111 protein-coding genes and 1 tRNA gene (2 of these 112 only partly in view) are annotated in these 111,132 nt (G+C 62.3%); 56 read left to right on the top strand and 56 right to left on the bottom strand.

Annotated features, from left to right (window positions below; translation table 11 throughout):
- From E4662_RS04095 to E4662_RS04055, 9 genes are all read right to left on the bottom strand, one after another.
- A protein-coding gene (locus E4662_RS04095; protein ID WP_136439968.1) for a phosphatidylserine decarboxylase crosses the window boundary here: on the bottom strand, window positions 1-640 show its 5' portion. The gene continues 53 nt to the left of window position 1, outside the view; 640 of the gene's 693 nt are visible here — the first part of the coding sequence; its start codon is at window positions 638-640; the stop codon falls past the left edge of the window.
- Between the two features lie 62 nt (window positions 641-702).
- Window positions 703-4,086 carry a YhaN family protein gene (locus E4662_RS04090; protein ID WP_240705126.1) on the bottom strand — a complete coding sequence of 1,128 codons (3,384 nt, stop codon included), beginning with the start codon at window positions 4,084-4,086 and terminating at the stop codon, window positions 703-705.
- Window positions 4,086-5,324 carry a metallophosphoesterase family protein gene (locus E4662_RS04085; protein ID WP_136439966.1) on the bottom strand — a complete coding sequence of 413 codons (1,239 nt, stop codon included), beginning with the start codon at window positions 5,322-5,324 and terminating at the stop codon, window positions 4,086-4,088. The genes E4662_RS04090 and E4662_RS04085 overlap by 1 nt, the downstream gene beginning before the upstream one ends.
- An 84-nt stretch (window positions 5,325-5,408) precedes the next feature.
- Entirely contained in the window at window positions 5,409-6,497 is a 1,089-nt protein-coding gene (locus E4662_RS04080) for a sensor histidine kinase (RefSeq protein WP_136439965.1), read from the bottom strand.
- A 9-nt stretch (window positions 6,498-6,506) separates the two neighbouring features.
- Window positions 6,507-6,956 carry a response regulator gene (locus E4662_RS04075; RefSeq protein WP_136439964.1) on the bottom strand — a complete coding sequence of 150 codons (450 nt, stop codon included), beginning with the start codon at window positions 6,954-6,956 and terminating at the stop codon, window positions 6,507-6,509.
- Window positions 6,953-9,256, bottom strand: coding sequence for a sensor histidine kinase (locus E4662_RS04070; RefSeq protein WP_136439963.1), 2,304 nt, complete (start codon window positions 9,254-9,256; stop codon window positions 6,953-6,955). The genes E4662_RS04075 and E4662_RS04070 overlap by 4 nt, the downstream gene beginning before the upstream one ends.
- Window positions 9,257-10,000 (bottom strand): response regulator, encoded by a 744-nt coding sequence (locus E4662_RS04065; RefSeq protein ID WP_136439962.1) that lies wholly within the window; start codon window positions 9,998-10,000, stop codon window positions 9,257-9,259.
- Between the two features lie 200 nt (window positions 10,001-10,200).
- Window positions 10,201-11,601 carry an RtcB family protein gene (locus E4662_RS04060; protein ID WP_240705113.1) on the bottom strand — a complete coding sequence of 467 codons (1,401 nt, stop codon included), beginning with the start codon at window positions 11,599-11,601 and terminating at the stop codon, window positions 10,201-10,203.
- 694 nt (window positions 11,602-12,295) lie between these two features.
- On the bottom strand, window positions 12,296-13,849 hold the full coding sequence (locus E4662_RS04055) for a vWA domain-containing protein (protein WP_136439960.1): 1,554 nt from the start codon (window positions 13,847-13,849) through the stop codon (window positions 12,296-12,298).
- A 176-nt stretch (window positions 13,850-14,025) separates the two neighbouring features.
- Between E4662_RS04055 and rtcR the strand changes: the two genes are divergently transcribed.
- Window positions 14,026-15,588, top strand: a complete 1,563-nt coding sequence (rtcR, locus tag E4662_RS04050) for an RNA repair transcriptional activator RtcR (RefSeq protein WP_136439959.1) — start codon at window positions 14,026-14,028, stop codon at window positions 15,586-15,588.
- Between the two features lie 56 nt (window positions 15,589-15,644).
- On the top strand, window positions 15,645-16,916 hold the full coding sequence (locus tag E4662_RS04045; protein ID WP_136439958.1) for a hydroxymethylglutaryl-CoA reductase, degradative: 1,272 nt from the start codon (window positions 15,645-15,647) through the stop codon (window positions 16,914-16,916).
- 72 nt (window positions 16,917-16,988) lie between these two features.
- Here the strand turns inward: E4662_RS04045 and E4662_RS04040 are convergent, their stop codons facing one another.
- The gene (locus E4662_RS04040; RefSeq protein WP_136439957.1) at window positions 16,989-18,764 is read right to left on the bottom strand and encodes a PQQ-dependent methanol/ethanol family dehydrogenase; all 1,776 of its coding nucleotides are present in this window, start codon (window positions 18,762-18,764) and stop codon (window positions 16,989-16,991) included.
- A 208-nt stretch (window positions 18,765-18,972) separates the two neighbouring features.
- Between E4662_RS04040 and E4662_RS04035 the strand changes: the two genes are divergently transcribed.
- Window positions 18,973-19,506 carry a hypothetical protein gene (locus tag E4662_RS04035; protein ID WP_136439956.1) on the top strand — a complete coding sequence of 178 codons (534 nt, stop codon included), beginning with the start codon at window positions 18,973-18,975 and terminating at the stop codon, window positions 19,504-19,506.
- A 46-nt stretch (window positions 19,507-19,552) separates the two neighbouring features.
- On the opposite strand, the gene E4662_RS04030 is transcribed toward E4662_RS04035, so the two are convergent.
- The gene (locus E4662_RS04030; protein WP_136439955.1) at window positions 19,553-19,957 is read right to left on the bottom strand and encodes a c-type cytochrome; all 405 of its coding nucleotides are present in this window, start codon (window positions 19,955-19,957) and stop codon (window positions 19,553-19,555) included.
- Between the two features lie 174 nt (window positions 19,958-20,131).
- Between E4662_RS04030 and E4662_RS04025 the strand changes: the two genes are divergently transcribed.
- Entirely contained in the window at window positions 20,132-21,097 is a 966-nt protein-coding gene (locus E4662_RS04025) for an ABC transporter substrate-binding protein (protein WP_206080254.1), read from the top strand.
- A 226-nt stretch (window positions 21,098-21,323) separates the two neighbouring features.
- Window positions 21,324-21,983 (top strand): ABC transporter ATP-binding protein, encoded by a 660-nt coding sequence (locus tag E4662_RS04020; protein ID WP_136439953.1) that lies wholly within the window; start codon window positions 21,324-21,326, stop codon window positions 21,981-21,983.
- On the opposite strand, the gene E4662_RS04015 is transcribed toward E4662_RS04020, so the two are convergent.
- The 5 genes from E4662_RS04015 to E4662_RS03995 form a co-directional block, all read right to left on the bottom strand.
- Entirely contained in the window at window positions 21,931-22,713 is a 783-nt protein-coding gene (locus E4662_RS04015) for an ABC transporter permease (RefSeq protein WP_136439952.1), read from the bottom strand. The two genes, E4662_RS04020 and E4662_RS04015, sit on opposite strands and share 53 nt — an antisense overlap.
- Window positions 22,710-23,426: an ABC transporter ATP-binding protein gene (locus tag E4662_RS04010; protein ID WP_136439951.1), complete on the bottom strand. Its 717-nt coding sequence runs from the start codon at window positions 23,424-23,426 to the stop codon at window positions 22,710-22,712. Before E4662_RS04010 ends, E4662_RS04015 begins: the two co-directional genes overlap by 4 nt.
- Window positions 23,423-23,878 (bottom strand): hypothetical protein, encoded by a 456-nt coding sequence (locus E4662_RS04005; protein ID WP_136439950.1) that lies wholly within the window; start codon window positions 23,876-23,878, stop codon window positions 23,423-23,425. Before E4662_RS04005 ends, E4662_RS04010 begins: the two co-directional genes overlap by 4 nt.
- A 123-nt stretch (window positions 23,879-24,001) precedes the next feature.
- Window positions 24,002-24,970, bottom strand: coding sequence for a YVTN family beta-propeller repeat protein (locus E4662_RS04000; protein ID WP_136439949.1), 969 nt, complete (start codon window positions 24,968-24,970; stop codon window positions 24,002-24,004).
- The gene (locus E4662_RS03995) at window positions 24,967-26,145 is read right to left on the bottom strand and encodes an ABC transporter substrate-binding protein (protein WP_136439948.1); all 1,179 of its coding nucleotides are present in this window, start codon (window positions 26,143-26,145) and stop codon (window positions 24,967-24,969) included. The genes E4662_RS04000 and E4662_RS03995 overlap by 4 nt, the downstream gene beginning before the upstream one ends.
- 170 nt (window positions 26,146-26,315) lie before the next feature.
- Between E4662_RS03995 and pedF the strand changes: the two genes are divergently transcribed.
- Both pedF and E4662_RS03985 read left to right on the top strand, forming a co-directional pair.
- Window positions 26,316-27,014 (top strand): cytochrome c-550 PedF, encoded by a 699-nt coding sequence (gene pedF, locus E4662_RS03990; protein WP_136439947.1) that lies wholly within the window; start codon window positions 26,316-26,318, stop codon window positions 27,012-27,014.
- A 74-nt stretch (window positions 27,015-27,088) separates the two neighbouring features.
- On the top strand, window positions 27,089-27,994 hold the full coding sequence (locus E4662_RS03985) for a substrate-binding periplasmic protein (RefSeq protein ID WP_240705112.1): 906 nt from the start codon (window positions 27,089-27,091) through the stop codon (window positions 27,992-27,994).
- 139 nt (window positions 27,995-28,133) lie between these two features.
- On the opposite strand, the gene E4662_RS03980 is transcribed toward E4662_RS03985, so the two are convergent.
- On the bottom strand, window positions 28,134-28,907 hold the full coding sequence (locus E4662_RS03980; protein WP_240705111.1) for an FAD:protein FMN transferase: 774 nt from the start codon (window positions 28,905-28,907) through the stop codon (window positions 28,134-28,136).
- Between the two features lie 107 nt (window positions 28,908-29,014).
- Window positions 29,015-31,105 (bottom strand): 4Fe-4S binding protein, encoded by a 2,091-nt coding sequence (locus E4662_RS03975; RefSeq protein WP_136439945.1) that lies wholly within the window; start codon window positions 31,103-31,105, stop codon window positions 29,015-29,017.
- A gap of 105 nt (window positions 31,106-31,210) precedes the next feature.
- On the opposite strand from E4662_RS03975, the gene E4662_RS03970 reads away from it, so the two are divergent.
- Window positions 31,211-31,981, top strand: a complete 771-nt coding sequence (locus E4662_RS03970) for an ABC transporter permease (protein ID WP_136439944.1) — start codon at window positions 31,211-31,213, stop codon at window positions 31,979-31,981.
- Here E4662_RS03970 and E4662_RS03965 read toward each other — a convergent pair.
- Complete coding sequence (locus E4662_RS03965; RefSeq protein ID WP_240705110.1) at window positions 31,978-32,691, bottom strand: vWA domain-containing protein; 714 nt, start codon at window positions 32,689-32,691, stop codon at window positions 31,978-31,980. The genes E4662_RS03970 and E4662_RS03965 overlap by 4 nt on opposite strands.
- Window positions 32,692-32,834: 143 nt before the next feature.
- Between E4662_RS03965 and E4662_RS03960 the strand changes: the two genes are divergently transcribed.
- Both E4662_RS03960 and E4662_RS03955 read left to right on the top strand, forming a co-directional pair.
- A complete protein-coding gene (locus tag E4662_RS03960) occupies window positions 32,835-33,116 on the top strand; it encodes a hypothetical protein (protein ID WP_136439943.1) in 282 nt (93 codons plus the stop codon).
- A 27-nt stretch (window positions 33,117-33,143) separates the two neighbouring features.
- Window positions 33,144-34,151 carry an ATP-grasp domain-containing protein gene (locus E4662_RS03955; RefSeq protein WP_136439942.1) on the top strand — a complete coding sequence of 336 codons (1,008 nt, stop codon included), beginning with the start codon at window positions 33,144-33,146 and terminating at the stop codon, window positions 34,149-34,151.
- A gap of 15 nt (window positions 34,152-34,166) precedes the next feature.
- Here E4662_RS03955 and E4662_RS03950 read toward each other — a convergent pair whose 3' ends face one another.
- The 3 genes from E4662_RS03950 to E4662_RS03940 all read right to left on the bottom strand — a co-directional run bounded on the left by E4662_RS03950 (window position 34,167) and on the right by E4662_RS03940 (window position 35,706).
- Window positions 34,167-35,210 (bottom strand): aKG-HExxH-type peptide beta-hydroxylase, encoded by a 1,044-nt coding sequence (locus E4662_RS03950; RefSeq protein WP_136439941.1) that lies wholly within the window; start codon window positions 35,208-35,210, stop codon window positions 34,167-34,169.
- Between the two features lie 9 nt (window positions 35,211-35,219).
- Entirely contained in the window at window positions 35,220-35,423 is a 204-nt protein-coding gene (locus tag E4662_RS03945; RefSeq protein ID WP_136439940.1) for a hypothetical protein, read from the bottom strand.
- Between the two features lie 196 nt (window positions 35,424-35,619).
- A tRNA-Leu gene (locus E4662_RS03940) sits at window positions 35,620-35,706 on the bottom strand.
- Window positions 35,707-35,853: 147 nt separating this feature from the next.
- Here E4662_RS03940 and E4662_RS03935 point away from each other — a divergent pair.
- The gene (locus E4662_RS03935) at window positions 35,854-36,834 is read left to right on the top strand and encodes a complex I NDUFA9 subunit family protein (protein ID WP_136439939.1); all 981 of its coding nucleotides are present in this window, start codon (window positions 35,854-35,856) and stop codon (window positions 36,832-36,834) included.
- 102 nt (window positions 36,835-36,936) lie between these two features.
- Here E4662_RS03935 and E4662_RS03930 read toward each other — a convergent pair whose 3' ends face one another.
- From E4662_RS03930 to E4662_RS03915, 4 genes are all read right to left on the bottom strand, one after another.
- Complete coding sequence (locus E4662_RS03930) at window positions 36,937-37,209, bottom strand: DUF6455 family protein (RefSeq protein ID WP_136439938.1); 273 nt, start codon at window positions 37,207-37,209, stop codon at window positions 36,937-36,939.
- A 6-nt stretch (window positions 37,210-37,215) separates the two neighbouring features.
- Window positions 37,216-37,518, bottom strand: coding sequence for a DUF6455 family protein (locus tag E4662_RS03925; RefSeq protein ID WP_136439937.1), 303 nt, complete (start codon window positions 37,516-37,518; stop codon window positions 37,216-37,218).
- Entirely contained in the window at window positions 37,515-37,778 is a 264-nt protein-coding gene (locus E4662_RS03920; protein ID WP_168797884.1) for a DUF6455 family protein, read from the bottom strand. Before E4662_RS03920 ends, E4662_RS03925 begins: the two co-directional genes overlap by 4 nt.
- 119 nt (window positions 37,779-37,897) lie before the next feature.
- Window positions 37,898-38,626, bottom strand: coding sequence for a M48 family metallopeptidase (locus E4662_RS03915; RefSeq protein WP_136439936.1), 729 nt, complete (start codon window positions 38,624-38,626; stop codon window positions 37,898-37,900).
- A gap of 135 nt (window positions 38,627-38,761) precedes the next feature.
- On the opposite strand from E4662_RS03915, the gene E4662_RS03910 reads away from it, so the two are divergent.
- A complete protein-coding gene (locus E4662_RS03910; protein ID WP_136439935.1) occupies window positions 38,762-39,001 on the top strand; it encodes a hypothetical protein in 240 nt (79 codons plus the stop codon).
- 322 nt (window positions 39,002-39,323) lie between these two features.
- On the opposite strand, the gene E4662_RS03905 is transcribed toward E4662_RS03910, so the two are convergent.
- Window positions 39,324-39,581, bottom strand: coding sequence for a DUF167 domain-containing protein (locus E4662_RS03905; protein ID WP_136439934.1), 258 nt, complete (start codon window positions 39,579-39,581; stop codon window positions 39,324-39,326).
- A 98-nt stretch (window positions 39,582-39,679) separates the two neighbouring features.
- Between E4662_RS03905 and E4662_RS03900 the strand changes: the two genes are divergently transcribed.
- Together E4662_RS03900 and E4662_RS03895 are read left to right on the top strand one after the other, a co-directional pair.
- The gene (locus tag E4662_RS03900) at window positions 39,680-40,258 is read left to right on the top strand and encodes a nitroreductase family protein (protein ID WP_136439933.1); all 579 of its coding nucleotides are present in this window, start codon (window positions 39,680-39,682) and stop codon (window positions 40,256-40,258) included.
- On the top strand, window positions 40,255-40,941 hold the full coding sequence (locus E4662_RS03895) for an EI24 domain-containing protein (RefSeq protein WP_136439932.1): 687 nt from the start codon (window positions 40,255-40,257) through the stop codon (window positions 40,939-40,941). Before E4662_RS03900 ends, E4662_RS03895 begins: the two co-directional genes overlap by 4 nt.
- A 139-nt stretch (window positions 40,942-41,080) precedes the next feature.
- Here the strand turns inward: E4662_RS03895 and E4662_RS03890 are convergent, their stop codons facing one another.
- Together E4662_RS03890 and mce are read right to left on the bottom strand one after the other, a co-directional pair.
- Window positions 41,081-41,374 carry a DUF1467 family protein gene (locus tag E4662_RS03890; RefSeq protein WP_136439931.1) on the bottom strand — a complete coding sequence of 98 codons (294 nt, stop codon included), beginning with the start codon at window positions 41,372-41,374 and terminating at the stop codon, window positions 41,081-41,083.
- On the bottom strand, window positions 41,374-41,778 hold the full coding sequence (gene mce / locus E4662_RS03885) for a methylmalonyl-CoA epimerase (RefSeq protein WP_136439930.1): 405 nt from the start codon (window positions 41,776-41,778) through the stop codon (window positions 41,374-41,376). Before mce ends, E4662_RS03890 begins: the two co-directional genes overlap by 1 nt.
- Window positions 41,779-41,927: 149 nt before the next feature.
- Between mce and E4662_RS03880 the strand changes: the two genes are divergently transcribed.
- Window positions 41,928-42,647: a response regulator gene (locus E4662_RS03880; RefSeq protein ID WP_136439929.1), complete on the top strand. Its 720-nt coding sequence runs from the start codon at window positions 41,928-41,930 to the stop codon at window positions 42,645-42,647.
- A gap of 118 nt (window positions 42,648-42,765) precedes the next feature.
- A complete protein-coding gene (locus tag E4662_RS03875) occupies window positions 42,766-43,008 on the top strand; it encodes a hypothetical protein (protein ID WP_136439928.1) in 243 nt (80 codons plus the stop codon).
- A 70-nt stretch (window positions 43,009-43,078) separates the two neighbouring features.
- Here E4662_RS03875 and aspS read toward each other — a convergent pair whose 3' ends face one another.
- The 3 genes from aspS to E4662_RS03860 form a co-directional block, all read right to left on the bottom strand.
- Complete coding sequence (gene aspS, locus E4662_RS03870; protein ID WP_136439927.1) at window positions 43,079-44,860, bottom strand: aspartate--tRNA ligase; 1,782 nt, start codon at window positions 44,858-44,860, stop codon at window positions 43,079-43,081.
- 88 nt (window positions 44,861-44,948) lie between these two features.
- Window positions 44,949-45,572, bottom strand: a complete 624-nt coding sequence (locus E4662_RS03865; protein WP_136439926.1) for an aminotransferase class IV — start codon at window positions 45,570-45,572, stop codon at window positions 44,949-44,951.
- Entirely contained in the window at window positions 45,527-46,645 is a 1,119-nt protein-coding gene (locus tag E4662_RS03860) for an aminodeoxychorismate synthase component I (RefSeq protein WP_136439925.1), read from the bottom strand. The genes E4662_RS03865 and E4662_RS03860 overlap by 46 nt, the downstream gene beginning before the upstream one ends.
- A 229-nt stretch (window positions 46,646-46,874) precedes the next feature.
- On the opposite strand from E4662_RS03860, the gene carB reads away from it, so the two are divergent.
- From carB to E4662_RS03835, 5 genes are all read left to right on the top strand, one after another.
- The gene (carB, locus tag E4662_RS03855) at window positions 46,875-50,207 is read left to right on the top strand and encodes a carbamoyl-phosphate synthase large subunit (protein ID WP_136439924.1); all 3,333 of its coding nucleotides are present in this window, start codon (window positions 46,875-46,877) and stop codon (window positions 50,205-50,207) included.
- 372 nt (window positions 50,208-50,579) lie between these two features.
- Entirely contained in the window at window positions 50,580-52,088 is a 1,509-nt protein-coding gene (gene gpmI, locus E4662_RS03850) for a 2,3-bisphosphoglycerate-independent phosphoglycerate mutase (protein WP_136439923.1), read from the top strand.
- The gene (locus tag E4662_RS03845; protein ID WP_136439922.1) at window positions 52,085-53,206 is read left to right on the top strand and encodes a murein hydrolase activator EnvC family protein; all 1,122 of its coding nucleotides are present in this window, start codon (window positions 52,085-52,087) and stop codon (window positions 53,204-53,206) included. The genes gpmI and E4662_RS03845 overlap by 4 nt, the downstream gene beginning before the upstream one ends.
- An 8-nt stretch (window positions 53,207-53,214) precedes the next feature.
- A complete protein-coding gene (locus E4662_RS03840) occupies window positions 53,215-54,561 on the top strand; it encodes a S41 family peptidase (RefSeq protein WP_136439921.1) in 1,347 nt (448 codons plus the stop codon).
- Window positions 54,562-54,625: 64 nt separating this feature from the next.
- Complete coding sequence (locus E4662_RS03835) at window positions 54,626-55,120, top strand: RNA pyrophosphohydrolase (protein WP_136440251.1); 495 nt, start codon at window positions 54,626-54,628, stop codon at window positions 55,118-55,120.
- Here the strand turns inward: E4662_RS03835 and E4662_RS03830 are convergent.
- Window positions 55,115-55,822: a helix-turn-helix transcriptional regulator gene (locus tag E4662_RS03830; RefSeq protein ID WP_136439920.1), complete on the bottom strand. Its 708-nt coding sequence runs from the start codon at window positions 55,820-55,822 to the stop codon at window positions 55,115-55,117. The genes E4662_RS03835 and E4662_RS03830 overlap by 6 nt on opposite strands.
- Window positions 55,823-55,905: 83 nt before the next feature.
- Here E4662_RS03830 and E4662_RS03825 point away from each other — a divergent pair, with 83 nt between their 5' ends.
- Window positions 55,906-56,631, top strand: a complete 726-nt coding sequence (locus tag E4662_RS03825) for a glutathione S-transferase family protein (RefSeq protein ID WP_168797883.1) — start codon at window positions 55,906-55,908, stop codon at window positions 56,629-56,631.
- Here the strand turns inward: E4662_RS03825 and rnr are convergent.
- The gene (gene rnr, locus E4662_RS03820; RefSeq protein ID WP_136439918.1) at window positions 56,603-58,900 is read right to left on the bottom strand and encodes a ribonuclease R; all 2,298 of its coding nucleotides are present in this window, start codon (window positions 58,898-58,900) and stop codon (window positions 56,603-56,605) included. The two genes, E4662_RS03825 and rnr, sit on opposite strands and share 29 nt — an antisense overlap.
- 149 nt (window positions 58,901-59,049) lie before the next feature.
- Here rnr and E4662_RS03815 point away from each other — a divergent pair, with 149 nt between their 5' ends.
- Window positions 59,050-60,222, top strand: coding sequence for a hypothetical protein (locus E4662_RS03815; RefSeq protein WP_136439917.1), 1,173 nt, complete (start codon window positions 59,050-59,052; stop codon window positions 60,220-60,222).
- 18 nt (window positions 60,223-60,240) lie between these two features.
- Here the strand turns inward: E4662_RS03815 and E4662_RS03810 are convergent, their stop codons facing one another.
- Genes E4662_RS03810 through dapE form a run of 3 tightly spaced genes read right to left on the bottom strand, consistent with a single transcriptional unit; the run spans window position 60,241 to window position 62,383 of the window.
- Complete coding sequence (locus tag E4662_RS03810) at window positions 60,241-60,822, bottom strand: TIGR04282 family arsenosugar biosynthesis glycosyltransferase (RefSeq protein WP_136439916.1); 582 nt, start codon at window positions 60,820-60,822, stop codon at window positions 60,241-60,243.
- Window positions 60,819-61,241 (bottom strand): GNAT family N-acetyltransferase, encoded by a 423-nt coding sequence (locus E4662_RS03805; protein WP_136439915.1) that lies wholly within the window; start codon window positions 61,239-61,241, stop codon window positions 60,819-60,821. Before E4662_RS03805 ends, E4662_RS03810 begins: the two co-directional genes overlap by 4 nt.
- Window positions 61,238-62,383, bottom strand: coding sequence for a succinyl-diaminopimelate desuccinylase (dapE, locus tag E4662_RS03800; protein WP_136439914.1), 1,146 nt, complete (start codon window positions 62,381-62,383; stop codon window positions 61,238-61,240). The genes E4662_RS03805 and dapE overlap by 4 nt, the downstream gene beginning before the upstream one ends.
- Window positions 62,384-62,561: 178 nt before the next feature.
- Here dapE and E4662_RS03795 point away from each other — a divergent pair, with 178 nt between their 5' ends.
- The gene (locus E4662_RS03795) at window positions 62,562-63,635 is read left to right on the top strand and encodes a Hint domain-containing protein (RefSeq protein ID WP_136439913.1); all 1,074 of its coding nucleotides are present in this window, start codon (window positions 62,562-62,564) and stop codon (window positions 63,633-63,635) included.
- Window positions 63,636-63,662: 27 nt separating this feature from the next.
- On the opposite strand, the gene E4662_RS03790 is transcribed toward E4662_RS03795, so the two are convergent.
- Window positions 63,663-64,007: a hypothetical protein gene (locus E4662_RS03790; protein WP_136439912.1), complete on the bottom strand. Its 345-nt coding sequence runs from the start codon at window positions 64,005-64,007 to the stop codon at window positions 63,663-63,665.
- 145 nt (window positions 64,008-64,152) lie between these two features.
- Here E4662_RS03790 and E4662_RS03785 point away from each other — a divergent pair, with 145 nt between their 5' ends.
- Window positions 64,153-65,190 carry a transporter substrate-binding domain-containing protein gene (locus E4662_RS03785; RefSeq protein ID WP_136439911.1) on the top strand — a complete coding sequence of 346 codons (1,038 nt, stop codon included), beginning with the start codon at window positions 64,153-64,155 and terminating at the stop codon, window positions 65,188-65,190.
- A gap of 51 nt (window positions 65,191-65,241) precedes the next feature.
- Here E4662_RS03785 and dapD read toward each other — a convergent pair whose 3' ends face one another.
- On the bottom strand, window positions 65,242-66,069 hold the full coding sequence (dapD, locus tag E4662_RS03780) for a 2,3,4,5-tetrahydropyridine-2,6-dicarboxylate N-succinyltransferase (protein WP_136439910.1): 828 nt from the start codon (window positions 66,067-66,069) through the stop codon (window positions 65,242-65,244).
- A gap of 469 nt (window positions 66,070-66,538) precedes the next feature.
- Between dapD and urtA the strand changes: the two genes are divergently transcribed.
- The 5 genes from urtA (at window position 66,539) to urtE (ending at window position 72,537) form a co-directional block, all read left to right on the top strand.
- The gene (urtA, locus tag E4662_RS03775) at window positions 66,539-67,819 is read left to right on the top strand and encodes an urea ABC transporter substrate-binding protein (RefSeq protein WP_136439909.1); all 1,281 of its coding nucleotides are present in this window, start codon (window positions 66,539-66,541) and stop codon (window positions 67,817-67,819) included.
- A gap of 64 nt (window positions 67,820-67,883) precedes the next feature.
- Window positions 67,884-69,809 (top strand): urea ABC transporter permease subunit UrtB, encoded by a 1,926-nt coding sequence (gene urtB, locus E4662_RS03770; protein ID WP_136439908.1) that lies wholly within the window; start codon window positions 67,884-67,886, stop codon window positions 69,807-69,809.
- Between the two features lie 4 nt (window positions 69,810-69,813).
- On the top strand, window positions 69,814-71,103 hold the full coding sequence (locus tag E4662_RS03765; protein ID WP_240705109.1) for an ABC transporter permease subunit: 1,290 nt from the start codon (window positions 69,814-69,816) through the stop codon (window positions 71,101-71,103).
- On the top strand, window positions 71,100-71,840 hold the full coding sequence (gene urtD, locus E4662_RS03760) for an urea ABC transporter ATP-binding protein UrtD (RefSeq protein ID WP_136439907.1): 741 nt from the start codon (window positions 71,100-71,102) through the stop codon (window positions 71,838-71,840). The genes E4662_RS03765 and urtD overlap by 4 nt, the downstream gene beginning before the upstream one ends.
- 1 nt (window position 71,841) lies before the next feature.
- Complete coding sequence (urtE, locus tag E4662_RS03755) at window positions 71,842-72,537, top strand: urea ABC transporter ATP-binding subunit UrtE (protein ID WP_136439906.1); 696 nt, start codon at window positions 71,842-71,844, stop codon at window positions 72,535-72,537.
- Window positions 72,538-72,572: 35 nt separating this feature from the next.
- Here the strand turns inward: urtE and E4662_RS03750 are convergent, their stop codons facing one another.
- Window positions 72,573-73,382: an ABC transporter permease gene (locus E4662_RS03750; protein WP_136439905.1), complete on the bottom strand. Its 810-nt coding sequence runs from the start codon at window positions 73,380-73,382 to the stop codon at window positions 72,573-72,575.
- A gap of 120 nt (window positions 73,383-73,502) precedes the next feature.
- Between E4662_RS03750 and E4662_RS03745 the strand changes: the two genes are divergently transcribed.
- The 3 genes from E4662_RS03745 to rimO all read left to right on the top strand — a co-directional run bounded on the left by E4662_RS03745 (window position 73,503) and on the right by rimO (window position 76,729).
- The gene (locus E4662_RS03745; RefSeq protein ID WP_136439904.1) at window positions 73,503-74,105 is read left to right on the top strand and encodes a GcrA family cell cycle regulator; all 603 of its coding nucleotides are present in this window, start codon (window positions 73,503-73,505) and stop codon (window positions 74,103-74,105) included.
- Between the two features lie 41 nt (window positions 74,106-74,146).
- Window positions 74,147-75,010, top strand: a complete 864-nt coding sequence (locus tag E4662_RS03740) for an alpha/beta fold hydrolase (RefSeq protein WP_136439903.1) — start codon at window positions 74,147-74,149, stop codon at window positions 75,008-75,010.
- A gap of 357 nt (window positions 75,011-75,367) precedes the next feature.
- The gene (gene rimO / locus E4662_RS03735) at window positions 75,368-76,729 is read left to right on the top strand and encodes a 30S ribosomal protein S12 methylthiotransferase RimO (protein WP_206080245.1); all 1,362 of its coding nucleotides are present in this window, start codon (window positions 75,368-75,370) and stop codon (window positions 76,727-76,729) included.
- Window positions 76,730-76,731: 2 nt separating this feature from the next.
- Here rimO and E4662_RS03730 read toward each other — a convergent pair whose 3' ends face one another.
- The gene (locus tag E4662_RS03730; RefSeq protein WP_136439902.1) at window positions 76,732-77,190 is read right to left on the bottom strand and encodes a hypothetical protein; all 459 of its coding nucleotides are present in this window, start codon (window positions 77,188-77,190) and stop codon (window positions 76,732-76,734) included.
- 285 nt (window positions 77,191-77,475) lie between these two features.
- Here E4662_RS03730 and E4662_RS03725 point away from each other — a divergent pair, with 285 nt between their 5' ends.
- Both E4662_RS03725 and E4662_RS03720 read left to right on the top strand, forming a co-directional pair.
- Window positions 77,476-78,054 carry a thymidine kinase gene (locus E4662_RS03725; RefSeq protein ID WP_136439901.1) on the top strand — a complete coding sequence of 193 codons (579 nt, stop codon included), beginning with the start codon at window positions 77,476-77,478 and terminating at the stop codon, window positions 78,052-78,054.
- 141 nt (window positions 78,055-78,195) lie between these two features.
- Window positions 78,196-80,010 carry a DUF1963 domain-containing protein gene (locus tag E4662_RS03720; protein ID WP_136439900.1) on the top strand — a complete coding sequence of 605 codons (1,815 nt, stop codon included), beginning with the start codon at window positions 78,196-78,198 and terminating at the stop codon, window positions 80,008-80,010.
- Window positions 80,011-80,044: 34 nt separating this feature from the next.
- Here E4662_RS03720 and E4662_RS03715 read toward each other — a convergent pair whose 3' ends face one another.
- The 6 genes from E4662_RS03715 to pcaQ form a co-directional block, all read right to left on the bottom strand.
- Complete coding sequence (locus E4662_RS03715) at window positions 80,045-81,163, bottom strand: beta-ketoacyl-ACP synthase III (protein WP_136439899.1); 1,119 nt, start codon at window positions 81,161-81,163, stop codon at window positions 80,045-80,047.
- A gap of 10 nt (window positions 81,164-81,173) precedes the next feature.
- Window positions 81,174-81,512 carry a tRNA-binding protein gene (locus tag E4662_RS03710; protein ID WP_136439898.1) on the bottom strand — a complete coding sequence of 113 codons (339 nt, stop codon included), beginning with the start codon at window positions 81,510-81,512 and terminating at the stop codon, window positions 81,174-81,176.
- Complete coding sequence (gene proC, locus E4662_RS03705) at window positions 81,505-82,320, bottom strand: pyrroline-5-carboxylate reductase (protein ID WP_136439897.1); 816 nt, start codon at window positions 82,318-82,320, stop codon at window positions 81,505-81,507. Before proC ends, E4662_RS03710 begins: the two co-directional genes overlap by 8 nt.
- A 57-nt stretch (window positions 82,321-82,377) precedes the next feature.
- Entirely contained in the window at window positions 82,378-83,772 is a 1,395-nt protein-coding gene (locus E4662_RS03700) for a tannase/feruloyl esterase family alpha/beta hydrolase (protein WP_136439896.1), read from the bottom strand.
- A 204-nt stretch (window positions 83,773-83,976) separates the two neighbouring features.
- Window positions 83,977-84,477, bottom strand: a complete 501-nt coding sequence (locus tag E4662_RS03695) for a type III secretion system chaperone family protein (RefSeq protein WP_136439895.1) — start codon at window positions 84,475-84,477, stop codon at window positions 83,977-83,979.
- 178 nt (window positions 84,478-84,655) lie between these two features.
- Window positions 84,656-85,579 (bottom strand): pca operon transcription factor PcaQ, encoded by a 924-nt coding sequence (pcaQ, locus tag E4662_RS03690; protein WP_136439894.1) that lies wholly within the window; start codon window positions 85,577-85,579, stop codon window positions 84,656-84,658.
- A 96-nt stretch (window positions 85,580-85,675) separates the two neighbouring features.
- On the opposite strand from pcaQ, the gene pobA reads away from it, so the two are divergent.
- The 6 genes from pobA (at window position 85,676) to E4662_RS03660 (ending at window position 91,023) form a co-directional block, all read left to right on the top strand.
- Complete coding sequence (gene pobA, locus E4662_RS03685; protein ID WP_136439893.1) at window positions 85,676-86,845, top strand: 4-hydroxybenzoate 3-monooxygenase; 1,170 nt, start codon at window positions 85,676-85,678, stop codon at window positions 86,843-86,845.
- A gap of 16 nt (window positions 86,846-86,861) precedes the next feature.
- Window positions 86,862-87,245: a 4-carboxymuconolactone decarboxylase gene (pcaC, locus tag E4662_RS03680; RefSeq protein WP_136439892.1), complete on the top strand. Its 384-nt coding sequence runs from the start codon at window positions 86,862-86,864 to the stop codon at window positions 87,243-87,245.
- 47 nt (window positions 87,246-87,292) lie between these two features.
- Complete coding sequence (pcaH, locus tag E4662_RS03675; RefSeq protein ID WP_136439891.1) at window positions 87,293-88,021, top strand: protocatechuate 3,4-dioxygenase subunit beta; 729 nt, start codon at window positions 87,293-87,295, stop codon at window positions 88,019-88,021.
- A gap of 3 nt (window positions 88,022-88,024) precedes the next feature.
- Complete coding sequence (gene pcaG, locus E4662_RS03670) at window positions 88,025-88,645, top strand: protocatechuate 3,4-dioxygenase subunit alpha (RefSeq protein WP_136439890.1); 621 nt, start codon at window positions 88,025-88,027, stop codon at window positions 88,643-88,645.
- A 159-nt stretch (window positions 88,646-88,804) separates the two neighbouring features.
- Window positions 88,805-89,635, top strand: coding sequence for a 3-oxoadipate:acetyl-CoA acetyltransferase (locus tag E4662_RS03665; RefSeq protein WP_136439889.1), 831 nt, complete (start codon window positions 88,805-88,807; stop codon window positions 89,633-89,635).
- Entirely contained in the window at window positions 89,632-91,023 is a 1,392-nt protein-coding gene (locus E4662_RS03660; protein ID WP_168797882.1) for a citrate lyase subunit alpha, read from the top strand. Before E4662_RS03665 ends, E4662_RS03660 begins: the two co-directional genes overlap by 4 nt.
- A 27-nt stretch (window positions 91,024-91,050) precedes the next feature.
- Here the strand turns inward: E4662_RS03660 and E4662_RS03655 are convergent, their stop codons facing one another.
- The 3 genes from E4662_RS03655 to E4662_RS03645 all read right to left on the bottom strand — a co-directional run bounded on the left by E4662_RS03655 (window position 91,051) and on the right by E4662_RS03645 (window position 93,713).
- Window positions 91,051-91,560, bottom strand: coding sequence for a DUF3859 domain-containing protein (locus E4662_RS03655; protein WP_168797881.1), 510 nt, complete (start codon window positions 91,558-91,560; stop codon window positions 91,051-91,053).
- Between the two features lie 81 nt (window positions 91,561-91,641).
- Window positions 91,642-92,022, bottom strand: a complete 381-nt coding sequence (locus tag E4662_RS03650; protein WP_136439886.1) for a hypothetical protein — start codon at window positions 92,020-92,022, stop codon at window positions 91,642-91,644.
- A gap of 92 nt (window positions 92,023-92,114) precedes the next feature.
- A complete protein-coding gene (locus E4662_RS03645) occupies window positions 92,115-93,713 on the bottom strand; it encodes a phosphoenolpyruvate carboxykinase (protein WP_136439885.1) in 1,599 nt (532 codons plus the stop codon).
- Window positions 93,714-94,074: 361 nt separating this feature from the next.
- Between E4662_RS03645 and E4662_RS03640 the strand changes: the two genes are divergently transcribed.
- The 7 genes from E4662_RS03640 to E4662_RS03615 all read left to right on the top strand — a co-directional run bounded on the left by E4662_RS03640 (window position 94,075) and on the right by E4662_RS03615 (window position 99,541).
- Window positions 94,075-94,776, top strand: a complete 702-nt coding sequence (locus tag E4662_RS03640; protein ID WP_136439884.1) for a response regulator transcription factor — start codon at window positions 94,075-94,077, stop codon at window positions 94,774-94,776.
- 3 nt (window positions 94,777-94,779) lie between these two features.
- A complete protein-coding gene (locus tag E4662_RS03635; protein ID WP_136439883.1) occupies window positions 94,780-96,507 on the top strand; it encodes a sensor histidine kinase in 1,728 nt (575 codons plus the stop codon).
- A gap of 1 nt (window position 96,508) precedes the next feature.
- On the top strand, window positions 96,509-96,943 hold the full coding sequence (locus E4662_RS24285; RefSeq protein WP_240705108.1) for an HPr kinase/phosphorylase: 435 nt from the start codon (window positions 96,509-96,511) through the stop codon (window positions 96,941-96,943).
- A 9-nt stretch (window positions 96,944-96,952) separates the two neighbouring features.
- Window positions 96,953-97,870 (top strand): RNase adapter RapZ, encoded by a 918-nt coding sequence (rapZ, locus tag E4662_RS03630; RefSeq protein ID WP_240705107.1) that lies wholly within the window; start codon window positions 96,953-96,955, stop codon window positions 97,868-97,870.
- Window positions 97,870-98,268, top strand: coding sequence for a PTS sugar transporter subunit IIA (locus E4662_RS03625; protein WP_136439882.1), 399 nt, complete (start codon window positions 97,870-97,872; stop codon window positions 98,266-98,268). Before rapZ ends, E4662_RS03625 begins: the two co-directional genes overlap by 1 nt.
- Window positions 98,269-98,305: 37 nt before the next feature.
- Entirely contained in the window at window positions 98,306-98,584 is a 279-nt protein-coding gene (locus E4662_RS03620; protein WP_136439881.1) for an HPr family phosphocarrier protein, read from the top strand.
- A 75-nt stretch (window positions 98,585-98,659) separates the two neighbouring features.
- The gene (locus tag E4662_RS03615) at window positions 98,660-99,541 is read left to right on the top strand and encodes a lysophospholipid acyltransferase family protein (RefSeq protein WP_136439880.1); all 882 of its coding nucleotides are present in this window, start codon (window positions 98,660-98,662) and stop codon (window positions 99,539-99,541) included.
- A 13-nt stretch (window positions 99,542-99,554) separates the two neighbouring features.
- Here E4662_RS03615 and E4662_RS03610 read toward each other — a convergent pair whose 3' ends face one another.
- Window positions 99,555-100,430, bottom strand: coding sequence for a 3-hydroxybutyryl-CoA dehydrogenase (locus E4662_RS03610; RefSeq protein WP_136439879.1), 876 nt, complete (start codon window positions 100,428-100,430; stop codon window positions 99,555-99,557).
- Between the two features lie 157 nt (window positions 100,431-100,587).
- Between E4662_RS03610 and E4662_RS03605 the strand changes: the two genes are divergently transcribed.
- Window positions 100,588-101,433 carry a DUF6473 family protein gene (locus E4662_RS03605; RefSeq protein WP_136439878.1) on the top strand — a complete coding sequence of 282 codons (846 nt, stop codon included), beginning with the start codon at window positions 100,588-100,590 and terminating at the stop codon, window positions 101,431-101,433.
- An 82-nt stretch (window positions 101,434-101,515) separates the two neighbouring features.
- Here the strand turns inward: E4662_RS03605 and E4662_RS03600 are convergent, their stop codons facing one another.
- From E4662_RS03600 to E4662_RS03590, 3 genes are all read right to left on the bottom strand, one after another.
- Window positions 101,516-102,439, bottom strand: coding sequence for an FAD-binding protein (locus tag E4662_RS03600; protein WP_136439877.1), 924 nt, complete (start codon window positions 102,437-102,439; stop codon window positions 101,516-101,518).
- The gene (locus tag E4662_RS03595) at window positions 102,439-103,197 is read right to left on the bottom strand and encodes an electron transfer flavoprotein subunit beta/FixA family protein (protein ID WP_136439876.1); all 759 of its coding nucleotides are present in this window, start codon (window positions 103,195-103,197) and stop codon (window positions 102,439-102,441) included. Before E4662_RS03595 ends, E4662_RS03600 begins: the two co-directional genes overlap by 1 nt.
- A 346-nt stretch (window positions 103,198-103,543) precedes the next feature.
- On the bottom strand, window positions 103,544-105,964 hold the full coding sequence (locus E4662_RS03590) for a DNA topoisomerase IV subunit A (protein ID WP_136439875.1): 2,421 nt from the start codon (window positions 105,962-105,964) through the stop codon (window positions 103,544-103,546).
- A 174-nt stretch (window positions 105,965-106,138) separates the two neighbouring features.
- Here E4662_RS03590 and E4662_RS03585 point away from each other — a divergent pair, with 174 nt between their 5' ends.
- From E4662_RS03585 to E4662_RS03570, 4 genes are all read left to right on the top strand, one after another.
- Window positions 106,139-106,753 (top strand): SH3 domain-containing protein, encoded by a 615-nt coding sequence (locus E4662_RS03585; protein ID WP_168797880.1) that lies wholly within the window; start codon window positions 106,139-106,141, stop codon window positions 106,751-106,753.
- Window positions 106,754-106,796: 43 nt separating this feature from the next.
- Window positions 106,797-107,630, top strand: a complete 834-nt coding sequence (locus tag E4662_RS03580; protein WP_136439873.1) for an SDR family NAD(P)-dependent oxidoreductase — start codon at window positions 106,797-106,799, stop codon at window positions 107,628-107,630.
- A gap of 78 nt (window positions 107,631-107,708) precedes the next feature.
- Window positions 107,709-107,909: a twin transmembrane helix small protein gene (locus tag E4662_RS03575; protein ID WP_136439872.1), complete on the top strand. Its 201-nt coding sequence runs from the start codon at window positions 107,709-107,711 to the stop codon at window positions 107,907-107,909.
- 1 nt (window position 107,910) lies between these two features.
- Window positions 107,911-108,486, top strand: coding sequence for a cob(I)yrinic acid a,c-diamide adenosyltransferase (locus E4662_RS03570; protein WP_136439871.1), 576 nt, complete (start codon window positions 107,911-107,913; stop codon window positions 108,484-108,486).
- 4 nt (window positions 108,487-108,490) lie between these two features.
- Here E4662_RS03570 and E4662_RS03565 read toward each other — a convergent pair whose 3' ends face one another.
- Both E4662_RS03565 and E4662_RS03560 read right to left on the bottom strand, forming a co-directional pair.
- Window positions 108,491-109,042, bottom strand: coding sequence for a pseudouridine synthase (locus E4662_RS03565; protein WP_136439870.1), 552 nt, complete (start codon window positions 109,040-109,042; stop codon window positions 108,491-108,493).
- A complete protein-coding gene (locus tag E4662_RS03560) occupies window positions 109,042-109,491 on the bottom strand; it encodes a nucleoside deaminase (RefSeq protein ID WP_136439869.1) in 450 nt (149 codons plus the stop codon). Before E4662_RS03560 ends, E4662_RS03565 begins: the two co-directional genes overlap by 1 nt.
- Before the next feature lie 81 nt (window positions 109,492-109,572).
- Between E4662_RS03560 and E4662_RS03555 the strand changes: the two genes are divergently transcribed.
- The 3 genes from E4662_RS03555 to E4662_RS03545 all read left to right on the top strand — a co-directional run.
- Entirely contained in the window at window positions 109,573-110,394 is an 822-nt protein-coding gene (locus E4662_RS03555; RefSeq protein ID WP_136439868.1) for a pseudouridine synthase, read from the top strand.
- A 94-nt stretch (window positions 110,395-110,488) separates the two neighbouring features.
- Window positions 110,489-110,689, top strand: a complete 201-nt coding sequence (locus E4662_RS03550; protein WP_168797879.1) for a hypothetical protein — start codon at window positions 110,489-110,491, stop codon at window positions 110,687-110,689.
- 6 nt (window positions 110,690-110,695) lie between these two features.
- Window positions 110,696-111,132 carry the 5' portion of a hypothetical protein gene (locus E4662_RS03545; RefSeq protein ID WP_136439866.1) on the top strand. Its footprint extends 394 nt past the window's final position, so only the first 437 of its 831 coding nucleotides appear in the window; the start codon lies at window positions 110,696-110,698; its stop codon lies off the right edge, out of view.

The raw sequence follows: 111,132 nt of genomic DNA, 5'->3' as shown, positions 1-111,132 counted from the left end.
CCGTCTCGCCCGCCACCATGGTCTGGCCAAGGCTCACCATCGGTTGCACGCCTTCGGGCAGATACACATCCAGCCGGGAGCCAAACCGGATCAGGCCAAACCGCTCGCCTGCCTCGATGCTGTCGTTGGTGTTGGAGAAACACACGATCCGCCGCGCCACGAGACCGGCGATCTGCACCACGGCAATCTGAGTGCCATCTTCGCGTTCGATGCACAGGCTGTTGCGCTCATTGTCGGCGCTGGCCTTGTCGAGCGAAGCGTTCAGGAACTTGCCCGGACGATAGGCAATGGACTTGATCACCCCGCCCACGGGCGCACGGTTCACGTGACAGTTGAACACGCTCATGAAGACGCTGACGCGGGTGAGCGGCTTGTCTTCCATGCCAAGCTCTGCCGGCGGCACCGCCGGTTCGATCAGCGAAACCACCCCATCGGCGGGGCTGATCACGAGGCTCTCGCCAAGCGGCGTTGCGCGCTTTGGATCGCGGAAGAAGTAGTAACACCAGACGGTCAGCCCGACCCCGATCCAGCCCAGGAAATCGGCGATCAGGAAGAGCACCAGCGTGATCGCGGCAAAAATCGCAACGAACCGGCGCCCTTCGGGGTGCATGGGTTTGATGAAGGTGTCGCGCATACGCATGGGGAACGGCCTTTTAGCTGAGATTGCGGTCTCTTACTCCTTTGCCCGCCCCGCATCAACGCTCAGATGCTGTGTATCGTGACCGCATCGGGACAAACCTCTCTGGCAATATCGACCACATGTTTGTGATGAGTCAGATAGATCGCCTGTCCCTGCTGGCCAATCCGGGCCATCACCCGGCAGGCGGCGCGGGTGCGGTCCTCGTCGAAGGTCTCGAAGACGTCGTCACAGAAGAACGGCAGGCAGGTGCCCTCCTGCACCAGTTGCGCATAAGCCGCAGCGCGCAGGGCGAGATAAAGCTGAAAACGCGTGCCCTTCGACATGTCCTGCGCCTGTTTCGACTGTCCTTCGCGGGTCAGCGCCACAAGCGTCTCGGTGTCGCCATCGGCCTGCGTCATCAGCCGCATATAAGCGCCGTTGGTCAACTCTGCAAAAGCCGCTTCTGTGGCTGCCATCATGCCGCTGCGATGGGTGTCGCGATAGCGGCGGATCGCCTCTTCGGCCAGCCGGATGCCTGCGTTCAACTCGACATAGCGCAGCGCCGTGTCTTCGATCGCCGCCTCCAGCGTGGCTTTCTGCTCGGTCAGCCGCGCCACATCCGCGTCCCCGGTCACAGCATTCAAAGCCCGCTCGGCGAGGGTGCGCCGCTCGGTGGCCTCGCGCAGCCGCGATGCCTGTGTCTCGATCCCCTGTTCCAGTGCCGCAAGCTCTGACGCGACATCCTGCGCGGAAATCCCGCGCAGCGCGGCGCGTGCCTCTGACAAATCCGGCACGCCCAACCCGGTGCAGAGCTGCGTGACCAATCCCGCCCGCTTCTTGCGATCCGCGTTGACCGACAGGGCCGCACCGGTGGCGTCGCGCAGCGCGTCCAGTGTTGTCACATCTGCCGGGAACACGGCTGCCCAGGCCGTAATCTGCCGGTCTATTCCGGACAGCGCTTCGTTCGCCTCCGCCAGAGCGGCCTCCTGACTGGCGATCTGCAGTGTCAGGTCTTCAAAGACCTCTTCCGCGCGCGCCGCCTCGGCGGCTTCGGTTTTCAACGCCTTGTAGGCCGCTTCCGGGCCTTGCGGCGCCTCGACGCCATATTGCTCGGCCAAAGCCGTCATCCGCGCGTCAAAGGCCGCATGGTCTGCTTCCATGCTCTCGACCCTGCGTTCATCCTGCGCCAGCTTGCCTTCGATCTCCCGCACACGGCGCAAAGGCTCCAGTGTGACGGACAGAACCTCCGGTTTGATCCCGGCGGGCAAGGCTTTTCTGACAGCATCTGACCACGCCTCCGCTGCCTCCGCCGCCGCCTGTGCCACTGTCGCGCCTTGTCTTGTTCGACGAGCAACCTCTGCCTGTACTTCCGCGCGCCTCTGCTGCGCCTCCCGCGCCGCGCCCTGTGCCGCCCGTTCCGCCTCTGCTCGGCGTTCTGCTTCGGCCAAGACCGTTTCGAAATCGCCCACGCGCACAGCCAATGCGTTTTTCAACGCTGCAAGCAGCGCCTGCCCATCCGTCAGGACCGGCGCATGGAGCATGCGGGCCTCTTCGAGCGCCCGCTGCGCGTCCTCCGCCGCTTGCCGCAACGCCTGCCAGCGCAAGAACCCCTCCGGGCTGGGCTGGCTCTCCAACCCTGCGGCCTTGGCGGCGGCATGAACCTGCGCCAGAAGCGCATCGCGTTCTTCCGACATGCCCTTGATTTTCGCCGCCGCGCCCTGCGCTCGTGCCTCCAGATCGACCAGAGCCCGGCGCTCATGCGCCACCTGCGCCAAATCACTGGCCTGCGCCAACCGCGCCGCCGCCGTCAGGTCCACCCGGCGCAGCGCCGTCTCGAACGCCGCCGCGCTCTCGGCCTTCAAGTCCTCCAAATGCGCCTGCCAAAGCGCCTCGCGCGCCTCTGTCTCAGCCTGCGCCGTCTCGTCCCCGATCAGCGTTCCGGCCTCCAGCATTTGCGCAATCCGTCGATTTGCCGCCGTGATTTCGGTCAGCCGGTCGGCCTGCTCCGCCTCCAACTGTCCCAATTGCGTTTCGAGTGCGCCGTGCCGCTGGGCCAATACCTCTGCTTCCGGCAGGGTCTCTTCCGGTACAGTCTCCATCCCCAACATGCTCAGCGCCCGAGCCAACCCACGTTCCGCTGCACCCATGGCCTCTGCCGCCGCCGCGTATTTTGGCGCAAGCCGCCCGGCCGCGTATTGATCCAGCAAAGCCGAAATCGGCTGGTCCGGGACGGCCACGTCCGGCGTCTCTTCCAACCGCGCCTCCGCCTCTGCCAGATCCCGCGCTTGACGCGCCCGATCATGTTGCGCGGTGGTCATGGCGTCGCGCGCCGCCTCCAGCGATTGCAGTGTCGCCGGGTCGAGCAGCAAACGGCGCGGCTCTATATCCTCAGCCTGAAGATCCTGTGCTGCCCGCGCCAAATCGGCTCGCAAGCCCGCCACCGATTGCCTGCGCCGTCCAAGGTCAAGCTCTGCACCGCTGAACCGCTTGTAGAGGTCCTCGACCTGGACCAACGCATCGTCCAAAGCCAGCAGGTCCGGTTTACGGCGAACGCCGTCCCGAGCCTCTCGCAGGTCCGCGAGGTCTTTGGTCAGGTGCGTTTGATCAGCCCGAAGACGGCTTTGCTCCATGGCCAGTTCCACCAGATCCTCGGGCTTGAAGCCCAAAGCCTCCGGCACGCCTTCCGTCCCGGCTAAATCCGCCTCAACCGCGTCCAGTTCCACCAGCAACGGCAGGGCGGTTCTTTGCGCGTCCAGTTCCGCCTTGCGCCGCCACAGCCCATTGCTGTCCTCCCGTGCGGATGCTTCTTCGGCTTGTGCGGCCTCCATTTCCTGTCGCAACTTGCGCCAGGCGGCGGCGGTGACATCACTGTCCTTGATCTGTCGGGTCACCTCCGCCAGCTCCGCCTTCAACTCCGCCATCCGCGTCGAGCGTACTTTTTTCTTGTAAAGCGCCCCGGCCTGCGCCCGGAATCCGTCCAGAACCGCGCTCAGATCGCTGATCCCTGCGGCGGCGGAAAACAGCAAGTTGCCGATGTCCCCCTTGCTGCTGACGATCTCTTCACCGCCCTTTTCAATGGTGTCATCGTCGAGGCACAAAAGCTGTCGATAATCCGCCTCGGACAACCCGCCCAGATGCGCTTGCAGGCTCGCTTCGGGCAAAACGCCGCCATTCTGGTCCAGCAGGTTCCCCTTGCGTTTCGCCGTCCGGGTCAGCGTCAACGCTCCGCGCGCGGTCTCCAGATCCGCCGAGATCTGCAGGTTGGCCCGGCTATGCTTGAAGTCGTAGCTTTCCCGGTGCGGAAAGCCGTACAGCAACCGCAGGAAGGCCTCCATCGTGGTGGTCTTGCCCGCCTCGTTGGGGCCATAGATCACGTGAAAATCCGCCGTCTCCCCGGCTTCGCCGAAGTCATAGGACTTGCCCGCGAAATGGCCGAACAGATCAAGATCGAGCCGCCGCAGACGCATCACTCCGCCGCTCCCTTCATCGCTGCCAGCACCGCCGCTGCGCCGCTTTCGGCCAATTGGTCCGCCAGAGCCTCTGCCGCCGCCTCGTTCGGGGCCAGTGCTGCTCGTCGCGCCGGTGTGGTCTCGCCCAGCAACGTCGCCAAGCCCTGTGCCATTTCCTCGCGAAACGCAGGCTCATCCCGGATGTCCGCCATCAATCGGCCAAGTTCCGTCACCGCCGAGGCGCTTTCTGCCGCATCCTTCGGGTCTGACAGGTCAAACAGCACCTTGTCGATCCAGACCCGTCCGGTTTCTGCGGCCAGTTCCGCGATAGTCTCGCGCCACTGATCCTGATCGCGCAGAACGGCCCAATTCAGCGCCGTCTCCCCATGCAGGGTCAACCGCAACACACCTGTCTCCGCCTGCAATGCCCCTGCCGCGTCCCGGATCACGTCGCGCAAGGCCGCTCGCAACCCGTCCTCACGCTCAAACCCGGCGCAGTTCAAACGGGCCTCTGCGAACTCCACGGATGCCGTTGGCACTTCCGACAGGGCAATCTGCCCGTCCTCGATCTTGATCAGCGTGGCGGTTTTCGGCCCCGCCTCGCCGATATCCCGCCCCTGCGGTATCCCGGGCATGACGATCCACGGTGCTTGTCCGTGCACTTGCCGTTTGTGGATGTGGCCAAGGGCCCAGTAGTCGAACCCCATATTGGCCAGTTCGCTCGCCGAGCAAGGCGCATAGGTGTCATGCCCCGCAGCCCCGCCCAGCGATGTGTGCAGCATCGCGATGTTCACGGCCCCCGCCACCGGCGCTCCGAACTTCGGAAGCAGGCTTTCCGGGGCGTGCCGACCACTGAAGCTGACGCCGTGAATCCAGACATCCTGCCGTGGCAGTTGCACCTTGCCGCCGCGCCCGTCGAAGACATGCACAGTGTCGGGCAGGCTGAGTTCCCCGGTGATCGGGTTCTCCGCGTCGTGGTTGCCCTTGATGTAGTAGACCGCGATCCCGGCGGCCTTCAGCCGGTCCAGTTGCGCGATCAGGAACGCGGCCGTGCGGGCGCTGCGTTCAGCGCCGTCAAACAGGTCCCCGGCAATCAGAACCCCGGACACCTCGTGTTCCAGCGCCGCGTCCACGATCCGCGCAAAGGCGGTCCGCGTCGCGGTTTGCACCCGTTCCCCCAACGCCGCATCGCGCAGCGCCAGCGACTTCAAAGGCGAGTCGAGATGGATGTCCGCAGTGTGCAGAAGGGTGATCATGGTTGGCGGGCTCGCGGCGGGGCAATCTTATCCGCCATGCATGACACAGATCAGCGCCAGCGGCACCCCCTTTGGGCGGTGACCCTAGACAGGCCGGGACCGGTCGGGAATCCGAAACCCGATCACCGTTCTCGCCTTCGGGTCGCTTGTACACCAGATCGTCCCACCATGCCGGGCGATCAGCTTGCGACAGGTCGCGAGGCCCAGCCCCGTCCCGGAAACCCCGTTGTGACCCGGCACCCGTTTGAACGGCTCGAAGATGCCGCTCCGATACTCTTCAGGCACGCCAAGGCCCTTGTCCGAGACCGTCATCACCAGATGCGCGGCGTCATCGACAAAGGCGGCAATGCGAATATCGGGTGGCGCATCGCCGCTATACTTGATCGCGTTGGCAACAAGATTCTGCAGGACCTGCGCGATTTGCGGCGGGCGGCAAATGATCCTGTGAGCGGGATCTTCCAGACTGACCTGCACCACGGCGCCGCTGTCCTCGATTTCCCGGCCCAGGGCCGTCAATGCGCGATCCAGCAAGTCACCGACACAGGCCTCCGCCTCCGCGTCGTCCCGGTCCAGCCGCACATGATCCGACAGGCTGCGCAGCATATCCTGCATCTGGCCCGCGGATTTGCGCAACATCCGCAGCCCCTCCATGGCCTCCGCCATGTCACCGTCTTCGATATCCTCCTCGATCTGTTCCGAAAGGTAAGCCGCCGCACGGATCGGCGCCTGAAAATCATGCACCAGAACCTCGGTAAAGGTCGCCAGATCGCGCCGCTGTTCATCCAGCCGCCATTCCGCCAGTGCTTGCGCCACACCGTTTTTCAGCATCCGGCTTATGGCGTTCTGGCTCAGGGTCGACTTCGGCGCATAGTCCGTCGCACCGAACTGGATAGCCGATTTGGCAAGCTCCTCATCCCCTTGTCCGGTCATGAAGAAGATCCCGGCCTTGGGCCATATCTGCCGAAAGTGCGAAACGCTTTCGAGGCCGGTTTCCCCGGGCAGGACATTGTCGAGAAAAATGGCCCGGATGTCAGGATCCTGCACGCCCAGCGCCTCTTCGACAGTGGCTGCCTCGGTCACGCGCACGGCGTAATCAGACTTGGCCAGAAAGCGCCGGAGCAAGGCGCGATCACCATCGTCATCGTCAACAATCAGGGCGGAAATCTCAGTCATACCAAAGCTCTAGGGTTGCAACATGGGCAGTTCAATGATCCGGGCGTAGGCCTCGAGGAAGCGCGCGAGGTGCTCCAATCCGTCGCCGAGTCCGTCCTTCGGAGCGTAGCCTGCCACCGAATGGGCATAGGCAGCGCGCCGGTCTTCCTCGGACTGCGAGGTGGTCATGACAAAGACCACCGTCTCGCGCAAACGCGGATCGCCGCGCAGCGCGGCGAGGAACTCGATGCCGTTCATGCGCGGCATGTTCAGGTCCGCGAGGACCAGATATCGCGCGGGCAGGGGGCCTGATGCATCCCGCATCAACTCCAGGGCTTCGATCCCATCCAAGGCGCGCGTCAGGACAACAGGCAGGCAGCACTTGGCGACCGCGCGGCTGACCGCCTTGGCATCACCGTCATCATCTTCGACCAGAAGAATGTTCAGCGGCGGCCCGTTCTGTTGTCCCGCCCCGATCATGCGGCCCCGAGCGCCATGTCGCACGCTGTTTCGGGCGCGGCGTCCTGTTTGGGATTGGGCCAGAGCACAAAAAACGCGGTGCCGCGTTCACCATCGGACACCAGTCGGATCTCTCCACCCACCAGCGCCACCTGCTTGCGCACCATGGCCAACCCTATGCCGGCCGTATCCACTCGGTCCCTTGGTTTCAGGGTTTGGAACGGTTGGAACACCTTTTCCTGAAAACTCGTCGGAATCCCCGGCCCGTCATCGCTTACGCTGAATTCCACGCGGTCCCCCAGATCGCGACAGCCGACGTGAATCGTGCCGCGCGGCCTGTCGTGGTGGCGGATGGCATTGCTGATCAGGTTGAGCAGAACCGACTGCAACGGCAGGCGGATGACCGGGCGGGCCATCAGATCGGGCTGCACGATGATGTCGAACCCATCGTGCTCCTCAAGCAACGCCTCGATGTCCTGCATCATGGTGCCAAAATGGGTCCATTCGCGGGCGACCTGCACCCGTCCAATGCGGGAATGCTCCAGCATGGCCTCCAGCAGGCGCCCCATACGGTGCACACGGCTCTCGATCAGACCCAGCGTATCGCGTGTGTCGTCGGTCAGATGCTCTTCGAGATCCTCCGCCAGCCATCCGGCCGCATTGGCAATCACCCGCAGCGGCGCTTTGAGGTCGTGCGAGGTGATGTAGGCGAACTGATCGAGTTCCTCGTTGGAGCGCTCCAAGCGTGCCACGAGTTTCTGTACCCGCTCCTCGGCGCGCCGCGCTTCCGTGACGTCCTGCATGATCAGGATCAGGTGATTGGCCTCTGCAAAGCGCGCATGGGTGGCCGAAACCGCGAGGTGCAACAACTCACCGCTGCGCCGCCGCCCTGTCATGTCCTGCGCCCCATGTCCTGTGCCGTCCAGGTCGCCAAAACAGCTGCGCCCCGACAGCTCACCTTGCTCTAACAATCGCTCAGCCCGCAGTCCGATCATGTCTTTGGCCTCATAGCCGAACAGCGTCGCGGCGGCGTTATTGGCCTCTTCGATTCTGCCATCATCAGTGCACACCACGATGGCATGACCGGCGGATTCAAACACGGCGCGGGCCCGCACGGCGGCGGGGAGCAATGCATTGGTTTGGGTGAGAAACGCATCGGCCAGTTCGCCAATTTCATCGTTCGCCTGTGTCTCCAGCCGCAAAGGCTCCGGCGCATCGCGCGACGTTTTGACGAGGCTCAGCGTCTCGCGCAGAGGCCGCGTCAGTTGCGAGGCGGCCAGCAGGCTGCCGGTGCCTGTCACCAGGAAAACCAGCATCGCAATGAGGAACGACAGCGACGCATGTGCTCGCAGGTCCGCGTTGACCATGGCGTAGAGATCGCTCTGCGCCATCGTCGTTACAAGGAAGAACAAAGCCGGGCTGTCCCGCGCCGGGCGAATGGCGCGGACCACGGCAGCATGGTCACGCACAAATCGTTCAGGCCGTCCGGCCAATGCGGCGTCAAGCGCCTCTGTCGCGGCGGAGGCGCGCCAGTTTTCGTCCTCATGATAGACCATTGGCGGCGCATCTATGCCGCGCTCAAACATCATGTAATCGCCGGTCCCCGTAACGACGGTCGCGCGGACGGCTTTTGCGACCTTGGGCGATGAGACATGCAGGAGTGCGCTAAGGTCGGCCTCGATTTCCAACACCGCAGAAACCGTGTTCTTGCCGACGAACAAAGGGCGGATGATGCGCAATGTTGAAGGCGCCATTCCACGCCCCTGTGCGCGGCTCCGGGAAATCTGCCAAGAAGTGCTCTGGTCAAGTGGGGCTTTCCCATCGACCGCGAAGGCGGGTGGCGCGCGGGTTTGCTGCAGATCAGTCGCCGCGACGATCTGAACCCCGGACGCTTCCCGGTTCAGCCGGGCCAACTCGCGCCAGGCGTCCGTGCGCCCGATCAGCCGGACATGCCTGTAGTACGGCCTTGTCTCCATCAAATAGCCAAAGAACCCTTCAACCCGATGCCGCGCTTCCGTTTTGCTCCCGTCCGGGGGGGCGGTTTCGAATGACAACTGCTCGAAACGCTGCATATCCGGCACGCCTGCCAGCAGGGCAGCATCGGCCTCCATACGGGTGAAAACCGTTTGGATATCCTGCGCGTAGCGATCCGCTTCCGCTTGCAATGCCGCGAAGGCATGCGCCTGTTCACGCTCACGCGTCGAGGCGATGTTTTCCATCGTCAGAACCAGCATCGCACCGACCGTCGAAAACAGAACCCACGCAACGATCTTGCCGCGCAGGGTCAGGGAAATGTGCTTTGCCGGATTGCGCAGCTGCATTTATCCGGGCGGGCTCAGCGGCGTGGTCGGCGTATGCCGATCCGGGGTCAACACACTGGCGTTTCCATCGAAAATTTCTTTGATCTCATCGAGGAACATATTGATATCCCCACAGGATTTCTCCAGCGCGGTAAGATTTGCGTGCACGGCGGGCTGACCACCGGCGGCCCGGCGCAGGCCGCGCACATGGCGCAGGGTTGCGGCCAGCACCGCGCGAATTTCCGGCCCGCAGGTCTGCGACAGCCGCGACATGGACACCCGCATCGCGGCGCGCGGCGAGGTAGCCTGCCCGATCGCTGCGATCAGGATGCTGCGTTCCAGCGCCGAGACAATGGATTTGCGCACGCTTTCAATGCTCAGCTCTTCTTTCGTCAGATAGTCGGCACAGCCGTTGCGCATCACTTCGACAGCAATGTCGTGGCGCGCGACGCTGGTGACCATGATCGGCACCGCATCCACCTGATCCTCATGCGCGGTCAGGATTTTGAGCGCGTCAAAACCGGTTTCCATGTCGAGGTAATAATCGAGAAAGACGATATCCATCGCGCCTTCGTCGAGGATGACCCGGAACTCTTCGAGATTGGCGGCCTCATAAGGCTGAAACTTCAACCCGGCCTTCCGGCACAGGCGTTTTAGGCGGTTTCGATCCGGCCCCTGATCGTCCAGGAACAGCACCTTGAGCGGCTCGGTGGTCTGGGGGACGGTTTGCGGACTTGGCCTTTGCGCGACTGACGCGATTGCCATTCTTAACTCTCCCGTTCGTTTTTCCGATCTGCACGCCGGCGCGCCCGGCCTTTCCAAAGACTTGGCGCATACGGGCTAAAAAACGGTGAACCGGAGAGGGAGCCTGGCGGCGGAATAGGTAAAATCGGCCACATTTTCCTGCGAGGGTGGTCGCAGCGGGCTTTCGGCTTGGCGGCGGCCAGAAAAAAGGCGGCGCCTTGTCAGCGCCGCCCCTTCTTTCGGTTCTTCCAAAACGGTGGCACATCGCCCGCCATGATGCAGCCGTAAGGATCGATGTAATCCTCGATCTCGGCCAGATCATAGCGTTTGATCTGCCGCACCACGCTCGCCGCGCTCTTGTAGCTCGACGGCAGCTCGGAGGCGTCCACACCGCCCGCATGAAAGCGCACATCAAGCCCCTCGGTCTCGGCCCGGAGCATCTGCTCAGGCGTCACCGATCCCATCCGCCGCTTGTGCTCGGAGCGCGAGAAATTGCGCCCCGCGCCGTGCGGGCTGAACCCAAGGCCATGCCCCGCATCCTTGCCGCGCGCCACCAGAACCGGCTCCGACATGTTCAGCGGGATCAGTGTCAGCCCCGTGGCATCCGCCGCATAGCCATCCCACGCCGGGGTCGCCCCCTTGCCGTGGTAGTACAGGTCCCCGCGCCGAAACACGAAGTTATGCTCGTTCCAGAACCGATCCCCCACATTGGCCCGCGCTGCCTCCACCGTCGCCTGATGAAGGGCGTTGTGGTTGGCTTTCGTCCATTTGCGGATCAGCTGCAGCGCCTCCCAATAGGCCACACCTTCCTCGCTGTCCGCCGGAATCCAGGCGTTCTGCTTGGGCGTCTCGGGCGAGAGCACCTTGCGGAATTTCTGGGCCATATCCATGCCAAGCTTGTACAGAACCGCCCCCGGCCCGCGTGAGCCGTGATGGGTGACAATCGCCGTCCGCCCGGTCTTGCGCGAGCGTCCCACGAACAGGAAATGGTTGCCGTCGCCTTGCGTGCCCATATGCTCCTGCGCCATGCGCAAGATCTTGGTATTGTTCAGGAAAGCATTCTCCCGGAACGCATCCAAGAGCTTGAGAGATGTGGTGAACCGCTTGCCCTGAGACCGCCCGCCGGGGCCGAAATGCGTCACGCTTTGCGCCGCGTCCAGAACCGCCTTCGGGTCCGCATCTCCCAGATCGGTGATCATCACCGAACAGCAGATGTCCGCCGAGTGCATCCCCGGATGGATCGCGTTGCGCGCCGCGGCAACACCGCCCACGGGGATCGTCCCCACCGGGCCCGCCGGACAGGCATCGGGCATGATCGCCCCGGCTTCAATCGTCGGCGTGCGCATCAGTTCGGTCATGGTCTGGCGGACTTTCTGGACATTGTCCTCCTCGTCCGCGCCTTCGACCTCGATGTTCTCATGAAACGGCACAGCCCCGGGAGCGCGCAGATCGAGCGTATCCGGCACCGGCGGGATCTCCCCCTCCAGCTCCAACCGGATTTTCACCAACCCAAACCCTTCGGCCCGCATCGCATTTGCCCGCGCCAAAAGCGCCGGGAACTGCTTCCCGGGCCGATGCCCCCACTCTTTCAGATGCTCCCCTGTAACGGGGTCGTATGTCATTGCCTCACTCATCAATCGTTCCTTTCACAATATCGAACCTCCGGCGACAAAATGGACGAGGCAAGCCCGTCCGTGAGGACCCTATCCGGGACCCGCCCCGCCAGCCGTCGGGCAGGCGTTTGCCGTCTGGGCGTCCGCAAAGAGGGGAGTCGAACCCGCTCGGTGTACCCCGGAAGTCGGAGCGCTGTAGGTCCCTCAGGCATTCGCCGAAGGTGGTCTTTCCTGTTCGGTCAGGGGGACAATGAGATCGTGAGAGGCCTCTCGGCGACAAACTCATGCTGTACTCCCACGGGCATTCCCCCTGACAGGTTTCATTTTGGGTTTCGGCGACAATGGGTCTGCCTTTGCGGCGCAAAGTCAAACGGTGTGAAACGAACCTGCTCTACCAACTGAGCTACACGCCCGAAGACATGGCGGGGTTCGAACCCGCGACCCGGAGATTAACAATCTGTAGTTCCACCGGCATTCGCCGAAACGTGTCCTTTTCTGTCGGGTCAGGCGGACAAGGGGTTTGCGAGACGTGTGACAGGTTGCAAGCTGTAATCCCGCAGGCATTCCGCCTGAGTTGTTCTTTCTTTTTGGCCCCGCCGTCCGGGCGGAAAACCGGTTTCCACTTCTCCTGACGGCGGGCGCGTCTTGCGCCCGCCGCCGAACTTTCTTTTACGCAGCCCCGGACTTGATCCGGGGCCTCTCCTCAAACCGCGATCTTCTCGATCTCGCGGACCCAGTGGTCGCCCCCGGTTTCCCCGGAAGCAAACGCCGCGATCTGGTCAAAGACCACATCGGAGAAGCCGCCGACGTTCAGCACGTCCGCCCGTGTCCGCACCTGCGCCGTCCCGTATGGGGCGATGTCGATGCAGACCAGACGCGCCTTCGGGTTCCGACGCTTGATCAGTTCCCATTCGCGCATCATCGCCGTGCCCTGACGCCCGTTCCCGGCATCCACCCAGGATTGGTTGTCCGACACAAAGACCACGAGGTCCGGCGCGCGGCCACGCTCGTTCAGCCACTTCAGCGGTGCGGAACAATTGGTCCCGCCCCCGGCCAGCGCAGCCAGACGTTCTGCGTTTGTCAGGATCGAGTCCTGCTTGCGCAGACGCAGATCCCGCACGCCGACCTCGAACGGCAGCACCGTGCAGCCTCGGTTCACCCGCTGGAACGCCGCCGCGACCAGCGCGGCCACATCCACATGGCGCACCTTCGAAGAGGCACCCGCACGGTAGCCCGTCACCGGCCACATCATCGAGCCGGACACGTCCGGGCAGACAACAACCTGACCGGCCACCTTCGGCACGTTTTGCACAGCGATTTCCATCGCTTCATGCAGAGCGTCCACGATGGCCTCCGGCATCTCCGGGGACACGTGCTGCGCCGCCACCATCAACTGGTACGGAAAAGCCCGCGCCTTGCGGATCGCCTCGGGGTCACGCAGCTTTGCGGCCACATGATCGACGTTTTTGGACACGCCGAACACGCCGTGACGCAGGAACATGTTCAGACCCTGACGGACCATCTGCCAAGACCCGGTCTTGGCCAGCCGCGCCCATTGATGGGACGACAGCGGCAATTGGGTCAGCATCTGGAACGGCACATCCGGCACCGTCCCTTTGCCCGCCTTGTTAAAGGCCATCCAGTCCTGCAGCGCCTGCGGCAGCAGAGCAGCCTCACACGGGCGCCCCACGATCCAGGCAAACAGCGCCTCGCGCTCGTTGGTCTCGGGCTTCGGGTGCACCATCTTGATGACATCCGCCAAAGACGGGTCATTGCCGATGTTTGCCTGCAAGAGCGCCCGGTCGGACGCCCCGTTCAGCCAACCTTGCACCATCGCCTTCGGCGCTGAACCGAGCGACTTTCGGCCCGTGGTCCCGGAGCGGATCACCTGCACAAAGGTGCGTAGCATCTTGCCGTTGGTCACAACGCGCCCAAACACGGCCCTGAAGAGGGCCGGATCACGCCGCGCAAGAACCGCCAGTAAGACCGCTGGCATATCCTTCATGTAACCCTTTTGACGGGCATAGATCGCCGTCTGGGCCAGGAACTCTACTGGCACGGTTTCGGCCAGATCAACCACATATTCCAGCTCATCCGCCGGATCGGTGTAGAACATGCCTCCGAAGGTGCCGGTCATGGCCACCTGCGCCAAGGCATGCGCATCAGTGTAGCGGTAGGCCGGCGCGCCCGTTGCGTTCCTTGCGGTCGCAGGGGCGAACCGGCCTTTTACGGATGCAAACACGGATTTGTTTGCCATTGCTCTCTTCCTTCTCTCTTCGGTGAGGATGTTTTGCCATGGCGGCGGCGCACCTCCGAAAGAAAAGTGAAATCAGCGCAAGCATCTGAATTTGTTTTGAAAAATCAGGAATTGCGATGTGGCGATGATCCGAGTACGATCCAAATAGATCGGCAATTATCGTTTTGGATAAAGATATGAGAAACGTCGTCATCGGCTTCCTCGGAACGCAGCTAGATGCGGGCAGAAAGCGCCGTTGGAAGCCGACTCGCAGCCTTGTCGAGCAGGACGGCTTCCCGGTAGACCGCCTCGAACTGCTTTACGATCAGAAATTCAGCCGTCTCGCCCACGGCACCGCGCAGGAACTCCGGATCGTCTCGCCCGACACCGAAGTCCTCCTGCATCAATTCGATCTGAACGATCCGTGGGATTTTCAGGAGGTCTATGGCAAGCTTTTCGACTTCGCGCGCACCTATGGTTTTGACGAGGATCGCGAGCGGTATCACGTCCACCTGACCACCGGCACACACGTCGCGCAAATCTGCTGGTTCCTGCTCACCGAAAGCCGCCACGTCCCCGCCCGCCTGATCCAGACCGGCCCGCCGCGCGGCGAGGCGGAGATCGGCACGCTCGACGTGATCGACCTCGACCTGTCCCGTTACAACGCGCTGCAACAGCGTTTTGACCAGCTGTCCCGCGAATACTCGGACCAGCTCAAAGGCGGGATCGAGACGCGCAACCCGGCCTACAACGCCCTCATCGACCGCATCGAACTGGTGGCGAGCAAATCCGATGCGCCGATCCTGCTGCTTGGTGAGACTGGCACCGGCAAAACCGAATTGGCCGACCGCATCCACAACCTCAAACTCGACCGCCGCCGGGTCAAAGGCCGCATGGTCCATGTCAACTGCGCGACGCTGAACGGGCCGGACGCCATGGCTGTTCTGTTCGGCCAAAGGCGCAGCCACACCGGTCTGCCCGGCACCGAACGCACCGGCCTTCTGCGCGAGGCGGACGGGGGGACGCTGTTCCTTGATGAGATCGACGCGCTTGACCTCAACGCGCAATCGGTCCTGCTGCACGCCATCGAGACGGGGCGGTTTTATCCCATCGGCGCCGATCACGAGGTCTCCAGCCGCTTTCACGTGATCGCAGGGGCGGGGCAGGACCTCCGCCGTCTGTCCGCAGAAGGCCATTTCCGCCCGGACCTTCTCGCGCGGCTCAACATGTGGAGTTTCCGGCTGCCCGCCCTGCGCGAACGCACGCAAGACATCGAGGTCAACCTCGCCTTTGAACTCGCCAAGGCCGAGCGCGAACTGGGTGTTCAAACCGGCTTCAACACGGACGCCCGCGACCGCTACCTGCGCTTTGCCAAAGACCCGGCCACGCGCTGGCCCGGCAATTTCCGCGATTTTGGCGGCTCCATTCGCCGCCTCTGCACCCTTGCGCCCCGTGGCCGCATCACCCGCGCCATGGTCGAGACGGAGATCGAAACCCTGCGCGCCGATTGGGCCAGCGCAGAGGCCAACGCCGACGCCAAACTCATCGCCGATACCCTCGGCCCCGCTGCCCCGTCGCTTGATCCCTTTGACCAGGTGCAACTGGCCGAGGTCATCCGCACCTGCCAGACCTCCACCAGCCTGAGCGAGGCCGGGCGGCGTCTGTTTGCCGTCTCACGCGGGCAACGCACCTCCCGCAACGACGCCGACCGCCTGCGCAAGTACCTCGCCAAGTTCGACCTGACGTGGGGCACCTTCTAGGCCTCTTGCTATACCAAAACCGGTCAGGAACAGTGGCGGCAGAAAAGGAGCGCGTCATGACATCCTACACATCAAAACTCTCCGGCCTGCGCAGTCTCACACCGGGCGAGCGCCAGTCTGAAATCCGCAACGCAACCGGCACGGAAAACGCTTTCCCCACGCTGACAAACCAAGCGACGCTCCCGATCGAAACAGCCGATGGCATGATCGAAAACGTCATCGGCACCTTTGATCTGCCACTCGGCGTCGCCACCAACTTTCAGGTGAACGGCAAGGATTACCTCATCCCCATGGCCGTCGAGGAACCATCGGTTGTCGCCGCCGCCTCCTTCATGGCCAAACTCGTGCGCGAAAACGGCGGCTTTCGTGCCAAGGCCAGCCGCCCCGTCATGCGCGCGCAGATCCAGCTTTTGGGCATGGATGATCCGCACGGCACCCGCCACAGGCTGCTTCAAGCTGAAGAGGAGATCATCAAACGCGCTAATGAGACCGACAGGGTGCTTGTCGATCTGGGCGGCGGTTGCATCGGCATAGAGGTCCACATCTTCGAAAACACCCGGATCGGGCACATGGTTGTCCTGCATCTGTTGGTGGATGTGCGGGACGCCATGGGTGCGAATGCGGTCAACACCATGGCCGAAACCCTCGCGCCTTTTGTCTCGGACATCACCGGCAGCGATGTGCGCCTGCGTATCCTCTCCAATCTCGCGGATCGGCGCACCGTTTCGGTCTATGCCAAACTCAGCGCTGACAGCCTTGCCACCACGGACTTCGAGGGAGACCGCGTGGCGAACGGCATCGTCGAGGCCTGCACTTTGGCGGAGATCGACCCATACCGCGCCGCGACCCACAACAAAGGCATCATGAACGGCATCGACCCGGTTGTGCTCGCCACCGGCAACGATTGGCGTGCGGTCGAGGCCGGCGCTCACGCTTTCGCCGCCCGCACGGGGCGTTACACCTCGCTCACCCGCTGGGAGCGGGACAAAGACGGCGCTCTGATTGGCTCCATCGAATTGCCCATGCCCGTCGGCATCGTCGGCGGCGCGACCAGGACACATCCGGCGGCCAAGGAAGCGCTCGATCTCATGCGCATCACCTCTGCCTCTGAACTGGCGGAAGTCATCGCCGCTGTGGGTCTGGCCCAGAACATGGCCGCCCTGCGTGCGCTCTCGACAGAAGGCATCCAACGCGGCCATATGGCCCTCCACGCCCGTAACATCGCCATCGCGGCGGGTGCGCAAGGGGCCGACATTGACCGCATCGCCAAGGCCATGGCCGAAGCGGGCACCGTGTCCACCAGTGCCGCCTTGGACTTGCTGAAGTAAGGCCGCAAAGGCCGAGACAAAGAAAAACGCCCCCGCGCAATGCGCAGGGGCGTTCCTTGGAAAGTGTGAAGATCAGTTGGACGAGGCCATCTGCTTCGGCAGGCGGAAGGTCCAGAGCATGCCACCCTGGTTCAGGTAGTTCACCTTCTTCGCCACTTCGCCGCCCCAGAGCGGAACCGCGCCGCCCCAGCCGGAGATGACGGTGACATACTGCTCACCATCCTGCTCCCAGGTCACAGGCTGACCCACGATGCCGGAGCCGGTCTGGAAGGACCAAAGCTCTTCGCCCGTTGCGTCGTCAAAGGCGATGAAGCGGCCCTCGGGCGTGCCGGTGAAGACAAGGCCACCCGCGGTGGTCATGACACCCGCCCAAAGCGGCGCGTCGTTCTTGTACTCCCACTTGAGCTCGCCCGTGTCCGGGTCAATCGCTTTCAGGCTGCCGATGTGGTCTTCGTAGTTGGGCTTGATGGTAAAGCCCGCACCAAGATAGGCCGCACCCTTCTTGTAGGAAATCGGCTCGTTCCAGATATCCATGCCCCATTCGTTGGACGGGATGTAGAAGTTGCCGGTGTTCTGGCTGAAGGCCATCGGCATCCAGTTCTTGCCGCCAAGGAAGGACGGCGAGGCAAAGATGACCTCACCTTTCTTGCCATCGGCTGCTGCGGCCGGATCGCCGGGACGGTTTTCCTCATTGAAGATCGGACGACCGTTCTCGTCGATGCCATTGGCCCAGGAGATATCCTTGACGAAAGGCGTTGCCGAAACAAAGGCGCCGTCTTCGCGGTTCAGAACGTAGAAGTAGCCGTTGCGGTCGGCGGTGGCATAGCGCTTGTTGCCGTCGCGGTCTGTGTAGGCCACGACCTCGTTCACACCGTCATAGTCCCAGCCTTCGCGCGGCGTGGTCTGGAAGTGCCACTTGATCTCGCCGGTTGCCGGATCAATGCCGATGCGGGATGCGGCATACAGGTTATCGCCGGTGCCATCGTTCATCTGACCTGCGTTGCGCAGCCAGCTGTTCCACGGGGCCGGGTTGCCTGCACCAAAGACCAGCGTATCCGTGTCGGAATCGTAGCTGCCGCCGAGCCATGTCGCGCCGCCGCCAGTCTTCCACATGTCGCCCGGCCATGTGGCGTTGAGCGTACCGGTCATGGTGCTTTCTTCGCCGTTCAGCATGCCCATGTGACCTTCGATCACCGGACGATCCCAGACCAGCTCACCGGTTTCGGCGTCACGGGCCTGAACCGCGCCGACAATGCCGAACTCGCCGCCGGAGTTGCCGGTGATGACGAGGCCGTTCACGATCAGCGGCGCTGCCGTGTAGCTGTAGCCGGCCTTGTAGTCGGCGATTTTCTTGTTCCAGACCGTGTCACCGGTCTTGGCGTTCAGAGCAACGATCCGGGCATCCAGCGTGCCGAAATAGATGTTGTCGCCATAGATCGCCGCGCCGCGGTTCACCACGTCACAGCAGGGCAGAATGCCCTCGGGCAGACGGGCATCGTACTGCCACAGTTCTTCGCCGGTCTTCACGTCAATGGCAAACATCCGGCTGTAGGAGCCGGTGATGTACATAACGCCATCGTGCACGATCGGCTGGGTTTCCTGGCCGCGCTGCTTCTCGCCGCCAAGGCTGAAGGCCCAGGCCGGAACGAGGTTCTGGACGTTGTCCTTGTTCAGGATGTCGAGCGGCGAATAGCGCTGCAAATGACGTCCCATGCCGTTGGTCAGAACGTCGCCGGTGCTTGCGGCGTCATTGGCCAGCATGTCTTCGGTAACGGGGTTAGCGTGGGCCGCCGTCATGGCGGCTGTGGCAAAGACCGCTGCCACCGCTGCGGTTACGAATGTGTTCATGTCCTCTCCTTCCCGTTGCTTATGCATAAGCCAAGCCGTCATCTCCCGGACGGCGCAACGCGGTGGCAGCAGTATCATTTCAATCCCCAAAGGGAGGTATTGCACAATGGTCGTACGACCCTAAGGCTCTTGACCAAACCGCATAGGACTATGGTCTCAAAGCGACTCGGGGGGCCTCCGGCTAGGCTGCGGTTTCAGGGAGAATGCCATGCTTCATCTGCGACTTTGGTCCACCGCAGCGCTTCTGGCCTGCCTTGGCGCGGCCGGCACCGCCGCCCCGCGCGACGTGATCCTGCTGACCGGCAGCGGCGAGGAAACCCGCATCGCCACGGTCGAAATCGCCGAGGATGGCCGCTACAGCGTGACCATGGCAGAGGCTCCGTTTTCCGATCATTTCCTGTCGATGCGGCCGTTTCGCTGCATCGCTGGCCCGGACAAACACTGGTGTCATCTGCCATATCCCTATGAGATCCGGCGCGACATTTCGAAGGATCTGACGGATCTGGAGTATGACTTCCTGTTCGTCTGGAAAGGCGCGAACGACTACGGCATCAACCTCTGGAACGGGGTCTACTACCGGCTCGAAGAGCAGGCGGGCACGCTTGTCGGCACCCTGCACGAGGTTGATCTGGACCAGCTTGGCGTGCCGCCGGAGGCCGGCAACCTGCGCCCGCTCAGGGACAAGGACCTGCACCAAAGCGATCCCGAAAGCCACTGGCTGCCGCAGCTGGTCATTCGCTGACCAGAACGGGCGAGCGGCCCGTGTTCAGAGCCGCTCCAGGGCGGACCTACTGGTCAATCGCCTTGTTGTCCTGCGTCGAGATCGACGTCAGGTAGGCGAGGATGAAGTCCTGAACCGTCCGGTCCGCGATCCCCACGTGCCGCATCTTGGTGCCGGGCATGAACCCGGCGTTGTCTTCCATCCAGGCGCGCAGCGCGGCCGGGGTCCAGACGATGCCGGAGGCCTCCAGGGCGATGGAGTAATCATACCCCTCATAGCTGCCCGCGGCGCGGTACAGGATGTTCTCAAGCGGCGGGCCATAAGACGCATCGGTCGGCTCGACAGCATGGCAACGCCGACATTCCCCGTCATAGAGGGTCTTGCCAGCCGTGACCTTCACCTCCTCGAACGTATCGGCCAAGGCGGGGCCAGCCATCAGGCAGGCGGCGGCTAGAGTAGAGAGGGCACGCATGGGTTTTCTCCTTCACTGCGGGACGCAGGCTCACGATACCAAAACGCCCCGGTTGCCCATCTTGATCCACGTCAACGGAAGGTCCGCGCGCCCCTGTCCATTGGTCGTATATCGGCTGCTTTTTCGGCTGGTAATGTGAGGGAAACCCATGGCAGGGAGGATTCCATGAGTCTCATGAACACAGTCTTCGGCGCAGCTCTGGCGCTGGCAACAACCACCGTCGCGGCCTTTGCCGAGGCTCCAACCTTGCGCGCCTCGGTGCTGAAATTCGGCACCGTCAATTGGGAGCTGGACGTGATCAAGCATCACGGTCTGGACACGGCAAATGGCTTTGATCTGGACGTGCAGGGCGTCGCGGGCGGCTCTGCGGCCAAGGTCGCTTTTCAGGGCGGCGAGACGGATGTCATCGTCTCTGACTGGCTCTGGGTCGCGCGGCAACGCGCGGCGGGCAAGGATTATGTCTTCATCCCCTATTCCAAGGCCGTCGGCAGCGTCATGGTCCCCGCGGACAGCCCGGCGCAAGGCCTTGCGGACCTCAAGGGCGTCAAGGTGGGCATCGCGGGCGGGCCTTTGGACAAAAGCTGGCTGATCCTGCAGGCTTACGCCGCCAAAACCGCCGGTGTCGATCTCAAGGCCGAGACCGAGCAGGTCTTCGGTGCTCCGCCGCTGATCTTCAAATCGGCCCTCTCGGGTGAGGTCGGCGCCGCCATCAACTTCTGGCATTTCCTTGCCAAGATGGAAGCGGCAGGCATGCGCAAACTGGTCGACGTCTCCGATGCGGCCACCGCGCTCGGGCTGGACCCGAACACGCCGCTTCTGGGCTATGTGGTCAAAGGCGAGATGCTGCGCGACAACCCGGCTCTGGTGGACGGCCTCGCCGCCGCCTCGCGCGGAGCCAAGGAGATTTTGGCTGCTGACGACGCCGAATGGGACCGCCTGCGCCCGCGCATGAACGCCAAGACCGACGCGCAGTTCGCCGCGCTCAAGGCCGGTTTCCGCGCTGGCATTCCCGCCCCCGGCCCGGTCGATGAGACCGCCGCCGCCAAGATGCTGGCGCTGATGGTCGAGCTTGGCGGCTCTGACCTGATGGGCGACGCCACGGACCTGCCGGAGGGCACCTTTGTCCAGCCCGGCAGCTAGTCAACCTTTTGATCCGAATTGGGCAACGCGTAGTCGGTTATCCGGATCGCTTGCGATCCGGTTCGCGCCCGGCCTCGCCCCCCAGGGCGGGCGCGAAGTGTCGGTACAGTGCAGTGGGTTGCAACGTGGATGCTTTGAAGGGATGGCGGTGCCAATGGCATGGCCCGCCCTCGAGGCCGGGCGCGAACCAGCGTCGCACTTAAGTCCCAGCTTCGAGTTGCTTTAGATGTCTCATGATGCTGACATCCCCCCCTTGCTCGACCTTCGCATCGAGCGCTTTCAGCGCGCCTCCGAGGACATCCTTGGGGGCGTTTGCTTAGCTGTGGAGCCGGGCGAGACCGTCGCCCTGACCGGCCCCTCCGGCATTGGCAAGACCACGCTCTTGCGGATCATCGCGGGGCTTGAGGCGGGCTTCCCCGGCCACTGCCACCTTCAGGGCCGCGTGGCCATGGTCTTCCAGGAACCCACCCTGCTGCCTTGGCGCAGCCTGACGCAGAACATCTGCCTCACCGCCGGTGTAAGCCCCGATGAGGCCAACCGATGGCTCGCGGACGTGGGCCTTGCCGGTCGCGGCGAGGACTACCCCGGCCAGCTTTCACTTGGTCAGGAACGCAGGCTCGCACTCGCCCGTGCCTTTGCGGTCAAACCGGATCTTCTGTTGATGGACGAGCCTTTTGTCTCGCTCGATCCCGATCTGGCGGATGAGATGATGACCCTCTTCGAGCGTCTGCGTGCGGGACGCTCCGTGACGACAATCCTCGTCACCCACGCCGCCTCCGAAGCGGAAAGGCTCGCCACGCGCATCGTCACCCTTGGCGGCAAGCCTGCGCAGATTATCTCTGACGCCCCCGCGCCGGATCATAACCAACCAGCGCCGCAGCCATAAACACGGCCAGCGCCAGAACGGACCAGCCCAGGGCGGCCCAGTTCACCTCGACATAAAGCGCAAAGCGGATCAGCTCCACCGCCTGTGTAAACGGGTTCACGGCGCAAATGTCGTGCAACAGCCGGGAGCTTTCCGCCATCTTCCACAGCGGATAGAGCGCCGAGGAGAGGAAAAACATCGGGAAGATGACGAAGTTCATCACCCCCGAGAAATTCTCGAGCCGCCTGACAAAGCTTGAGAGCAAAAGCCCCAGCGCCCCGAGCATCAAGCCGCAGACGATCAGCGCGGGCAAGACCGTGACATAGCCCCAGCCGGGGCTGGTGATGTCAAACAGCGCCGCCACCCCGAGGAAGGCATAGACCTGCAACACCGAGATCGCCGTGGAGCCGAGCAGCTTGCAAAACAGCACCCAGCCACGCGGCAGGGGGGCGGTGAGCAAAAGCTTCATCGAGCCCATCTCGCGGTCATAGACCAGACTGAGCGAGGATTGCATGCCATTGAAAAGCAGGATCATCCCGCACAGCCCCGGCACGATATAGGTCTCATAGGTGATGTAGGTTTGATACGGGGGGCTGATGCTCAGCCCCAGCGCCGCGCGAAACCCGGCGGCAAAGACCAGAAGCCAGATCAGCGGGCGCACCAAAGCGGCAACAAAGCGTTCTCTTTGCTGCACAAAACGCAGAGCCTCCCGCGCGAGGATGGCCCAAAGCGATGTCCAGTACAGCCTCATGCGTCGGCACCCGTCATTGTCAGGAACCGCTCGGCCAAAGGCATATCCCCGGCAATTTCCGCCGCCCCGCCTTCCGCCAGAATGCGGGCCTGATGCAGGATCACCAGCCGGTCGCCCGGATAGACCTCGTCGGTCAGATGCGTGGCCCAGAGAACCGTCTTGCCACTCTCGGTCAACCCGTGCGCATGGTTCGTGATCGAGCGCCGGGCCGCCGCGTCCAGCCCTACGGTCGGCTCATCCAGCAGCAAGACCTCCGGGTCATGGATCAGCGCTCGCGCCAGCTCCGCCCGCCGCCGATGCCCACCGTTCAGAGCGCGCGTCTTCTCGCCCGCGCGCTCCCGCATATCCAGCTGATCGAGCGCCGCATCGATCCGCATGCGCGCCGCGCGCCCGGACAACCCATGCAGCGCCGCGAAATAGCGCAGGTTCTGCGCCACCGTCAGATCGAGATCGAGCGTGCTTTGTTGGAAAACGATGCCAAGCCGGGCCAGCGCCGCACGCGGGCTGCGCCCAAGCTCGTACCCGGCAATGAAAACCCGGCCTTCGGGGGGAACCAAGAGCCGGGTTAGAAGGCTGAAAAGCGTCGATTTACCCGCCCCGTTTGGCCCCAGCAGGACACAAAACTGTCCTGCCTCCACGCGGAACGAAACGTCATCCAGCGCGGTTTTGGGGCCGTAGCGGTAGCTCAGATTTTCGACGCGCAATCCACTCATTCGATAGTGATATCAAGCCTTTGGGTTTCGCCCGTGGTGCCGGGGATCTTGATGTAGTATCGCCCGGGCTTGATCGCGACGAAACCCACTTCCATCTCTCCGGCCTCGTCAAATTCGATGGAATCGAGGCCCAGCGGGCGGATTTCCAGCCCTTCCACCACAATCTCGTCGATCCAGATCGCGCGGAAGAACTCCGGGCCAACCAGCGTCAGCTCCTGGCTTCCGTCCCCCTGAATCTCGAATTCATAGTAGGTGCCGGACTTCAACGTCCACGGCCCCGTCGGCGAAATCGGCTCACCGGCCGAGAGGATCACCGGCGGCAAGTCCTCTTTGTTTTTGCCCGACAGCAGACCTGCAGCGCCAAAGCCCGCGTCGTCATCATCCGCAAAGCCTGCGGTCGGGGCGGCGAGCGCAAAGGCCGCCATAAGGGCAAGCGTCGTACGAAGTGGCATGGTGTGTCCTCCCATTCTTGATTGGTCGCAACTCCGGTCTAAAAACCGGTTCCCACGGTTTCCGGAATTGCGCGTGTTGTCGTCAGGCTTTGACGGCCTGGATCTTGGTCTATGCGCTGCGGATCAGCCCGGCGTCGGACGGTAGGCCGCGCCCCAGGGGAAACGCCCGACCTTGATCGTCTTGATGGCCTTGCGGCTGGCCACGTCGATCACGGTCACATCGCCCGACACACCGTTGGTGGTGAAGAGCATCGAGCGGTCCTCGTTGAAATCCATGTGCCAGACGCGGCGGCCCACAAGAATGTATTCCTCAACCTCATAGGTTTCCGCATTCACAACGGCGACATGGTTCGACGGCCCAAGCGCAACAAAGGCATGGGTGTCCCCGGCGCTGAATTCAAAGCCCACAGGTTGCACACGGTCCGGGTGAACCCCCTGAACCTCAAAGGAAATCTTGCCCTTCTCGGCCTGTGTCTCCCGGTCAAACACGGTCACCGTGCCGCCAATCTCCGAGCTGACCCACATCTCGGAGCCTTCCTTGACGAACTCCGCATGGCGCGGGCGGCTGTCAACAAGCGTGTTGGCAAAGAGCTTCTGCGTCTCCGTGTCGATCCAATGCGCCATATTGGTGGTCTCGGACGTGGTGATGGCGATCTTGCCATCGGGCGAGACAGCCATCCCCTCCGGCTCCACGCCTACGTCGATCTGGGCAATCACCTTGCGCGTCTCGGTATCCACCACCGTGGTGATCGCGTCGTCCTCGTTGGCGATGTAAAGATGCCGGTCATTGGGGTGCAGCACGAACTGCTCCGGGTCGTCGCCGGACGGCAATTCGTTCAGGATCTTGCCGGTGTTCGGATCCATGACCTGCACCGCATTGCTGTCGGACGCGCAGATATACACCCGGCTGAAATCCTTGGAAAACAGGATGCCGCGCGGACGCTCGCCGGTGTCGTAGGTCTGGATCACCTCCAGCGTTTCGGTGGAGATCACCGAAACCGTGTCGTCCTTTTCATTGGTCACCCAGATCTCGCCTGCACTGGCAAGAGATGTGCTGGCCAGAAGGGCGGCGGCGGCGGTCAGGAGTTTCATTTGAAGGCCTCGCAGGTGCTTTCGGGGCGGTCCAGTCCAAGACTGTCGAGCTCGTTGAATTGATGCAGGAACCCCTCAAGAGGGGCCTGGGCGACCAGCGCGCGAGGATGCGCGATAGCGATGGGCTGGCGCAACTGGCCATTCCAGTCGCGGAACGTCAGCGGACGGCCTTTGAAACCAGCCAGCTCGAATTTGTCGGACAGGATATAGTCGCGTAGCGTCGGCAAATCGGCGGCCCCCGTGCGGGTCATCGCCTCGCCCAGCGTGCGCACGGCGGCCCATGCGGCGTAATCCTGCGCCGTCATCTCGCGGCCATGCGTGTCCTCGAAACGGGAGTGCAGCTGCGCCGCGCCCCATTGCTCGATCACCGGTGACCAATTGACCGCCGTCAGCCCCTCGGAGCCGACAACCGGGCGCGCCTCCCATGTATTGTAAAGGATATAGCGGCCAAAATCGTGCACCTCATCGGCCACGATCAGCGCGTCATAATCGCCGAAATCCTGTGTAAACAGAGGCACTTCCTGCGCCGCATTGCGCCGCATGTCCGCGTCAAACACCCAGTTCTTCTCGGCGCTCAGCTTCAGCCCGAATTTCGTCAGGGACCGCCGCATTGCCTCGGCATAGCTGACATCCGCCGCATGGGTGCCGGTGATCATCACCAGATCGGACCAGCGTTTCTTCACCAGAACCTGCGCCAGTGCATCCGTGCGCATGGCATCAGACGCCGCTGTATGCAGCACATTCGCGCGGCACGCCGCGCTGCGCAAATCCAGCTCACCGGCGGCGGTGTTGAAGATCAGCGCCTCCTGCGCCTCGGGCAGGTCCGCAACCGCCAGCAGCGCTTCCGCATCCGCGTCCAGCACCAGATAGGGCGTCTGCTCCAGCAGCGCCTTGGCGGTCTGCGCCGGATCCTCGCCCAGATACACAACCTCGGTGATCATCTCATATGTCTGGCCAAGGAACTTGCCGGTGGTCAGGTTGTCCTCCAGCCCGGTCTGCGCGCCCGCAAGGCCGTTGTCCTCGGGAATCGGGTCAAGATTCGACAGGGTCGGCGGGCGCTCCCGTTCGATCTGCAAGTAACCGATGGTCAGCGCAGTCTCAGCCTGCGCGACAGTGCCGAAGGAAAAAGCAGTGGCAAAAAGAGTTGCCAGAATTTTGGACCGAATTTGTGTCATGGAGCGACGTTAACAACCGATTGAAACGCCCCCCATAAGACCATGGTCGCACAGATTGGGGCGCAAAGGCCGATGCGCCCCGATTTGCCCAACCAAAGTCCAATACCGCCCGGCGCAGGGCTGCCTTAGGGATATGGCAACTGCACGATGCATGTATGGGAGGACTCGCCATGCCACACCTGAACCTGACCCGCGCGCTTGCCACCGGCGCTTTGACCTTGCTTGCCTCGCAGGCGTTGAGCCACGGCGATGTTGCCCCGCAGGCGGTTGACACAACCGGCCTGCCCGCCATCGAAGGCGACTGGCTGACGGAAAACCCCTACCGCGCCGAGCAGGTCGGCGAGGACACATGGCTGCGCGCAATCGAGATCGGTGCATCCGGCTACAACCAGAACTGCGCACGCTGCCACGGGCTCGAAGTGGTCTCCGGCGGTCTTGCGCCCGATCTGCGGTATCTTGAGGCCGAGGAATACGGCGACGAATGGTACGTCGAGCGTTTCCGCGAAGGCTACACCCAGAACGGCATCACCAAGATGCCCGCCTTTGGCGAACTGCTCGGTCAGGAAGCCGCCTGGGCCATCCGCACCTACATCGAGGCCCGCCCGGACGAAGGCGCCCTGGATGATTACGCCGATGAACTCAAGGGCATGCGCGATGCCATGGCAGGCTATGCCAGCGATCCCAGCGGCTCGGACGCGGATGCGCTCAAGGCCCGCCTGACAGAGATCTCCTCGCAGATCGAAACCGCCTCCGGCGCACCTGTTGCCGACAGTGTCGCCTACCGCGCGGCCAAGCTGATCGACGGCACCGCCGAGGCTTACAAGTCTGCTGCCGAGGTCTTGACCATTGGTCTGTCCGCCGCAAACTAAGCGTCGGAGACCCTAGCAAATTTCAGAGCGTGCCGGGCCTCCCGGCGCGCTTTTTGGCTCAAGGAGAGGGAGAAATGGGGATGAGATTTCGCGCGATGCTGACCGCAGGCTGTTTGGCGCTTGGCATGGCGATGCCAGCCTTTGCCGCAGACCCCTGCGCCGATTACGTCCCCCAGCCCAAGCCGCAGAACACCGGGCGCGACATCGTTGGCAAGGAACTCGATCAGATCATGGAGCAGGGGCATATGCTTTTTGCGGTCTACGAGGATTTTCCGCCTTATTCCTGGGAAGAGGGCGGCGCGCCGCGCGGTGTCGACATCGAAATCGCCCGCATCATCGCGCAGGACCTCGGGGTTGAGGCCCGTTTCAATTTCGTCGCCGCCGGCGAGAACCTCGACGCGGACCTGCGCTTCAACATCTGGAAAGGCGCGCTGATCGGCGGGCGCATTGCCAATGTCATGATGCGCATTCCCTACGACAGCGCTTTCAAGTGCCGGGTGGAGCAGGTGGTCTTTACCGGCCAATACGCGGGCGAGAGCATCGCGATTGCCTATGACAAGGCGAGCTATCCCGAAGACAAACCCGTTCCGGCCTATTTCCGGTTTGACAGCGTCGGGGTGGAGAACGATTCCATCGCGGATTTCTACCTGTCCGGTCTCGCGGGCGGGCAGCTTCTGAACAACATCCACCGCTTTACCACCACCGGGGATGCCATGGCCGCTTTGAACGCTGGCCAGATCAAAGCTGTGATGGGGCCTTTGGGCGAGTTGGAGCACGGGCTTGCGGACAGCTCCGCCGTGCATCAGCCGCCCTTGCCGGGGTTTGCAGTGGGGGATTGGACGCTCGGCGTCGCCGTCAACTTTCGCTATCGCCCCTTGGCCTACGCGGTGGACGACGCCATCAACTACGCCCTACAGGACGGCCGGATCCCGGCGATCTACGAGTCCTACGGCCTGACCCACCAAGCGCCGGAACGGTAGAAAAGACGGCGACGTTCAACGCCATAGGCTTGGCGCAACAGAGGTTCGCACCCGCCCTGGGGGGCGAGGTCGGGCGCGAACCGGATCGACAAGCGATCCGGGGGGCTTTGTGACAAAAAGCGCGCTGCAATCCGGAGGTTTACCCCCGCAGCGTCACCAGATCCCCATCAAAGCCAACCAGCGTGACCCCAACCACCGCGTCATGGCGCGCCACCATTCGAATCTCATCCACCTCCGCCAGCACCAGCCCGGTGGACAAAGCGTCTGCCAAAGCCGCGCTCTGCGCCTCGACAGACACCGTCGACCAGCGTGGGCGGCGCTGGTGGTGCAGAATGTGTCCGGTCTCACCCAAAGGCGTCGCCATCGGGCTGGAGGTGGCGATGGCCGTTCCGTTCAGGGTACGCCGGGCCATAGCCCCGTGTTCTGGATCCACAAGACCCAGCCGCCACGGCCCGCCCAGCCCGCGATGCTCACCAATACTGATCAGCGCCTGCTCAAAGCCGTGCCGCGCCAGAAGCTCGGCAACCCGGTCCGTGGCATAACCCTGCGCGATGCCATTGAAGGTCAACGCCTGTCCCGGCGCCAGAGAAACCCGCTTAGTCCCGCGCGTCACACGCGCCCATCCAATCGCCTCCAACGCCTCCGCCGTTCCTTCCCCCCGCGCCAATGCGGCCCAAAGCGGCTGCACAGTCGGATCGAACAGCCCGCCGGTCAGGCGGTGCGCGGTATCGGCAAGGCCAAGCAGCTCGGCCATCTCCGCCGAAGGCCGGATCGCCCCAGCCGCGTTCAACCGCGACAACTCCGATGCCGGATCAAAAAGCGAAAACCGCGCCTCGATCCCGGCAATCAGGCTGCGCGCCTCATCCAGAACAGCCCGCGTCAGGGCCTCCGGCCCATGCAGAATCAAAGACACCTCCGCCCCAAAAGCATAGCCCTCCCAACGGAGCGGCGCAGCTCGCGCTAATGCAGGGCCAGCGGCAAAAGCGGCGGAAATACTCAGAAAGCGGCGGCGGGTCACAGTCATTCGGCAGGCACCTTCAACGAACGCCCCTTGGCGGCGAGGATCAGCGGCACGCACTGCGCGCTATCGTCATGGATGGTCACGCAGTCGAGACAGCCAAAGCATTCGGAATACTGGACTTTCCCACTCGGCGCGATGGCTTTGTAGTTGCATTTCACCTTGCACAACTGGCACGGGCTGCCGCATTCCGTGCGCCGCGCAATCCAGTCGCGCCCGCGCAACAACCCGCCAACCGCCATGACCGCGCCGAGCGGGCAGAGGTAGCGGCAGAAGCCTTTGAACAGCACCATCGACAGCAGCAAAAGCCCCACCGCATAGGCCACGAAATACCATTCTCGGATGAAAAACGTAGTGATGGCGGTCTTGAACGGCTCCACTTCGATCGCCGTGTCGATCGCTTCGGGCCGGGTAAACAGCAGCGCCACAAACCCCGCCAGAACGACATATTTCAACCCTTTGAGGCGTGTGTCCCAAACCGCGTTCGGCTCGATCTGCGGCAGGCGCAGGAAGCGGCCCAGATGGTGCGCGAACTCCTGCAAGGCCCCAAACGGGCAGAGCCAGCCGCAAAACAGCGCCCGTCCCCAGAACACGAAGCCGATCAGGCTCACCGCCCAGATCATCAGCGAAAACGGATCGTAGAGCAAAAACGCATAGCTCCCGCCATCCAGCGCCGTGCGCGCCACCGCTATGGGCGTGGCAATCGACAGCTGCCCCTGTCCCCACCAACCGATGAAACCGGTGACAAAGGCCAGGACCGCCAGCCGCGCGGGCGTGAACCCGGGCAAGGCCGCCAGCCGGTTCATGCCAAAACTCAGCGCCCCCAACAGCCCGGTCAGGAACACCGCGAGGATAACCAGATCCGTCTGCCGCTCCCTGAGCGCGCCGAGCCATGGCGGCACCGGTTTGGGAACCTCGGGCCGGGCAAAGAACCGCTCTGGCGTCACATGCGGGACGTCAATCACCGCCGTGCCGATCTGCGGTTGAAAGAACCCGTGTTCGCGCAGGGCGCTGACATGCAGCGTCCAGTCCGAGGACGGATCAAACCCGAGCCGCCGATCCGTGCGCAGGATCAGCGCCGCGCCGTCGTGCAGGTCTTCGGGCAGATCGTCATGCAACTCGATGTAAATATCGCTGTCCCGGAACGCGATGGGAAAGCCGCCCTGGCTCGCGCTGATCAGATCGGGCGCGGTGTTGCGGACAAAATCCTCGGTGATCAGCCCGTGACGGGCGGTCTCGATCACCAGAACCGGCTCATCGGTGTCCGAGATTTCCATGAAGTTCTGCAACTCTTCGAGGCTGCTTTCGCCCAAGACAGCCTCTGCGATCGACGGCGCGCCAATGTCCACCACCCACAGGTCCAGATAAGTGCCCTCGGGGTCGTCCTTGGCCTCGGGATCGTCATCTTCCCAAAGCGTGCCGGCGAACAGCGTATCGACCTCCGCGTTGGTGACGGTCTTGCGCGTGACGATGCCTTGGGCGACCAGATCGTCCCAGCTCAGATCTTCGGCATAATCCAACTTCGGAAAGGCGGGCGGGCCGGTGGCGACGCCGCTCATCTTCTCGCGCGCCACCTGCAAGGCAGCGGCCAGAATGCTCTCATGGGCAATCCGCACCGAGGCCGTCCCCTTTGTCACCCCATCGAGATACACCAGCGCAGAGCCATCCGCCCCGTCGCCATAAGGTGAGCCAACCACAAGGCTGTCGGAAATCGAATGCCCGCGATACTGCTTGAAAAAGTCGTAGAACAGCTTTTCCGGAAGGCCGGAGACAAAGATCGGCTCGTTGTGCGACATCAGCTGAACGTCGAGAAACCGACCGTCCAGATCCAGCACCACCAGCATGTTGATCGTGGCACCGGAGAAGCCGGGCAGGGGGGCCATCGGTTCGGTCTCGAACACATAGCCCGCCTCCGCCCCGCCGGAGTTCAGCAACTGCCAGACACCCTTGTCGTTCAGCTGCTCGCCAAGGCTCATGGGCGGCACGATATAAGGCGCGATGCTCTCACGCGGCAGCGGCTCCGCCTGAACGGGCAGTGCCAGAAGCGTCAAGAACGTCAGAAGCAGGGCGAACGGGCGAAGTACAGCGGTCATGGCGCAGAGCCTATGTCGGGCCGGGCCGCGCGCAATATTCGACCAAGGTCTTAACCGGCGCGATAGGTTTTGGCATGGGCGGCCTGACGTGGCAGGGTGCAGCGCATGAAACAGACGCAAACAGACGCAAAACCGGTTGTGATCTCTCTGATCGCATTGGTTTTTCTGTGGGCGCTGGCGGCGCATCTGGGCAATGATCCCAGCATCCTGCCTGGGCCTGCGGAGGTCTGGCACATCGCGATGGGCGAAACACGTTCCGGTGATTTGCCGGAGCATTTCTTCGCAACGCTGCGCCGCGTGGTTCTGGCCTTTGCTCTGGCCATGGGGCTGGGCTGCGTGATCGGCGGAATCATGGGGCTGTCCCCGCGTGTGAACCGCTGGCTGTCCTCGTGGCTCATTGTCCTGCTGAACATCCCGGCGCTGGTGGTGATCGTGCTGTGTTACCTCTGGATCGGCCTCAACGAGACCGCTGCCATCACCGCCGTTGCCCTCAACAAAACCGCCATGGTCGCGGTCTCCGTGCGCGAAGGCGTGCAGGCTTTGGACCCGAAACTGCGCGACATGGCGCAGGTTTTTGGCCTCTCGCGTGGGGCCATGCTGCGCCATGTGATCCTGCCGCAACTCTGGCCCTATCTCGCCGGGGCCATGCGCAACGGCGTGGCGATCATCTGGAAAATCGTTCTGGTGGTCGAGTTCCTTGGCCGCAGCAACGGCATCGGTTTTCAGATTCACCTCTACTTCCAGCTTTTCGAGACAGGCTACGTCCTTGCCTACGCGCTCAGCTTCGTTGCCTTCATGCTGCTGGTGGAGTTCGCCCTGATCGGGGCGCTGGAACGCCGGGCCACCGCGTGGCGGCGCCAGAGCCTGGCGGCTTAGAACAACACGTTGCACCCCAGCATCCGGTTCATCGCCTGAACCAGATCATCAACCGTCTCGGCGCTGACATATTCACCGCCCGTTTGCGTGGCCAGGCATTGCGCCGCGCTGACTGTCGTCTCTTCGCCCTCGCTGCGCTCCCCCGGCCAATGGAAATGCTCGCTGCGCACCTTGTAGCCGATCACATGCACGGTCAGCGCCTCGCCTTCGGCAAACAGCTGCCGGGCCAGCGCGCAGGGCGCGCCGCCGCAGGTTTCCTTGCCGTCCGTCACCAGAACGATGGTGCCGGGCTTGTCGCGAAAGTTCAGCACCTTCGCGGCCATCGCCACCGCTTCGGTCAGGGCAGTGTTCCCTTCCGGCTCAAGGGCATCAATCGCCTCCAGCACCGGCACGGTTGCATCCGGGCGCGGGCCAAAACGCAGATCGACCCCGGCGCAGGCCTGCGGCGCGCCTTCCAGCTTGGGTCCGTAAACGATCAGCCCGATCTTCCGGTGCGGGGCGACGCGCGGCATCACATCGCGCAAGGCCCGCTGCGCCTCGAAGATGCGCGGCTCGTCAATCATGTTGAAGCCCATCTCCGCCATGGAGCCGGACCCGTCAAAGACGATCATGGCGTCATCGGTGCAGGCCGATTGCACCGGCGCAGCGGGCAGCAGCGCCAGACACGCCGACGCTTGCGCAAGACGGAACATTTGGATCACAGAGGCCATGGTCGCGCTTTTTGGTCCTTTGCGGGCAGGCTACCGCAAAGCGGCGAAATCCCGAAATGCGACTTTGGCCGCATCCAAAGTCCTTGGCGCGCCGCCGCTGGCTGTGGCAGTCTTCTTCCCATCGCAGCGCAAATGGGCAAGGGATGGTCAGTAGCAAGAGCGAAAACAGCGCCGCGCCGGGCGGCCCAGAGACCGGGCAGAACGCCCGCATCGCAGCCTATCGCGCCGAGATCGGCGCCCTCAAGGCCGAGCTGGAGGCCTCAGAGGCCAGCCGCCGCGCCCTCATGTTGGAAGTGAAGCAGGCCGCCACGCTCTCTGCCGTTCTGAAAGACAAGCTGACCCACAGCCGCGCCGCCCTCGCGGGTGGGCTGCGCCACGGGCTGGCCCTGTCGGCCCAGTGGCTGCGCGGCCGGATCCGGCGCTGAGCGATGCAGGCCAACAAGGAGTGAACAGTGTTCCCGGTCGACATCTCCGCAGACCCGCGCCGCACGCTCTATTTCGTGACCTTCCACGGCCACCGCTACACCTTCGCCTCCGTCGCATCAGCCCTTGAAGCCCGCGGCGTCCGCGCCGAATGCCTGTCCTGGTCCAGCCTCTTTGCCAGCACCGAGCTGCCGCATGGCACATGGGTTCTGAGCGATTTCGAACGCCTCTCCGCCCAGCAACTGCTCGCCGCTGGCAAGCTGCGCAAACGCCTGCTCGCCGCTGGCTGCCGGGTTCTGAACGATCCCGCCAAGTGGCTGCCCCGCGCTGATTTCCTCCGCACGCTTTATCTCAAGGGCATCAACACCTTCCAATGCTGGCGGCCCGCCGTGCAGGAATGGCCGGACCGGTTTCCCGTCTTCCTGCGCCAGGCCAGCGCCCATCAGGGCGCGAAAAGCGATCTGCTGGCAAACGCACAGGAGGCCCGCGCAGCCTTTGACGCGGCCCTTGCCGAAGGCCTGCCGCTGACCGATCTTCTGTTTGTCGAATACGCGGGCGCGCCGGTGCCGGACCGCAGGTTCTTTCGCAAGCTCTCGGGCTATCGTGTCGGCCCGGAGGTGGTGCGCGGCGCGTCGGTGCATGACACCCATTGGATGGCAAAAGACGGCATGATGGGGCTGGCCGATGACGCCGATTACGCCGCAGAACGGGCCGAGATGGATGCCTACCCCCATGAAGATCTGGTCTGGAATGTCTGCGATTTGATCGGTCTGGAGTTTGGCCGGGTCGATTTCGGTCTTCGGGCAGGCCGCCCGGAAATCTGGGAAATCAACAGCAACCCGATGATTCACGGACCCCACGATCACCCCAACGCGGACCGCGTGGCGACGGTCAGGCAGTCCTTTGAAGGTCTTGTCGAAGCCTTCTGGATTCTCGCACGCAGCCCCGGCGATCCGGTCTCTATCGAAACCTGTTTTGCCCGCCAGAAACAGGAAAACCGCCCCGATCAGATGCTTGTCGAGCTGCGCAGCCAGTAGGGCGGCTCTGCGCCTTTACCCGCCTGCCGTTACCGGCGGCAGAGCGATCCAGCGTCTTGCGTTTTCGATAATCGCCGCCCCGGTTTCCGTCAGGCGGCCATCGGAGCGGATCACGCTGTCGCCGGAGGCAAAATTCGCCCGATCCCGCGCCGCCGCCTCAAGCGCGTCCGCGCGCTCCGCAGGCGTGAGGATCCCGCTCGCCGCCAGCTGCTCCATGGTCATCGCCATCCGCGCCGAAACAAACGTTGCGTGGAAAATACCGTCCATGGGCCGCGGATCAGGCCGCAGCGGTGACGGGTAACGGTCTTCATACGGATTGTGCACCAGCAGTTCCTTGCCCATCATGCCAAACAGCAGCGAATGCCCGCATTCATGCGCCAGAACCTCGGCCACCGCCAAAGGTGTCTCGTGAAATTTCGGATTGAGCAGGACAAGCCCCCACAGCTCGTAATGCGAGGCCCCGTCAAACTCCAGCTTGGACCCTTCCGGGGCCTGCGCCAGAAGCACCGATCGGATGATCGAGCGGATCTCGATATGAATGTCCGGCGCGCCCCGCTTGAGCAGATCAAGCCCCTGCCGCAACCGCGCGCTGAAGGTCGCGCGGCTGTCTTCGTCCACCGCGTCAAACAGCCCACGCTCGCCGGGGCTCATCCGGCGCTTGAAGGCGCGTTCAAGCTGCGCGGCATTCTCCGCGCCCACCGCAAAGACGGGCCAGTCCTCTGTCGCGCCCAGCGCGCAGCAGGCCGCGATTTCCCGCGCGTTTTCAACCGCCTGATCAATATCCCCGCCAGAGGCGTGCTCGACCAGCTCGTAATAGGTGCCAAAGGCCTCGGGGGGCAGGATGCCGCACGCGCGCAAATGCGCAATCGGCTGGGCCAGCGCTTCCGTCACGCCCGGTGCCTTGCTGGCGCAGCGCTCGGATATGTGCAGGAAACTGTCCAGCAGCGCCTGATGCATCCAGGCATCAAGCGCCTTGGCGCGCGCCGCAGACGGCTCAAACGCCCAGCGGCTGCCCTGTTCCAGCGCCGGGTCATCCCCGGCGGCGTCTGACACGGTCATAGTCCGCGCTTACGCAACCTTGCGGATCCCGGCGTTGCCGCCGAAGAACTTGTTGCCGCCCTTGTTGCCCATTTTCAGACGGATCGAATGCCGGTCCTCACCGTACTGCTCGATGTGGTCATCCGGCAGCAGCCAGTAGCCCAGCAGCCGGGTGTGATCGAGGGCAATCTCACCGGTTTCTTCAGTGTTCACGGGGTCGATGTCTTTGCTCATCTTGCGTGGCTCCTGAATGGATCAAAACGATTGGTCGGTATTTCTATGGGGCGCTACGCTACTGCAGATTGAAAAACGGATCAATCGGGGCATGCGCCGGGCCATGGCGTATGCCACCAAGACCTGACCGTGTTTTTCGGTCGCGAAACGCAGGATGCAAAAAAGCCCCCAAGGACAGAACCTTAGGGGCTTTCCATGGTGCCCAGAAGAGGACTCGAACCTCCACGGCCTTTCGGCCACTGGTACCTGAAACCAGCGCGTCTACCAATTCCGCCATCTGGGCACGGGTTGGTGAAGCAGGCGTTTAAGGTGCATGCCGGGGGGTGTCAACAGGGTTTTTTCAATGTCTCGCACGCGGCAATCCGGCGTCTTGCTCATATCCCCTCAACGCTCTATTTCTAACAGCAATTCCAGCTTCAGGAGTCGCCAGATGACCAATCTCGTTACCATCTACGGGGGGTCCGGTTTCGTCGGACGCTATATCGCGCGGCGCATGGCCAAACTTGGCTGGCGCGTCCGAGTCGCGGTGCGTCGCCCGAACGAGGCCATTTTTGTGCGTCCATACGGCGCCGTGGGCCAGGTCGAGCCGGTTCTGTGCAATATTCGCGATGATGAAAGCGTGCGCGCCGCGATGATCGGGGCAGATGCGGTGGTCAACTGCGTCGGCACCTTCGACAAGGGCGGCAAGAACAATTTCCAGGCGGTCCAGAACGAAGGGGCCGCGCGCATTGCCCGCCTCGCCGCCGCCGAGGGAATCACCCGCATGGTGCATATCTCTGCCATCGGGGCGGATGCCGATGGGAACAGCCTTTATGCCAAGTCCAAAGGGCAGGGCGAGGCCGCCGTGCTCGAACGCATGCCCAAGGCCACCATCCTGCGCCCTTCGGTGATCTTCGGGCCGGAGGATGCCTTCTTCAACCGCTTCGCCAAGATGACCCGTCTTTCGCCGGTCATCCCTGTCGTCGGTGGCAATACGAAGTTCCAGCCGGTCTATGTCGATGACGTGGCGCAGGCCGCGGTCAAAGGCGTGCTGGGCGAGGCCGAGGGCATCTATGAGCTGGGCGGGCCGGACGTGCGCAGCTTCTCCGAGCTGATGCACGAGATGCTCCGCACCATCCGCCGCCGTCGCCTCGTGCTGAACATCCCGTTTTTCGTTGGCGGGATCATGGGGTCTGTCTCGGACCTGATCCAGAGCATCACGCTTGGACTTGTCCCGGCGCAGATCACCCGCGATCAGGTGCGCTCGCTGCGTGCCGACAACGTGGTCTCGGACGGCGCCAAAGGTCTCGAAGACCTCGGCATTCGCCCAACGGCGACCAAGGCGGTACTGGACGAGTACCTCTGGCCCTATCGCCCCTCCGGTCAGTACGACGCGATCAAGGAATCGGCCAAGAACCTGCGCTCGCAGTGAAGTCTTCGCGATAAAAAACCTCAGCCCGGATCGTCCAGCGAACCGGGCCGCCCGGCCGCTAGAGCATCGTCCTGAAAATCTGCATCAAAGGCAGACGCGCCCTTAATGCGCCCGCTGCGTCTTGCGCAGTGCACAGAGCTGCTCTCCGTTGCAGCAGCCCGGCGGTGGGTTTGTGCTGAGGTTGGTCTGCGTCGACAGCCACTCCTGACAGGCCTCGACCAAAGCGCAGCCCCGGCACCGCGTGACCATCTCCGAATAATCCGCCGCGCTCAGCGCGCCGCTCTGCACCTCTTCGTACAGGTTGAACCCCATCACCCGCGCCACGCTGCGCGTCATGAAGAAATGGACCGATGGATCACCAAGCTTTTCAGCCATAACACGTCACTCCGCTGCGACAGCCTTCAATAAATCGAAACTCTGCTGGTTGCGGCAGGCCTCCGGGCAGTCGCGCCCGGCCTCGTCTCCCTGTGCCAGCCAGCGCCCGCAGCCTTCGGTCCAGGCGCAGCTGCGACACCGCGCAACCATTTCGGCCCAGTCCTCCTGACTCAGCGCGTCCCCTTCCATGGATGCGGCCAGATCCACGCCCGTGGCCTGCGCCATGCGCTGCACTTTCCAAAAATGCTCGCGCACGGGGCCAAGCGGGCGGTTCGGGCGCACAAGCGCTTCATCGCGGTCCCGCGTCATTGCTGGGTCCTCCGCAGTTCCGCGAACAGCACATGGTTACGGCAGTAGGACGGCGGTGCCCCGGCCGTCTCGGTACGGCTTTCCAGCCAGACTTCGCAGGAACCGGGATCGGTGCAGCCAGTACAGCGCAGCACTGCGTCATCCAGATCGGGAATGCTCAGTGTGCCGCGAAACACCTGTTCTTCAAGGTCTAGTCCCTGGGCATTGGCCATCTCGTCGACGAGATAGGCATGGCGGCGGAGTGTGGTCCTGTTTGGCATCGCTTCTCTCCCTGTTTGTCTGGACGCATGCGGGAGAGGATACAAGTTTGACGCGATAGCGCCTTGACTCAGGTCAACGCGGCCTTCCTGAGCCAATGGTCAACGCGGCTTTCCTGACCCTAGATGTTGCCCGCTTTGAAGGCGGCATAGGTCTTGCGCACGATCTCGACACGGGCGGCATTGGGCGGGTGCGAGCCGAGGAACCGGTTGCCGGGGTCCGGGATGCGGGTAAAGAACGCCGAGCCTCGCACCGGATCATAACCCGCGCGGGCGGCGATGATGGTGCCCAGCTGATCCGCCTCCAGCTCGAATTCCTTGGAATAGGTGCGCGCGCCCACGGTTGCCCCAAGCTCCTCTGCCGAGCGCACCGCTTCCGCATCCGCCCCGCCAAGCGCGGCAATGCCGGAGAAGATCACCGCCCCCACCGTGGCGCTCTGCACCGTCTTGGAGATGTGGTCGAGCACATGGTGCGCCGCCTCGTGCCCAAGGATAAAGGCCAGCTCATCGGCATTGCGCGCTGTGGCAATCAGCGCGATGTTGAAGCCGATGATCGGCCGTCCGGTTTCGTCAATGGTCTGAAAAGCATTGGCCGGCTCGCCGGGGCGATCATCCACGACAATCTGGAAATTGCAGTTCATGCCGCGCGTGCGTTCCCGGCAGACCCGCTCGGCCACCGGCTCCACCGTTTCCACCACGGTGACAAAGCGCTGTGCGGCGGCTCCGGCGCGGACCCGCACATCGGTCTGGACCTTTGTGTCCGGCGAATCCTGCGGGGCAGGGGTGGTCGGCGCGGGCATTTCCGTGCAGGCGGCGAGCACAAGAAGCAGGAGCGGAATCAGGCGATGCATGGGGTGTCCGGGTATGAGTGTTGCGCGTCTTCAGGATAGTCGCCGTTTCCGCGCGGGGCCAGTCCCGATCTGGCCCGGTGACAGAGCTGTGAGACGAGGGCTTGCAGCCGGGCGGAAAGCCGATACTCTGATGCCATGTTCAGCATCGAGCACGACTTTGACGCCACCGTGATCACCCTTGTCGACGAGGGCGACGCGCCTTTGCAGGAAGATGTGGTGATCTCGAATTTCGAGGAATGCGTGACCGTGGGCCAATATGACCCGCGTCAGGACAAGACCGTCACGGTCACCCTCTCCATGTCGCAACTGAACGACCTGATCGCGGCACTGGAGCTGCCCGAAGGGGTCTATATGCGCAAACCGGAAGAGGGGTAGGCGGCAGGCGTTCGGGGCATCTCCGTAACGCCAGTCATTCAGCGCTCCCCGTCCCGGACTTGATCCGGGACCTTGTGGCCAGCACACAAGCCGCGTCATCATGCTGGAAGCATGTCTCCGACATGACGGGCCGTGGTACGGCGATCCCCCCTCTGATCTCCTGGATTTATCCCGGCCACTGGCGCGCTGGCATTGTGTAGTGCCCGGCACCAACCCAATCGCCGTGCCGCGGGGACGGCCCGTCGATGGCGCGGCGGCCTGCGGCCTTGATTCCGCGCCTGTGGTGAGAGGAAGGATCGCTTGCAGAAAGCAGCGCTCCTGCTCACTCCTCAATCCGAAACACCTTGTCCCGCGCGGTCTCCCCCCGCACCAGAACCAACCGGCTCTTCGGCACACCCAAAGCCTTGCTTAAAAGCTTCACCACCGCCGCATTGGCCTTCCCGCCTTCGGGGACCGCCGTCACATGAACCCGCAGACCAGCCTCATCGCGCTCGATGCGGTTGCGCGCGGCCTTTGGCGTGACGCGCACCATGATGGTCGCGCCGGGCTGGGCCAGATCAGAGAAATCCGGGGTTTTCATGGCTCTGGCCTACCGTGCGCGGCCATCATCCGCAACTTCCCGGTTGAAACCGGGGCAGCCAGCCCTGACATAAGGGCAGCGACCAAACTGGATGTGACATGCCCGACTCTGAACAAGACGCCTTCGACTTCCTGCTCCGCCGCCGCTCCCGCCCGGCCAAAACGCTGACCGGCCCCGGCCCGGACCGCGCCGCGCTGATGCCCATGCTCACCGCCGCCGCCCGCACACCCGATCACGGCAAGCTGGAGCCCTGGCGGTTCATCGTACTCGAAGAGGCGGCCCTGCGGCGCATGACATCCATCATCCGCAGCACCGGCGAACGGCTCGGCAAGGATGCGGCAGATATCGAAAAAGCGACCCATGTCTACACCACCAGCCCGCTTTGCGTGGCGGTGATCGAAGTGCAAAAGGACAGCCCCAAGATCCCCGCGATCGAGCAAACCTATTCCGCCGGGGCGGTCTGCCTCGCGCTTCTGAATGCGGCGCTGGCCTCCGGCTGGGGGGCGAACTGGCTTTCGGGCTGGTTCAGCCATGACCGCGCGTTCATGTCCGAGGCGCTGGGCCTTGCAGCGCACGAGCGCATCGCCGGGCTGATCCATATCGGCACGGAAACCTCCACCCCTCCGGAACGTCCGCGCCCGGACCTTGAGGCCATCACATCCTGGGTATCCGAATGATCTTTTCCGCCTTTTTCAGTGCTCTGGGCCAATTGGGCGACCGCCGCTTTCGCAGCACGCTCTTCAAAGGGGTCGGCCTGACGATCCTGCTGCTTTTTGGCTTCTACCTTGTGTTCTCGTTCGGCGTGGGCTGGCTTGTGGGCGACAGCGTGACCTTGCCTTGGATCGGAGAAGTGACCTGGGTCGACAATGCCATCAGCTGGGCGGCGATCCCTCTGACGATCCTGCTCTCGGTCTTTCTCATGGTGCCGGTGGCCTCGGCCATCACCTCGCTGTTTCTCGACGATGTGGCGGATGCGGTGGAGGAAAAACACTACCCGCACCTTCCGCCCGCCGAGCCGCTGTCCTTTTCCGAAGGGCTGCGCGACACGCTGTCTTTCCTCGGTATCCTGATCGGCGCAAACCTCGCGGCGCTGGTGCTCTACCTGTTCCTGTCTCCGCTTGCGCCGGTGATCTTCTGGGTGCTGAACGGGTTCCTGCTGGGGCGGGAATACTTCACCCTTGCGGCGACGCGCCGGGTGGGCCGGATCGAGGCCAAGGCGCTCTGGCGGCGCAACCTTTTGACGATCTCGGCCGCGGGCGCGCTGATGGCGGTGCCGCTGACCGTGCCTTTGGTGAACCTGTTGATCCCGGTGCTCGGGGCGGCGACCTTCACCCATATCTTCCATCGGCTGGCGCGGTGAGGTGAAAGAGGTTTCGCCTCGCTATTGCGAGGCGACCAGCGCGCCCTGCGGGCGCGTTTTTGGGGCCCTGCCCCGCCGCAGCAAGCTGCGACTCCCCGAGGTATTTTGGGCCCAAAGAAACCGGGGCGGGGGCGGCTGATTACTCTGCCGCTTCCGCCGCCGGTTGCATGCGCTTGGCCATCCAGCCATCAATATCCCGCACGGTGATTGTGCCGGAGATGATGATATAGGCCAGAACCGCCCAGATCGCCGCCGCGATGCCGGAGGTGATCCAGGCCTTTTTCTTCAGGTTGTGCACCTCGGGGCTGCTGGCGTGGGTGCCGGGCACGACCTCGCCGACATCCCCTTGTGTCTTCAGACGAATCGGAATGACACAAAGGAAGGTCAGAAACCACAGCACCGCATAGAGCACGAGGCCGGACGTGATGCCCATCAGACCTGCTCCAGCTCCACGAGGCAGCCGTTGAAGTCCTTGGGGTGCAGGAAAAGCACGGGCTTGCCATGGGCGCCGATTTTCGGCTCACCGGTCCCCAGCACACGCGCGCCGGTTTCCTTCAGGTGATCGCGCGCGGCGAGAATGTCGTCCACTTCGTAGCAGACATGGTGGATGCCGCCCGAAGGGTTCTTTTCCAGAAACCCGTTGATCGGGCTGTTTTCGCCAAGCGGGTACAGCAGTTCGATCTTGGTGTTAGGCAGTTCGATGAAGATCACCGTCACGCCGTGGTCCGGTTCGTCCTGCGGCTCCCCGACCTTCGCGCCAAGCGCGGTGCGGTACTGCGCGGCGGCGGCTTCGAGATCCGGGACAGCAATGGCGACATGGTTCAGGCGGCCAATCATGGGGGCGTTCCTCTCGTGCGTTTGGATACGTCAAATTTGCATCAGGTTATGGCGCGCTGTGCCGGGCCGGGCAAGGCGGTGCGTCCTTTAACCGCTTATTCACCTAACCGTGGGCAGCATGGGGGACGAGCTGCCACATGGAGGGGATCATGGACGATTACTCTGACGAACTGGACCTACACCGCCGCCCGACCGCCACCCGCCCGCTTCTGGGGCTGACTGTTCTGGTGGTTGAGGATAGCCGCTATGCCTGCGACGCCATGCGGCTCTTGTGTTTGCGATCAGGCGCGCGCATCCGGCGTGCGGACTGCATCAAATCGGCGCGCCGCCATCTGCAGGTTTACCGCCCTTCGGTTGCCATCATCGATCTTGGTCTGCCGGACGGCTCCGGCGCGGAGCTGATTGCCGAACTGTCCAACGCCAGCCCGCGCATCGAAGTGATCCTCGGGATCAGCGGTGACAGCTTTTCCGAGGATGTCGCCATGGCCGCCGGGGCCGATGGCTTCCTTGCCAAACCAGTGGAATCGGTGGCGGTCTTCCAGAGCAAGATCATCTCTGCCCTGCCGCCCGAGCGCCAGCCCAACGGCCCGCGTATGGTCAGCAACGATCCGGTCCGACCCGATCCTTTGTCTTACCGTGATGACATGGCCCATGCGGCGGACGTGCTCGAAGAGCGCAGCGATGGCCGTCTGCTGGACTACCTCGCCCAGTTCCTGCGCGGGGTCGCGAGCAGCGCCGGGGACTATCCGCTTGAGGACGCCGCAAAAGATCTCGCCAACGCCCGCGCGCATGGCCGCCCGATCCAGGCCGTCGTCGCCCGCGTCGCGGCACTGCTGCAGGAGCGGCTGGCGGAGAAGGTGGCGATCTGAGCGGGTCCCGGCCTCTTAATTGACGTTAACAAATCGTTAAAACCCCTCACCCGCACCGCAGAAGTGCCACATTCGCCATGCAATTTAACGTTGAAATCAAGCAACGGAGGTCTTGGCTATGGGGACAGAAGCCGCTCTGGTGATGGTTGCAGTGACACTTGCTCTGCTGCTGCCTTTGTTAATGGTAAAACACAGCGTTACACGCCGAACCCGCGAAGCCGCGGGGCCGGAAATCGCCGATCAGCGCGATGAGAGGGTGCGGCTCGTCATCCTCGCCGTCACCGCGCTCACGATGTTCGGGCTTTTCTTCGCCTACGGCTCGGTGGTCGTGGCGGCGGAGCTTATGACGCCGACTCATTAAAACACGCGAACCAAAAAGCCCCGCAGACCTTCCGGCGCGGGGCTTTCGTTTGTCCTGAGACCTGCCCGTCTTACTCCTGCGGGATCACCCGCAGACCAAGCTCCATCAGCTGATCCGAGGTCGGATCGCTGGGCGCATTCATCATCAGGTCTTCGGCGCGCTGGTTCATCGGGAACATGATGACCTCGCGGATGTTCTGCTGATCGGCGAGCAGCATGACGATCCTGTCGATCCCGGCGGCACAGCCCCCGTGCGGCGGGGCGCCATAGTGGAACGCGTTGAAGAGCGCGCCAAAGCGGCTCTTGACCTCATCCGCGCCATAACCGGCCAACTCAAACGCCTTGAGCATCAGGTCCGGCTTGTGGTTGCGGATCGCGCCGGAGACCAGTTCATAGCCGTTGCAGGCCAGATCGTACTGATAGCCCAGAACATCCAGCGGATCGCCATTGAGCGCATCCATCCCGCCCTGCGGCATCGAAAACGGGTTGTGTTCGAAATCAACCGCGCCGGTCTCTTCGTCCTTCTCGTAGATCGGGAAATCCACGATCCAGGCAAAGGCAAAGCGGTTCTCATCCGTGAGGTTCAGCTCCGCGCCGATCACGTCGCGCGCCTTGCCCGCCACGCGTTCAAACGCCGCCGGCTTGCCGCCCAGGAAGAAGGCCGCGTCGCCCACCTCCAGACCAAGCTGCTGACGGATCGCTTCGGTGCGCTCCGGCCCGATGTTCTTGGCCAGGGGGCCAGCGGCTTCCATGCCCTGACCCTGATCGCGCCAGAAGATATAGCCCATCCCCGGCAGACCTTCCTGCTGGGCGAACTTGTTCATGCGGTCACAGAACTTCCGGCTGCCGCCCGTCGGCGCAGGGATCGCGCGGATCTCGGTGCCGTCCTGCTCCAGCAGCTTGGCGAAGATCGCGAAACCAGAGTCGCGGAAATGCTCGGAGACGTCCTGCATCTCGATCGGGTTGCGCAGGTCCGGCTTGTCGGTGCCGTATTTCAGCGCCGCTTCCTTATAGGGAATCTGCGGCCAGCTCTCAGGTGCATCCACCTTGCGGCCCCCGCCGAACTCCTCGAAAACACCGGCAATCACCGGGGCAATCGTGTCGAACACATCCTGCTGCTCGACAAAGCTCATTTCCATATCAAGCTGATAGAAGTCCGTCGGCGAGCGGTCCGCGCGCGGGTCTTCGTCGCGGAAACAGGGCGCGATCTGGAAATACTTGTCGAAACCCGACACCATGATCAGCTGTTTGAACTGCTGCGGGGCCTGCGGCAGCGCATAGAACTTGCCCGGATGCAGACGCGACGGCACGAGGAAGTCGCGTGCGCCCTCCGGCGAAGAGGCCGTGATGATCGGCGTCTGGTACTCGCGGAACCCCTTGTCCCACATCCGCTTGCGCATCGAGGACACAACGTCCGAGCGCAGCACCATGTTGTTCTGCATCGCCTCGCGGCGCAGGTCGAGATAGCGGTACTTCAGGCGCGTCTCTTCCGGGTACTCCTGATCGCCGAACACGATCAGCGGCAGTTCTTCGGCGGAGCCCAGCACTTCCAGATCGCGCACAAACACCTCAACCTCACCGGTTGGCAGCTTGGGGTTCACCAGCTCCGGATCGCGCGCCTTCACGTTGCCGTCGATGCGGATACACCATTCGCTGCGCACTTTTTCCATGTCCGCGAAAACAGGCGAATCCGGATCGCACAGAACCTGCGTCACGCCGTAATGGTCGCGCAGGTCGATAAAGAGGATGCCGCCGTGGTCGCGGATGCGGTGCACCCAGCCGGACAGGCGAACGGTATCGCCCACGTTGTCTTTGGTCAGATCGGCGCAGGTATGGCTGCGATAGGCGTGCATATCGGGATCCTTCGTCAAAATCCGCAAAAGGGAGGTCAGGCGCGGATACACCCCTATACCGGGGTAAAGTCAAGGGAGAGCCCGGCCCTTACACCAGCTTAACCTTAATCAACCCCCGCAGGGCGTTGCCCACATGCAAGTCTCCCCGGCTCAGATCATCAAGGCTCAGGCTCTGCTCGATCGCGCCGCCCGCAATCATCTCCTGACGCAAAATCCCCGGCAGACAGCCATCAGACAGCGGCGGCGTAATCCACCGCTCGCGCCTGACGAACACATTGGTGATGGTCCCCTCCGCCACCATGCCCCTCTCATTGAGGAACAAAACCTCGTCTACCCCTTCGGGCAGCGCCGCGCGCACCCGGTCATAAAGCCCGCGTTCGGTGGTTTTCACACTGAGCCACGGATCATCGGAGCGCACCCGCTCCGCCGCAATTGCCACGCGCCACACCGGGGCTGCGGGCGCAATGGCCGTCCCCGTCACTTCAACTCGGCCCTGCTGATCCGCCGTCAGCCGAAGCCGCACCGGCCCGTCAAAAGACACAGCCTCCAGAGCGGCCTCCACCCCTCGCAAGGCTATGCCGAATCGCTGCGCCGTCCGGCTCAGCCGCGCCAGATGCGCCTCGCGCCGCGCCAGCCCGCCCTCGGGCGTCCACAGTCCGGTTTCGATCAGGCGAAATCCGGCATCAGCCGGCGGGCAAAGCGGGCTTTCCACAGCGCTTCCTCATATTCTGCATCGGCGGTGCTGTCCCAAACGACACCCCCGCCCACGTTCAACACACCGCGCGTCCCGCGCATCGTCAACGTCCGAATGGCCACGTTGAACTGCGACCGGCCATCCGGCGCAGCCCAGCCAATCGCCCCGCAATAGGCCCCGCGCTGCCACGGCTCCACATCGGCGAGCAATTGCATGGCGGCAATCTTCGGCGCGCCGGTGATCGAGCCACAGGGAAACAGCGCGCGCAAAATGCCGGGCAGGCGCACATCCGGCTTCAAACGCCCCACCACGCGCGAGACCATCTGATGCACCGTCGCATAGGCCTCGACCTTGCACAGCTCCGGCACCTTCACGCTCCCCGGCTCGGCAATCCGGCTGATATCATTGCGCAGCAGATCAACGATCATGCTGTTCTCCGCCCGGTTCTTGATGTCCGTCTCCAGCCACGCCCGCCGCGCCGCGTCCTCCGCAGGGGTCTGCCCCCGCGCAATGGTGCCTTTCATCGGCAGAGTTTCGATCAGCCCGGACGGGTCCGTGCGGAAAAACAGTTCGGGCGAGCGCGAGAGCAGCGCCAGCCCGTCCATTTCCACCAACGCGCCATAGGTCACCGGCTGCACCCGCGCCAACGCCGCATAGATCTGCGCCGCGCTGCCCTCGAAAGCGACATCAATCGGAAAGGTCAGGTTGGCCTGGTAGAGGTTGCCCCGCGCGATGCCGTCATGCACCCGCGCAAAAGCGGCGCGATATTGCCGCTCCTGCCAGCGCGGCGCAAACTCCGTCACCGCCCCGCCCGGCGCGGGCAGAGCCATGGCGCGCGGGGCTTCATAAACGCCAAAACTGAGCAGCGGCATCGCGCGATCCGCAGGCATTGTGGCCGCCAAAGCCGGATCAAGCGCAAAGCCAAGCTCATAAGAGCAGACCCCGGCCAACCACCGCCCGGCCGTCTGCGCTGCCGCCAAAGCGTCCAGCGCAGCGGGTACCTCGCCTGGCGTGTCTGCCCGGATCACCGTCTCCGGCTCGGCAAAGCCGCTTCCCGCGCCTGTCGGGCCTTGATCAAAACGAATGCGCATGGGCTGATTCCGTAAGGTTTTCTCGCAGGTGCAGAAAACCCACTTCATGCAACAGGGCTTTGTCAAAGTCGACACATGGGACGTCAAAACCGGGCAGAAACGCGTTCCACCCGGCTGTCACCGGATTCGGGGTTGAACCCACCCGCGTCCTGTCTATAACGCACGACAATTTGCGGATCGCTGCCTAGTCTTCCGCCCTTTGCCATGCCGTCCTGCCAAGAGGTGCCCCATGCCCAAACGTACCGACATCAAGTCCATCATGATCATCGGCGCGGGGCCCATTGTCATCGGGCAGGCCTGCGAGTTCGACTACTCCGGGGCCCAGGCCTGTAAAGCGCTGCGCGAAGAGGGCTACCGCGTCATTCTGGTGAACTCGAACCCGGCGACGATCATGACCGATCCGGGCCTTGCGGATGCCACCTATATCGAGCCGATCACTCCCGAGGTTGTGGCCAAGATCATCGAAAAAGAGCGCCCCGACGCGCTCCTGCCCACCATGGGCGGCCAGACCGGCCTGAACACCTCTCTCGCGCTCGAAGAGATGGGCGTGCTGGAAAAGTTCAACGTCGAGATGATCGGCGCCAAGCGTGAAGCCATCGAAATGGCCGAAGACCGCAAGCTTTTCCGCGAAGCCATGGACCGTCTCGGCCTCGAAAACCCCAAGGCGACCATCGTCACCGCACCCAAGGACGCGAACGGCAAGTTCGATCTTGATAGCGGCGTGGCGACCGCGCTTGAGGCCCTCGAAGAGATCGGCCTTCCGGCCATCATCCGCCCCGCCTTTACCCTTGGCGGCACCGGCGGCGGCGTGGCCTACAACCGCGAAGACTATATCCACTACTGCCGCTCCGGCATGGACGCTTCCCCGGTCGGTCAGATCCTCATCGACGAGTCGCTGCTCGGCTGGAAAGAATACGAGATGGAAGTGGTCCGCGACCGCGCCGACAACGCCATCATCGTCTGCTCCATCGAAAACGTCGATCCGATGGGCGTGCACACCGGCGATTCGATCACCGTCGCCCCCGCGCTGACCCTGACGGACAAAGAATACCAGATGATGCGCACCGCCTCGATCGCGGTCCTGCGCGAGATCGGCGTCGAGACCGGCGGCTCCAACGTGCAATGGGCGGTGAACCCCGAAAACGGCCGCATGGTTGTGATCGAGATGAACCCGCGCGTCTCCCGCTCCTCCGCTCTGGCCTCCAAAGCCACCGGCTTCCCGATTGCCAAAATCGCCGCCAAGCTGGCCGTCGGCTACACCCTCGACGAGCTGGACAACGACATCACCAAGGTCACGCCCGCGTCGTTTGAGCCGACCATCGACTACGTGGTCACCAAGATCCCGAAGTTCGCCTTCGAAAAATTCCCCGGCTCCGAGCCCTACCTGACCACCGCGATGAAATCTGTCGGCGAGGCCATGGCCATCGGCCGCACCATCCACGAATCCATGCAAAAGGCGCTCGCCTCCATGGAATCCGGCCTCACCGGCTTTGACGAGGTCGCCATCGAAGGCGCGCCGGAGAAATCCGCCGTCATCAAGGCCATCTCCCAGCAGACCCCCGACCGCATGCGCACCATCGCGCAAGCCATGCGCGAGGGCCTTTCGGATGACGAAATCCACGGCGTCACCAGCTTTGATCCCTGGTTCCTCGCCCGCATCCGCGAAATCGTCGACGCCGAAGCGCAGGTGAAGGCAAACGGCCTGCCCACGGACGAACACGCTCTGCGCGAGCTCAAGATGATGGGCTTCTCTGACGCCCGCCTCGCCACGCTCACCGGTCAGTCGGAAACCGCCATCCGCACCGCCCGCCACGCCGCTGGCGTCAAAGCCGTGTTCAAACGCATCGACACCTGCGCCGCCGAGTTCGAGGCGCAGACCCCTTACATGTACTCCACCTACGAGACCCCGATGATGGGTGAGGTCGAGTGTGAATCCCGCCCCTCGGACCGCAAGAAAGTCGTCGTCCTCGGCGGTGGCCCGAACCGCATCGGTCAGGGCATCGAGTTCGACTATTGCTGCTGTCATGCCTGTTTCGCCCTCACCGAGCAGGGCTATGAAACCATCATGATCAACTGCAACCCGGAGACCGTCTCCACCGACTACGACACCTCCGACCGCCTCTATTTCGAGCCGCTCACCTTCGAACACGTCATGGAAATCCTGCGTGTCGAGCAGGAGAACGGCACCCTGCACGGCGTGATCGTCCAGTTCGGCGGCCAGACCCCGCTCAAACTCGCCAACGCTCTGAACGACGAAGGCATCCCGATCCTTGGCACCACGCCGGACGCCATCGACCTCGCCGAGGACCGCGAGCGTTTCCAGGCCCTCGTCAACGATCTCGGCCTCAAGCAGCCTTTGAACGGCATCGCCTCCACGGATGCAGAAGCCCTTGCCATTGCAGACGAAATCGGCTTCCCGCTGGTGATCCGTCCCTCCTACGTCCTTGGCGGCCGCGCCATGGAAATCGTTCGCGACATGGCCCAGCTTGAGCGCTACATTGCCGAGGCCGTGGTCGTCTCCGGCGACAGCCCCGTCCTGCTCGACAGCTACCTCTCCGGCGCCACGGAACTCGATGTGGACGCCCTCTGTGACGGCACCGATGTCCACGTTGCGGGCATCATGCAGCACATCGAAGAGGCTGGTGTGCACTCAGGTGACAGCGCCTGCTCGCTGCCGCCGTACTCGCTCAGCGCGGGCGTCCTGGACCGCATCAAGGACCAGACCGTCGCGCTTGCCAAGGCGCTCAATGTCGTCGGCCTGATGAACGTCCAGTTCGCCATCAAGGACGACGAGATTTACCTCATCGAGGTCAACCCGCGCGCCTCCCGCACCGTGCCCTTCGTGGCCAAGGCGACGGACAGCGCCATCGCCTCCATCGCCGCCCGCCTGATGGCCGGCGAAAAACTCTCGGCCTTCCCGCAGCGCGGCCCGCATGACGCCGCCACGGATTATGACACGGACGTGCCGATGGCCGATCCGATGACCCTCGCGGATCCGAACATGCCGTGGTTCTCGGTCAAAGAGGCCGTGCTTCCCTTTGCCCGCTTCCCCGGCGTCGACACTATCCTCGGCCCGGAAATGCGCTCCACCGGTGAGGTCATGGGGTGGGACCACAGCTTCCCGCGCGCCTTCCTCAAGGCCCAGCTTGGCGCGGGCAACCTGCTGCCTTCCGAAGGGGCCGTGTTCTTCTCCATCAAGGACGACGACAAGACGCCCCAGATGGTCGAGGCCGCGCAGATCCTCTCTGACATCGGCTTCAAGGTTGTTGCCACAGGCGGCACCGCAACCTTCTTCGAAGGCCATGGCATTTCCTGCGAGACCGTCAAAAAGGTCTACGAAGGCCGCCCCAACGTGGTCGACCTGATGAAAGACGGTGGCATTCAGCTTGTCCTGAACACCACCGAAGGCGCAGCCGCAGTCGAGGACTCCCGCGAAATCCGCTCCGTGTCCCTCTACGACAAAATTCCCTACTTCACGACAGCCGCCGGCGCCCACGCCGCCGCGCTGGCCATCAAGGCGCGGGAAGAAGGCGAGCTGGTCGTCAAGTCTTTGCAGGGATAAGCGCAAGTCCTTAAGAAAACGAAAAGCCCGCCATGAAACCGGCGGGCTTTTTTGTGCGTCAGGGCATGGCGCGAGCCCTCTGGCAGCCAAAAGTTAACAAGTTTTTCGACCACGCAACGCCCAAATCCAACAAATTCAGGCTCAAGGCGCGCATTTTCCCCAAATCCCCGATGATTTCCAAAAATCCGGCGCGAAAACCAAGGTTCACATCTGTGAACACTTGTACTTAAAAATCCATTAATCCCAATGACTTGCGTCAAATCCGCAGCGCCCGTTCCCTTAATCCCTCCGAGCGATGCGTTAACCACGCTCCCTCTCCACATCCCGCCGCTGCTCTGCTAAACCGCCCGCAAAGCCAAGGAGGCCGAGCCCATGAGCAAACCTGTCATCCTGACCATTCTCGACGGTTGGGGTCTGTCCGACGACACCACGGCCAACGCGCCGTACCTGGCAAAAACCCCGACAATTGATAGGCTTACGGCTACTTGTCCGAATGCGACGTTGATCACATTTGGCCCCGATGTCGGATTACCGACCGGGCAGATGGGGAATTCCGAGGTGGGCCACACGAACATTGGCGCGGGCCGAGTCGTGGCGATGGACCTTGGCCAGATTGATCTCGCCATCGAGGATGGATCGTTCTTTGAAAACAAGGCGATACAGGACTTTTGCGACACCGTTAAGACCGCCGGAGGCCGCGCGCACCTGATGGGTCTCACCTCCGACGGCGGCGTCCACAGCCACTCCGAGCACGTCCTCGCGGCGGCAAAAGCGCTTACGGATCAAGGGCTTGAGGTTCTTGTTCACGTCATCACCGACGGCCGCGACGTCGCCCCGGACTCCGCCCGCGCCCAGGTCGAAGCCTTCGCCGCCCGCCTTCCGAAAAACGCCGTGATTTCAACGGTTTCCGGCCGCTACTACGCCATGGACCGCGACAACCGCTGGGAGCGCGTGGAGCAAGCCTACAGCGCAGTTTCCGACGCAAAAGGCGAGAAAAAAACGGACGCTTTGACCGGTATTGAAGACAGCTATGCTGCTGAAAAGAATGATGAATTTATCGCTCCCTTCGTGGTTGGAGACTACGGCGGGATGCAGAGCGGCGATGGATTGTTCTTCGTCAACTTCCGCGCTGACCGCGCCCGTGAAATTCTCGCAGCCTTTGGCGATGAGGCTTTCGAAGGCTTTGAAAGAACAAAGAAAAACCTCTCTGCCATGCTGGGCATGGTCGAGTATTCGGACAACCACAACGCCTATATGACCACCGCATACCCGAAGCGCGAGATCGTCAATACACTTGGAGAATGGGTTGCAAAACAAGGGCTTACGCAGTTTCGCCTGGCGGAAACCGAGAAGTATCCGCATGTCACCTTCTTCCTGAACGGCGGCAAAGAGACCCCGGAGAGTGGTGAAGATCGCTTCATGCCGAAGTCCCCGAAGGTTGCGACCTATGACATGCAGCCCGAAATGAGCGCTGCGGAGGTGACCGAGCAGTTTCTGCAAGCCATTGATAATGCGTATGATTTGATCGTCGTGAACTATGCGAACCCGGATATGGTGGGGCACACCGGTGATTTGGATGCGGCGATTGCGGCCTGTGAGGCAGTGGATGCGGGTCTGGCGCAAGTGGTTGCAAAGCTTGAAGAAACCGGTGGTAGCTTGCTCATCATCGCGGACCACGGCAATTGCGAGACCATGGTCGATCCACAAACTGGCGGCCCCCACACCGCGCACACGACCAACCTCGTGCCGGTCATTCTGTACGGCGGACCTGAAGGGAAATCCCTGAAAGACGGTCGTTTGGCAGATGTTGCGCCGACGCTTTTGGAACTGATGGGTCTGCCGCAACCGGATGAAATGACAGGGGAAAGTCTGATCCAGTGATCCGCGCTGCGCTGTTCCTTCTACTGACTGCTGGCCCTGCATTTGCGCAGAGCGCGGGCGAGGCTGCGCAGGCAGCAGCTGATGCGCTGGAGGCGGCTTCGGTGCAACTGGACAAGGCTGAAAGCGCGCGTGACCGGGTTGCGGCTCTGACCGAAACGGTGCGGGCCTATGAAGACGGTTTGGCCGCGATGCGGCAGGGCCTGCGTGGGGCCGCGATCCGGGAGACGGAACTGAGCCGGAAGCTGGCTGCACAGGAACGTGATGTCGCGCAGCTTCTCGGCGTTTTGAGTGCGCTTGGCGGGCAGGCTCAGCCTCAGACGCTGTTGCATCCGCAAGGCCCGCTTGGCACCGCCCGCTCCGGTATGCTGGTCGCTGCGGTCACGCCCGGTTTGGCGGACAAGGCCGCCGCGCTCAGGGCGGATCTGGAGGAAGTCACGGCTCTGCGAAACCTGCAACAGAACGCGGCAGATACGCTCAAGAACGGCCTTGCTGGCGTCCAGGCTGCGCGGACCGATTTGAGCAAGGCCATCGCGGATCGGACGGACCTGCCAAGGCGCTTCACCGAAGACCCGATCCGCACTGAAATCCTGATCGCCTCGACCGAGACGTTGCAGGGTTTTGCCAGTGGTCTCAGTCAGATAGCCGAAAATGAAGTGCCGCAGAACCTGCCGCGTATCGCCGCGCTGAAAGGCTCCCTTGCGCTGCCTGTCAGGGGCGTGATCCTGCGCCGCGCGGGAGAGCGGGATGCTGCCGGAGTGGCCCGTCCGGGCATTGTTGTGGCGACCGAAGCCAAGGCGCTGGTGACAACACCCACCGCCGCCACGATCCGCTACAATGGCCCGTTGCTCGATTACGGTTTGGTAACCATCCTTGAGCCACAAGCAGATCTGCTGCTGGTGATCGCCGGTTTGCAGGAGGTTTATGGGTCCATTGGTCAGGTGTTGCCGGCAGGCTCGCCCGTTGGATTGATGGGCGGCCAGACCGCGGCGCAAGGCGATATCCTTTCACCAATTGGTGAAAGGGGTGGCGCAGAGCGTTCGGAAACGCTCTATATAGAGATGAGAGAAGGCGATACGACAGTCGATCCACTGACGTGGTTCGCAACCGACAAGGGATAAGTATTGAGATGAAGAAATTCGTGATGGCCGCATGCGGCGGCGCGCTGGCCTCGGTGGTTGCCACCACGCAATTCGTTGGCCCGCTGCTGGCGCAGGAAGAAAGCCGCCCGGTCAATGTCTATGAACAGCTCGACCTGTTCGGTGACATTTTCGAGCGTATCCGCGCGCAATACGTCGAAGAAGTGGACGAGGCGGACCTGATCGAAGCGGCGATCAACGGGATGCTGACCTCGCTTGACCCGCACTCGAATTACCTGCCGCCGGACGATGCCGAGGACATGCAGGTGCAGACCCGCGGCGAATTTGGCGGACTCGGGATCGAGGTCACGCAGGAAGACGGCTTCGTCAAGGTTGTCTCGCCGATCGACGGCACCCCGGCCATGGAAGCGGGCATGGAAGCGGGCGATTTCATCACCCATGTGGATGGCGAAAGCGTGCTTGGCCTGACGCTGGATCAGGCGGTGGACATGATGCGTGGGCCGGTTGGCTCCGAGATCATCATCACCGTGGTGCGCGAAGGTGAGGACGAGCCGTTTGATGTTTCGATCATCCGCGACACGATCAAACTGACCGCCGTGCGCACGCGGATCGAGAACAACACGGTTGTTCTGCGCGTGACCACCTTCAACGATCAGACTTTCCCGAACCTGACCGACGGCATTGCCAAGCAGATCGAAGAAGCGGGCGGGATCGACAAGGTCGATGGCTTTATCCTTGATCTGCGAAACAACCCCGGCGGATTGCTGACGCAGGCGATCAAGGTCTCCGATGCTTTCCTTGAGAAGGGCGAGATCGTTTCGACCCGTGGCCGTGATCCGGCTGATGGCGACCGCTTTAACGCGACGCCGGGCGATCTGGCCGAGGGCAAGCCTCTGGTGGTGCTGATCAATGGCGGTTCTGCGTCGGCCTCCGAGATTGTGGCCGGTGCGCTGCAGGATCATCGCCGTGCGATCGTTGTGGGCACAAAGTCCTTTGGCAAAGGCTCTGTGCAGACGGTCATGCCGCTGCGCGGGGATGGCATGATGCGCCTGACCACGGCGCGCTATTACACGCCGTCGGGCCGGTCGATCCAGTCGCTGGGTGTGTCCCCGGATATCGTGGTGGACCAGCCGCCGCGTCGCCCGGAAGCCGAGGACGAAGAGGATGAGAGCGCGGTCAACCGTTTCTCCCGCTCCGAGGCAGACCTGCGCGGCAGCCTCGACAATGACTCGCTGACCGAGGATGAGATCGAACAGATCAAGGCCGAACAGGCGAAGGCCGAAGCGGCGGCCAAGCTGCGCGAGGACGATTATCAGCTGGCCTATGCCATCGACATTCTGCACGGCATGGCCGCGCTGAACGGCGGCTCCAAGTAATCAGGTTGGGCGGGGATTTCCCCGCCCTGTCGCTTTGACGACCTCAAGACTGAAGTACGGCACGATGACCCCCGAAGAGATTGCGAAACTGCCCTATCGCCGCAACGTTGGCGTGATGCTGGTGAATGCGGAGGGCCATGCGTTTGTGGGCCTGCGGATCGATCAGAAACCGCCGGAGAAGCCCGCCTGGCAGATGCCGCAGGGCGGGGTCGACAAGGGCGAAAGCCCGCGTGAGGCGGCGCTGCGGGAACTCACCGAAGAGACTGGCGTGACACCGGATCTGGTGACGGTCGAGGGCGAGACGGAGGGGTGGATCCCTTACGATCTGCCGCATGACATCGTGCCGAAGATCTGGAAGGGGCGGTACAAGGGGCAGGAGCAGAAGTGGTTCCTGCTGCGCTTTCACGGCACGGATGATCAGGTGAAGCTCGACGCAGATGATCATCAGGAGTTTGCCGAATGGCGCTGGCTTCCGGCGGATGAGGTTGTGGCCCAGATTGTGCCGTTCAAGCGGGCGGTTTACGAGCAGGTCATCGCGGCGTTCAAAGACAAGTTATGAGCGCCGGTCGGGCCACGGCTCGGCGTTTTTGAGCTTCTCGATATAGTCGCGCAGCATCGGTACCCGCTGGGGCCGGAACGAGGTTTGTGTGACCTTGAGATCGCTCATGCGGTCGAGCCGGAAGGCGCGAAAATCCGTGCGCAGGCAGCACCAGGCCATCAGGCAATGGCTGTTCTGAAAAAACACGATGGAGAGCGGTTTAACCTCTCTTTGCGTGACGTTGCCCGCCGCGTCTGAATAGTTGAACCGCACGATAAACTCGTCCCAACAGGCTTTGCGCAACGCGCGGGTGTCCACTTCCGGCGCGGGCGGGGCGTGGAAGCGGTGGGCGGTTAGCACGGCGTGGCGAAGCCGGTGCGCCTGGCGGTCGGGCAGGCGGGCTTTGAGCTTGTTCAGGGCTGTTTCGGCGGCCTCGGCAAGCTGTGGGTCGGCCACGGCGCGCACCTCGCGCAGGCCCAGAACCAGCGCCTCCAGTTCTTCATCCTCAAAGCCAAGCGGCGGCAAGTGCGCGTCTTCGATCAGCGTGTAGCCAAAGCCCGCCTCCCCGTCGATCACCGCCCCGATCTCCCGCAGGGCGTCGATATCACGGTAGAGCGTGCGCTCGGACACGCCGGTTTCCTCCGCCAGTTGCCGGGCGGTGGCGGGGGGCGGGAGGCGGCGCAGGGCGCTCATGAGTTGGAAGAGGCGATGGGTGCGGGACATGGTGGCAGTATCCAAACACGTCCTGACACAAATTGACAGCATGGCCGAATAGCCAAGGGGCAGGTCAACAACGGAGTATGACGATGATCACTTTGCACAGCTTCCCCGGCGCTCTTGGCGAGCCGAGCCTCAGCGGTTTTTGCACCAAGGCGATGATCCTGCTGAACATGTCTGGCGAGACGTGGGCGCCCCATTTCGCGGTGAGCGTGGAGGTTTCGCCCTTTGGTAAACTGCCTGTGGCGGTGGCTACGGATGAGAAGGTCGCGGACAGCAACCTGCTGATCCCATGGCTGGAGGCGCGCGGGGCGGATCTGTTTCCGGGGCTCAGCAGCGTGGAGCGCGCGCAGGCGCATGCGGTGATCCGGATGGCGGAGGAAAACCTGCGATACGGCATGATGTATGATCGCTGGGTGGACCCGGAGGGCTGGGCGGCGTTCATGCCGATGGTGTTTGGCGATGTGCCCGAAGAGATGCGGGAAACCGTAGCCGAGCAGGTTCGGGGCGAGATCGTAAACGGGCTGACATGGCAGGGGCTTGGCCGGTTTGGACCCAAGGAGCGCCTCGCCTATTTCGAGGCGGATCTGGGCGCGCTGACCGATATGCTCTGGGAGCGGACATGGCTCTTTGGGGATCAGCCGACCGCAGCGGATGCGGCTGTTCTGCCGATCCTGAGCGGGATTGAGCATGCGTTGCTTGATCTGCCGCTGACCATGGCGGTGCGGCAGAACAAGACGCTGATACGCTATCTGGAGCAGGGTCGGGAGGCGTTGTTTGGCCCGCTCAGGACTTTGACCGCCTCTGCCGCGTAACTTTGCGTTTGACCTTGGCGTCTTTCTTCTTGGCCTTCGCCGCCTTGCGTTGCGGCGAAGCGCCTTTGCGGCGGCCCTTGCCAAAACGGGGGCCGCGTCCACGCCCGCCGGGTACGCTCTGATAGCCTTCGTCTTCGAGTTCCAGCAGTTCCAGCGCGATGCCGCCGGTGACCGGCGCGGCCTCGACCAGCTTCACCTTGGCCCGCATTCCAAGCCCGATGATCCGGCCTGTATCCACGCCCATGAGCGTGGCGCTTTCGGCGTCAAACTGGAAGTATTCGCGGCCAAGAGTGCCGATGGGGATCAGCCCATCCGCGCCGGTTTCATCGAGTTTGACGAAGACCCCAAAACGGGCGATGCCGGACACGCGCCCAGTGAATTCCGCGCCTAAACGATCCGACAGGAAGGCAGCGAGGTAGCGATCTGTTGTGTCGCGCTCCGCCATCATGGAGCGGCGCTCAGTGTCGGAAATATGCTGGCCGATCTGTTCGAGGTTCTCGATCTCCTCGTTCGTCAGACCATCCTCGCCCCAGCCATGCGCGCGGATCAGCGCGCGATGCACGATCAAATCCGCATAGCGCCGGATCGGCGATGTGAAATGCCCGTAGTTCATCAGCGCGAGGCCGAAATGGCCGAAGTTTTTCGGGCTGTAATAGGCCTGCGTCATGCTGCGCAGGGTGGACATGTTGATCAGTTCGGCCTCATCCGTCCCGGCGGCCTGATGCAGCAGGCGGTTGAGGTGTGCCGTCTTGAGCACCTGCCCTTTGGCCAAGGTAAGGCCCGCGGCTTGCGCCGTCTCGCGCAGGCTTTCCAACTTGTCCTGAGCTGGCTCTTCGTGAACGCGGAAGAGCAGGGGCATGTCCTTTTGCAAAAGCACTTCGGCGGCGGCGACATTGGCGAGGATCATGAACTCTTCGATGAGTTTATGGGCGTCGAGCCGTTCGGTGAAATCGACGGATTGAACCTTGCCGTCCTCGGTCAGCACGACCTTGCGCTCGGGCAGGTCAAGATCAAGCGGCTGGCGGCGCTCGCGTGCCTTTTTCAGCGCGGCATAGGCGGCATAGAGCGGACGGATGACAGGGCTGACAAGGGGGCCGGTCTTGTCATTCGGCGCGCCGTCCATGGCGGCCTGCACTTCCTGATAATTCAGCGAAGCGGGCGAGCGCATGAGGCCGCGCACGAACTCCTGCGCGATCTTGTTGCCTTCCGCATCAATGCGGATGCGCACGGCAATACAGGCGCGCGGGACGCCTTCGTGCAGGGAGCACAGATCGCCGGAGAGGCGGTCCGGCAGCATGGGCACAACGCGGTCGGGGAAATAGCTGGAATTGCCACGTTTTTTTGCCTCGCGGTCAAGCTGTGAGCGCGGCGTGACGTAATGTGAAACATCGGCGATGGCGACCCAGATGATATGCCCGCCGGGGTTGCTTTCGGCATCGTCCGCTTCGGCATAGACCGCATCGTCATGGTCGCGGGCGTCGTGCGGGTCGATGGTGACCAGCGGCAAATCACGCAGGTCCGTGCGCCCCTTGAGGCCCGCCGGTTTCTGCGCGTCGGCCTCGGCCAGCACCTCCTGAGGGAAGTCATCGGGGATGCCGTGTTGGTGAATGGCGATGAGCGAGACGGCTTTGGGTTCCGTCGGATCGCCAAGACGCATGACGATGCGGGCGCGGGGAAGGCCCATGCGGCCTTTGGGACCGGCCTGTTCGGCCTCCACCAACTCGCCGTCCTTGGCGCCATGGGTGGCGTCAGCGGCGACGCTCCATTCTTTGTCTGCGCCTTTGTCGATGGGCAGGATGCGGCCACCTTCGGCCCCCTTGCGGAAGAGGCCGACCACCTTGCGCGGGCTGGTGCCGATGCGTCGGATCAGCCGGGCCTCATAGTTGTGATCCGCCTCATGCACCACTTGCAGGCGCGCAAGGATGCGGTCGCCCTCGCCAAGGGCCGGATCGCTGGCACGGGGCACGAAGAGCACAATCGGCTCCACCCCTTCGCCATGCCATTCGAGCGGTTTTGCGAACAGATCGCCGTCGCTGTTTGGGGCGAGCACCTGAAGGACGCTGACCGGGGGCAGGCGGTCCGGATCGCGGTAGGTTTTCTTGCGCTTCTCCAGATGACCTTCGGCCTCCAGCTCCTTGAGCAGGCGCTTGAGATCAATCCGCGCAGCACCCTTGATCCCAAAGGCTTTGGCGAGGTCGCGTTTCGAAGTGAGGGTCGGGTTGGCGGCGATCCAATCGAGGATATCCGCCTTGCTGGGAAGGGTGCTCATGGGGGTTTCCTAGCACGGGAGGCTAAGGGCGTCACGCCGAAGAGAGCGCAGCATTGCAACCCGCCTGTGACAGGGGTCACATCAATCATGGATTGTACGTTGTTAGGCTGTGCTCAGCCAGAATTTGAATTCAGCCAATGGAGACGCCCATGACCCGCCACCTTGCCCTGCTCCCCCTTCTCGCGGGTTTGACCGCACCCACCTTGGCCAGTGCTGCCTGCGACACGCCGGGGTGGATCGACAAACCCGACGATGTTTTTGCCGCCGACTGCGTGGATTTCGCCTTCAACGGATCGCTCGAAGAGCGGGAGCGGTTGGCGTGGATGTTCTTTGCGCGGGTGAGCCAGTTGATCGATGATCCCGATGGCGGGATTTCGGATACGAAGAAGGTGCCGGTTTGGATGGCTTGGCCGACGGACCCGGATACCTTTGGCACGCGGATGCCGTTTGACTGGACCAACGCCGCGCCGCGCCGGGCCATGGAGCCGTCAGCGGAGAAGAAAGACATCGACGCGGGCCGCATCTCAACCGTGGATCCCGATGGCGCCAATGAAGAGGTGACACGCAACAAGATCGCCTATGACTACCTGATCGACGCAGGTTTGACGACGAAGATCGACGTGGCGGCGTTTTTCCAGAAGAACGATGCCGTCGACATGCCTGTCGGGTCCGTCGAACTGAAAGCATCATGGCTGCAGATCGCCGACCCGAAAGATGCGCCGGATGGGGCGCTGACGTTCAAGTTTGATGGCGGCTATTACTGGTGGCGCGGTCTGCATATCATGGTGAAGATGCAGTCGCTGAAGTACCCGGTGGAGGACATCTTCTATTCCGAAGAGCCAAGCTGGTTCTGGACGACGTTTGAGTTCAACGACAATCCCGGTGTGGGCCAAGTGCGCGAGAACCTGATCACCCAGCGCGCGCCGCTGAGCCGTGAGGAGATCGACAAGGTGCTTGCCGAGGGCGGCGTGGCGGATTTCGGATATCAGGCCTATGCGCCCAACGGCACGCAGATCCGGTTTACTGTGGACGGCACGGGCGAGGTGCCGGTGATCCTTGGGCATACGGATATGGAGGATTTCGCAGGCAGCCCGAACACGGCGCAGCCGCAGTACTGGACGCGGTTCGAGGCCAGTTGCCATGCCTGCCATGCGTCGGCGGCCTATAATCCCGAAAGCGGCGCGTTCTTTCCCTTCTCGGTGCCGACGGGGACGCTCGACAGGGGTTACAACATGACCGACAGCGCAGGGATCACGCAGTATCTCGGGCAGGGTTACAAGCCGCTCGACTTCATGTGGCCGATTGCCTTCCAGACGAAGTAAGGCGGGGCTGCGGTCCTTTCAAAGCGCGCGCAGATCGGCGAGCGTGTCCACGTCCCTTAAGGTCTGGATCTTGCCGATGCGCGCGCCGGGCAGCGAGGCAATGCTGTCAGCCAACGCGTGCTCCGTGGACCAACGCACGCCCTCAAAGAGCGTCTTTGGCACGGCGGAAGCATTGCGTGTGCCCACAAGCCAATAGCCGCCATCGGGCGCGGGGCCAAAGACAGCATCGTGATTGCCGAGCGCCCGGAAGGCGGACGCAATGTGGCTGCGGGTGATGCCGGGCACGTCCGCGCCAATCACACAGGCCGGTCCCGGCGGTGCAGAGCGCATGGCGCGCGCCATGCGGTCGCCCAAGGTTCCGGTGCCCTGCGGCAGGCGAGGCAGGTGGGCAGGCCAGATGCGGCTTTGCAGTCCTTCGCGGTCCGGGGCGACGGCGAGGATAATCTGCCAGCGCGGGTCTTCCAATCGGCGCAGCAGGCGGGTGACCTGATGACGGAACCACCACGCGGCGGCGGTCAGGCCCATGTCGCGGCCAAGGCGGGTTTTCACACGGCCCGGATGCGGCTCTTTGACCATGACGATCAGGGTTTTCTGCCTCATACGGCACACCGCATATTGCGATGGGGCACGGAGCCATCGAGGTATTCCTCTCCAAAGGCGCTGAAGCCGAGCTTTTCGTAAAAACCAAGCGCGTGGCATTGTGCGCCCAGTTCAACAGTGTTGATGGCAGGGTTGTTGCGGAAGTGCTCCAGCCCGAAGAGGACGAGTTTTGCGCCCAGACCCTTGCCGCGCCCTTCCTTGAGCACGCAAATCCGGCCGATCTTGCCAATGCCGTCCTGAACGAGCAGCCGCGCGGTGGCGACGGGCTGTGTGCCGTCCTTGATCAGAAGCTTGATGGAGCCTTCATCAAGGTCATCCCATTCTTCTTCGTCTGTGAAGCCCTGTTCGTCGATGAACACCGCACGCCGGATGGCATGGCAGGCGGCGAGGTCGTCCGTTTCAATGACTTCCAGCGTCACGCGAAATACTCCCGCAAGATACGGGCGTAGATGGCTTTGAGTTGATGCACTTGCGCAACCTCAACGCGCTCATCGACGGCATGCATACGCTTGCCCACAAGGCCGAACTCCACCACCGGGCAGTGGTCTTTGACAAAGCGCGCGTCGGAGGTGCCGCCGGTGGTGCTCAGTTCCGGCACCTGGTTGGTTTCAGCCTGCACCGCCGCGCCGATGAGATCGGAGAGCGCGCCCGGCGGGGTCAGGAAGCTTTCGCCGGAGATCTTGATTTTGACCTCCGTGACAGTGCCGAACTCATCGTCGATCTTGGCCGCCTCGGCGCGCAACCATTCGGACAGGGCTGCGCCGGTGTGGGCATCGTTGTAGCGGATGTTGACGCAGGCGCGGGTTTCAGCGGGGATCACGTTGGTCGCGGGGTTGCCGGTGTCGATGGTGACGACGGCAAGGGTCGAGGCATCGAAGTGCTCTGTGCCCTCGTCCAGCGTGTGCGAGGCAAGCCGGTCCATGAGCCGCGCCATGGCGGGCATCGGGTTGAGCGCGCGGTGAGGGTAGGCTGAATGGCCCTGTTTGCCTGTGACGGTGAACCATGCCGAGAGCGAGCCGCGCCGTCCGATTTTCATCATCTGGCCCATAAAATCGGGGCTGGTGGGCTCTCCAACAAGGCAGACATCCATCTGCTCGCCCTGATCTTTCATCCAGTCAAGCAAGGCCACCGTGCCGTCCGTCGCGTCGCCTTCTTCGTCGCCGGTGATGGTCAGGATCACGGCGCCGTCCGGGGGCGTGTCCTTGACAAAATCCACTGCGGCGGCGGCAAAGGCGGCGACGCCGGATTTCATGTCAGTCGAGCCGCGCCCGTAGAGAAAGCCGTCGTCTATCTCCGCTCCGAAGGGATCAAACGTCCAATCCTCAAGAGTGCCGATGGGCACGACATCTGTGTGGCCGTTGAAACCGAAAGTCTTCTCTGCGCCCTTGTCTCCCCAGCGCGCAAAGAGGTTCGACGTGCCGTTCCGGTCCACGCGCGTGCAGGAGAAGCCGGCCTCTTCAAGCAGCTCCTGCAACAGCACCAAAGCACCGCCTTCCTCGGGCGTGACAGAGGGGCAGCGCACAAGGCGGGCGGTCAGATCAACGGGGTCAATGGCGGACATGGGGCGTCTCCCTTGTTATGGGCCAAGGGCTATCGCGCCGGGCGGAGATTGGCAAATGACTATGCCACTCGCCTGATGCGCCGGATTATGCTAAGAATGGCTCAGAACAATCGCCACCGGGCAAATCCGGGGCTCGAGCAGTAGGTCGTGAAATGGGTATGTGGCGCGAGAGTCCGGCATGAGCTGGATCGCAACCATGGGAGATGGGCAGGCCTGGGTCTGTCCAAGAGTGTTTGGCGGGCGCGATGTGGCGCGCGGGGCGCTTCTGAGGCAAGGCAGTATCGTGATCGAGATGCGGCTGTCGCCGGAAGGCCGGCCGCAGACGTTGTTCCAATTCGAGCGAGACCAGCCGGACAAAAGCGCCATATCCATACGTGCCTTGCCGGGCGGCAGCCTTGTGCTTGTGCTGACACAGGACGACGCGGTGTTTCACACGGTGCTGCAACCACCGTGGGAGGCGCGCGCCGATGTGCTGCGGGTGACGTTCAGCTGGGATGTGGCCCTCGGGACGGGGCGGCTCGCGGTTGAACGTCCCGAAGGGGATCAGGTCACGGAGCAGGTCACCGCCGCGGTGCCGCGACTTTTCGTAGAGGATGTCTACACCATCGTCCGGCGCCCGGAACTGCGTGAAGTGGATCGCGACGTGCTGTTCTGTGCGGTTTCGTCCGCTGTCGAGCCGATCGGGCCCATGCCTGCGCTGACCGATCAGGTGCAGGTGGAGACGCCGGATGGCCCTACCCGGATTTCCCGGCTGGAGTGCGGCGACACCATCCATACCCGCGAAAGCGGGGCGGTTCCGGTACTTGCGCGGGTGTCGCGGCGGGTTCCGGCGCTGGGCTCTTTCCGGCCCATCCGGCTGCGCGCGCCTTACTTCGGGCTGAAACGCGATCTGATCGTCGCGCCGCAGCAACGGTTGGTGATCGGCGGATCGGACGTGGAATATATCTTTGGGCGGGAGGCGGTGCTGATCCCGGCACAGAGCCTCGTGAACGGCTTTGCCGCGTCCTACGAGACCGGCCATGCCTTTGTCCGCTACCACCAGCTTTTGCTGCCCCGGCATGAGCCACTGCTCACGGCGGGGGTTGAGGTGGAGAGCCTTTATGTTGGCCGATTGCGGCGGCGGGCGGAGCATGTTCAGCGCAGCCTGCTAGCGGAGTGCCCGCGCGGATTGTTCCCGGAACATGCGCGGGCCGGGCTGAAAGTGCTCTGCAGTTTTGAGGCGACGACGCTGGCCGAGGCGCGAGCGGCTTAGCGTTTCAGGGTTTGGGGCAGACGCGCCCTAGTCCTTGTCGAAGAACGGATTGACCTGGGCGACGATCACCGCGTTTTCCGCCAGTGCGCGATCCATCAGGTCCTGCTCATCCTTGCCGATGTCATGGCCCTGTGCCCTGCGCTCGTCGGCGGTGCCATAACCCGTCACATCCAGCGGAGCCATGTCGGCCTGTTTGAGGATGGCAACGGTTTCACGCACCGCTTCGGCCTCATCCACGCCGGAGGCATAACACATGAGCGCGGCCCCGGTGCTGCCCTCGGGCAGGCCATCGTCCTCCTTGCGGCCGACCTCGACCAGCAGGGTGAACACCTGTTGCACGCGCTTCGGTTTTTTGCCGGTTTCCTTGGCCATGGCTGCACTCCTTTGAGGCGGCAATGCCCGCAGCGCCCCGAATTGTCAATTCAGACGGATAGGTTCGGCCGCTCTGCCCTATTCAAACTACATAATATGTGACATGCAGCCGGATCAGGTGAAACGTGCAACTGTGGGGTGAGAGATGGCACGTGTCCTCATTTGGGCTTTGGTGATTTGCACGGCGTTGGTGAAAACCGTCGCGGCCCAGGGGCTGACAATCGCCACGGTCGAACGCCCGCCGTTTTCCATGCAGGGCGGCACAACCGGTTTCAGTATCGAGCTGATGCAAGCCATGGCCGATGAGCTGGGCCGGGAGGTCACGTTTCAGGAAATGGACGGGTTCGGCGCGATGCTGGAGGCTGTGGAGACAGGCGCGGTTGACGGGGCAATCGCCAATATCTCCATCACGGCAGCGCGTGAGGCGGTGATGGACTTCACCTTGCCCGTGTTTGAAAGCGGGTTGCAGATCATGGTGGACGGCGGATCGCGTGTGCCGTTGTGGCGGCAACTGCTGACATGGCAGGTCGCAGCTTATGTTTTGCTGGCATTGGGGGTGCTCTGGGCCATTGGGATGGTGATGTGGCTGTTCGAGCGGCACAAGCAGCCCTATTTTGACCGAACACTCAAGGAAGCCGTATTTCCGGCGTTCTGGTGGGCGCTGAACCTGCTGGTCAACGGGGGCTTCGAGGAACGGCAGCCACGATCCGCGCCGGGGCGGGTGTTGGCGACCATGATGGTCTTTGCCAGCCTGTTCGTGGTGTCCTTGTTTGTTGCCCAGATCACGGCGGCGATCACCGTGAACCGGCTGACATCCAATGTTTCGGGCTTGAACGATCTCGACACCCGGCGGGTCGGCTCGGTGAACGGCTCGACGGCCTCTGTCTTTCTGGACAACCGTTCCGTGGCGCATCTTGGCTATTCAGGGCTGGCCGACATGCTGGATGCTTTTGAATCAGGCGAGATCAACGCGGTTGTCTTCGATGGGCCGATCCTCAGCTATTACCTCTCCGAACGCCGCGACACGAGCGCGTATCTGGTCGAGACCGTTTTCCGCAAGGAAGACTACGGGATCGCCTTGTCTTCGGGCAGCGCGCTGCGGGAACCTTTGAACCAAGCGCTGCTGAAACTGCGCGAGGATGGACGGTATGCGGCGCTCGTTCGGAAATGGTTTGGCGGATAACAAAAAGGGCGGCCACTTGGGCCGCCCTTTGTTTTTGGCAAGTATGCCGGATCAGTCGCGCAGCAGTTCGTTGATGCCGGTCTTGGAGCGGGTCCGCTCGTCGACGCGCTTCACGATCACCGCGCAGTAGAGGTTGATGCCGTTCTTGGACGGCATGGAGCCTGCAACCACCACGGAGTAGGGCGGCACTTCGCCGTACATCACTTCGCCGGTTTCGCGGTCCACGATCTTGGTGGACTGGCCAATGAAGACGCCCATGCCGAGCACGGAGCCCTCGCGCACGATGCAGCCTTCGACCACTTCGGAGCGCGCGCCGATGAAGCAGTTGTCTTCGATGATGGTCGGGCCGGCCTGCATCGGCTCCAGAACGCCGCCAATGCCGACGCCGCCGGACAGGTGCACGTTCTTGCCGATCTGCGCGCAGGAGCCGACGGTGGCCCAAGTGTCGACCATGGTGCCTTCATCCACGTGCGCGCCGAGGTTCACGAAAGACGGCATCAGCACCACGCCCGGCGCGATGTAAGCGGATTTGCGGACCACGGCGTTCGGCACGGCGCGGAAGCCAGCGGCTTTCCACTGGTTGTCGCCCCAGCCTTTGAACTTGCTGTCGACCTTGTCCCACCAGCCGGAGCCCTGTGGGCCGCCGGACTGCTCTTCCATGTCCTTGATGCGGAAGCCGAGCAGCACAGCCTTCTTCGCCCATTGGTTCACGTGCCAGTCACCGCTCTCCAGCTTTTCGGCGACGCGCAGCTTGCCGCTGTCCAGGGCGTTCAGCGTGTCTTCGATGGCGTCGCGGGTTTCACCGGTGGTCGCAGGCGTGATCGTGTCGCGCGCCTCCCATGCGGCTTCGATGGCGGATTCGAGCTGTGCGTTGGACATGTTGGTCTCCAGTCGGGAAAAACGTTTGCGCTCCTATACAGGGCAATCCCCGATCTTGGAAAGCGGTTCTGCGCGCTCCGAAGGGGGCGAGGGGTGTTTTCCGAAGGTTGAAGACTGAATCATCGGTTTCACCGCTGCTCAATTTCGCGCCCTAAGCGCAATTTTTGCTCAGGCGCTCCGATCCATCCCGCCCAATATGTGGGCGAACGTCGGTTTTTGCGCCGAATTTTTAATCGAATGTCCGGATTTGCGTCTTTGAGTCAGGCAAGAATCGGGAACCCCGGGGGCTGAGCGCTCTTAATGCTGACCGAGCGCTGGCCTCGCTGACGAGGACGGTGCTCACGAGGGGACCTGAACGAGACTTCCCGATCTACCTTATGGTCGCGGCCGCGACCACCGGCATTGCGAGCGTATCGCATGGGACCGCCGAAGTTTGAGGCCGCACATCAAAACAGGGGCTGATGCCAAAATGAAAACCTCCTATCTTGCTGCTCTTCCGACTGCCGCTCTGCTGCTGAGCGCCACCTCCGCGCTCGCGCAGGATTGCCCGATCAAGGTCGGCGTGCTGCACTCGCTCTCCGGCACCATGGCGATTTCCGAAACCACGCTCAAAGACACCGTCGAGATGCTCGTCGAAGACCAGAACGCCAAAGGCGGTCTGCTCGGCTGTGAGCTTGAAGCGGTTGTTGTTGACCCGGCCTCCGACTGGCCGCTGTTCGCTGAAAAGGCGCGTGAGCTGCTGACCGTGCACGACGTTGACGTGATCTTCGGCAACTGGACCTCCGTGTCGCGTAAATCCGTTCTGCCGGTTATCGAAGAGCTGAACGGTCTGCTCTTCTACCCGGTTCAGTACGAAGGGGAAGAAAGCTCCAAGAACGTCTTCTACACCGGCGCGGCGCCGAACCAGCAGGCGATCCCGGCGACTGACTACTTCCTTGAAGAGCTTGGCGTTGAGAAGTTCGCGCTGCTCGGCACTGACTATGTCTACCCGCGCACCACGAACAATATCCTCGAGTCCTATCTCAAGTCCAAGGGCATCGCGGAAGAAGACATCTTCGTGAACTACACGCCGTTTGGTCACTCCGACTGGGCAACCATCGTGGCCGACGTTGTTGCGCTGGGCGCGGACGGCAAGCAGGTTGGCGTGATCTCCACCATCAACGGTGACGCGAACATCGGCTTCTACAAAGAGCTCGCAGCCGCTGGCGTCTCCGCCGACGATATCCCGGTTGTTGCCTTCTCCGTGGGTGAAGAAGAACTGTCCGGTCTCGACACCTCCAACCTCGTGGGCCACCTCGCGGCATGGAACTACTTCCAGTCCGCCGAAGGCGATGCCAACGCGGCATGGGTTGAAGCCTGGAAAGCCCGCATGGGCGAAGAGCGTGTGACCAACGATCCGATGGAAGCGCACTACATCGGCTTCAACATGTGGGTGAACGCAGCCACGGCGGCTGGCACCACCGAAGTGGATGCCGTCCGCACCGCCATGTACGGGCAGGAATTCCCGAACCTGACCGGCGGCACAGCCGTCATGCTGCCGAACCACCACCTCGCCAAGCCGGTTCTCATTGGTGAGATCCTCGACGATGGTCAGTTCGACATCATCTCCCAGACCGATCCGGTTCCGGGCGACGCATGGACCGACTTCCTGCCGGAATCGGCGGTTCTCAAGTCCGATTGGAAAGACCTCGGCTGCGGCATGTACAACACCGAGACCAACACCTGCGTTCAGATCAAGTCCAACTACTGATCTGACCTGACCTTCGGAGCGCGCGGACCCTCGCGCGCTCCAACCCTGCTTGGAAAGACCCCCCATGTTACGCCCATTGCTCGCCTTTCTTGTGCTTGTCCTGATGGGGGTTTCCGCCCCTGCCCAGGCGCAGGAGCTCCAGACCATCCTGCAATCCCATGCCGATGAAGTCGCCAAACCCGGACGCAAAAGCGTGGGTGTGGTGATCGACAATCTGATCGCCTCCGGCCTGCCGCAGGTGCCTGTATTCCTTCAGAACTGGCAAGGCCGCAGCGTTGTGCGGGATGAGGCCACGGGCCTGTTTTACTACGATAAACCGCTGCGGGATGTGGACAGCGGGGCCGAGGTGGACCTTGGCGATGTAAAGTTGAAAGCGGTGAAGCCGAACGGCGGCGTGCGCAAGGTGATTGGCGCGGCGCTGGTGCAGTTTCAGCTGTCTGACCCTGACATTTCCCGCCGCATTGACGCTCTCGACGCTATTGCGCGCTCGCCCGATGCAGATCAGATCGGACCATTGGAAGCGTCGATTGACGGGGAAAGCGATGCCGGTGTTCTGGCGCGCAAAGAGGTGCTGGTGGGCATGCTCAAGGCCCGGTACGGCGCGACAACCGAAGATCGTGTGGCCGCGATCGAGCAACTGGATGGCAGTCTGAGCCTCGATGCCCGTGCCACGCTGAACCAGATTCTGACAACAAAGGCCGGCGTAGCCGAGACCGTACCGGAAAGCGTGAATGTTGCGCGCATTCTGACGCCGGGAGATGACATTGCAAAGGTCGAAGCCTATGGCCGCCTTGTCGATGAGGGCTTTGCTCCGGCGCGCATCTCGAACGCGGCGATCAAGGAAGCGCTGGCCGCCAATATCGAAGGCGGCTCGGTTGCGGGCATTCCGGTGCATGATCTGAACACGCTGGAGCGCCGCCTGGAAGCTTATACCCGTCTGGCCGATCAGGGCGTCGTGCCTCCGGCGGTCACGGATGAGAGGGCCGCTGAGATCCTCGCGCAGTACACCTTCTACGAGGCCTATACCGAAACCGATGCCGCGGTGACCACCGCCGCCGAAACGGTTCTGGCCAGCATTGAGACCAGTGTTGCGGTCAACCAGACCGCCGATCTTGCGCTCGACGCGCTCTCGCTCGCCTCGATCTATTTCCTCGCGGCCATCGGCCTCGCCATCACCTTTGGCGTGATGGGCGTGATCAACATGGCACATGGCGAGTTCATCATGATGGGGGCCTACACCGGCTACGTCATGCAGCAGATCATCCCTGATTATACGCTGTCGCTGATTGTCGCCCTGCCGGTTGCCTTTGCGGTGACCTTTGGTGCGGGTGTGGCGATGGAGCGGCTGGTGATCCGCTGGCTCTATCATCGTCCGCTGGAGACGCTACTGGCGACCTTCGGGATTTCCATCGCGCTGCAACAACTGGCCAAGAACATCTTTGGCACGCAGGCGCGGCCGCTGACCTCTCCGGGTTGGCTCGACGGGGCATGGGCGATCAACGAGGTGGTGTCGATTTCCTATATCCGCATCGCGATCTTTGTGCTCGCGTTGATCTTCCTCGGGCTGATCCTGTTTATCCTGAACAAGACGCGTCTGGGCCTTGAGGTGCGCGCCGTGACGCAAAACCCCGGCATGGCCGCCTCCATGGGGATCAACCCCGACCGCATCAACATGCTGACCTTCGGCCTTGGCTCCGGCATCGCCGGGATCGCCGGTGTGGCGATCGGTCTTTATGCCAAGGTGACGTCCGAGATGGGCGCGGATTACATCGTGCAGAGCTTCATGACGGTGGTTGTCGGCGGCGTTGGCAACGTCTGGGGCACGCTTGCCGGGGCATCGCTGATTGGTGTGTTGCAAAAGGGGATCGAGTTCCTCAACCCGTCCAACACGCTGGCGGCGCAGACCTACATGATCCTCTTCATCATCCTGTTCATCCAGTTCCGTCCCAAGGGCATCGTCGCCCTCAAGGGCCGCGCGGCGGAGGCGTAAGACCATGACATCTGTTACCGAAAATATGGTCTCGCAGGGCGGTGGCGCGCGCAAAAGTTTCATCGCGCAAAACCCGTCTGTCCTGTGGTTCCTGCTGGCGCTGGCTCTGTTCACTTTGGGTGTGACCGTGCTGTCGGAGGCCACCGGCTCCGGCGTGATTTCCACGTCCTTTGTCAAAACGCTGGGCAAGACGCTCTGTCTGTGTCTCGTGGCGATCTGCATGGATGTGGTCTGGGGCTACTGCGGGATCCTCAGCCTCGGCCACATGGCCTTCTTTGGCATCGGCGGTTACGCCATCGGCCAATGGCTGATGTATGCGCGGACCGAGATTATCGTCACGCAGAGCCTTTCTGCCGCAGCCATCCCGCCCACCGATCAGGAGGTGGTCGATGCCATCGGAACGCAGATTTTCGGTGTGGTCGGCTCGTCTGAGTTCCCGATGATCTGGGCCTTTTCGGACAGCCTGTTCCTGCAACTTCTGATGGTCATTGCGGTGCCCGGCCTTTTGGCGCTGGTCTTTGGCTGGCTTGCCTTCCGCAGCCGTGTGACAGGCGTGTACCTGTCAATCCTGACACAGGCGATGACGCTGGCTCTGTCGCTATACCTTTTCCAGAACGACAGCGGCTTGCGCGGCAACAACGGTTTGTCCGGCTTGCAGAACATCCCCGGTTTCGAGGAAACCTCGCAGGCGACGCTCTCTATTGTCTTCTTCTGGGCGGCGGCTTTGGCGCTGGGCCTTGGCTATGTGCTCTTTGCCTGGGTGACCTCCGGCAAGATGGGCAGCGTGGTGCGTGGCATTCGCGACGATGAGGCGCGGGTGCGCTTTCTTGGATACCATGTCGAAAGCTTCAAGCTCTTCGTCTTCACCATCACCGCCGTGGTCGCGGGCATCGCAGGCGCGCTCTATTATCCGCAGGCGGGCATTATCAATCCGGCAGAGATTGCGCCGATTGCCTCCATTTACCTCGCGGTCTGGGTCGCCATCGGTGGGCGCGGGCGGCTTTACGGGGCGGTCATCGGCGCGGCCTTTGTCTCGCTGCTCTCGTCGTGGTTCACGGGCGGCAGCGCGCCGGACATCAATCTCGGCTTCTATGTGGTGAAATGGACGGACTGGTGGCTTGTACTGCTCGGCTTCAGCTTTGTGGCGGTGACGCTCTTTGCACCCAAGGGCATCGGCGGTCTGTTTGACCTGATCATGATCAAACGCACCCCGGACCGGCAGGGCGACTATGGCCCGTCGGAAGGGGCAAAACGCGCCGAAGAAGGCAGCGTCGATGTGGAGGACGTCAAATGAGCACACTTCTCGAAATGTCCGGCGTGTCGGTGTCCTTTGACGGGTTCAAGGCCATCAACAACCTGAGTTTTCAGATCGGCGAGCCGGAAATGCGCGCGATCATCGGCCCCAACGGCGCTGGGAAGACCACCTTCATGGACATCATCACCGGCAAGACGCGGCCTGATGAAGGGCGTGTGATCTTTGGCGAGAAGTCCATTTCCCTGCTGAAGATGAGCGAATCGCACATCGCGCGCGCCGGGATTGGGCGCAAGTTCCAGAAACCGACGGTGTTCGAGGCGCAGACGGTGCGGGAAAACCTCGCCATGGCGTTGAAAAATCCGCGTGGGCCATTTGATGTGCTGCTCTATCGCAAGAGCGCCAAGGGCGGCGCGCGCATCGAAGAAATTGCTTCCGAAGTCGGGCTGACCGAGCATCTCACACGTCCCGCAGGGGAGCTTTCACACGGTCAGAAGCAATGGCTGGAAATCGGTATGCTGCTCGCACAGGAGCCGCGTCTGTTGCTGGTTGATGAGCCTGCGGCGGGCATGACACCGTCGGAGCGGGAGCATACGACGGACCTCTTGGTGCGGCTTGCGGAAAAGCACGCGGTGGTTGTGGTTGAGCACGATATGGAGTTTGTGCGCCGCCTGAACTGCAAGGTGACGGTTCTGCACGAAGGTTCGGTTCTGGCCGAAGGCTCGCTCGACCATGTGACAAACAACAAAGACGTCATCGACGTGTACCTGGGGCGCTGACATGCTGGAAATCCAAGATCTTACGTTAAAATACGGCCAGAGCCAGATCCTGCACGGCATCTCCCTGACCGCCGAGCCGGGCAAGGTGACCGGCATCATGGGGACCAATGGCGTGGGCAAAACCTCGCTGTTGAAAGCCATGGCCGGGCGGCACCCGTTTTCTGGCGGGTCCATTCGTCTGAACGGGACGGACCTTGGCCACCCGACGGCCTTTGCCGCCGCCAAAGCAGGCATCGCCTATGTGCCGCAGGGGCGCGAGGTGTTTCCGCTGATGACGGTGGAAGAGAACATGCAGACCGGCTTCGCTTGCCTTGGCAGCGGGGATCGTCAGATCCCGGATCGGATCTTCGATCTATTCCCGATCCTCAAGGACTTCCTGCACCGCCGGGGCGGCGACCTTTCGGGCGGGCAGCAACAGCAGCTTGCCATTGCCCGCGCGCTGATCACGCAACCCAAAGTGCTTCTTTTGGATGAGCCGACCGAAGGCATTCAGCCGTCGATCATCAAACAGATCGGCCGCGTGATCGAAGTGCTGCGCGAGGAAGGTGAAATCGCAATTATCCTTGTGGAGCAGTACTTTGACTTTGCCGTGGGTCTCGCTGATCAGGTCTTTGTCATGAACCGGGGGCAGGTGACGTTCAACTCTGCCAATCCAAAGGGCGACCGGGACGCCTTGCTTGAAAGCGTGTCGATCTAAGCGGGAGCCGGGGCAGAGCCCCGGCCTACGGGCCGTCACGCCTTGAGACGGTAACCCTTGTGAAACATCCCCCAGGCCAGCAGGCAGACCGCCAGCGTCGCGGCCAATGCTACGGCAAACCCGAGCAGTGGCGCGCTGTCAGAGACGCCGATCACACCCCAGCGGGCCCCGTCAATCAGGTAGAACACCGGGTTCAGGTGAGTGATTTGGTAGAGCACCGGCGGCAGGGCTTCGACCGAGTAGAAGGTGCCGGAGAGGAAGGCCAAAGGGGTGACGATGAAGTTCGTGATCGCCGCCATTTGATCGAATTTGTTGGCAAAAATCCCGGCGATCATGCCGAGTGCGGAGAGGAAAGCCGCGCCGAGTATGACAAAGGCCAGCGTGGCCAGAGGATGCGCAGGCACGATCCCGAGAAACAGCCAGAACGCGATCAGGATGGCCATCGCCACAAAGAGACCCCGCGCCACGCCGCCCGCCAGATAGCCCAGCACCAACTCACCGCCGGAGAGGGGCGGCATGAGCGTGTCGACGATATTGCCCTGCACCTTCGAGATCACGATGGAGCTTGAGGTGTTGGCAAAAGCATTCTGGATCACGGTCATCATAAGAATGCCCGGTGCAATGAAGGTGCTGAACGGAACACCCATGACGTCGCCGCGCCGCTCGCCAATGGCAATGGTGAAGATCACCATGAACAGGCCCGCGGTCACCAGCGGTGCCAGCAGGGTTTGCGTCCAGACGTTGGCAAACCGCAGGATTTCGCGCATTGCGAGGGTTTGCAGCCCAAGCCAGTTCACACGGCCGAACCGGCGGTCGCCGGGTGCGTAGTCAATGTCCTGAGGCATGTGGTCTCCTTGCCGATTCGGTGCCTTGTAACTTAGCTGGCGATGATTAGAATAGGAGCTTGATCCGAAAACGACAGGCGGCCTGCTTTTCAGGGCCGCTTTTTCAGTGGGAATGCCAAGATGTCCTGGACCGATGAACGCGTCGAGTTGCTGAAGAAGATGTGGGGCGAGGGCCAGTCGGCCAGCCAGATTGCCAAGGAACTTGGTGGGGTTACCCGGAATGCGGTGATTGGCAAGGTGCACCGCTTGGGCCTGTCCAACCGCGCCACCAGCGCAGGCGCCGCTCCGGCCAAGGCCGAGGCCAAGCCGAAGGCAAAACCCGCCGAGGTGAAGAAGGCCAAGCCCAAACCCGAGGTAAAGGAAGAGGCCCCCGCCAAGGAAGAGGCGCGGCCCGAACCGATGACCACTTCCGCGACGCCCGCGCCGTCGCCGATCAACCCGCGCAACAAGATCATCCCGGCCGGTCAACCGCTGCCGCCGCAGCCTTCCGCCAATGAGATCAGCCCCGAAGCGTTGGCCAAGGTGAACGCGGTCGAGAAGAAGGCCAAGAAGCTGACCTTGATGGAACTGACCGAACGCACCTGCAAATGGCCCGTGGGCGATCCGGCGACGGATGACTTCTGGTTCTGCGGCCTGCCGGTTCAGCAGGGCAAGCCCTACTGCGAGGCGCATGTGGGCGTGGCCTTCCAGCCGATGTCCTCCCGCCGCGACCGCCGCCGGTAAGGGCTGTCTTCGGTTTGTGACGTTGCAGACGGGGTGAGCGCATGGCGGGCACTCCGCAGGATTGCACATTCGATGTAGACGGGCTCCGGTATGCGGGGCTGGCATGGGGGCCGGAGGACGGCGTGCCCGTGCTGGCGCTGCATGGTTGGATGGATCATGCGGAAAGCTTTGCCGAACTGGCGCCGCGTCTGACCGGGTGCCGGGTGGTGGCGCTTGATCTGAGCGGGCAGGGGCAGAGCGGGCATCGGGCGGCGCATGCGACTTACAACCTGTGGGATGACCTTCCGCAATTGGTGGCGATTCTTGATGCACTGGGCTGGGAGCGCGCGGTGCTTTTGGGCCATTCGCGCGGCGCCAATATCGCAGCATTGATGGCGGCGGCGGTGCCGGAGCGGGTGCGGGGCCTGATTGCGCTCGACAGCCTGGTGCCGGAACCGGTGGAGGCGGATTTTGTCTCGACGCTTTCGGCTTTTGTAAAGGACACGCGCAAGGCGCTTGGGCGCGGGGCGCGGCGATTTGAGAGCGTAGAGACCTACGCGGCGCGGCGGCAAGCACAGGGCAACGCTGAAGCGGTGGCAGCGGCTTTGGCGACGCGGGCCTTGCGCACGGTGGACGGCGGCGTCGAGATGACGGCGGATAACCGGATGTTCGCTTCTTCCGCCGCGAAACTGCGGGCCGAGGATGTGGATGCGGTCTTGCGTGCGATCCGATGTCCGGTGTTGAATGTCTGGGCGTCGGAAGGGATCATCAGCCGGCCCAAATTGGCGGAGGCGGCCAAGAAGGCCCCGGAGCTGATCGCGGACTATCGCTCAGAAAGCGTAGCGGGGGATCACCATTTCCATATGGAGCCGCGCGCGGCGGAGAAGATCGCCGAGTTGGTGGCGGAGTTTGCCCGGCGGGTGTGATTGAGTGGATGGTGGCTTGTCGGCCCTTCATCTCACCCCAGGCGCGGAATCAAGGCCGCAGGCCGCCGCGCCTATCGACGGGCCGTCCCCGCGGCACGGCGATTGGTCCATCGCAGGACACCACATGAGTCTAGCGCGCCAGTGGCTGGGATAAATCAAGGGGACCTGAGGTTGCGTCGCCGTACCACGGCCCGTCGATAGGCGCGGTTTGTTCTTGTTCCAAGAGGCCCCGGATCAAGTCCGGGACGGAGTGGGCGTGAAATCTGCAGGACCTGATGACACTCGTCGAACGATGACGCGTCATCAGCGCCCCGGCCCCCCTTCCCCGCATGGCGGTTGTGCCGTATAGCCAGCGCCATGCAGAATCCCCCTGATCTGAGGCCTGACCTCGCCCGCGCCCGCATCACTGAGACCCAGCGTGATGGTCAGCCGACCATCGGGATGGTCTCGCTTGGCTGTCCCAAGGCTTTGGTGGACAGCGAACGCATCCTGACGCGCCTGCGGGCCGAAGGCTACGGGATCAGCGCCGATTACAGCGGGGCGGATGCGGTGGTGGTGAACACCTGCGGGTTTCTCGACAGCGCCAAGGCGGAGAGCCTGGAGGCCATTGGCGAAGCTCTGAACGAAAACGGGCGCGTGATCGTGACGGGGTGCCTTGGGGCTGAGCCCGAATACATCACCGGCGCGCATCCCAAGGTGCTGGCGGTGACCGGTCCGCATCAATACGAACAGGTTCTCGACGCGGTCCATGCAGCCGTGCCGCCGTCGCCGGACCCGTTTGTTGATCTGCTGCCTGCCAGCGGTGTGAGCCTCACGCCTAGGCATTACAGCTATCTGAAGATTTCCGAAGGCTGCAATCACAAGTGCAAGTTCTGCATCATCCCGGACATGCGTGGCAAGCTGGTCTCACGACCGCAAAAGGCGGTGTTGCGCGAGGCCGAGAAGCTGGTTGAAGCAGGTGTGAGGGAACTGCTGGTGATCAGCCAGGACACCAGCGCCTACGGGACCGATTGGAAGGACCGGGACGAGAAATTCCCCTTCCTGTCTCTGGCCAAAGACCTGGGCGAGTTGGGGGCTTGGGTGCGGATGCACTACGTCTACCCATACCCGCATGTGCGTGAGGCAATCCCGCTCATGGCGGAGGGCAAGATCCTGCCTTACCTCGATATTCCCTTCCAGCACGCCCATCCCGACACGCTGCGCCGCATGGCCCGCCCGGCCGCTGCCGAGCGTACGTTGGATGAAATCAGAGCCTGGCGGAGCGCCTGCCCGGATATCACCCTGCGCTCGACTTTCATCGTCGGCTATCCTGGCGAGACCGAGGCTGAGTTTCAGCATCTGCTGGACTGGATGGACGAGGCGCAGCTCGATCGGGTTGGGTGTTTTCAGTATGAAAATGTCGACGGTGCGCGGTCCAATGCGCTGCCGGACCATGTGCCCGAAGAGATCAAGCAGGAGCGCTGGGAGCGCTTCATGGAAAAGGCGCAGGCGATTTCGGAGGCCAAGCTGGCGGCCAAGGTTGGCACGGTCATGGATGTGATTGTCGACGATGTGGACGAAGACGGTATCGCCACTTGCCGCACCAAGGCTGACGCTCCGGAAATCGACGGCAACCTGTTCATTGACGAAGGCGCCGAGGCCCTGAACCCCGGCGATATCGTGACTGTGGAGGTTGACGAGGCCAGTGATTATGACCTCTGGGGGCAGTTGAAGGGCTGACCCTAGGCCTGCTCGTCCTCGAGGTGGATCTTGATGTCGATCAGCACCTTCTGGATCGCAAGGGTTTCCTTGAGCAGACGTTTTGCCTCGTTCGCGGTGATTACACCGTCTTCGATGCTCTGCTGATATTCGGCCATAAGCATGGCAAAGCGCTGTGACAGCGCTATCACATCGGCGTTGACCCCACCTTCACGGCGCGAGTTGCGACGATCCTTGTCGAAGTTCAGGGTGATTCCGTTCACTTCCGCGAGGGCTGCGGTGACATGCGGGTATGTCGCAGCTTCTTCGAGGGCCGCAACGGCGTCCACCGGCATGAACCGCTCGTCGTGCTCGGCGTGTTCCGAATAATACCGTCCAAGCGTGGCTTTGGACTTGCCGGTCAGCTCGCAGGCGGCTTCCACGCCGACATCCTTGACCAGCGCTTCGGTATGTTTCTTGAGGTACCGACCCATATTATTCATTTTTCACCCTGTCTGCTCCGGCTTGAGTGTTCCGGGGAGCCCATGTCTCTTTTTCCCATTACCCGCAATGGATGTGGTTGTCATTCTATATCAAGCCTTTTTGCAAGGGCCAAGGGAGACGGAGTTTGGCCGATCAGTGCGGTCTTGTGTGTTCTCAGGTACAATAAAAACGAGTTAGGCCGCCGTCTCCCTTTTTCGGCAATCCCCGAATAGCACGAAGCGCTTGTCCCCCTTAGCGCTTCGTGCAGCTTTTCGTCGCCGCAGAAACACGGTAACAGGCGTCGCATGGCCAAGCTGCATTTCCACTATTCCACTATGAACGCAGGCAAAAGCACGCTGCTTTTGCAGGCGGCGCACAATTACAATGAACGCGGTATGGAGACCTATCTTCTGACCGCGGCTTTTGATGACCGGTCCGGGGAAGGGCGCATTGGCTCGCGTATTGGATTGGGTCGGCCTGCGGCGACGTTTTCACCGGGTGAAGATCTGTTTGCGAAGCTCGAGGCGCGCTTGTTGGAAGGTCCGGTTGCCTGCATTTTTGTCGACGAGGCTCAGTTTTTGAGCCGCGATCAGGTTTGGCAATTGGCGCGTGTGGTGGATGATCTGGGTGTGCCGGTCATGGCCTATGGCTTGCGGGTGGATTTTCGGGGAGAGCTGTTCCCCGGTTCTGCCGCGTTGCTTGCCCTTGCAGATGAAATGCGGGAAGTGCGCACAATCTGTCATTGTGGCAAGAAGGCGACGATGGTGATCCGTCAGGGGCCGGACGGACAGGTGCTCAAGGATGGCGCACAGGTCCAGATTGGCGGCAACGAGACCTATGTCAGCCTGTGCCGCAAACATTGGCGCGAGGCTGTGGGCGACTGATCAAGGTCCTGAATTGCCCGCACAGGTTGCATCGAGTTGCGACAAAACTCCTTAATTGTCCCCCATGGTGCCACCGGTCTTCCATGATTTTGCCCCATCTTTCCGGCCTTTTACACGTCAGAGGTGAGAAGGGGACACACGATGTATGCAGCGCGTACGCTTTTCCTTGTGGGGACAGGGGTGTTGGTGTTCGGCACGGTTTGGGCCGCAGTCATCTGGAAGGACCTGACGGTCCTGCTTCCGGATGCATTTGATCAACCTTACACGGCCTTCGCGCTCATGGCGGTTGGTGCTGTCATGTCATGGCTCGGCAAACGCATGGGCGGCGATGTCTTTGACGATTCCGCGCCCATGACGGAGTTCGGCACGGAAGTGGACGGCGTTGTTGGCTTCGTCAAACAGAACCTCGGCGCTTTCCGGCGGCGCGGGAAAGATACCCGTGAAGAGAGCGGGGCATCCCGCGAGGTTGATCTGAAGATGCAGGCTTACAGCGATATGCTGGAAGATGCGCCTGCGGACATGCACATGCCGCGCGAGGCCATGGCGCCTGCGCGGGACCGCAAAGATGCGCGACGCAAAGCAAGGGAGGGCAGCGATTCCGCATCGCTTCATATCCCGCCGGAGCAACGGCTTGAGATCATCGCGCAGCTTCTGAGCGGCGGTGTGAAAGCAGCGGAACGGTTTGTCGAGATCGGTGGGCATGGCGAGGCGTCGGACGGCGCGCCGGCTGAGCAAACTACGGACAAGCCGCGTGATGAAAAACCACCGCAGGATCGCGAGTATTCGGCAGAGGATCTTCAGCCGGTCAAGCCGATCGACTTCCACACAGGGCGGTTGCGGCTCGAAATCCAGTTTCCGCAGCATCCTACGGACAGCTGGATCGGCGGCGGACCTTCGTTGCCGGAGGGCGTAGCCTGGCCGATGATCGGCGAGACCCCGGCCAGTTTCTATGCGCAGATCGCCGTGGCAGATCTGCCGGAGGACATCTGGGGCGGGGTTGGGCCGCGCGAGGGCTGGCTAGTGATTTTCGGGGCGGATAGTCCGGGGGCAGAGGTGACGGTTCTGCACACGCTGGAACGCGGTGTGGATCGTCCGGTGCCAGACGGCGCGGATTATTACTTCCGCTTTGCCTCTGGCGAAGAGGCGCTCTTTGAGCTGATCGGTCCGGATGCTCTTTTGCCGCCGCGCTGGTATTTGACGGCTGTGCCGGATGAAGACGGCGCGCGCCCCGATTTGTCTGTTGCCCACGCAGAGACGCTTTTGCTGGACAAGCCGTCCATGACGGACCCCGGGTTCCTGCCATTCGATTGGGTGACAACCATCGCCCTTGTGGATGCGGTGGATGCCATGGTGGAGCGTATGATCGGTCGCGCGCGGAAAGACGCGGCGGATGGCGATGACGCCAAGGCAGGCATGTTGGAGGGGCTAGGGCAGACTTTGACCCGGGTTCGGAGGCTGTCCTCAAGGATCGAAGCGCGGGCTGCGGAAGCAGACTTCAGCGAGCGTGACTGTGCCAAGGTGATTGGCGCGTTGGCCAAGATGACCAACGAGGCCTGGCTGGGAGACGCCGCGCGGGCTGGTGGGCGCAAGCCGCTGAGCCTGCTGCAATACAAAGGCTTCAAAAGCTATCGCAAGCTCTATGAGGCGCAGGCGCGGCGGGTGTATGCCATGGACCCCGCAGCCTTGCCCGAGGCGACGCTCAACCGGCTCCTGCCGCTTTGGCAGGCCTATGCGGCGCAGGAGGTGATCTTTGTCGGCAATGATGCGGATGACAAAGAAGGGCGCCTGCCGAGCGATGCGCCCTGCCTGCTCCTGCTGCCGCCGAGTGATCTGGCCGGATGGCAGATTGGCGAGGCATCCCGCTGGGCAGTGCAGATCAATCCGCGCGATCTTGGCATGGGACGCCTTGAGAAGGCCTTCGCCGCCAACGGGGATGGCCAGGACTGGGATAAATGACGCTGACGCGGGCCGGGCTTTCTGAAAAGCCCGGTCAGCGCCGTTCGACCAGAACCGACCCCACGGAATAGCCCGCGCCAAAGGAACAGATCACGCCGCGGTTTCCTTCCTTCAGGTCTTCGGAGTGCTTTGAAAAGGCGATGATGGATCCGGCGGAGGACGTATTGGCATAGTCTTGCAGGATGTTGGGTTGCTCACCCGGTTCCGGTACGCGGCCCAGAACCTTTTTGCCGATAAAATCATTCATCGTCTTGTTCGCCTGATGCAGCCAGAGGCGGCTCAGGTCATCGGCGCTCCAACCTTCGGCCTGCATATGCGCGGCAATGTGGGCGGAGACCATCGGCAGAACTTCCTTGAAGACCTTGCGCCCGTTTTGCATGAACTGCATGTCGCGGCGGTCTTCCATCTGGTCATGGGTGCGGCGCAAGAAGCCGTTGTTGTTGCGGATGTTGTTGGAAAACTTGGTGGCGCAGCGGGTCGACAGGATGTCAAAACGCGCGCCTTTGGCGTTCTCCGCCGGTTCGATAAGGACGGCTGTTGCCACATCGCCGAAGATGAAATGACAATCCCGGTCGCGCCACTCGAGGTGGGCGGAACAGATCTCAGGGCAGACAACCAGCGCGGCCTTGGCGCTGCCCGCGCGTATCATGTCAGAGGCGGCCTGAATGCCGAAGGTGGCCGAGGAGCAGGCGACGTTCATGTCGAAGGCAAAGCCCCCCGCATCCAGAAGCTGCTGAATCTCGATGGCAATGGCCGGGTAGGCGCGTTCGTGGTTGGAGGCTGCGCAGATGATCAGGTCGACGTCCGCGCCGGTTCGCCCCGCCATGGCGAGCGCCTTTTGAGCCGCGTCCAGCGCCATTTCGGCCATGACGCCGGGGGCCTCATCTGCCCTGGCGGGCAGCCTCGGGAACATGCGGGTCGGATCAAGCACGCCATCCTTGTTCATCACGAAACGGCGTTCGATGCCGGAGGCGTTGACTATGAAGTCCGAACTGGACGGCGACATGGCCTCGATCTCGCCTGAGGCGATGGCATCCGCATTGTCCTCGTTCCAAAGCGCGGCGTAGGCGTTGAAGGCGACGACCAGTTCGTCGTTGGTGATGATCTCGGAGGGGGTGAAGACACCGTGTCCGGTGATGGCAGGTTGACCCATGGCTTGTCTCCTAATGCATCCGCGCGCCGTTCGGCACGGCGTGATCCGGGCTGATCAAAACCACGCCGCCGTCCGGGTCCATCAGTCCAAGCACAAGCACCTCGGAGCGCATAGGGCCGATCTGGCGCGGCGGGAAGTTGACCACGGCCATAACCTGTTTGCCGGTCAGCGCCTCGGGCGTGTAATGCGCGGTGATCTGGGCGCTGGATTTTTTCTCGCCAATCTCGGGGCCGAAATCGATCCAGAGCTTGATCGCCGGTTTGCGCGCTTCGGGGAAAGGCTCGGCGCGGACCACAGTGCCGACGCGGATGTCGACGGCGAGAAAGTCGTCGTATGTAATGTCAGTCATTGGCCAGTTCCCGTGAGCGGTTCGCCGCGGCGGCGACAGTCTTGGTGGCCAGTGGCGGTAGACCGGTGACTTGATCCATCAGCACCTCAAGCCCGGCCTGCGTGGTGCCGTTGGGGGAGGTGACGTTGATGCGCAACTGCTCGGGCGTCTCGTCCGCTTGCATGGCAAGGGCGCCCGCGCCCGCGACGGTGGCCTTGGCCAAAGTCATGGCGAGGTCGGGCGCGAGCCCTTCGGCTTCACCGGCTTTGGCGAGGCATTCGATCAGGTGAAAGACATAGGCCGGGCCGGAGCCGGAGAGCCCGGTCACCGCGTCGATCTGCGCTTCGCTGTTGAGGCGCACCACGCTGCCGATGGCTTTCAGCAGGGTTTCAGCGGTTTCAAGCTGGGCCTGGGACGTGTTGGCATTTCCGATGATCGCGGTGATGCCCTGGCCGATGGCAGCGGGGGTGTTGGGCATGGAGCGCACGATCGGGGTCTGACCGCCGAGCACGCTTTCGAGCGTGGCAAGGGTGGTTCCCGCGGCGACGGAGACAAAGAGCGTGTCGCCGTTGCCTTTGGCGGCCAGCACCGGTAGCGCCTCTCCCATCATTTGCGGTTTTACGGCGAGCAGAACAACGGCCGGTGCCTCGGGAACACCTTCGTTCACGTGGACGCCCTGCGCCTGAACCCAATCGCTCGGGTAAGGGTCCAGCACCCAGACCGATGTGGCGGGCAGGCCATCCGCCAGCCAACCGGCCAGCATGGCGGAGCCCATCTTGCCGCAGCCCAGCAGCACAAGGCCGCGCTGCGCGATGTCGGTGTTGTTCATTCTGCCTCCGAATTGGCCATGCCCCGGCCCGATGGGGTCATCGGACCGGGGTTTTGGTTATTCGGACATAATTGACATGGGTCGGGTCCCGTCGGCAAGCCATGCTTCCAAAGGTGACATGGGGTCAAGCGCCGCCGCGTTGATGCCGTCCGGTCCCGGGAGAATGCCGCAATGGTCGAGGCCCGGCACCATGAAGAGCGCAACGGTATCGGCCAAAGCCTCTGCGCCGCCTGCGGCCTCCTGTGCCTGTTCATGCCATTCCACGGTTTTATAGGGGGTGACGATGGCGTCCGCCCAGCCGTGGAAGACTATCATCTTGCCGCCCGCTTCGCGGAAGGCGGTCAGGTCCGGGTTGTCGCCGTTGTAATTGGCGGTGGCCTGGGTCATGCGCGCCGGGTCCTTGTCGAAGTCGAAATCCATCGGAGACCATGTCACGCCCGGATCGTCGTCAAAGGCCATGTGGCGGCCAAAACCGGTGACAAAGGCGGGCACCAGCGGCGCACGGCCCTTGTCGTTGCCGGTCAGCCAGAGCCACCAGAACGGCTCGGAGCCTTCGGGGACACCGCCCGGATAGAGCTGATCACCGTTCGAATTGCGCGGCCCTTCGCGCCACTTCATCAGCGTATCCATCTGCTGGTTCGTCAGACCGACGTTGGAATAATCCACCGTGCAGTCGCGGGGATCGGCGATCACGCCGTCTTCCTGTCCGTCAATCGCATCACATTGATCAAGCACGGCAGCGCCGATTTTGCCCGCTTCGGCAGCGGTGAGGATCTGGCTGCCATCCTCGGCGGTGTTGGCTTGCACCAGCCAAGCCATCTTGGTGGCGACAAGGCCGGGGTAGTCCATGGCAGGCGCGCCGGAGATGATGCCGTCGAACATCTCCGGATACCGCTGCGCGGCGACATGGGCCATGCGCCCGCCGGTGGAACAACCTTGGAAAATCGCCTGATCGGAGCCGGTGCCGTAGAAGGCTTTGATCATGGCTTGCGCGACGCGGTTCGTCTCGCCAATCGAGCGCCAGCCCCAATCGCGTTCTGCGTGCGGGTTGTCCTGCGCCCAGCCTGCATCCACGACGGACAGACCATGGTGGCCGCTGTCGGAGGTCGCAGTGGCGTAGCCGCGTTCAAGCCCCGGGCGCATGGCGTTGATCCAGCTCGCCCCGGCATCGGCGCGGCCCAGAATGCCGCAAAATCCGCCGCATCCGGCCTGGTAATACTTGCCGTTCCAGCCTTCGAGCGGCAGGCGCACCTCGATGTTGATGGCCGGCAGAGCGGTTGCGCGGACCTCGCAATAGGCGGGCAGGCCTTCCGGGGTCATCTCGCGCGCGCTGGTTACTGTTGCGGCGCTCAGCACGGTGCCGGTCAGGGCGCTACAGGCGCTCTTGGTTTCGTCGGCAAAAGCCGCAGGCGCGCTGCCAATAATGGCCAGCGCGGTGATTAGTTTTTTCATGAAAATCCTCCCTTGGACACAACGTCCGGATGTAGGATTGACGCATGGCGCAGGGAGGGCAAGGAAAAATACCGCACCACAGCGCAAAAGGCGCTGCGGGTCTGTTCAGAGGGTATCTTTTTGGAGTTGCAAGGTTTTCTCGGGCGCTTGAGAGGCGCCAATAGCCCGGGCTTGCACAAGTATTGGGCGAGAGCCGCCTAGCCTTTAGGCGCGGCCGTAGGCCTCGGCAATCGCCACTTGCAGGGATTCTTCGGCGCTGCGATCCGTCCAGCTCATCAGCTGGAAAGCCGGGTAGTAGCGCTCGGCCGACAAAACAGCGGCGGAGATCAACGTGTCGATCTGCTCCGGGCTGGCGATCTGCCCACCGGCCAGAACGAGACCGTACTTGTAGACCATCAGCTGCTCGCTCGGCCAGAAGCTGAACGCCCCGGCCCAGCATTGGTCGTTCACAGAGTTCAAACCCTCATAGAGCGTGGGCATCCGGTCCTCGGGCGGCTCGAACTCGAAGGTGCAGATCAGACGCAGGGTTTCGTCATAATGAGACCACGCCAAGGTGATCGAGTAGGTGCGCCACTGCCCCTCGACGGCCATTGCGATCTGATCGTCGGCGATGCGGTCGAAATCCCATTCGTTGTGGGACGCGATGTGCTCGACGATGTCGATGGGATGAATGTCATCGTTCAGGAATTGCTCGGACAGGGCCATGCCGCCACCTCTTTTGATTGCGTGCGAGCGGCGTGAACGCCCCAAGCACTAGCTGCCTGCTCAAGGGGCTGGGGCCTTTTCCAGCACCCTTACAAGATATGGTGCCGGTCTCGAGTCTCTGTGTAAAGTGATATTTTGGGGATAACCCCATTAACTTGTGGATGGTCTGGCGAGAGGCTCAGGATATGGACAAAGCCGCGGCTGCGTTCTGCAAGGCGCGAGCAAAGAGGCTCTGGGCGCGCGAAGGGGTGGTTTCCGGCCGGGTCATCAGGCCAACGGGCCCGCTGGTCAGGCTGAGGTCGAGCGGCAAAGCGGCGAGACGGCCTGCGGCGATGTCTTGCGCAACAACCCCTTCCGAGATGAACCAGAGCGCCTCGGTTCCCGGCACGTAATGGCGGCCAAAAGCCCCGGAGACGCAATCCAGACGGTTCGGGAAATCCGGCAAACCTTCGGCCATGCGCCAACGTTCCAGAAGCGGCCAGATCGCGGCGCCTTCGGGCGGGTAAAGCACCGGCCATTCTGTCAGGTCCTGAACGGTCAGGCTGATGGTACGATGTAGCGGATGGCCGGGATCACAGACGCAGACCACGCGCTCCAGATACAGTTGGGTGAAGCTGATGCCCTGCATCATCTCCGGCGTGCCCATGCGCCCGATCACCATGTCGAGTGCGCCGCTGCGCAAATCGGCGGTTAAAGCCCCATGACCGCCGTCCCGCAATACAAGCCGTGTGCCGGGCGCCATGCGTGTGAACAAGGTGACGGCAGGCGGCATGAGGCGGGCCGCCACGGACGGCAGAGAACCAACCTTGAGTTGGTCTTTGCCCCCGGCGCGGATCGCCCCGACCCCTTCAACACCGCGATGCAACGCGGCGAGCCCCTGGCCTGCGAACTCAAGAAAAACCTCGCCTTCCGCCGTCAAAGCCACGCCGGAACGGTCCCGGTCCATCAACCGCGAGCCAAGCGCGTCTTCCAGTTCTTTCAGGGTTTTGGACAGAGCGGGCTGCGACAGGTTCAGGGCGTCACAGGCCAGCTTCAACTGACCATGACGGGCAATGGCAGCGAAAGCTTCGATATGGCGAAGTTTGATCCGGCGGTCGAGCATATGGTTATCAAAATGGTGAAGTATATCGGCTGAAATACAATTTTACATGATTGATGGGTTCAGTGTCTACTGCGATCAAGGAAAAGGAGGACACCCATGCGTACTCAGGTTTGCATCATCGGCGGCGGCCCGTCCGGTCTCTTGCTCAGCCAGCTTTTGCATCGCAAGGGCATCGACACGATCGTTCTGGAGCGAAAGACCAAGGACTATGTCCTGGGGCGCATCCGGGCGGGTATCCTGGAGACCGGGTTTGTCGATCTGATGCGCGAGGCTGGCGTGGCGGAGCGGCTCGACAAGGAATGCTACGTCCATGACGGCACGGTGATCTCCTACGGAGATGAACAGTTCGGCATCAGTTTCAAGGACCTGATCGACAAGACGGTTGTTGTCTACGGCCAGACCGAAGTGACACGCGATCTCTATGAGGCGCGCGAGGCGATGGACGGGCAGATTGTCTACAACGTCGAAAGCGTTACGATCCACGGAGCGGACAGCGATGCACCTTATGTAACCTATGCGGTGGATGGCACCGAGCAGCGCATCGAGTGCGATTTCGTTGCGGGGTGTGACGGCTTCCACGGTGTCAGCCGCCAGACCATCCCGCTGAGCGTGCGCAAGGAATACGAGAAGATTTATCCGTTTGGTTGGCTTGGAATCCTGTCCGAGACACCGCCGGTGCATGACGAGCTGATCTACGCCAGCTCCGACCGTGGGTTTGCGCTTTGCTCCATGCGCAACGAAAACCTGAGCCGCTACTATATTCAATGCGCCTTGTCAGACAGCCCGGACGACTGGACAGACGCGGCGTTCTGGGAAGAACTCAAACGGCGCATCCCTTCGGAGATGGCAGAGAAGCTCGTAACCGGCCCGTCGATCGAGAAAAGCATCGCGCCGCTGCGCTCCTTTGTGACCGAGCCGATGCGCTGGGGGCGTTTGTTCCTGTGTGGTGATGCGGCGCATATCGTGCCGCCGACCGGGGCGAAGGGGCTGAACACGGCGGCGAGCGATATTCACTATCTCTATCACGGAATGGTTCAGCATTACCTGGATGGCGACAGCGAAGGCCTTGACCGGTATTCCGAAAAAGCTTTGGCGCGGGTCTGGAAGGCGGAGCGCTTCAGCTGGTGGATGACGTCCCTGCTGCACCGCTACCCGGAGCAATCGCCGTTCGATCTGAAAATGCAGCGGGCCGAGATTGACTTCCTGTGCAGCAACCATGCCGCGCAGGTGGCGATGGCCGAGAATTACGTTGGGCTGCCCTACTGAGCGTTGAGGAGAGACAATGACCAACCGATACGACACCGGCATGGCCGTCCGCCGTCAGGTTCTGGGCGATGCACATGTGGACCGGGCAGAGGCGGCCAAGACACCGCTGGATGGGCCGTTTCAGGAAATGATCACGGAAACCGCCTGGGGCAACCTCTGGGCCAATGACAGGATCTCCCGGCGCGAGCGGTCCATGCTGACACTGGCGCTGCTCGCGGCCTGTGGAAATTTCGAGGAAATTCCGATGCACATCCGCGCGGCGACCCGGACGGGCGCATCACAAGAAGACATCATGGAAGCCTTTCAACACGTGGCGGTTTACGCGGGCGTGCCGAAAGCCAATCATGCGATCAAACTGGCCAAACAGACCTGGGCCGAACTTGACGCGGAAAAAGACTGAATACCGGAAACGCGCACCAATTCCGGCCCTGAGGAGGACTGACGAACATGTCGACACCCGCCGAATATTACCAACGTGACCGCGAGTGGCACCCGCCCGCCTACACGCATGACTACAAGACCTCCGTGGCGCGCTCGCCGCAGTATTCCCTGATCAGCCTTGAGAATACCGTGTCCGAGATCACCGGGCCGCGGTTTGGCCATGGCGACATCGATCCGATCGACAACGATCTGATCCTGAATTACGCGCAGCCCGGCCAAAGCCCGATCGGAGAACGGATCATCCTGCATGGCCGGGTTCTGGACGAGAACGGCCGCCCGGTGCCGAACACGCTGGTCGAGGCCTGGCAGGCCAATGCGGGCGGGCGCTATCGGCACAAGAAAGACACCTACCTCGCGCCGATTGACCCGAATTTCGGCGGCTGCGGTCGAACCCTGACCGACGAGAACGGCTACTACTTTTTCCGCACCGTGAAGCCCGGCGCCTACCCGTGGCGCAATTGGGTGAACAACTGGCGGCCTGCGCATGTGCACATGTCGATCTTTGGGTCCGGCTTTGCACAGCGTCTCATTACCCAGTGTTACTTCGAAGGGGACCCGCTGATTGCCAAATGCCCGATCGTGAAGACAATCCCGTCCCAGGCGGCGATTGACAGTCTTGTGGCGGCGCTGGATCTGAATGCGACGATCCCGCTCGACACGATTGCCTACAAGTTCGACATCGTGCTGCGCGGGCGGCGCTCGACGCTGTTCGAAAACCGTCTGGAGGGGAACTGAACCATGGTCCAGAAACTTGATTACCTGAAAGAAACGCCGTCCCAGACAGCCGGTCCTTACGTTCACATCGGTCTCGCACCCGGCGCGGCGGGGTTCGACATCTACGAGCGCGAACTGGGTTGGGACATCGCCGGACCCAATGCGACGGGCGAGCGAATCCGCGTCGAAGGGCTTGTGATCGACGGCACCGGCAGCCCGGTCAAGGACGTGCTGCTCGAGGCCTGGCAGGCCAATGCGGAGGGCGTCTACCCGCATCCTGAAAGCGCGGGTGAAACCGAAGAAGGCTTTCGTGGCTGGGGCCGTGTCATCACCAACTTCGAAACCGGCGAATGGGCGTTCGAGACTATCAAACCGGGCAGCACGCCGGGGCGCAACGGCACCACGCAAGCGCCGCACATCAACCTGTGGATCGTCGCGCGCGGTATTAACATCGGGCTGAACACGCGACTCTACTTCGAGGACGAAACCGAAGCCAACGCGGCGGACCCGGTCATCAACACCATCGAATGGGAAAAGCGCCGCGCCACGCTTCTGGCCAAACGCAGCGACAAGGACGGTCAGATCGTCTACCGGTTTGATATCCGCCTGCAGGGCGAAAACGAAACGGTCTTCTTCGACATCTGATCTTATGACAACAGTCAGGGGCCCGGCACCGCGCCCCTGTCTTCTTCTCTGTTTAAATATCCAATTACGGCACGGCCATCGGAGCCAGAACGCCGCTCCGTCCGCTTGCGCTCCCTTTCGGGCCGCGCCAGTATCCGGCCAAAGTCAAGGAGAGCCGCCATGTCCAAACCCTGCATCATCTGCGTTGCCATCACAGGCTCGGTGCCGCGCAAGTCCGACAACCCGGCGGTTCCGGTCACGATCGAAGAACAGATCGAAAGCACGCATGCGGCGTTCGAAGCCGGGGCCAGCATCATGCACGCCCATGTGCGTGATGAAAACGAGAACCCCACGTCGGACCCGGAGCGCTTTGCCCGGCTGGTCGAGGGGATCGAAAAGCACTGTCCGGGCATGATCATCCAGCTTTCCACCGGCGGACGGTCCGGTGCCGGGCAGGCGCGGGGCGGCATGCTGCCGCTCAAGCCCGACATGGCGTCGCTGTCGGTCGGATCGAACAATTTCCCGACGCGGGTTTACGAGAACCCGCCGGATCTGGTGGACTGGCTGGCCTCGGAGATGCGCAACTACGAGGTGAAACCGGAGATCGAAGCCTTTGATCTGTCGCATATTTTCAAGGCTGCCGAGATGAACAAGGACGGGCGCATTCCCGGCAGGCTTTACGTGCAGTTTGTCATGGGTGTGAAAAACGCGATGCCCTGTGATCGCGATGTCTTTGATTACTACGTCAAGACGGTCAAACGGCTCGCGCCCGACGCGGACTGGTGTGCCGCCGGGATCGGGCGGCATCAGATCGAGGTCAACGAGTGGTCGATTGCGGCAGGCGGGCATACGCGGACTGGTCTCGAAGACAATGTGCGTTGGGACAAGTCCAGTCTGGCACCGTCCAACGCGGCGCTTGTGACGCGGGCGGCGGAGCTATGCGAGAAGTATGAGCGCCCGGTGGCGACGTGGCAGCAGGCGCGCGAAATCCTTGGGCTCCGCGCCGCGTGACCGGGCTTGAAGCGGCCGTTGAGGCTGCGGGGCTGACCGACGGCGCCTGTATCAGCTTTCATCATCACTTACGAAACGGGGACGGCGTTCTGAACGCCGTCCTTGACGTTTGTGCCGCGCGGGGGCTGCAGGGGTTGCATATCGCGGCAAGCTCGCTGTTTCCGGTACACGCCCCCTTGGTTCGGCACATGCGGAGCGGTGTGGTCGGTGAACTCACCACGGGGTTTGCCTCGGGCCCCGTGGGGCAGGCGGTGAGTAAGGGCGTTCTGAGTATGCCGATCCGGTTGCAGACGCACGGCGGAAGGGCGCGAGAAGTGGGCTGCGGCGCGCTCCAGATTGATGCGGCGTTTGTCGCGGCATCCTGCGTTGATCCCAGCGGCGCTTTGACCGGCTGCCTGGGTCCAAGTGCATTTGGCGCGATGGGCTATCCCATGGCGGACGTGGCACAAGCACGCCGGGTGATTGCGGTCAGCGACACCGAGACCAAAATCCCGGCGGACTTGGTTTCGGTTCCGGCGGAGAAGGTTCATGCGGTGGCCATGTTGGAGCGGATCGGCGATCCCGGCGGAATATCCAGCGGCGCAACGCGCCCGGCTGTGGACGAGACAAGCCGCGCCATTGGCGCGCTTGCGGCGGAGGTCATTGCGCAGAGTGGCGTTCTTACAGACGGCTTCAGCTTTCAGACCGGAGCAGGGGGCATTTCCCTGATCGCAGCGGAGGAGATTGGCGCGGAAATGGCGGCGCGCGGTGTGCGCGGCGGCTTTGCCAGCGGAGGGATCACCGGGGCGCATGTGCGCTTGCTGCAGGCCGGGTTGTTTCAGCGGCTATGCGACGTGCAGTGCTTTGATCTGGAGGCGGTGGCTTCAATCCGAAGTGATCCGCGCCACGAAGAGATCAGCGCCTTTCGCTACGCCGCACCGCAGCCGGGCGGAGCGGTGGTGGATGGATTGAGCGCGGTGGTGCTCGGCGCGGCGGAGGTCGATCTGGGCTTCAACGTGAACGTGACAACGCGGGCGGATGGCACCTTGATGGGGGGATCCGGGGGGCATGCGGATACGGCCGAAGGCGCGGACTTGACCGTGATCACCACGCGCCTGACGGCGGCGGGCTGGCCGAAGATCGTGGATCGGGTGCGGCACGTGACGACGCCGGGCTCAGACGTGGACGTTTTGGTCACGGAGGCCGGCGTCGCGGTCAATCCGAAACGGCCCGGATTGCAGGCGCGGTTGGCGCAAAGCGGTGTTCCGTTGAAGGCCATTGAAGATCTGCACCGTCAGTCCATGGCGCAGGCGACGCAGAAAAGGCCCGAGCCTGCGCAGGGCCGCGTTGTCGCCGAGAGTTATGATCGTCACGGGGTTCTACGCGATGTTCTGCGGATGCCGGGGTGAAACCCCGGCCTACAGGCGCGACGCGCTTCAGGACAGCGGAACAGGATCGAAACAGGCGGCCTGCACTTGCGGCACGGAGTCGGGCGGCAGAACTTCGAAACTGATTTCGAACTGCTTGCCGCGCGCGTCGATCACCGCAAAGGTCCAGGTGCCCTGCACCATTTCGTAGGGCTTTTCGAAGGTGAAGAGGTTCAGGGCTGGAACGCCCGGTGTCAGCGGCGTTGTCCAGCTTTCGACGGTGACGCCGCGCCGGCCCATGGGCGGATGGGTGACGGTCATCCGGGCGCTGTTGCTGATCTCGCCTTCGGGGAGCAGCATCCGCAGACCAAAGCTGAGACCGATGTGGGCCGGGACAGCGCGGGTGTAGACGTCAAAGGCGCGGGATTGCTCGATGGCATTGATCACGCCACTTTCGGTCAGGGGCGCTTCGCGCGGCTCGCCCATCTCGATCTCGCAGATCACGCCGTATTCTACCAGGTCTATGGCCGAAGCGGGGGAGGCGAGCAGGAGAAAGGGCAGGGCGCGTAACATGGACATGTGATAACATGGCATGGGGTTCGGAGCAGTCGGAAAATCAGCACTGAGCACGCTGTCGCCAAGCGTTCTTTAGGCAATGCGTCAGGGCAAGATTGGCTTTTGGGACCGCCTGACACAGTTTTCGTAGATCGCCACATGGTGCTCGAACAAGGATTGGTACAAGTCATTTGGAATACCGAGAGCATCGACCCATCGCAAAACACAGTCCGGGCCGACCGCTTCATACAGGACAAGGTCCAAACAAGGGATTGCCTGATCCCCCGATACACGCAAATTCAACCCTGTCCAGCGGCAAATGCCTTCTTCTGTGCCGGTCGGTGGGACATTTTTGACGAAAGTGAAGAAGGCGTCTTCCGCTATGAACGCGCCTTCGGCACAGCCCATAGGTGGGTCGCCGTGTTCCATCGCTGAATGACCCAATACGATGCCGTCGTGAATGATTTCAAATGTCTTCTGCGCCATGAGCTCAGCTTGACCGGATCGTTCCTTGCTGTCGAGTAAAAGCAAAAAGGCCCCGCGCAATGCAGGGCCTTTCGGTGTTCTTTGGGAAGCGCTTAGCTGATCGCGGCGGCTTTCACATCGTCGTCGATGTAAGGCACGTATTGTTCGAAGTTGTCTGCGAACATCTGGACCAGCTTGGTGGCCTGCGCGTCGTAGGCTTCCTTGTCGTCCCAAGTCTTGCGTGGGTCGAGCAGGAGTTCCGGCACGCCTTCCACAGAGACAGGTACGTCGAAGCCGAAGTTTGGGTCCTTGCGGAAGTCCGCGTCGGCCAGCTTGCCATCGAGCGCTGCGTGCAGCAGGGCGCGGGTTGCCTTGATCGGCATGCGCGAGCCGGTGCCGTAGGCGCCGCCGGTCCAGCCGGTGTTGACGAGCCAGCAGGTCGCGCCGTGCTTGGCGATCTTGTCGCGCAGCAGGTTGCCGTACTCTTCCGGGCGACGCGGCATGAAAGGCGCGCCAAAGCAGGTCGAGAAGGTCGGCTCCGGCTCGGTCACGCCGCGCTCGGTGCCAGCCACCTTGGCGGTAAAGCCAGACAGGAAGTGATACATGGCCTGCGCCGGGGTCAGTCGTGCGATCGGAGGCAGAACGCCAAACGCGTCACAGGTCAGCATGATGATGTTCTTCGGATGGCCACCCAGCGCGGTCTTGGACGCGTTGGAGATGTAGTGCAGCGGGTAAGCGCAGCGCATGTTGGCCGTCAGGCTGTCATCGTCGAAGTCGAGGTCAAAGGTCTGCTCGTCATAGACCATGTTCTCGATCACCGTGCCGAATTTCTCGGTTGTGGCGTAGATTTCCGGCTCTGCCTCAGCGGAGAGCTTGATGGTCTTGGCGTAGCAGCCGCCTTCGAAGTTGAAGGTGCCGCGCTCGGACCAGCCGTGCTCGTCGTCGCCGATCAGAACACGCTCCGGATCAGCGGAGAGCGTTGTTTTGCCGGTACCGGACAGGCCAAAGAAGATGGCGGTGTCGACAGGGTTGCCCGGTGCGTGGTTGGCGGAGCAGTGCATCGCCATGATGCCTTTGCCCGGCAGGATGTAGTTGAGAAGCGTGAAGATCGACTTCTTGTTCTCACCTGCGTATTCGGTGTTGGCGATCAGGATGCGCTTCTTGTCGAAGTTCATCGCCACAACGGTTTCGGTGCGGCAGCCGTGCTTGGCCGGGTCGGCCTTGAAGCTCGGGCAGTTGATCACGGTCCAGTCAGCCTCAAAGGTGTCGAGGTCTTCGCGATCCGGACGGCGCAGCATGTGGCGGCAGAAGAGGCCGTGCCATGCCAGTTCGGTTACCATGCGCACGTCGATGGCATTGGCCGGGTCGGCGCCGCCAACGAGGTCTTGAACATAGTAGTCGCGGCCCTTCATGTGCTCGAGCATGTCCGCTTCGAGCGCATCGAAACCGGCCGGTTCCATCGGGGCGTTGTTTTCCCACCAGATCGAATCCTCGACCGATGCCGTGCGCACGATGAACTTGTCCTTGGGGGAGCGGCCGGTGAACTGGCCGGTGGACACGAGAAACGCGCCGCCTTTGCCAAGCTTGCCTTCGCCTTTTTTCAGAGCCGCCTCGATCAGCGCAGGCTCCATGAGGTTGTAATAGACATTGCCCAGCCCTTCGATCCCTTGATCTTCAAGCTGGAATTGCGGGTTTACCCGTCCAAATGTCATCTGCTTTGCTCCTGTCGCAGCGCCTGTAAGTAAGTATCTTGCGCCGGATATGGCGCCTGAGAATTTTCCTTTAACACGTGCCTTGTCAGCGTGAACAGGACGGAACCGCGCAGTTAGCGCAACCAAAAGACCTTTAGCGATACCATGGCGAAACACTGCCTACAGTGTTAGCGCCCACCTGACACAAGATAGGAACAATGCGCGGCATCGGGGTGAGGCTTTTTAGTCATTCATTTGGAAAATCCGGCTGAAATGACTCGTGACGAAAGGCCTGATTCGCACTTTGGGATTGTTGGAAAAGCAATTTTCTCGCATACTGGGCGAAAAAATCAGGCAAACAGAGCAGTATAAGGAAAAACCAATGTCAAAAATCGCCTTGGTGGACGATGACAGGAATATCCTGACATCGGTTTCGATGACTCTTGAAGCAGAGGGTTTCGAAGTCGAGACATATAATGACGGTCAGGCGGCGCTGGACGCTTTTAACAAGAAAATGCCCGACATGGCCGTGTTCGATATCAAGATGCCCCGCATGGATGGCATGGACCTGCTGCAACGGGTGCGCCAGAAATCCAAGATGCCGGTCATTTTCCTGACCTCCAAAGATGATGAAATCGATGAGGTTCTGGGCCTGCGCATGGGGGCGGACGATTACGTCAAGAAACCCTTCAGCCAGCGACTTCTCGTTGAGCGGATCCGCGCATTGCTGCGCCGCCAGGAAGCGGTTGCCGGCGATGCGGTTGGTGAGACCGAAGACACGAAACTGATGACCCGCGGCAGCCTGACCATGGATCCGCTGCGCCACGCCGTGACGTGGAAAGGCGCGGATGTCACGCTGACCGTGACGGAGTTCCTGCTGCTGCAGGCTTTGGCGCAACGCCCCGGTTTCGTGAAATCACGCGATCAGCTGATGGACGTGGCCTATGACGATCAGGTCTATGTCGACGACCGCACCATCGACAGCCACATCAAGCGCCTGCGCAAGAAGATGCGGACGGCCGACAGCGAGTTTTCCGCGATCGAAACCCTTTACGGTATCGGTTACCGCTACAACGAAGAGTGATCCATGGCCTTGGCCGAGCGGTTCTCAGAACGAGACGACAGGGACGAAACATCCCGGCAGAACGCTGATGTTGTTCTGGGCGACGATTGGGTTGCTCCGGACAGCACGGTGGATCGTGAGTTGCGCGACAGCCGTGCGCAACGCAGCCTGTTTTCGCTGAACCGCTCGCCGCTGACCCGCAAGATCATCACGTTCAACCTCGTCGCCCTGAATGTTCTGGTGGCGGGGATTTTGTGGCTGAACTCCTCCCGGGACACATTGGCCGTGCAGAAAGCCAACGCGCTTCAGGCCGAAGTGGAACTGATCGCGGATGTGTTCGAAGCGCAGCTGGCCCAGGCGCCGGGTGCGGCAATCGGGACATCGACGGGGCTGGATGTATCCGCAACGGTTGATGGGATCGATCTGCGCCAGGGGCTCGATCTTCTGGTCTACGATTCCGCGGGGTTTCTGGTCGGGGAGACATCCGGCGCGTTGTCGCCGCTCCTGAACACCTCCGCGCAGGACGAAGAGCCAACCCTGATTTCCAGTTTTCTTGAAAACGTCTGGCGGTCCGTGTCCGGGCTGTCCGACTATTTCTCTGATGAGCCGGAACTGGTCCTCGAGGACCGCTTGCGCCGTATGATGGAAGCGGGGGACCAAACCACGACTAGGGTCATTTCCGGCAATGGGCCCAATGGCGAAACGCTGTTCCACGCGTTCTCGCCCATCCAGCAAGGCGATGCCGTGATTGGCACCGTGGCTCTGGTTTCGACGGCGACAGAAATTGACGCGGCTGTAGCGTCCGAACGTGAACGCGTTCTGCAGATGTTTGTCATTGCGACGTTGGTGTCCATCGGGTTGAGCCTCGTTCTGGCATCGACCATCGCAAATCCGATTTCCGATCTGGCAGACGCCGCCGAAATTGGCCGCGACCGCAATCGCCGGTCCAAGACAACGGGCCGTATTCGCATTCCCGATCTGACGGCGCGCCCGGATGAAATCGGTCGGTTGTCGGGGGCTTTACGCGGCATGGTTGGCGCGCTGTACGACCGGATCGACAGCAACGAACAGTTTGCCGCAGACGTGGCGCATGAGATCAAGAACCCGCTTGCGTCGATGCGCTCTGCCGTGGGCAGCCTGCGCATGGTGCGCAAGGAAGAGCATCGCGACAAGCTGCTCGAAGTCATTGAGCATGATGTGCGGCGGCTCGACCGTTTGGTGAGCGACATCTCCAACGCGTCCCGCCTCGATTCAGAGTTGGTCAAGGAAGAGGAGCAGGAGTTCAACCTGCTCGATCTGCTGGGCAACATCACCGAGTTTCTTGGCCAGGATGCGGAAAAGAAAGGGGTTGAGTTTATCACGGACCTGCCCCCGCGCCCGATCTCGATCAACGGGTTGGAGCCGCGTCTGGCGCAGGTGTTTGTCAACCTGATTACCAATGCAATCAGCTTTTGCGAAGATGGCGACGCGATCCGGGTCTGGGCCCGGCGCAGAGACAACCGCGTTCTCGTGGTAGTCGAGGACACCGGTCCGGGCATTCCCGAAGAGGCGCTGCAAAAGATCTTCAAACGGTTTTACACCTCCCGCCCCACACAGGAATTCGGCAACAACTCCGGCCTGGGCCTCGCGATTTCCAAGCAGATTGTCGAAGCGCATGGCGGCGTGATCTGGGCCGAGAATATTCGCCCGACCGAAGCGGACGTTACCTCGGAGCCGCTCGGCGCGCGTTTCGTGGTTGGTTTGCCGATTTGATATGAACGCGTCCGGCGGGCCGACCATTCTGCACGCCAGCGCGGTTTCCGTGGACGGCAAAGGCCTTCTCATTCGTGGAAAATCAGGCAGCGGAAAGTCGTCGCTCGCGCTCGAGTTGATGACGCGGGGCGCATTGCTGATCGCGGATGACCGTGTGATTGTGGAGAAAGGTGACGCCGGAGCGGTCTGGATGCGGTCTCCCGATGCGATTTTCGGGATGATTGAAGCGCGGGGGGTCGGGCTTCTGAAAGCGGCGGCGGCGGAAAAAGGCAGGCTCTGTGCGGTGCTTGATCTGGATTGCGTTGAAACAGAGCGTTTGCCGGAGGTCAGGACAACCGAGGTGCTGGGTGAAAACGTCCCCTTGCTTCACAATTCCGCGTCTTCCTATTTTGCGGCGGCGATTCTGCAATACCTGAAGGGCGGTCGAAAGGACTGAAGGACGATCATGGTGCAGGCTGTGCAAAGGGTGGTGTTGGTGAGCGGGCCGTCTGGCGCCGGGCGCTCTACGGCCATCAACGCGCTCGAAGATTTCGGTTTTGAAAGTATCGACAACATTCCGTTGTCGCTGGTGCCGCGGCTTGTCGAGGGCAGTCAGAACCTGCCGCGCCCCATGGCGCTTGGGATTGATGTGCGCAACCGCGAGTTTTCGGCGGATGGTTTGATCGAAGTCCACAAGGCCCTGTCGGCCTTGCCCGGTTTGACCTGTGATTTGCTCTACCTTGATTGTGCGCCGGAGGTGCTGAGCCGTCGATACTCGGAAACGCGCCGGCGCCACCCCTTGGCCCCTGACGAATCTCCGGGAGAGGGGATCGCACGCGAACTGGCTTTGTTGGAGGACGTCCGCAGCCGTGCGGATGTGCTGATCGACACAACGGACCTGACAATTCACGATCTCAGAGCAGAGATGGAAGGATGGTTCGGTCAGGCGACGGGACAGGGCATGGCCTTGTCTGTCCACTCGTTCAGCTACAAACGCGGCCTGCCACAAGGTCTCGATCTGGCGTTCGACTGCCGGTTCCTGCGCAACCCGCATTGGCAGCCGGAGCTGCGCCCGTTCACCGGTTTGGACATGCCGGTGGCGGACTATGTGGCCGGCGATCCGCGTTATGACGGGTTGATCGAGCGAGTCGTGGATCTGTTGCTTTTTGTTCTGCCGGGCGTTGTGGAAGAGGGAAAAGCACACTTTTCGGTAGGTTTCGGCTGTACCGGCGGCAAACACAGGTCTGTTGCAACCGCAGAAAACATCGCCGCCGCACTTGCACAAGAGGGCTGGCGGGTGTCAATTAGGCATCGCGAATTGGAACGTCGCGGGATTACCCAGGGGAAGGGCGTCATGCCGACCCAAGGCGGAAAGGCACTGTAGTGATCGGAATCGTGATAGTTGCCCACGGCGGCCTAGCGAAAGAGTATCTTTCCGCGGTGGAGCACGTTGTTGGCATGCAGTCAGGCATCGTGGCGATCTCCATTGATGCGGATTGTGATCGCGGTCAGAAGCAATCTGAGATTTGCGTCGCCGCCGATGGGGTGGACAGCGGCGATGGCGTTGTCATCGTGACCGACATGTTCGGTGGCTCGCCGTCGAATCTGTCGCTGATGGCCTGCCAACCCGACAACCGGCGTATCCTCTACGGCGCAAATCTGCCGATGCTGATCAAGCTGGCCAAATCGCGCCAGAAGCCCGTTGCCGACGCAGTAAGGGGTGCACTTGAGGCGGGACGCAAGTATATCGACAGCCGCAACATCGGACCAGGCGCGGCCTGAGTCGTCCCAAAACGCCGAGAAAAGAAAAGGCCAACCCATGTCCCAGACCATCCAACGCACGCTGAAAATCGTGAATGAGAAGGGTTTGCACGCGCGCGCATCGGCCAAGCTGGTCGAGGTTGTTGAAGGATTTGACGCCACGGCAGAGGTCAGCCGGGACGGGATGAGCGCCGGTGGCGACAGCATTATGGGGCTTTTAATGTTGGCAGCCGCGAAGGGAACCACTATTGAGGTTCAAACCTCGGGTGCGGATGCCGAGGCGCTGGCCAATGCGGTCGAGGCGCTTGTGGCGGATCGTTTCGGGGAAGAGTGCTGAGGCGCGCAACGCGCCTTTGGGAGTGACACTAAGCCGGGCGCACGCGCGGGCGGAAGACGACGGGACGAGGACGGCATGGTCCAGGGCATCGATGCGCCGACCACGGGAACGCAATCACAGCCCGACTCTGCTCCCTATGACAAGCGCAAAGTCAGCTACGCCAACACGTTCACCAACCCGTGGAAAGCCAACACCATCCGGGCGATGGAGTGGGCCACGGGCAAGATCCCCCTGTTGCGGATGGTGCGCCGGTTTGAACGTATGGGGCCCGCCGAAGGGCAGGCCTTCTGGACCCAGGCGCTCGACATCATGGGGATCGAGCTGGAGACGCCGGAAGAGCAGATTCGCCGCATTCCCGAAACCGGTCCTGTTATCATCGTGGCCAACCATCCGCATGGTCTGGTCGATGGCATGGTGCTCGCGCATCTGATCGGCAAGGTGCGGACGGATTACAAGATCCTGACCCGTTCCCTGTTGACCGGGGTGCGCGAGATTGATCCCTTCATGATCCCGGTTCCCTTTCCGCATGAGGAAGATGCGCGGGAGCAGAGCCTTGCCATGCGCGCCAACGCCATGGCGCATTTGAAAGACGGCGGCGTGATTGTTCTGTTCCCGTCCGGCGTTGTGGCCAACTCAGAGACGTGGTTCGGCCCGGCTGTTGAAGCCGTGTGGAACCCGTTCACCGCCAAGATGGTGCAGCGCTCCGGCGCAACCGTGGTGCCGGTCTTTTTCCCCGGTCAAAACAGCCGCGCGTATCAATTTGCCAACAAACTCTCGGCCACGCTGCGTCAGGGTCTGTTGATCCACGAAGTGATCCACGCGTGCCGCAAGCCGCAGAAACCCGTTGTCGGTGCGCCGATTGGCCCTGACGAAGTGAAAGCCTACGAAGGCGGGCAGCGCGAGTTTGTCGCCTGGCTACGGGAAAAAACGCTGGCCTTGAAAGACAGCCCGGACTGACGGCCACCGACGCTCAGCGCGTCGGAACCGGTGTCTCGCCGCGATAGTCATAAAATCCGCGCTTGGTCTTGCGGCCCAGCCATCCGGCTTCGACGTATTTGGTCAGAAGCGGACAGGGGCGGTACTTGGTGTCCGCCAGCCCGTCGTGCAGGACGTTCATGATCGCAAGGCAGGTGTCCAACCCGATGAAATCCGCCAGTTCCAGCGGCCCCATGGGATGGTTCGCGCCAAGCTTCATGGCCATGTCGATGGACTGCACGTTGCCGACGCCTTCGTAGAGAGTGTAGCAGGCCTCGTTGATCATCGGGATCAGGATGCGGTTCACGATGAAGGCCGGGAAGTCCTCGGCGCTGGCAGCGGTTTTGCCAAGGTTCTGCACAACGCCAAGGCAGGCGTCGTAGGTTTCCTTGTCGGTGGCAATGCCCCGGATCAGTTCGACCAGTTGCATCAGCGGCACCGGGTTCATGAAATGGAATCCCATGAACTTCTCTGGCCGGTCGGTGCGAGAGGCCAGACGTGTGATGGAAATCGACGAGGTGTTGGACGTCAGGATGGTGTTCGGCCCAAGGTCAGGCGCGAGGCTTTCGAAGATCTTGTTCTTGACGTCTTCGCGTTCCGTCGCTGCCTCGATGACCAGATCGCTCGATGCGACCTCGGGCAGATCCAGTGTTGTCCTGATCCGGCCCAGGGCGGTGTCGCGATCCTCGGCGGAAATCTTCTCGCGGCTGACCTGGCGATCGAGGTTCTTGGTGATCAGCGCCATGGCCTTGTTTAGGCTGTCCTGGCTGATGTCGTTGAGGCGCACGTCATACCCGGCCAACGCCATCACATGCGCGATCCCGTTGCCCATCTGCCCGGCGCCGACAACGCCAACTGATTTGATCTCCATGCGCCTGTCCTTTGCTACCTTACGGCAACAATAGGCCCGGTGCTGCGGTGGCTGCAAGGGCAGGTGTCTCAAGTTAATGATACATTGGCACTTTAGTCATTTTGCAACCTCTTTGAGCGAATCTCCTCCTTGGGTGAAAAGAAATGAGGTGGGTGAGATGACATGCCATTCTGGCGGTCCCGGTACGCTCGAGTACCACCCCTGCAAATATGGGAACTCGCGCGTGACCTTTCGTGGTCCGAAGGCGTCGATGGAGGACGATTTCATCGCCTTTCTCGGCGGTATTGAAACTTATGGCCGGTTTATTTCCGCGCCGTTCCCGGACTTGCTCGGGCGGCTTCTGTCTGTCGAAGCGGTGAACTTCGGCGTGGCGAATGCCGGTGTCGATTTTTATTTGAATGATCCGTCTGTTCTGGAGTTGTCCGGCGGTGCCTTGGTCAAGGTCCTGCAGGTGATGGGCGCTCAAAACATGTCGAACCGGTTCTACATGGTGCATCCGCGCCGGAACGATCGGTTTCTACGTGCTTCAGAGAGTCTCGAAGAGCTGTTTCCGGAGGTCGATTTCACCGAGTTTCACTTCAATCGCCATATGCTGGCCCGCCTTTCCGAGGTTTCGGCAGAGCGGCATGCGGTTGTTGTCGAAGAGCTCAGGACCGCCTGGGTGGCTCGGATGAAACACGTGCTGACAATCATGCGCGGCAAAGTTGTCCTACTGTGGTTTGCAGACCATCCGATCCCTGAAAGCATTTCCGTATCGGTTTCCGGCGTGAAAGACCCGTTGTTCGTGACGCGGTCCATGATCGAGACTTTGCGGCCGCGGGTAGCGGCGGTGGTCGAGGTGGTCTGTTCGGATCAGGCGTCAATGGAAGGCACGACGGGGATGGTGTTCAACGACTTCGAAGCCTGTGCCGCCGCCGAGCAAATGGGGCCAACAGCCCATGCGGAGGCCGCAGATGCGCTGGCCGAAGTCGTTGGCCCCATGGTTGGGGGTGGGCTCGCCTGACCCCTCCTTCCAACATGAAAAAGGCCCGCCAATTTGGCGGGCCTTTCGTTGTGTGTGCAGGGACCTTGGTCCCCCTGTCCCATCACAGTTTTTCAGTGAGTTCCGGGACAGCGTCAAAGAGGTCTGCGACGAGGCCGAAGTCTGCGACCTGGAAGATCGGGGCTTCTTCGTCCTTGTTGATCGCGACAATAACCTTCGAGTCCTTCATGCCCGCGAGGTGCTGGATCGCGCCGGAGATGCCGACGGCGACGTAGAGGTCCGGTGCCACAACCTTGCCGGTCTGACCCACCTGCCAGTCGTTCGGGGCAAAACCGGAGTCCACGGCCGCGCGAGACGCGCCAACGGCCGCGCCGAGCTTGTCGGCCAGGGTTTCGATCAGCTTGAAGTCCTCCTCGGAGCCAACGCCGCGGCCGCCGGAGACAACAACGCCCGCCGAGGTCAGCTCGGGGCGGTCGCTTGCGGCAACCTTGTCTTCAACCCAGGACGACAGATCGGAGGATGCGCCGCCGATGGTTTCCACCGCAGCCGCGCCACCGGTGCCCGCTGCGTCAAAGGTCGAGGTCCGGAAGGAGATGACCTTGGTCGCGTCGCCGGATTTCACGGTCTGAACCGCGTTGCCGGCGTAGATCGGGCGCTCGAAGGTGTCGGCGTCGATGACAGCCGTCACGTCGGTCAGCACCATCACGTCGAGCAGCGCCGCCACGCGCGGCAGCACGTTCTTGGCGTCGGTCGTGGCCGGGGCCACGATGTGCGAGTAGTCGCCCGCCAGACCCACGATCAGGTCTGCCGTGGATTCCGCGAGGCGGTGCGACAGGCCCGCATCTTCGGCGCAGAGCACTTTCGACACGCCGTCGATGGTGGCTGCCTCAGCCGCCGCATCCGCAGCGGTGCCGCCCGCGCAGAGCACGGTTACATCGCCAATCGCCTTCGCGGCGGTCACGGCCTTTGCGGTGGCGTCCATCGCCAGCGCGCCGTCATTCACTTCGGCAAGAAGAAGAACAGCCATTATACAGCCCCCGCTTCCTTGAGTTTCGCAATCAGCTCATCGACATCGGCAACCTTGATCCCGGCCGCGCGTTCGGCGGGCTCGGTGGTCTTGACGATCTCGAGGCGCGGCGTGACGTCGACGCCGTAATCGGCGGCGGTCTTCTCTTCGAGCGGCTTCTTCTTGGCCTTCATGATGTTCGGCAAGGAGGCATAGCGCGGCTCGTTCAGACGCAGATCGACGGTGACAACCGTCGGCATCTTGACGGAAATGGTCTGCAGACCGCCGTCCACTTCGCGTGTGACCTTGGCGGCGTCGCCGTCAATGTCCACCTCGGAAGCAAAGGTCGCCTGGGACCAGCCGAGCAGCGCGGACAGCATCTGGCCGGTGGCGTTCAGGTCGTTGTCGATCGCCTGCTTGCCGCAGAGCACGAGGCCCGGCTGCTCTTCCTCGACCACCTTGGCGAGAATTTTCGAAACGGCGAGCGGCTCGACGTCGGTGTGCACATCATCGGCGGCATTCACCAGGATCGCCCGATCCGCACCCATCGCCAGCGCATTGCGCAGCGTGTCGGTGGCTTGCTTGACACCGATGGAGACCACGATGATCTCGTCGGCCTTGCCGGCTTCCTTCAGGCGGATCGCCTCTTCGACGGCGATTTCGTCGAAAGGGTTCATCGACATCTTGACGTTGGCGAGATCAACACCGCTTCCGTCCGCTTTCACGCGAACCTTCACGTTATAGTCGATCACGCGTTTTACCGGTACAAGTACCTTCATCAGCGTTCCTCTCCTTGATTTCAGCGCGGCGATTTCACCACGCGGTATTTCTCGGACCGAGTGTTAGCGTGCCGCAGCGCCGCGAAACAGACCAAAATCGTCACGTTAGCGCCAAAGGACGTCGCGTTTTTGAAAAAGCCGGGAGGCTGGGGTGTGTTTTGTCACGATAGTAGTCGGATTTAGCACAAAGGCACGGCCATTTTGTCGCAGATTCGCGCGCATCGCCTTGCGACATCAGCAGTCCACGCCCTGTTTTTCAGCGATTTGGCGGTTGAGAAACGCGCACAACAAGCGAGACCAGCCCCCGTCACGCTGGTTGGATCCCTATTCGCGCTGAGCCGGAGTCTCAGGTGAAACGATTGTCGCGCGGGAACCCGCGAGGGGCCATGCGGCCGGTTCCGGCGCGTTTCCCGATCCATTCTTCGAGTGCGGTTTCCGTGCGGGTGCGTCCAGCCGGGTCCAGCCATGACAGGCCTTCTTCGAGCGTAAAGCTGCGTGCATCTGACAGGCCGCCGTCCTTGTATTTCTGCAGCCGCACGCCTTTGCCGCGGGCCATTTCGGGCAGTTCGTCGAGCATGAAAACCAGCACCTTGCGGTTTTCGCCAACGACGGCGACGGCGTTGCCCGTGACCGGTTTGCAGACCTTGGCCTTCACCTCGCCGCGCACGTTGAGCACCTGTTTGCCGGCGCGCGTCTGGGCGATGACTTCGGATTCGGACACGACAAAGCCGTCCCCGGCCGAGGAGGCGACCAGCAGCTTGCCGTCCGGTTTGTGGATGAACAGGTCAACGATCTCTGCCTCATTCGGCAGGTCAACCATGATCCGGACCGGCTCGCCCATGCCGCGCCCGCCCGGCAGATTTGATGCGGACAGAGTGTAGAAGCGCCCGTTGGAGCCAAAGACCAGAAGGCGGTCCGTGGTTTCCGCGTGGAAGATGAAACGCGGACCATCGCCGTCCTTGAACTTCAGTTCGCGACCCAGATCGATATGTCCGGTCATGGCGCGAATCCAGCCCATCTGAGAGCAGACCACGGTGATCGGCTCGCGCTCGATCATGGCTTCGATGGGCACGTCTTCGACTTCGGCAGCCTCGGAAATCAGCGTACGACGCGCGCCGCCGACGTAATCCTTGCCAAAGGATTTGCGCACTTCGCGAAGCTGTTCGGCGATGGTCTTCCATTGCAGGTCTTCGGAATCGAGCAGGTCTTCGAGACCGGCACGCTCTTCCATGAGCGCATCCCGTTCGCGGATCAGCTCCAGTTCCTCAAGACGGCGCAGGGCGCGCAGGCGCATGTTGAGGATCGCCTCGGCCTGAACGTCCGACAGCCCTTCGGAGCGGCCGACAAAGCGGGCCGGGATTTTCGAATCCGTGCCATCGTCGGCCAGCGCGCCGCGCGCGATGGCGTCTTCGTCATCCCGCAATTCAAGCGCTTTGACGTCTACGCCGATAAGCGGCGAGCGGTAGTCGCTCTCGTCGGTAGCGCGCGGAATCGTGGCTTGATGCGCCTTGGACCAATCCTCGTACATCAAGGCCGCTTTGGGATTGTCGTCATAGCGGATGATGTCGATCACGCGGTCAAGATTGAGGAAGGCGATGATGAAGCCTTCGAGTTCCTCAAGCCGGGCGTCGATCTTGGCCATGCGGTGTTTCGAACGGCGGATCAGAACTTCGCGGCGGAAATCGATGAAGGCGCGCAGCACTTCTTTCAGAGAGCAAACGCGGGGCGTGACCCCGTCGATCAACACGTTCATGTTGAGCGAGAATCGGGTTTCCAGGTCCGAGTTGCGGAACAGAAGGTTCATCAGGACATCGGGATCGACGTTCTTGGACTTTGGTTCGAGAACCATGCGGATGTCTTCGGCGCTTTCGTCACGCACATCGGCAAGGATCGGCACCTTCTTGGTCTGGATCAGCTCTGCAATGCGTTCGACCAGCTTGGATTTCTGCACTTGGTAGGGGATCTCGGTGACAACAACCTGCCATTGCCCGCGCCCAAGGTCCTCGACCTCCCATTTCGCACGCAGGCGGATGGAGCCGCGCCCGGTGCGGTAGGCCTGGGCAATGTTTTCCGCAGGCTCAACAATCACCCCGCCGGTGGGGAAATCGGGGCCCGGGACGTACTGCAAAAGCGTATCGTCGCGGGCGTCCGGTGTTTTGATCAGATGCAGGCAGGCGTTCAGAAGCTCGCCGATATTGTGCGGCGGAATGTTCGTGGCCATGCCCACTGCAATGCCGGAAGAGCCATTGGCCAGCAGGTTCGGGTAGGAGGCGGGCAGGACAGCCGGCTCTTGCAGGCGTCCGTCATAGTTGTCGCGAAAATCGACGGCGTTTTCATTGAGGCCTTCGAGCAGCGCCTCTGACATGATGGTCATGCGCGCTTCGGTGTAGCGCGAGGCGGCGGGATTATCGCCGTCGATGTTGCCGAAGTTGCCTTGCCCGTCGACCAGCGGATATCGGATCGTGAAATCCTGCGCGAGACGGGCCATGGCGTCGTAGATTGCCGCGTCGCCGTGAGGGTGAAAATCGCCCATGGTGTCGCCGCTGATCTTGGCGGATTTCAGGAATCCACCGGTCGACGTCAGCCGCAGACGGCGCATGGCATAGAGGATGCGCCGGTGCACCGGCTTGAGCCCGTCGCGCGCATCCGGCAAGGCACGGTGCATGATCGTCGAGAGCGCATAGGTCAGGTAGCGCTCGCCGATGGCCCGGCTCAGCGGCTCTGACATTTGACGGTTCATGTTGGGGTCGAGCGTATCATCATCCATAGATGATGTGATACAGGCGCTCTTTCGGACGGTAAAGCGATGGAATTTAGAAGTGCGGGGAAATTTTCCCGCTTTTTCACTTAGAGGGGGAAGGCAAACCTGTTAATATCTGAAAACCGCGAGGGATTCTCACGGTTTGTCGGGTGTATGGGGCACCTTTGGGGGTATGTGGCGATGATGCGCGTTTTCGTGATCACTTTTGGTGTGTTGGGTTGGGCTTGGTACGAGTTGTCTGGCGGAAGTGCGTTTGAGCCCGGTGACAACTCGGTTGCCTTCCTCGCGCCGCCCGTCGAACTCGAAACCCGCCAGCCCGAACGCGTCGCGCAAGTCAGCACCCGTTCAACCCCGGAAATCACGCCTCAGGTAACGCGTACGTCTGGCATGGGGACCGGTTTGGCCTCCGTTGCGCATCTGCGCACATCGACGCCGGTTCGTCTGGACATGGGGGCCGAAGAGGTTGCCGTTGAGGATACGGATGACAACGCGGTGCAGCTGATCGTGACGGCGCTCCAGCAAGGGGCGGATACCGTGGCGACGATCGAAACCGCGGCAACGGGCACCGGCTCGATCAATGTGGTCTCCAGCATCGACTATCGCTTTGTCACAGGGAACGTTGTGAACCTGCGCAGCGGCCCGGGGACAAATCACGGCGTGGTGACGCGCCTGTTCCAGGGCGAAGAGGTCGAGGTTCTTCAGGACGATGGTACGGGCTGGATCAAGCTGCGCGCCATGGCCGGGAACAACGAAATCGGCTGGATGTCGGGCAGTTTCCTGACTGCATCCAACTGAACCGGCTCTTTCGCGGACGGATCGTCTGCGCTACCTCCGCTGTATGAGCCAGAAAACCATTCTCATCACAGGCTGCTCGTCAGGTATCGGTCTTGACGCGGCCCGAACCATGAAAGCGCGCGGCTGGCGCGTTTTCGCGTCTTGCAGGCAGGAAGCGGATTGCGACCGTTTGAAAGGCGAGGGGTTTGACAGCCCCCAGATTGATTACGCGGACAGCGAAAGCATCGCGGCCGGGTTATCGGACGTTATGGCGCAGACCGGCGGAACGCTGGACGTGCTGTTCAACAACGGCGCCTTTGCTACGCCGGGCGCCCTGGAAGACCTGCCAACGGACGGGTTACGCCGCAATTTCGAGGCCAACGTCTTTGGCTGGCATGAGCTGACGCGCGCGGTCATTCCGGTCATGCGGGCGCAGGGGCATGGGCGGATCATCAATCATTCTTCGGTGCTCGGGCTTGTCTCGCAACCCTGGCGGGGTGCTTATAATGCCTCGAAATACGCCATCGAAGGGCTGACCGATACGCTTCGGCTGGAGATGGCGGATACGCCAATACACATCGTGACGCTGAACACCGGGCCGGTGACGTCGAAGATCCGGGTCAACTCCATTCCGCATTTTGAACGGTGGATCAACTGGAAGGCGTCGCCGCGTGCGGATCAGTACGAGGCAAAGCTGCTCAAGCGGCTTTACGAATCGCGCGGCCCCGATCCGTTTGAATTGCCACCGTCGGCGGTGAGCAAGAAGCTGATCCATGCCTGCGAGGCCACTCGTCCAAAGCCACGGTATTACATCACGACGCCCACCTACATCTCGGGCATCGCGCGGCGGGTTTTGTCGACGCGGGGTCTGGATTGGCTGCTCAGCCGCGGTAGATGATCCTGCGTCTATACGAACTGTTCGCTTTTCCGCAAAAGACAGCTATGTGAACGGAAAAGCTTCTGGCAGGAGACACGCGTGTTCCAGGATCCCCTTTTTCTTGTCGTCGGCGCGGCCATGCTGGCCGTTGTCGCCATCTTGCTGTTTGGTATCGGCGCTTTTGCCAAGGGCGGTGAATTCAATCGCAAGAACGCCAACAAGGCGATGCGCTGGCGGATCATTGCGCAGTTCATTGCGGTTGTTCTGATCTTGTTGTTCGTTTGGCTGCGGAGGAGCTGAGATGGTTGTCCTGAGCAAAATCTATACCCGGACCGGGGACAAAGGGGACACTGCGCTGGGCAATGGCAATCGCGTCCCCAAGTATGACGCGCGTGTTTCGGCCTATGGCACGTCCGATGAGTTGAACGCCTGTCTCGGCATGGCGCGGCTGCACGCGGAAGGGGAGACCGACGCGGCACTCGGGCGCATTCAGAACGATCTTTTTGATCTGGGGGCTGATCTGTGTAGCCCGGATCGCGACAAGGATGCGGAGGCGGAATACCCGCCGCTTCGTATGATCGCGGCGCAGGTTGAGCGGCTGGAAGCCGAGATCGACGTCATGAACAAAAGTCTGGAGCCGCTGCGCAGTTTCATCCTGCCCGGTGGGTCGGCCCTGTCGGCGCATTTGCACTTGTGCCGGACCGTGGCGCGGCGCGCGGAACGTCTGGCGGTGGAACTGGCGTCGGTCGAGGACGTGAACCCCGACGCGGTGAAGTACCTCAACCGTTTGTCGGACTGGTTCTTTGTCGCGGCCCGTATCGCGAATGACGATGGCCGCGCCGATGTGCTCTGGGTCCCGGGCGCAACGCGCGAATAGGCGGCTACTGGCCTGCCAAACGCCACTCTCCCAAGGCCAGCCCATCAAGGCTCCAGCCGCCGACCGACCAACGCACCAACCGCAGGCAGGGCAGACCCACATGCGCCGTCATCCGGCGCACCTGCCTGTTTCGACCTTCGGTGATGGTCAGCTTCAACCAGGCATCCGGCACTGACTTGCGATACCGGACCGGGGGGTCACGTTCCCATAGGTCCGGCGCCTCGATTTCTTCGCATTGCGCCGGGCGCGTTGGCCCGTCTTTCAGCGTTACACCTTGGCGGAGTTGGTCAATTTGCGCGGCGCTTGGCGTGCCTTCCACCATGACCAGATAGGTCTTGGGTTTCTTGAATTTCGGAGAGGAGATGCGCGCCTGCAGCTTGCCGTCATCGGTCAGCACCATCAGCCCTTCGCTGTCCCTGTCCAGCCGCCCTGCTGGATAAACCCCTTTGAGGTCGATGTAATTTGACAGGGTCGGGCGGGGGCTACCTTCGGTTCCCTTGTCGGTGAACTGAGACAGCACGCCGAAGGGTTTGTTGAACAGAACCACGCGCGCCATCAGCGGCGTGCCTCGAAAAAACCGCGGAGCAGCTGCGAGGATTCCTGCTCGGCAAGCCCCTCATAGACTTCCGGCGCGTGGTGGCACTGCGGATGTGAGAAGACCCGCGCGCCGCTTGTGACGCCGCCGGATTTCGGATCGGAGGCACCGAAATAGAGCCGCCGGATTCGGGCAAAACTGATCGCGCTGGCACACATAGGGCAGGGCTCCAGCGTGACGTACAGGTCATGATCCGGCAGGCGTTCCTGCCCCAGCGCGGTGCAGGCGGCGCGGATCGCCAGAATCTCGGCATGGGCTGTCGGGTCATTCAACTCGCGCGTGCGATTGCCTGCCTCGCCGACGATGGCTCCATCGGCAGAGACAACCACGGCTCCCACCGGAACCTCGCCGCGCGTGGCGGCGGCGCGGGCTTCATCAAGGGCGCGGTCCATGTATGACGCAAACTTCATGGGCGCGGTGATAGCGCGTTCATTTGGGCGGGGAAAGCGGTAAGGATTTGACAGGGGCCGCGAATAGGATAGAGCAGCGGCATGTCAGACAAACCCAGCACAACCCCGCCCGGCGATCGCATCGCAAAGGTCATTTCACGCGCCGGCGTCGCATCGCGGCGTGAAGCGGAGCGGCTTGTGGCCGAAGGGCGGGTTTCGGTGAACGGCGCGGTGATCGATAGCCCGGCGCTGAACGTGACTCAAAAGGATCGGGTCATGGTGGATGGCAAATTGCTGGCCCCGCCCGAAGAGCCGCGCCTTTGGCTGTACCACAAGCCCGTGGGTCTGGTGACGACGAACAAGGACGAGCAAGGGCGCAAGACGATCTTTGACGCGTTGCCAGAGGAGTTGCCGCGCGTGATGAGCGTCGGGCGGCTTGATTTGAACTCGGAAGGCTTGCTGTTGTTGACCAACGACGGCGGGATCAAGCGCAAACTGGAATTGCCTTCGACCGGCTGGCTTCGCCGGTACCGCGTGCGGGTCAATGGCAGGCCGACGGATGAGGTTCTGGAGCCGCTGCGCAAGGGCATCGAGGTTGACGGGCAACGCTTTCAGCCGATGACTGTCACGCTTGACCGGCAGCAAGGCGCAAACGCCTGGCTGACGGTTGGCCTGCGCGAAGGCAAGAACCGTGAAATCCGCCGCGCTATGGCGGACATCGGCCTGACCGTGAACCGGCTGATCCGGGTCAGCTATGGGCCGTTTCAACTCGGCCAGCTGAAGGAGGGCGCCGTTGAAGAGGTGCGGCGCAAGTTGCTTCGCGACCAGCTTGGCCTTGACCTCGGCAAACCCGAAGGCACCGCGAAACCGCGCCCCAAAACCGGCGGCAAGCCGCAACGCAAGCGGGCCCCCAAGCACCGGTAATTGTGGCGCGAACTTGGTAATCAGGACTTAACTATTCTCTGAAATTCCCGCCCCTTGCCGCGTTTTTGCCCGGATTCGCGAAGAGTTTGTCATCATGATGATGACGTTACTGACACTTGCGATTCTGGCACTGTCGACTTTCCTCGCACTCGCGGGGCTGCGCATGGTTGCGCAGGATACGTTTCACACGCTCTCCCATGCGGCTGACAGAGCGAAACGGTCCGGCGTTCTGATCCCCCGCGTCTCCTTTCTGTTCCTCTGGGTCATGATCTTTGGCCTGAGCTACATGTGGTGACAGGTCATGAAACAGCTCTTCCGCAATCCGATTCACAAGGACGCCGCCAGCCTTGACCCCGGCCTGAACATCCTGTTCCTCGCGGCTTTTCCGCTTGTGCTTTGGCTGTTTCGCGATACCAGTGGCGCGGTCCTTGTCGCTGTTGTGGAGGTGGCTCTGTTCGCCTTTGCCCTCCGCCTGATTTCCGCCGGTCACCGAATTCAGCGTGAATACGAAGAGGCCGAAGTGGCTTATCGTCCGCGCCTGCCGCGCAAGGTGGTGGGATCGTTGCTGATCGGTGTGATGGTTGCGGTTCTGGCCGGAATGCACTTCAGCAACGCGATTCCGCCACTTCTTTTGGGCGCTCTGGCTTTTGGATTGGGTCTTTCCGCGTTCGGGATTGATCCGATGCAGGACAAGGGCCTCGACAATCCCGAGGTGCTCGCCCGGCTCGAAGCGGCGGA

It is taken from the genome of Pacificoceanicola onchidii (assembly GCF_004804335.1).
In the GTDB taxonomy this organism is placed as follows: domain Bacteria; phylum Pseudomonadota; class Alphaproteobacteria; order Rhodobacterales; family Rhodobacteraceae; genus Pacificoceanicola; species Pacificoceanicola onchidii.
This window is presented reverse-complemented; position numbering and strand designations above follow the sequence as displayed.

Excerpts from the sequence above, each read along its gene's own strand:
- E4662_RS04090 (WP_240705126.1), bottom strand. The coding sequence starts at position 4,086 with ATGCGTCTGCGGCGGCTCGATCTTGATCTGTTCGGCCATTTCGCGGGC.
- E4662_RS04085 (WP_136439966.1), bottom strand. The coding sequence starts at position 5,324 with ATGATCACCCTTCTGCACACTGCGGACATCCATCTCGACTCGCCTTTG.
- E4662_RS04080 (WP_136439965.1), bottom strand. The coding sequence starts at position 6,497 with ATGACTGAGATTTCCGCCCTGATTGTTGACGATGACGATGGTGATCGC.
- E4662_RS04075 (WP_136439964.1), bottom strand. The coding sequence starts at position 6,956 with ATGATCGGGGCGGGACAACAGAACGGGCCGCCGCTGAACATTCTTCTG.
- E4662_RS04070 (WP_136439963.1), bottom strand. The coding sequence starts at position 9,256 with ATGCAGCTGCGCAATCCGGCAAAGCACATTTCCCTGACCCTGCGCGGC.
- E4662_RS04065 (WP_136439962.1), bottom strand. The coding sequence starts at position 10,000 with ATGGCAATCGCGTCAGTCGCGCAAAGGCCAAGTCCGCAAACCGTCCCC.
- E4662_RS04060 (WP_240705113.1), bottom strand. The coding sequence starts at position 11,601 with ATGACATACGACCCCGTTACAGGGGAGCATCTGAAAGAGTGGGGGCAT.
- E4662_RS04055 (WP_136439960.1), bottom strand. The coding sequence starts at position 13,849 with ATGGCAAACAAATCCGTGTTTGCATCCGTAAAAGGCCGGTTCGCCCCT.
- rtcR (WP_136439959.1), top strand. The coding sequence starts at position 14,026 with ATGAGAAACGTCGTCATCGGCTTCCTCGGAACGCAGCTAGATGCGGGC.
- E4662_RS04045 (WP_136439958.1), top strand. The coding sequence starts at position 15,645 with ATGACATCCTACACATCAAAACTCTCCGGCCTGCGCAGTCTCACACCG.
- E4662_RS04040 (WP_136439957.1), bottom strand. The coding sequence starts at position 18,764 with ATGAACACATTCGTAACCGCAGCGGTGGCAGCGGTCTTTGCCACAGCC.
- E4662_RS04035 (WP_136439956.1), top strand. The coding sequence starts at position 18,973 with ATGCTTCATCTGCGACTTTGGTCCACCGCAGCGCTTCTGGCCTGCCTT.
- E4662_RS04030 (WP_136439955.1), bottom strand. The coding sequence starts at position 19,957 with ATGCGTGCCCTCTCTACTCTAGCCGCCGCCTGCCTGATGGCTGGCCCC.
- E4662_RS04025 (WP_206080254.1), top strand. The coding sequence starts at position 20,132 with ATGAACACAGTCTTCGGCGCAGCTCTGGCGCTGGCAACAACCACCGTC.
- E4662_RS04020 (WP_136439953.1), top strand. The coding sequence starts at position 21,324 with ATGTCTCATGATGCTGACATCCCCCCCTTGCTCGACCTTCGCATCGAG.
- E4662_RS04015 (WP_136439952.1), bottom strand. The coding sequence starts at position 22,713 with ATGAGGCTGTACTGGACATCGCTTTGGGCCATCCTCGCGCGGGAGGCT.
- E4662_RS04010 (WP_136439951.1), bottom strand. The coding sequence starts at position 23,426 with ATGAGTGGATTGCGCGTCGAAAATCTGAGCTACCGCTACGGCCCCAAA.
- E4662_RS04005 (WP_136439950.1), bottom strand. The coding sequence starts at position 23,878 with ATGCCACTTCGTACGACGCTTGCCCTTATGGCGGCCTTTGCGCTCGCC.
- E4662_RS04000 (WP_136439949.1), bottom strand. The coding sequence starts at position 24,970 with ATGAAACTCCTGACCGCCGCCGCCGCCCTTCTGGCCAGCACATCTCTT.
- E4662_RS03995 (WP_136439948.1), bottom strand. The coding sequence starts at position 26,145 with ATGACACAAATTCGGTCCAAAATTCTGGCAACTCTTTTTGCCACTGCT.
- pedF (WP_136439947.1), top strand. The coding sequence starts at position 26,316 with ATGCCACACCTGAACCTGACCCGCGCGCTTGCCACCGGCGCTTTGACC.
- E4662_RS03985 (WP_240705112.1), top strand. The coding sequence starts at position 27,089 with ATGGGGATGAGATTTCGCGCGATGCTGACCGCAGGCTGTTTGGCGCTT.
- E4662_RS03975 (WP_136439945.1), bottom strand. The coding sequence starts at position 31,105 with ATGACCGCTGTACTTCGCCCGTTCGCCCTGCTTCTGACGTTCTTGACG.
- E4662_RS03970 (WP_136439944.1), top strand. The coding sequence starts at position 31,211 with ATGAAACAGACGCAAACAGACGCAAAACCGGTTGTGATCTCTCTGATC.
- E4662_RS03965 (WP_240705110.1), bottom strand. The coding sequence starts at position 32,691 with ATGGCCTCTGTGATCCAAATGTTCCGTCTTGCGCAAGCGTCGGCGTGT.
- E4662_RS03960 (WP_136439943.1), top strand. The coding sequence starts at position 32,835 with ATGGTCAGTAGCAAGAGCGAAAACAGCGCCGCGCCGGGCGGCCCAGAG.
- E4662_RS03950 (WP_136439941.1), bottom strand. The coding sequence starts at position 35,210 with ATGACCGTGTCAGACGCCGCCGGGGATGACCCGGCGCTGGAACAGGGC.
- E4662_RS03945 (WP_136439940.1), bottom strand. The coding sequence starts at position 35,423 with ATGAGCAAAGACATCGACCCCGTGAACACTGAAGAAACCGGTGAGATT.
- E4662_RS03935 (WP_136439939.1), top strand. The coding sequence starts at position 35,854 with ATGACCAATCTCGTTACCATCTACGGGGGGTCCGGTTTCGTCGGACGC.
- E4662_RS03930 (WP_136439938.1), bottom strand. The coding sequence starts at position 37,209 with ATGGCTGAAAAGCTTGGTGATCCATCGGTCCATTTCTTCATGACGCGC.
- E4662_RS03925 (WP_136439937.1), bottom strand. The coding sequence starts at position 37,518 with ATGACGCGGGACCGCGATGAAGCGCTTGTGCGCCCGAACCGCCCGCTT.
- E4662_RS03920 (WP_168797884.1), bottom strand. The coding sequence starts at position 37,778 with ATGCCAAACAGGACCACACTCCGCCGCCATGCCTATCTCGTCGACGAG.
- E4662_RS03915 (WP_136439936.1), bottom strand. The coding sequence starts at position 38,626 with ATGCATCGCCTGATTCCGCTCCTGCTTCTTGTGCTCGCCGCCTGCACG.
- E4662_RS03910 (WP_136439935.1), top strand. The coding sequence starts at position 38,762 with ATGTTCAGCATCGAGCACGACTTTGACGCCACCGTGATCACCCTTGTC.
- E4662_RS03905 (WP_136439934.1), bottom strand. The coding sequence starts at position 39,581 with ATGAAAACCCCGGATTTCTCTGATCTGGCCCAGCCCGGCGCGACCATC.
- E4662_RS03900 (WP_136439933.1), top strand. The coding sequence starts at position 39,680 with ATGCCCGACTCTGAACAAGACGCCTTCGACTTCCTGCTCCGCCGCCGC.
- E4662_RS03895 (WP_136439932.1), top strand. The coding sequence starts at position 40,255 with ATGATCTTTTCCGCCTTTTTCAGTGCTCTGGGCCAATTGGGCGACCGC.
- E4662_RS03890 (WP_136439931.1), bottom strand. The coding sequence starts at position 41,374 with ATGGGCATCACGTCCGGCCTCGTGCTCTATGCGGTGCTGTGGTTTCTG.
- mce (WP_136439930.1), bottom strand. The coding sequence starts at position 41,778 with ATGATTGGCCGCCTGAACCATGTCGCCATTGCTGTCCCGGATCTCGAA.
- E4662_RS03880 (WP_136439929.1), top strand. The coding sequence starts at position 41,928 with ATGGACGATTACTCTGACGAACTGGACCTACACCGCCGCCCGACCGCC.
- E4662_RS03875 (WP_136439928.1), top strand. The coding sequence starts at position 42,766 with ATGGGGACAGAAGCCGCTCTGGTGATGGTTGCAGTGACACTTGCTCTG.
- aspS (WP_136439927.1), bottom strand. The coding sequence starts at position 44,860 with ATGCACGCCTATCGCAGCCATACCTGCGCCGATCTGACCAAAGACAAC.
- E4662_RS03860 (WP_136439925.1), bottom strand. The coding sequence starts at position 46,645 with ATGCGCATTCGTTTTGATCAAGGCCCGACAGGCGCGGGAAGCGGCTTT.
- carB (WP_136439924.1), top strand. The coding sequence starts at position 46,875 with ATGCCCAAACGTACCGACATCAAGTCCATCATGATCATCGGCGCGGGG.
- gpmI (WP_136439923.1), top strand. The coding sequence starts at position 50,580 with ATGAGCAAACCTGTCATCCTGACCATTCTCGACGGTTGGGGTCTGTCC.
- E4662_RS03840 (WP_136439921.1), top strand. The coding sequence starts at position 53,215 with ATGAAGAAATTCGTGATGGCCGCATGCGGCGGCGCGCTGGCCTCGGTG.
- E4662_RS03835 (WP_136440251.1), top strand. The coding sequence starts at position 54,626 with ATGACCCCCGAAGAGATTGCGAAACTGCCCTATCGCCGCAACGTTGGC.
- E4662_RS03830 (WP_136439920.1), bottom strand. The coding sequence starts at position 55,822 with ATGTCCCGCACCCATCGCCTCTTCCAACTCATGAGCGCCCTGCGCCGC.
- E4662_RS03825 (WP_168797883.1), top strand. The coding sequence starts at position 55,906 with ATGATCACTTTGCACAGCTTCCCCGGCGCTCTTGGCGAGCCGAGCCTC.
- rnr (WP_136439918.1), bottom strand. The coding sequence starts at position 58,900 with ATGAGCACCCTTCCCAGCAAGGCGGATATCCTCGATTGGATCGCCGCC.
- E4662_RS03815 (WP_136439917.1), top strand. The coding sequence starts at position 59,050 with ATGACCCGCCACCTTGCCCTGCTCCCCCTTCTCGCGGGTTTGACCGCA.
- E4662_RS03810 (WP_136439916.1), bottom strand. The coding sequence starts at position 60,822 with ATGAGGCAGAAAACCCTGATCGTCATGGTCAAAGAGCCGCATCCGGGC.
- dapE (WP_136439914.1), bottom strand. The coding sequence starts at position 62,383 with ATGTCCGCCATTGACCCCGTTGATCTGACCGCCCGCCTTGTGCGCTGC.
- E4662_RS03795 (WP_136439913.1), top strand. The coding sequence starts at position 62,562 with ATGAGCTGGATCGCAACCATGGGAGATGGGCAGGCCTGGGTCTGTCCA.
- E4662_RS03790 (WP_136439912.1), bottom strand. The coding sequence starts at position 64,007 with ATGGCCAAGGAAACCGGCAAAAAACCGAAGCGCGTGCAACAGGTGTTC.
- E4662_RS03785 (WP_136439911.1), top strand. The coding sequence starts at position 64,153 with ATGGCACGTGTCCTCATTTGGGCTTTGGTGATTTGCACGGCGTTGGTG.
- dapD (WP_136439910.1), bottom strand. The coding sequence starts at position 66,069 with ATGTCCAACGCACAGCTCGAATCCGCCATCGAAGCCGCATGGGAGGCG.
- urtA (WP_136439909.1), top strand. The coding sequence starts at position 66,539 with ATGAAAACCTCCTATCTTGCTGCTCTTCCGACTGCCGCTCTGCTGCTG.
- urtB (WP_136439908.1), top strand. The coding sequence starts at position 67,884 with ATGTTACGCCCATTGCTCGCCTTTCTTGTGCTTGTCCTGATGGGGGTT.
- E4662_RS03765 (WP_240705109.1), top strand. The coding sequence starts at position 69,814 with ATGACATCTGTTACCGAAAATATGGTCTCGCAGGGCGGTGGCGCGCGC.
- urtD (WP_136439907.1), top strand. The coding sequence starts at position 71,100 with ATGAGCACACTTCTCGAAATGTCCGGCGTGTCGGTGTCCTTTGACGGG.
- urtE (WP_136439906.1), top strand. The coding sequence starts at position 71,842 with ATGCTGGAAATCCAAGATCTTACGTTAAAATACGGCCAGAGCCAGATC.
- E4662_RS03750 (WP_136439905.1), bottom strand. The coding sequence starts at position 73,382 with ATGCCTCAGGACATTGACTACGCACCCGGCGACCGCCGGTTCGGCCGT.
- E4662_RS03745 (WP_136439904.1), top strand. The coding sequence starts at position 73,503 with ATGTCCTGGACCGATGAACGCGTCGAGTTGCTGAAGAAGATGTGGGGC.
- E4662_RS03740 (WP_136439903.1), top strand. The coding sequence starts at position 74,147 with ATGGCGGGCACTCCGCAGGATTGCACATTCGATGTAGACGGGCTCCGG.
- rimO (WP_206080245.1), top strand. The coding sequence starts at position 75,368 with ATGCAGAATCCCCCTGATCTGAGGCCTGACCTCGCCCGCGCCCGCATC.
- E4662_RS03730 (WP_136439902.1), bottom strand. The coding sequence starts at position 77,190 with ATGAATAATATGGGTCGGTACCTCAAGAAACATACCGAAGCGCTGGTC.
- E4662_RS03725 (WP_136439901.1), top strand. The coding sequence starts at position 77,476 with ATGGCCAAGCTGCATTTCCACTATTCCACTATGAACGCAGGCAAAAGC.
- E4662_RS03720 (WP_136439900.1), top strand. The coding sequence starts at position 78,196 with ATGTATGCAGCGCGTACGCTTTTCCTTGTGGGGACAGGGGTGTTGGTG.
- E4662_RS03715 (WP_136439899.1), bottom strand. The coding sequence starts at position 81,163 with ATGGGTCAACCTGCCATCACCGGACACGGTGTCTTCACCCCCTCCGAG.
- E4662_RS03710 (WP_136439898.1), bottom strand. The coding sequence starts at position 81,512 with ATGACTGACATTACATACGACGACTTTCTCGCCGTCGACATCCGCGTC.
- proC (WP_136439897.1), bottom strand. The coding sequence starts at position 82,320 with ATGAACAACACCGACATCGCGCAGCGCGGCCTTGTGCTGCTGGGCTGC.
- E4662_RS03700 (WP_136439896.1), bottom strand. The coding sequence starts at position 83,772 with ATGAAAAAACTAATCACCGCGCTGGCCATTATTGGCAGCGCGCCTGCG.
- E4662_RS03695 (WP_136439895.1), bottom strand. The coding sequence starts at position 84,477 with ATGGCCCTGTCCGAGCAATTCCTGAACGATGACATTCATCCCATCGAC.
- pcaQ (WP_136439894.1), bottom strand. The coding sequence starts at position 85,579 with ATGCTCGACCGCCGGATCAAACTTCGCCATATCGAAGCTTTCGCTGCC.
- pobA (WP_136439893.1), top strand. The coding sequence starts at position 85,676 with ATGCGTACTCAGGTTTGCATCATCGGCGGCGGCCCGTCCGGTCTCTTG.
- pcaC (WP_136439892.1), top strand. The coding sequence starts at position 86,862 with ATGACCAACCGATACGACACCGGCATGGCCGTCCGCCGTCAGGTTCTG.
- pcaH (WP_136439891.1), top strand. The coding sequence starts at position 87,293 with ATGTCGACACCCGCCGAATATTACCAACGTGACCGCGAGTGGCACCCG.
- pcaG (WP_136439890.1), top strand. The coding sequence starts at position 88,025 with ATGGTCCAGAAACTTGATTACCTGAAAGAAACGCCGTCCCAGACAGCC.
- E4662_RS03665 (WP_136439889.1), top strand. The coding sequence starts at position 88,805 with ATGTCCAAACCCTGCATCATCTGCGTTGCCATCACAGGCTCGGTGCCG.
- E4662_RS03655 (WP_168797881.1), bottom strand. The coding sequence starts at position 91,560 with ATGTCCATGTTACGCGCCCTGCCCTTTCTCCTGCTCGCCTCCCCCGCT.
- E4662_RS03650 (WP_136439886.1), bottom strand. The coding sequence starts at position 92,022 with ATGGCGCAGAAGACATTTGAAATCATTCACGACGGCATCGTATTGGGT.
- E4662_RS03645 (WP_136439885.1), bottom strand. The coding sequence starts at position 93,713 with ATGACATTTGGACGGGTAAACCCGCAATTCCAGCTTGAAGATCAAGGG.
- E4662_RS03640 (WP_136439884.1), top strand. The coding sequence starts at position 94,075 with ATGTCAAAAATCGCCTTGGTGGACGATGACAGGAATATCCTGACATCG.
- E4662_RS03635 (WP_136439883.1), top strand. The coding sequence starts at position 94,780 with ATGGCCTTGGCCGAGCGGTTCTCAGAACGAGACGACAGGGACGAAACA.
- E4662_RS24285 (WP_240705108.1), top strand. The coding sequence starts at position 96,509 with ATGAACGCGTCCGGCGGGCCGACCATTCTGCACGCCAGCGCGGTTTCC.
- rapZ (WP_240705107.1), top strand. The coding sequence starts at position 96,953 with ATGGTGCAGGCTGTGCAAAGGGTGGTGTTGGTGAGCGGGCCGTCTGGC.
- E4662_RS03620 (WP_136439881.1), top strand. The coding sequence starts at position 98,306 with ATGTCCCAGACCATCCAACGCACGCTGAAAATCGTGAATGAGAAGGGT.
- E4662_RS03615 (WP_136439880.1), top strand. The coding sequence starts at position 98,660 with ATGGTCCAGGGCATCGATGCGCCGACCACGGGAACGCAATCACAGCCC.
- E4662_RS03610 (WP_136439879.1), bottom strand. The coding sequence starts at position 100,430 with ATGGAGATCAAATCAGTTGGCGTTGTCGGCGCCGGGCAGATGGGCAAC.
- E4662_RS03605 (WP_136439878.1), top strand. The coding sequence starts at position 100,588 with ATGACATGCCATTCTGGCGGTCCCGGTACGCTCGAGTACCACCCCTGC.
- E4662_RS03600 (WP_136439877.1), bottom strand. The coding sequence starts at position 102,439 with ATGGCTGTTCTTCTTCTTGCCGAAGTGAATGACGGCGCGCTGGCGATG.
- E4662_RS03595 (WP_136439876.1), bottom strand. The coding sequence starts at position 103,197 with ATGAAGGTACTTGTACCGGTAAAACGCGTGATCGACTATAACGTGAAG.
- E4662_RS03590 (WP_136439875.1), bottom strand. The coding sequence starts at position 105,964 with ATGGATGATGATACGCTCGACCCCAACATGAACCGTCAAATGTCAGAG.
- E4662_RS03585 (WP_168797880.1), top strand. The coding sequence starts at position 106,139 with ATGATGCGCGTTTTCGTGATCACTTTTGGTGTGTTGGGTTGGGCTTGG.
- E4662_RS03580 (WP_136439873.1), top strand. The coding sequence starts at position 106,797 with ATGAGCCAGAAAACCATTCTCATCACAGGCTGCTCGTCAGGTATCGGT.
- E4662_RS03570 (WP_136439871.1), top strand. The coding sequence starts at position 107,911 with ATGGTTGTCCTGAGCAAAATCTATACCCGGACCGGGGACAAAGGGGAC.
- E4662_RS03565 (WP_136439870.1), bottom strand. The coding sequence starts at position 109,042 with ATGGCGCGCGTGGTTCTGTTCAACAAACCCTTCGGCGTGCTGTCTCAG.
- E4662_RS03560 (WP_136439869.1), bottom strand. The coding sequence starts at position 109,491 with ATGAAGTTTGCGTCATACATGGACCGCGCCCTTGATGAAGCCCGCGCC.
- E4662_RS03555 (WP_136439868.1), top strand. The coding sequence starts at position 109,573 with ATGTCAGACAAACCCAGCACAACCCCGCCCGGCGATCGCATCGCAAAG.
- E4662_RS03550 (WP_168797879.1), top strand. The coding sequence starts at position 110,489 with ATGATGATGACGTTACTGACACTTGCGATTCTGGCACTGTCGACTTTC.